This window comes from Modestobacter sp. SSW1-42, from assembly GCF_046635825.1.
Taxonomy (GTDB): Bacteria; Actinomycetota; Actinomycetes; order Mycobacteriales; family Geodermatophilaceae; genus Modestobacter.
The window spans coordinates 173,015-282,492 of record NZ_JBISCA010000006.1 but is presented as its reverse complement, the minus strand read 5'-3'; the positions used below and the strand labels follow the sequence as shown (position 1 = coordinate 282,492).

Here is a 109,478-nt window from a genome sequence, read left to right as displayed (position 1 = left end):
CGGGGGGACGCCGTGCCGGAAGGCGTTGGCGGCGATCTCGCTGACCGCCAGGTGCAGGTCCTCGCACTGCTCGCGGTCGGGCACGTGGGCGGCGAGCGCGGCGCGCAGCTGGTGCCGCAGGTGGGGCAGGGACCGCATGCCGTCGGCGGCGAAGGCCGGCGGTCGCTGCTCCATCGGCTCGCGCGGGATCGGCAGCGCCCGGACATAGGCGTCCGGGCGGCGGTAGTCGCGGCTGCCGACGACGTTCCCGCCGGACAGCAGGTGCGGGTGGGTCGCCGACGCGCTGGCCACGGCGGCGGGCGGCAGGACCCGGCGGTCGTAGACGCACAGCCGGTCGACTCCGGAACCGGCGAAGAGCGGGGTGAGCGCGGCCTCGAAGCGCTGGGCCTCGTGCCAGTCGCGGGGCTCGGCGCCGAAGGAGGGCATCCCGAGGACACGGACCCGGCCCGGGGCCTGGTCCAGCAGCCGGCGGAGCGCACCGACGGCGTCCGGCGGGCGGGTGCCGTGCAACGCGATGCCGGGGTCGACGAGCAGCTGCGAGCCGTCGGGGCCCAGCTGCGTGCGCAGCTGCTCGGTGGTGTCGGGGTCGCAGGCCAGCACGGTGACGTCGCCCGCGGCCAGGCCGGCGGCCAGCCAGGGCAGGGCGACGTCGAGCAGCTCGGCCGACGAGCCGACGACGGCGGCGGTGTGGCCGTGCGGGTGCTCCGCGGTCAGCGCACCGGCGCTGTCGGCCCGGGCGCGCTGCAGCCACCGCGGTGGATGACCTCCGAGCACGCTCATGACACCTCGCCTCAGCCGACTCCCGGAACGGACGGGTGGCATCTTCGGTCACCCACCACTGATCTCGGCAGCCGGGGGCCCTCCCCTGACCCCCTCGTCCGGGTGATCCGGGTCATCGCCGGCCCCGGCGACGGCCCCGGGCCGGCCGTCAGCGCGGGCCACGGCGCCCGGCCAGCCCGTCGAGCACGGTGCGGTCCAGGCCGGTCGCGGCCTCCACCTCGGCGACGTCCAGGGCGCCGCAGTCGAGGCCGCGCAGGACGACGGTGGCCAGGGCGCGCGCGGTGGCCGGCTCGTCGAGCACCCCGCCCTCGACCCGGCCCACGTAGGCCGACAGCCGGGCCGCGGCGGCCGGCAGCGCCGCCCGGAAGAAGGCGTAGGTGGCCACGTAGCGGGTGACCAGCTGGGCGGGGTGCAGGTCCCACCCCTGGTAGAGCCCGCGTTCCAGCGCGCGGCGGACCAGCCCGGCGTGCAGCCGCCAGGCCGCGTGCACCTCGGGGGTGCCGCCGACGGGCAGCACGTTGGTCGAGCCGTCGACCGCCCGGGCGCCGGTGCCGGCGACGGCGACCTGCATCGCCAGCTTGGCGTGGTCGGCCGCCGGGTGGTCGGAGGACTGGTGGGCCGCGGCGATGCCGAGGGAGGCGCTGTAGTCGTAGGTGCCGAAGTGCAGCCCGGTCACCCGGCCGGCCCCGGCGTGCAGCATCCGGGCGAGCAGGGTCGTCCCGTCGGCGCCGAGCACCGCCTGCGGGGTCTCGACCTGCAGCTCGAGGTCCAGCGCCAGGCCGGTGGCGGCCTCCAGGGCGTCGAGGACGGGCAGGAAGGCGGCGACCTGCTCGACCGCGGTCACCTTGGGCAGGGTCACCACCGCCCGCTCGCGGCCGGTGGCGGCCAGGCCGGTGAGGAACAGGTCGAGGCTGCGCACGCCGCGGTGCCGGGTCGGTCCCTCCAGCGACTTCGCCCGCACGCCCAGCGACAGCGGCAGCGCGGGCTCGGCGGCCAGCACCGCCGCCGCCGCCGTCACGTCGCCGTCCTCGGCGTCCGGGCTGCCGCGGTAGCCGTCCTCGGCGTCGACCCGCAGGTCCTCGACCGGCTCGGTGGCCAGCTTGGCCCGTACCCGCGGCAGCACCTGCTCGACCAGTGCGGCGTCCAGGCCCAGGTCGGGCAGGCCGTGCTCGTCGAGCGCGGCCAGCGCCGCGGCGCCCCAGCGCCCGGTCAGCCCCGGGACGACGGCGTCCGCGGGCACGTAGCAGGTGTGCACGGGCTGCCGGGACGACGGCTCGCCCGGGAAGGCGGCCAGCCGGGCGGCGTCGACGGGGGCCAGCCGGCGGTCGAGCTCGGCCAGGACGTGCTCGGGGACCACCGGACCTCCGCGGGTGCTCGTGCTGGTGGACTCAGCTGGCATCCTGCCCCACGTGACCCGACCAGGTGGCGACGATGCGCTGGCCCGTTTCAACGACGCACCCCAGGCCGAGGCCGCCGAGCAGGCGTTCGGCTGGCTGGGCGTCCCGGCGTTCGCGATGGTGCTGACCGCCGGCCGGCCCTATCCCTCGGTCGGCGCCCTGGTCAGCCGGGCGGCGGAGCTGGCGCAGGCGCTCTCCTGGCAGCACGTCTCGGCGGCGCTGGACGCGCACCCGCGGATCGGCGACCGGGTCGAGGGCGCGTCGGCCGCGGCGGAGGCCTCGCGGCGGGAGCAGAGCGGCATGGCCGACGCCGACGACGCCGTCCGCACCGCGATCGCCGAGGGCAACCGGGCCTACGAGGAGCGCTTCGGGCACGTCTTCCTGGTCCGGGCGGCCGGGCGCTCGCCGGAGGAGATGCGCCGCGAGCTGGAGCGCCGGCTCGGCAACACCCCGGAGGCCGAGCAGGTCGAGGTGAAGACCCAGCTCGTGGAGATCACCGCGCTGCGGGTGCGCGAGGCCATGCGGTGAGCGTCTCGACGCACGTCCTGGACTCCGTCACCGGCCGGCCCGCGGCCGGGGTCGCGGTGGCGCTGCACGCCGGCGACACCCTGGTGGCCGAGGGGACGACGGACACCGACGGCCGCTGCCGGCTGGTCGAGGGCCCGACGGCCGCGGGCCCGCACCGGCTGGTGTTCGGCACCGGCGCGTGGGCCGCGGCCCGGGGCGAGGAGACCTTCTGGCCGGAGGTCGTGCTGACCTTCGCCGTCCGCGAGCCGGCCGAGCACCACCACGTCCCCCTCCTCCTCTCCCCCTTCGCCTACTCCACCTACCGCGGCAGCTGATGGCGTCCCAGGGCGCGGAGAACGCACCCCTGGGACTCCATGACCGGAAACGCGGCTGCAACGCGGACAGGGCAGGGTGCAGCCATGGCGATCGTGCTCGGACCCAACCAGTACGGGAAGGCGGAGGTCCGCGTCGTCGCGGTCGACCGCTCCACCCCACGGCACTCCCTCGTCGACCTCAACGTGAGCACCGCGCTGCGCGGTGACTTCGCCGCGGCGCACACGGCCGGCGACAACGCGCACGTGCTCACCACCGACGCGCAGAAGAACACCGTCTTCGCCTTCGCCCGCGACGGCATCGGCTCCCCGGAGGAGTTCGGCATCCGGCTGGCCCGCCACTTCACCGGCTCGCAGCCGTTCGTCACCGGCGCCCGGGTGGCGGTCGAGTCCTACGGCTGGGACCGGATCAGCGTCGGCGGGCAGCCGCACGACCACGCCTTCCGCCGCCCCGGTGGCGAGGTGCGCACGGCGGTGGTCACCGTCGACGGCGACGAGGTGCACGTGGTCGCCGGGCTGACCGACCTCGTCGTCCTCAAGAGCACCGGCTCGGAGTTCTGGGGCTTCCCCCGCGACCGCTACACGACCCTGCCGGAGACCACCGACCGGATCCTGGCCACCGCGGTCACCGCGCGCTGGCGGTACACCGGCACCGACGTCGACTGGGACGCCACCCACGACGCCGTCCGGACGACGCTGCTGGAGACCTTCGCCGCGACGCACTCCCTCGCCCTGCAGCAGACGCTGTTCACCATGGGGTCGGCCGTGCTGGAGCAGCACCCGGACGTCGCCGAGGTCCGGTTCTCGATGCCCAACAAGCACCACTTCCTGCAGGACCTCTCGGCGTTCGGCCTGGACAACACCCTCGACGGGCCGGGCGCGGTGGTCTACCACGCCGACGACCGGCCGTACGGGCTGATCGAGGGCACCGTGCTGCGCGACGACGTCCCGGCCGCGCCGGCCGCCTGGCAGGGCACCCCCGGGTTCGTCTGATCCGCAGGTGTCGAAGCGGTCCGGGCGGGGGTAGGGGACTCCAGCGCGGCGCCTCGCTGTGGCGGGGGGTCGAGCAGCGGCCGGTCCTGCCCGGGCGGCCGCTGGAGGAAGCATGGACCTCGCGCAGGAGTTCGCCGCCCAGGTCACCGCCGCTGAGCGGGAGCTGCCCGGCCCCGAGCTGCTCCCCGACCGGCTGGCCCGCGCCTGCGCCGCCGTCCTGCCGGTGGACGGGGTGGGGCTGAGCGCCTACTTCTCCGCCGACCGGCGGCTGCCGCTGGGCGCCAGCGACCCGGTCTCGGCCACCGCCGAGCGGCTGCAGTTCACCGTCGGCGAGGGGCCGTGCCTCAGCGCGCACGCCACCGGTCTGCCGGTGCTGGCCGACGAGGCGGAGCTGCAGGCGCGCTGGCCGGCCTACTACGACGTGCTGGTGGCGCACACCCCCGTCCGGGCGGTCATCTCCCTGCCCCTGCACGGCGGGCTGGAGGACGTCGGGGCGCTGGACCTGTACCTGAACGCGCCCGGCGACATCCGGGGGCTGGGGCTGGCCGACTCGCTGACCGTCACCGCGGCCCTGTCCGACGCGTTCGCCGCCGCGATGGCCGCCGAGCCGCACACCGAGGACGGCCCGGCCTGGCTGGACGCCCCCGGCGCCGGCCGCCGGGCGCAGGTGTGGCAGGCGGTCGGGTTGGTCAACGTGGGCCTGGAGCTGACCGGTCCGGACGCGCTGGCCCTGCTCCGCGCGTACGCCTACGGCCACGACCAGGACGTGGACGACGTCGCCGAGGCGGTGCTGGAGCGCCGGCTGTCCCTCCAGGAGCTGTCGGTGTCGACCGGCAGCTCCGCCTGAGGAGCTCGGTCTGGCCCTGACCGGCGGCGGCTGCGACGATCACCGGGTGAGCGCACCGGAGCCGGCCCGCGAGACCCTGACCTACGAGGACTTCGGCCGGGCCGCGCGTGAGCTCGCCCAGCAGGTCGCCGACGACGGCTTCGAGCCCGACATCATCCTGTCGATCGCCCGCGGCGGGCTGTTCCTGGGCGGGGCGCTGGGCTACGCGCTCGACGTCAAGAACCTGTTCGTGATGAACGTCGAGTTCTACACCGGCGTCGACCAGCGGCTTGACCTCCCGGTCGTGCTCCCGCCGACCCTGGACGTGGTGGACCTGACCGGGTCCACGGTGCTCATCGCCGACGACGTCGCCGACACCGGCAAGACCCTCGAGCTGGTCAAGGACTTCTGCGCCGGACACGTCACCGACGTGCGCACCGCCGTCGTCTACGAGAAGCCCCGGTCGCTGGTGCGCTGCGACTACGCCTGGAAGCGCACCGAGGCGTGGATCGACTTCCCGTGGTCGACCCTGCCCCCCGTCGTCTCCCGCGGCGGCTCCGGCCACTGAAGGGACCCCCTCCCCCCCTCACCCCTCGGGGCGGGGCCCTGCGAGGGGGCCGATCAGCGGCGGGTCGACGCCGTGATGGTGAAGGTCGGGTTGCGGGTCACCTGGCGGGTGGGGCCGACGAGCCGGGTGAGCGCCTGCCGGTGCGGCAGGTGCGAGTTGTAGACGCACCACAGCTCCCCGCCCGGGCGCAGCACCCGCGCCGCACCCTCGAACAGCCGGTGGGCGACCGTCTCGTCGACGGCGACGCCAGAGTGGAACGGCGGGTTGCAGACGACCAGGTCCACGCTGCCGTCGGGGAGGCTGCTGCCGGCGTCGTCCCGGCTGACCGTGACCCGGTCGGCGAGCCCGCTGGCCGCCGCGGTCGCCTGCGCCGACGCCACCGCGGCCGCCGACTGGTCGGTGGCGAGCACCCGCAGGCCCGGCCGGGCGGTGGCCAGCGCGGCGGCGAGGACGCCGGTGCCGCAGCCCAGGTCGAGCGCGGTCGCGGCGTCGGGCACCGCGTCCGCGAGCACGGCCAGCAGCGCCTGGGTGCCCCGGTCGACCTTGGCACCGGCGAACGCGGCGCCGTGCGCGCACACGGTGATCCCCAGGTCGGCGTGCTCGCGGCACACCGGGAAGCTCGACGTGCCGCCGGCCCGCGGCCCGCGGGCGATCAGCACCCGTGACTTCTGCCGGCCCAGCGACGCCCGCACCTCGGTGAAGGACGCGGCCAGGACGTCGTTCATCGCGTGCGTCATGTGCTTGACCCGCCCGCCCACGAACAGCGTCACGTCGGGGTCGGCGTCGGCGGCGACGACCTCGGCGAGCTCGCGCAGCGCGTCCAGGCCCTTGGGCGCCTTGGCCAGCACGGTCCTGGCCCCACGCACCAGCTCCGGGCCCAGCGGGAGCAGCCGGTAGCTGCCGGCGTGCCCGGTGCGCTCGGCGTTGGCGGCCAGCGCCCGCTCGCCCAGCAGCAGATCGGTGGACACCCGCGGCGCCACGGCGCCGTGCAGCACGACCGCGCCCAGGGTCAGCGCGCCGTGCGAGTCGTCGAGGACGACGACCCGGTCCGGGTCCGCGGCGAGCGCGCCCGCGGCCTCGTCCAGCAGCAGCCGGTCGGTGGCGTCGACCGCGACGAGCTCCGGCGCCTCGACGTCCGGCTCGCGGCGCAGCTGGGCGAAGAGGTCGAGGGCGGCGTCGCTGGAGGTCACCCCGCCCACTCTGCCGTGCCCGCCGCCGGCCCGGCCGGGCGGCCGGACCGCCGGCCGGCGCCCGACCCGGGGTGAGCCGGGCGCCGGGGCGCCCTCAGAGGCGCAGCTGCACCGACGCCGCCCCGGTGGCCGGCACCGCCGTCGTCCCGTCGCCGGCGACCTGCACGCTCCAGTCCCCCGGCGCGTGCGCCGCGGTGACGGTGACGACGTCGCCGGTGCGCTCGACCGTGAAGACGGCGTCCGCGCCCCCGCTGCCGTCACCGGGGACGACGACCTGGGAGCGGTGCCCGTCGCGCAGCCGGTACAGGCGCAGGACGACGCCGTCGGCCCAGTCGTAGTCGGGGCGGTCGGTGCGGGCGCCCATCGGCAGCACGGTGTCCGGGCGGACCAGCAGCGGCAGGCTCAGCGCGTCGTGCTGCTCGGTGACCCAGCGCGGGCCGGCGACCACCGCGCCGGACAGCAGCGACGTCCACTCCCCCTCCGGCACGTAGTAGCGCACCTGCCCGTCGGCGGAGAACACCGGCGCGACCAGCAGCGACTCGCCCAGGTGGTACTGCCGGTCGAGGAAGGCCGCGGTCGGGTCGTCGGGGTGCTCCAGCAGCATCGCCCGGGCCATCGGCAGCCCGTCCTCGCTGGCCTGCCGGGCAGTCCCGCCCAGGTAGGGCATGAGCGACATCTTCAGCTCGGTGAACGCGCGCAGGACGTCGACGGCCTCCTCGTCGAACGCCCACGGCACCCGGTAGGAGCTCGACCCGTGCAGCCGGCTGTGCGAGGACAGCAGCCCGAATGCGACCCAGCGCTTGAACACCTCGGGGTCGGGGGTGCCCTCGAAGCCGCCGATGTCGTGGCTCCAGTAGCCGAACCCGGACAGCCCCAGGCTCAGCCCGCCGCGCAGCGTCTCGGCCATCGCCTCGAAGGTGGAGAAGCAGTCGCCGCCCCAGTGCACGGGGAACTGCTGGCCGCCGGCGGTCGCCGAGCGGGCGAACACCACGGCCTCGCCCTCGCCGCGCTCCTCGCGCAGCAGGTCGAAGACGGCGGCGTTGTAGGCCTGGGCGTAGTAGTTGTGCATCCGCTGCGGGTCCGAGCCGTCGTGCCAGACGACGTCGGTGGGGACCCGCTCGCCGAAGTCGGTCTTGAAGGCGTCCACGCCCATGTCCAGCAGGCCGCGCAGCTTGCCCTGGTACCAGGCGACGGCGCCGGGGTTCGTGAAGTCGACCAGCCCCATGCCGGCCTGCCACATGTCCCACTGCCACACGCTGCCGTCGGCCCGCCGCACCAGGAAGCCCTGGGCCGCGGCCTCCGCGAACAGCGGGGACGCCTGCGCGATGTAGGGGTTGATCCACACGCAGATCCGCAGGCCGCGCGCCTTGAGCCGGGCCAGCATCGCCTCGGGCTCGGGGAACACCTCCGGGTCCCACTCGAAGTCGCACCAGCGGAACTCGCGCATCCAGAAGCAGTCGAAGTGGAAGACGCTCAGCGGGATGTCGCGCTCGGCCATCCCCTCGATGAACGAGGTGACCGTGGCCTCGTCGTAGTCGGTGGTGAACGAGGTCGACAGCCACAGGCCGAACGACCAGGCCGGCACCTGCGGCGGCCGTCCGGTGAGCGCGGTGTAGCGCCGCAGCACGTCCTTGGGCGTCGGCCCGTTGACCAGGTAGTACTCCAGCGTCTGCCCCGGCACGCTGAACTGGGTGCGGGAGACCACCTCGGAGGCGACCTCGAACGAGACGTGCTCGGGGTGGGCGACGAAGACGCCGTAGCCGCGGTCGGAGAGGTAGAACGGCACGTTCTTGTAGGCCTGCTCGCTGGAGGTGCCGCCGTCGGCGTTCCAGACGTCGACCACCTGGCCGTTGCGCACGAACGGGGTGAACCGCTCCCCCAGCCCGTACACGTGCTCGTCGACGGCCAGCGCGAGCTGCTCGTGCACGTGGTGCTCGCCGGAGTCGGTGGTGACGATGCCGATGGCCTTGGCGCCGCTGGAGGTCAGCACCCGGCCGTCGGCGACGAACTCGGCCAGCCAGCCCGGCCCGCGCGGCACCCGCACCGACAGACCGCCGGAGGTCAGCACGCCGGCCTCGGCGTCCACCTCGACCTCCACATGGGAGGACGGGTCCTCGGCCACGGCGAACTCCGGACGCCGCGGGACGCCGCCGGCCCAGTGCTCGATCCGCACCCGGATCACGTCGGGCGCCGGCGAGCTGTAGGTGACCGTGACGGCGGGCTGGTTCAGCGTGTTGCCACGCTCGCGGATGACCGCGGTCGGGGCGAGCACGGTCATCGCGGCGTCCGAGGCGGTGATCGCCCGGACGTCGCGGGGGCGGAGCACGGAGTACCCCGCACGGTCCTGCCAGTAGCCGTCGGTGAACTTCATGCGCGCACGCCCGCCTCGTCGTCGAGTGGTGCCGTCGATACGCTTCGACGGCTGCTGCGGAGGCACGCTAGGGCACCGCCCACCACTGCGGCAACCCGTCGTCCGTTGCGTCGCCGCTGGTCCACGAGATGGACTCGCCGGGGACCCTTGCGCCGGCGAGCGTGACGTTGCTAACGTCCGCCCCCAGCAGTCGATCCGTATCGATGACGATCGGAGGTGGTGGTGGTGGCCGCGTTCACCAGCCGGGACGTCGCCCGTCTCGCGGGCGTCTCGCAGAGCACCGTCTCCTACGTCATGAGCGGTCGCCGGCCGATCTCGGACGAGACGCGCAAGCGGGTGCAGGCCGCCATCGAGCAGCTGACCTACCAGCCGAACGCCGGCGCCCGGGCGCTGGCGAGCCAGCGCACCCAGGTGGTCGGCCTCGTCGTCCCGTTCGGCCCGGCCGCGGACACCACGGGGCTGCTGCCCTTCCTCGAGACCATCACCGGCTGCGCCCGCGAGCGGGACCATGACGTGCTGCTGGTCACCGCCGACGAGGGCACCTCGGCGCTGACCCGGCTGGCCGGGCAGTCGCTGTGCGACGCGATCGTGCTGATGGACATCGCGGCCCGCGACAGCCGGCTGCCGGTGGCCGCCGCCAGCCGGGTCCCGGTCATCCTGATCGGCATCCCCGAGGAGACGTGGGGGCTGCCCTGCGTCGACCTGGACTTCCCCGAGGCCGCCCGGCTCGCGGTCGCCGAGATCGCGGCCGCCGGTCACGACCGGCTCGTGGCCCTCGGCTACTCCGCCGGCGAGATCGCCCGGGACGTCAACTACGTCGGACGGTTCGAGCGCGCGGCGGTCGCGGCGGCCGCCGCGGCCGGCATCGAGCACCTGGCGGTGAGCCCGATGGAGCCCTCCCCCGCCGGCGCCCGCGCCGCGGTCGAGCAGGCGCTCGCCCTCGGCGGCCCCCGGCCGGCGCTGCTGGTGCCGTCCTCGTCGTCGGTCCCGTGGGTGCTGCAGGCGCTGACCGAGCGGGGCGTGGTGCCCGGCCGCGACGTCACCGTCGTGGGGCTGTGCACCGACGCGGCGGCCGAGACGACCACGCCCCCGGTCACCAACGTGTCCACCGAGCCGCGCACCGTCTCCGCCCTCGCGATGCAGACGCTGTTCCGCTCGCTGGAGCGCGACCGGCAGGAACCCACCGGCGGGGTCGAGCTTGTGACCCCGCGGCTGACCCGGCGAGGGACGACCCTCCCGCCCCCCTGATCCCCGGCGGCCTCCCCGCCGCCCCGACCGCAGGCTCTCCGGGGCCTGGCACGACCGGCGTCGATACGCATCGACGCCGTTCCGTACGACCTGTGGCGACGCCGTCGCCGCAGCCCGCGTGACCGGCGATGCTGCCGGCACTCCCGGAAGGACCGGCAATGGCTCAACGTGGAGCGAAGAACCGCACCGTCGGCGCGGCGGTACTGGCGCTGACGGCACCCCTGGCACTCGCCGCGTGCGGCGGGAGCGACTCCGACGCCGCCGGCGGCTCGGGCGGCGGCGAGGTCACCAGCCTGACCGTGCAGGACACCTTCGTCACCGACCCCGGCGCGACGTACTACGGCGAGCTGCTGGACGCCTGCGGTCAGGCCAACGGCGTGACCATCGAGCGCAACTCGATCCCCGGCGGCGACATCATCGCCCGGACCCTGCAGCAGGCGTCGTCCCAGACGCTGCCGGACATCCTGAGCATCGACAACCCCGACGTCGGGCAGCTCGCCGCGGCCGGGGCGCTGGCGCCGCTGGGCGAGCTGGGCGTCACCGCCGAGGGCATCAGCCAGGGCGTCGTCGACGCGAACACCTTCGAGGACGAGCTCTACGGCCTGCAGCCCACCACGCAGAGCCTGGCGCTGTTCTACAACGAGGACGTCCTGAACGCGGCCGGCATCCAGCCGCCGAAGACCTGGGACGAGCTGAAGACGGCGGCCGCGGCGCTGACCGAGGGCAACCGCTACGGCATCGCCTTCTCGGCCCCGCCGACCTACGAGGGCACCTGGCAGTTCCTGCCGTTCATGTGGTCCAACGGCGGCGACGAGACCGACATCGCCACCCCGGAGACGGCGCAGGCGCTGCAGCTGTGGGTCGACCTGCTCTCCAGCGGGTCGGCGTCGGAGTCGGTGCTCAACTGGGGCCAGGAGGACGTCAACGACCAGTTCATCGCCGGCAACGCGGCCATGATGATCAACGGCCCGTGGCAGTTCCCGGTGCTCGCCGAGAACCCCGACGTGAAGTACCAGGTCGTCCCGCTGCCCGCGCCCACCGCCGGCGGCACCGTCGTCGCCCCGCTGGGCGGCGCCACCTGGACCGTCCCGGAGACCGGCGACGACGCCCGCAAGGCCAAGGCCGCCGCGGTGATCCAGTGCGTGAACTCCGACGAGAACATGGTCGACAACGCCCTGACCAACAGCTCGGTGCCCACCAAGGCCGAGCTCGGCGAGCAGGTCGTGGCCCAGGACCCGCGCATGCAGGCCTTCGTGGACGTCGTCCCGGACCTGCGCTCGCGGACGGCCAAGCTGCAGGACGAGTGGCCGACGGCCGCCACCGCGATCTACACCGCCGTGCAGACGGCGCTCACCGGCGGCGCCTCGCCGGAGGAGGCGCTGGAGCAGGCTCAGAATGGCTGACACCCAGCAGCGGGCGGGCGGCGCGACCAGCGCCGCCCGCCCGGCGGGGCCGGAGGTCGAGGAGGAGCGTCCGCGCCGGACCTCGACCCGGTCGCGGGAGCGGCTGCTGCAGATCGGGTTCCTCGTCCCGGCCGTCGTCTACATGCTGCTGTTCTTCGGCTACCCCGTGGTGCAGAACGCCCTGATGGGCTTCCAGCGCTACACGACCCGCACCTTCGTCACCGGCGAGGCGCCCTGGGTCGGTCTGGACAACTACCGCGAGGTCATCGGCTCCTCGGTCTTCACCCAGGCCGCGCTGAACACCGTGCTGTTCACCGTCGGCTCGATCGCCGGGCAGTTCGTGCTCGGCCTGGCGATCGCCCTGTTCTTCCGCAAGCGCTTCCCGCTGTCGGGCCTGCTGCGCTCGCTGCTGCTCCTGCCGTGGCTGATCCCGCTCATCGCGGCGAGCGCGGTGTGGCGCTGGATCCTGGACAAGGACACCGGCGTGCTCAACCAGGTGCTCGGCGGCCTGGGCGTCACCGACACCAACCCCGGCTGGCTGACCAGCACCTCGCTGGCGCTGATCACCGTGGTCGCGATCAACATCTGGATCGGGATCCCGTTCAACACCACGATCCTCTACGGCGGCCTGCAGGACATCCCCGAGGAGCTCTACGAGGCCGCCGCCCTCGACGGCGCCACCCGCTGGCGGGCGTTCCGGCACGTCACCTGGCCGCTGCTGCGCCCGGTGGTCACCGTCGTCCTGGTCCTCGGCGTGGTCTACACGCTCAAGGCGCTGGACATCATCCTGGGCCTCACCCAGGGCGGGCCGGCCAACGCGACCCAGACGATCGCCACGCAGTCCTACAACCTGAGCTTCCAGGAGTTCGACTTCGGCCAGGGTGCTGCCGCCGGCAACATCCTCATCGTCGTCTCGCTGGTGTTCGCGGTCCTCTACCTGCGCGCCAACCGCCGCGCCCTGGACGAGTGAGGTCCCCGTGTCGCTGAGCGCCACCCTCCCCCTGCCCGACACCGCGCCGGCGCAGAAGCCGCGTCGGCGGACCACCGGCGCCCGCGGTCCGTGGGGCTACACCGTCGCCGGGATCGCCATCCTCGCGGTGCTGCTCTTCCCGCTCTACTGGATGCTCAACGTCTCGCTGCAGCCGTCGGGCTCGGCGGCGCAGACCTCGTGGTTCCCCTTCTCGTTGAGCTTGGAGGGGTACTCGACCGCGATCGACGACCAGGGCGCCAACCTCGTGACCAGCCTGGTGATCTCGGTGGGCAGCGTCGTGCTCAGCCTGCTGATCGCCGCCCCGGCCGCCTACGCGCTGGCCCAGTTCAAGGTGCGCGGCGCCGGGATCGTGCTGTTCGGGATCCTGATCAGCCAGATGATCCCCGGGATCGTCGTGGCCAACGCCCTGTACAGCGCCTACAACGACCTGGGGCTGCTCAACTCGATCCCCGGGCTGATCCTGGCCAACTCCAGCGCCGGCATCCCGTTCGGCATCCTCATCATGCGGTCGTTCATGGGCAGCATCCCGCCCTCGCTGACCGAGGCGGCCCGGATGGACGGCGCCGGCCCGATCCGCGCCTTCTTCCTGATCATCCTGCCGATCAGCCGCAACGCCCTGATCACCGCCGGCATGTTCACGTTCCTGTTCACCTGGGGCGACTTCCTCTTCGCCCTGACGCTGACCACGAACGCCGACGTCCGGCCGATCACCCTCGGCCTCTACCAGTACATCGGGACCTACGTCAGCGACTGGAGCACCGTCATGGCGACCGCCGTGCTGTCCTCCGTGCCGGCCGTCGTCCTGCTCGTCCTCGCCCAGCGGTACATCGCCGCCGGCGTCACCGGAGGTGCCGTCAAGTGACCGTCCCCGCCCAGCCCCTGCGCGTGACCGTGTGGGGCGAGAACGTGCACGAGCAGCGCGAGCCCGAGGTGGCCGCCCGCTACCCGAGCGGGATGCACGGCGCCATCGCCGAGGGCATCGAGGCCAACCTCGGGGACGGCGTCCGGGTGCGCACCGCGACGCTCGGCGACCCCGAACACGGGCTCACCGAGGAGGTGCTGGCCGACACCGACGTCCTCACCTGGTGGGGCCACGCCGCGCACGCCGACGTCTCCGACGAGGTGGTCGAGCGGGTGCACCGGCACGTGCTGTCGGGGATGGGCCTGGTGGTGCTGCACTCCGGCCACTGGTCGAAGATCTTCACCAAGCTCATGGGGACGACGTGCACGCTGCGCTGGCGCAGCGCGCACGACCGCGAGCTGGTCTGGACGGTCGACCCGACGCACCCCATCGCGCGCGGCATCCCGCACCCGATGGTCATCGACGAGGACGAGATGTACGGGGAGTTCTTCGACATCCCCGCCCCCGACGAGCTGGTGTTCCTGTCGACCTTCTCCGGCGGGGAGGTGTTCCGCTCCGGCTGCACCTTCCGGCGCGGACACGGGAAGATCTTCTACTTCCGCCCCGGCGACCAGGACTACCCCGTCTACCACCACGAGGGCGTGCGCCGGGTCATCTCCAACGCCGTCGAGTGGGCCAGGACCGACCGGCCGGAGCGGGCGTACCCGACCCTGCTGCGGTACGACACCGAGGACTTCTTCACCGGCCACGGGTACGGCGGCGCGTGACCCACCGCCGGGTCGACTGCGGGGAGCACGCGCCGCTGCCGGTGGTCGCCGTGGGCGCCGGGGCGATGGGCCGGGCCTGGCTGCGGACGCTCGAGGCCTCGACCGAGGTGGCACTGGTCGGCATCGTCGACCTGGACACCGACGCCGCCGGCCGGGCCGCCGCCGAGCTGGGCCGGCCCGACCTGCCGATCGGCATCGACGCGGTCGCGCTCGCGGCGCGGACCGGTGCCGCTGCGGTGGTGGACGTGACCGTGCCGGTCGCCCACCACCCGGTCACCACCGCGGCGCTGCTGGCCGGCCTGCCGGTGCTCGGCGAGAAGCCGGCCGCCGACACCCTGGCCCGGGCGCTGTCGCTGGCCGCGGCGGCCGAGGTCAGCGGCGAGCTGTTCATGGTCAGCCAGTCGCGGCGGTGGAACCCACAGGTCGCGGCGCTGCGCGGGCTGGTGCAGGACCTCGGCGCGGTCGGCACGCTGACCACTGAGTTCTTCAAGGCACCGCACTTCGGCGGGTTCCGGGACGCCATGGACCAGCCGCTGCTGGTGGACATGGCCATCCACGCCTTCGACACCGCGCGGTACCTGCTGGGCGCCGAGCCGGTGTCGGCGTCCTGTTCCACGTGGAACCCGCCGTGGAGCTGGTACGCCGGGGACGCCAACGCCACGGCGCTCTTCACCATGGCCGACGGCTCGCGGTACTCCTACACCGGGTCGTGGTGCGCCCCCGGCGCGGAGACGTCGTGGAACGGCGCCTGGCGGGTCAGCGCCGAGCACGGGACGGCGCTGTGGGACGGCGAGACCGAGCCGGTGCTGGACGCCGGCGGGCTGGACGCCACCGACCGCCCGCGCTCGCCGCACAGTGACATCGCCGGCGCGCTCACGGTGTTCTGCGCCGCGCTGCGCACCGGGGAGACGCCGATGGGCGAGGTGCACGAGAACGTGATGAGCCTGGCCATGGTCGAGGCGGCGGTCGAGTCCGCCGCGAGCGGTGCGCCCGTGCTGCTGGACGACGTGCTGGCCCGGGCGCACGCGCAGGCGCTGGCCGAGGAGGTGCACCCCGCCGTCCGCGAGGCGCTGGCCGGCTGGACGTCGGTGCGCGGGGCGCTGGGCGCGTGACGGGCCCGACCGCGCACTGACCCGGTCGGCGGGAGCTCACCCGACGGAGGGGCAGGCCCGCGTCGGGGGCTCGGGTGCGGGGCAGGAGCGGTCGATGGACCGGCGTGGCGAATCCTGACTCCCCGGCCCGACCTGCGCCCTCGCGCGCGTTGCCCGGCTGGTGGTGGCGCGGCGGAGAGGCCGTCGGCTACGGCCGGCTGCTCGGGCTCGGCTCGCTGCTGGCCACCGCGCTGGCGCTGGCCCTGCTGCACCCGCCGACGGTCCACTGGCCGGCGCTCGCCGGCGTCGTCGCCTTCCACCTGGTCGCGGTCTGGCTGAGCTTCGCGCTGCCGTGGCACCGCTGGTCGGGGTGGGCGCTGCTCGCCTTCCCGGTCGTGTCGATGGGCGCGCTGGTGGTCGTCACCCGGGCCGTGCCCGAGCTGGCCGGCGTGCTGGTCGGCTTCTTCGTGCTCTGCTTCGCCTACGCGGGCCTCTTCCTGCCCCGGCGCGGCGGGTGGGTGCTGCTGCCCGCGGCGCTGGCCGCCTACTTCGGCACGCTGGGCCAGCTCACCTCCGCCCTCGTGGTGCGCACCCTCTTCGTCGCGCTGGCCTGGCTGGTGCTCGCCGAGCTGCTGCGCCGGCTGCAGACCCGGCAGGTCGCGCTGATCGACCAGCTGCGCGCGGACAACCTGATCGACCCGCTCACCGGGCTGGCCAACCGGCGCGGCCAGGCCCGCTTCCTCACCGAGGCCGAGGCGGGCGACGTCCTCATCGTGCTCGACCTGGACCACTTCAAGCAGATCAACGACGAGCTGGGGCACGCCGTGGGCGACCACGTGCTGGCCACCTTCGGCGGGCTGCTGCAGCAGCAGCTGCGGACCCGCGACCGGGCGGCGAGGTCGGGCGGCGAGGAGATGCTGGTGCTGCTCCGCTGCGGCGAGACCCGGTGCGGGGAGGAGCTCGTCCGACGACTGCGGGACGCGGTGGCCCGCGAGCAGCTCGGCGTGACCTTCTCCGCCGGCCTGGCCCAGCTGCGCCCCGGCCAGACCACCGAGCAGGCGATCATCGACGCGGACCGGGCGACCTACTGCGCCAAGCACGCCGGCCGGGACCAGGCGTGGATCGCCGGCGACCCGCGCAACGGCATCCCGGACGTGCGCGTGCCGTGGGACGCGGCATCGTCGACCGGGCTGGCGGTCACGCGCTGACCTGGCCCCTCGTCGGGGTGTCCGGTCCCGGCGGGGGCGACTACGTTGCTGTCGTGCGAGAGACGGGAGCAGGACGGCCCTACGGCCGGCGGCAGCGGCTCTCGCTCGCCGCGGGGGTCTCCCTCTCCGTCAGCGGCCTCCTGTCGTTCCGCACCGACGTGACCGTCGTGGGCTGCACGCTGCTGCTGGTCGGTCTCGCGTCCCTCCTCTCCTTCGTCCGCTCCCGCCGTCACCGCTCGGCATGACCGACGACCTCGAGGTCCCGGTGCCGGACTCGCTGCCGGACGAGGTCGAGGTGCTCTCCGGAGCACACGGCGACCTGCGCTGGCGGGTGTGGGCCGGTGGCACGGCCGAGGACCTGATGACCATGCTCACGGTCTCCCGTGGCGGCCGGGTCCTGGACGAGTCGGGCTTCGGCGGCCCCGCCCTGTACCCGGGCACGCCGGTCAACGAGTGGCGGGGCCGCGCCGACGACCTGCCGTACTTCGTACTGGCCCGCACCGCCCCCGAGGTCGGCCGCCTGGTGGCCGTGACCGACCGCGGGACGCACGTCGAGCTGGCGCTGGGCGAGGTGAACCCCCGCTTCGGGCTGCGCTTCGCCGCCGCCGGCCTCCCCGACGGCGAGGGCCCGGGGGTCCTGCTCGTGGAGGTCGACGGGCGGCCGCACAGCTCCCTCCGGCAGACGATGGGCTGACCCGTCGACTGCGACCGGCGGGGCCCGGGCGCCCGGGATCGGGGGCCGGGGTCGTCGCCCCGGCCCCCGGACGGTCAGCCGGCGACGACCGCCAGCTCGTTGGGCGTGACCTCGAGCTCGCCGGTGGCGATGACCTCACCGGTGGCGAGGTCGAGGGCGTGGACGGCGTTGGCGGCCGGCTCGGTCACGTAGGCGATGCCGTCGTGGACCTTGATCGCCGGGTGCGGGTCCTGCCACTCGGCCGGCCCCTCCCACGGGTCGATGACCGGGTGGCTGGCCAGCAGCGTCCCGGTCGTCTCGTCCATGACGTGCACGGCGCCGTCGGTGCCCAGCAGCACGGCGTCGTCCTGCGGACCGCGGGCCAGGTCGCGGAACGTGTACTGGACGCCCTCGGGCAGCGGCACGACCTGCAGCCGGTCGGCGGCGGTGTCGATCAGGGTGACCGCCGACAGCAGCGAGCCCTCCGCGTCCGGGTCGCTGCGGTAGTCACCGAGGGCGATCGGCGAGGTCTCGGTGGTGAAGACGTTGCCGGTGCGGCCGAACTCGTCAGGGGCGTCGAGCTTGGTGAACTCGCCGCCGTAGACCAGCACGCCGTCCTCGCAGCCGAAGACGGCGACCTCACCGGCGACGGTGCCCTCGCCGTGCACGCCCGGGCAGTTCTCGGCCCGGGCGGTCTCGGTGCCCGAGGGGTCGAGCACCCGGACGCCGGTGCGCCCGTCCTCGGTGCCGAGGGTGGTGAGCAGCGTGCCGTCCTCGAGCTCGATGGCCACGCCGTGGTGGGCGGCCTCGGACTCCCACGTGCGGGTCTCCGGCAGGCCCTCGGCGTCCAGCAGGGCGGCGGTCTCGAAGGAGGCGATGTCGCCGGTGCCGTCGGCGAACAGGATCGTGCGGTCGCCGTGGACGACGACGTGCCCGGCCTTGGCGGCGGGGAAGACGTCCTCGGTCAGCTCCGGGCCGCCGGCGTAGGAGCTCCCGCCGTCGGTCCAGACCCCGGCGTCGAGGACCCGGAAGCCCTCCTCGGTGGTGACGAGGACGTGCCGGCCGTCACCGGCGGGGTTGACCCGGGTGAAGCCCTCGATCGGGAGGTCCCCGACCACGTCGAGGGTGGTGGCGTCGAGGACGAGCAGGCCGCCGTCGTAGGTGAGCGTGATCCGGGGCTGGGCGGCGGAGACCTCGGCGGCCTCGGAGACCGCCGCCGCCGAGGGAGCGGCGGACGGCGTGCCGGCGGCGGCCGAGGAGCCGGCGGAGTCGGAGGAACAGCCGGTCAGGAGCAGGGCGGCGACCCCGACCCCGGCCACCCCGATGGGGAAGGACGTGCGTGAGCTGGTCATGCCGGCCACCCTAACGACAGTGATTGTCATCTTCATCAGAGGGTCAGCGCAGCCCGGCGACGATGTCCTCGGTGTTGGACCGCATCATCGCCAGGTAGGTCTCCGCCCCCTCGCCGGGTCCGGACAGCGACTCGGTGAACAGCGGGGTGACGGCGACGTCGACCGCGGCCTGCTCGGCGAGGACCTGGGCCAGGCGGTCGGGCTGGGAGGAGTCGACGAAGATCGTCCGCACCCCGGCCGCGCGGACGCTGGTCGCCAGTTCGTCGAGGTCGCTGGCGCTGGGTGCCGCCAGCGTCGTCCCGCTGGGGACGACCGCCCCGACCACGGTGAAGCCGAAGCGGTCGGCCAGGTAGCCGAAGACGTGGTGGTTGGTCACCAGGTTGCGGCGGGCCGGGGGCACCTGGGCCAGCTGCTCGCCCATCCAGGCGTCCAGCTCGGCCAGCTGCCCCTGGTAGCCCGCGACGTCGGCGGCCAGCACGTCGGCGTCCAGGCCGTCGACGTGCTCGGCGAGGGCCTCGGCGAGCACGTCGGTGACCGTGGCCATCCGCGCCGGGTCGGTCCAGAAGTGCGGGTCGACCCCGGAGGCGTCCTCGCTCACCCACTGCAGGACCTCGACCGCGGCGCCGGCCTCCACGACCGGGACCCCGTCGGCGCGGGTGGCCTCGACCTGCGTGGCCAGCCCCTCCTCCAGCCCCAGCCCGTTGGCGACCACGAGGTCGGCGCTGCGCAGCCGGGCCGCGTCCTGCGCCGACACCTCGAAGGAGTGCGGGTCCGCCCCCCGCGGCATGAGGGTCATCACCTCCGCCTGCTCCCCCACCAGCTCCCCGACCACGTCGCCGAGGACGTCGGTGGTCACCACCACCAGCGGCCGGTCCGTGCTGCCGGCGGCGCAGCCGGTGAGCACGCCGGCGGCGACCAGCAGGGCGGCGGCCCCGCACAGCCCGCGCCTCATCGGCCGGTCTCGGCGAGGAAGGCGGCCGGGACGGCGGTCGGCAGGGTCCGGGCGACACGGGCCCCGTCGGCGTAGTCGATCTCGTGCACCACCTGCGCGGAGGGCACGTTGACGTAGGCCCGGTCGGCGTCGACCTCCACCGTCATCGCGGCCAGGTCCTCCGGCGTCCCGGCCAGCACGTCGGTGGCTGCGGTGACGCCGGTCTCCGGGTCGATGACCAGCACCCGCCCGGCGTCGTCGAGGGCCACGACCCGGTCCCGGTCGTCATCGACGGCGACCGCGTGCAACAGCGGCGACGGCGTCGGGACGAGCTGCCAGCTGCGGGCACGGCTGTCCAGCAGCCAGAGCCCGCGGTCCCCGGACACGGCGGCCACGGCGGGCCGCCCGGGGCGCTGGGCGAACGACGTGGCCCGGTCGGCCGGGTCCACCGGCTCGGGGTAGGGCAGGAACTCGAACACGACCTGCCCGTCGGCCTCGGTGGCCAGCACCGCGCCGTCGGCGCAGGAGACGACCACCCCGACCCGGGTGCCCACCCCGCCCTGCACGTCCGGGCACGGTGCGCTCGCACCGGCGACCGGTCGCCCGGAGGCATCGAGGACGAGCACCTCGTCGCCGGTGCTGCTGACGAACGAGCTCCCGAGCGGGACGAGCACGCCGTCGTGGGGCGCGCTGGTCGTGCTGGCCGTCTCGCGCAGCTCGCCCTGGCCCAGCGCCAGCCGGTCCAGCACGATCCCTGCGCCGGTGTCGGGGGAGAACAATGCGGTGACCTGCTCCGACGACGCCACCCGCACGTCCCCGGCCCAGTCCAGCGTGCCCACGACCCGGGGCTCCGCCCGGTAGTAGTGGGTGTGGTCGCCGTGGTCGACGGTCCAGGTGCCGGAGTCGACGACGGTCAGCCGGCCGGCGGGCTCGGAGGCGGCGAACAGGAACCGCCCGTCGCTGACCACCGAGGCAGTGGGGCCCACCGACCCCAGCGGGACCTCCTCCCCGGTCAGCAGGTCCAGGCTGGACGTCGTCCCGGCCCGGTCGAGGTAGCTGAGCCGCAGCTGGGCCTCGGTGAGCTCCTCGGCGCCGGCCACGAACCCGTGGACGGCCTCCGGCCCAGCAGGGTCGGCCGCCTCGGCGGCAGCCGGATCGCCCGCGGCGCAGCCGGCGCTGAGGAGGGCCAGGACGAACGCGGGCGCGAGACGGCTCGCGCGCCGGGGGGCGCGGTCGGTGCGGGGCACGGGGGATCTCCAGGATTCGGGGACGGAGGTGGTTCAGCGGGGGACGGCGGCCCGCACGGCGACCGACACCGCGACCAGCGCGACGGAGCAGCCGGCGATCGAGGCGCCGCCGGCGGTGCTGGCGTGCCAGGACAGCAGCAGGCCGGCGACCACGGCGGCGACGCCGAAGGCCGCACCCAGGGCCATCGTGGAAGGGACGCGGTGGGTCCACTGGCGCGCTGCCGCGGCCGGGGCCAGCAGCAGCGCCACCACCAGCAGGGACCCCAGCGCCTGGAACGAGGCGACGATCGCCGCGGTCACCAGCAGCCCGAGGACGACGTTCGCCACCCCCGGGCGCAGACCCAGCGTCGTGGCGGTCCGCCGGTCGAAGGCCAGGGCGACGAAGGCGCGGTGGAAGACCGCGCACACGGTGAGGATGAGCAGCAGGGCGACCGCGAGCGTGGTCAGCTCGCCGGCCTGGATCGCCAGGACGTCGCCGAAGAGGATGGCGGTGAGGTCGGTGGCGAAGGACCGGGACCGGGAGACGATCACGACCCCCAGCGACAGCATCCCCACGAACAGCAGGCCGGTGGCGGTGTCCGGGGACAGCCGCGTCCGGCGGGACACGACGCCCACGCCGACGCTCATCACGCCGGCGCTGGCCGCCGCCCCCACCAGCAGCGGCCAGCCGGCCAGGGCCGCCACCGCCACCCCGGGCAGCATCCCGTGGGCCACGGCCTCGCCCAGGAAGGCCATCCCGCGGACGACCACCCAGGTGCCGACCACCGCACAGATGACCGCGGCCAGGCTCCCTCCGAGCAGCGCACGCTGCAGGAACGAGATCGCGAAGGGGTCGGTCAGCCAGGCCACAGCGGGGACCCTACCTGCTATTGATTCTCACTCTCGATACAGTGAGGAGGTGGACTCCCCGACCGTGCGGCTCGAGCAGCTGACCGTCCGACGTGGCGCGGTCCTGGCCCTCGACGGGGTGCAGGCGGTGTTCCCGGCCGCGGCGGTGACCGTGCTGGTGGGCCCCAACGGGTCGGGGAAGTCGACGCTGCTCGACGTCCTGGCCGGCGCCCTGCCCGCGACGTCCGGCCGGGTCACGGGCCTGCAGCAGCTGGCGGTCGCCTACGTGCCGCAGCACAGCGCCGTCACCCCGGACCTGCCGATCACCGTCACGGAGACCGTCGCCATGGGCCGGTGGCGCGAGCGCGGGCTGCTGGGGCGGCTGCGGGCCGGCGACCGGGCCGTCGTCGACCGGTGCGTGGAGCTGATGAGCCTGCAGGACCTGCGGACGGCCCCGCTGAGCCGGCTGTCCGGGGGGCAGCGTCAGCGGGCGCTGGTCGCCCAGGGGCTCGCTGCCCGCGCCGACGTCCTGCTCGTGGACGAGCCCACCGCGGGCGTCGACGACGCCACCCACCGCGCCCTGCTGGACGCGCTGGCCGCCGAGGCCGCGCGCGGCGCGGTGGTCGTGCACGCCACCCACGACGAGCCGGCCATCGCCGGGGCCGACCACCTGCTGGCTCTGCGCGACGGGCGGGTGGACGACCACCGGGCAGCTCCTGCACCCCGTCGCTGACCCACCGCCGGTTGCGCGCGGCCCGATCCGGGCAGACTGCTGATCATGTGGCTCTTCCTCACCCGCCGGTTCCGCACCTGGGTCCTGCTCACCTTCGTCGTCCCGCTCGCCAGCGGCCTGCTCCGCAAGCTCGGCCAGACCCTCGAGCGGCGCAACGGCCCGAGCTCGGTGAGCAACGGGCTGCTCAAGGCCGGCGTGCTGGGCGACCGGGCCCGCGACCGGCTGCGCGGCGGCCGCCGGCGCCGCTGAGGTCATGGACCCCTCGACCACCCCGGACGCCGACCGCCCGCAGCCCCGGCAACCCGCCCTCGAACAGCGCCCCGCCACCGGCGAGACCCGGGGCATCGCGCTGTTCTGCCACGGCGGCACCGTCGCGAGCATCGAACCGCCCAAGGAGCGCGCCCTCTCGCTGGTGCGCATGCGGGCGATCGAGCACGACGTGCACGCCGCCACCGCCGACCGCGGCATCGCCACCGCGCTGGTCCGCTACCGCGTGGCCGGGTGGAACGGCGAGGCCGCCGACGCCCACGCCGACGTCCGGTGGGCGGTCGGGCAGCTGCGCGAGCAGCACGGCACCGACGTCCCGATCGTGCTGGTCGGGCACTCGATGGGCGGCCGGGCCGCGCTGCGTGCCGGCGGTGAGCCCTCGGTCACCGCGGTCTGCGCGCTGGCCCCCTGGACGCCGCCGGGCGAGCCGGTGATGCACCTGCGCGGGCAGACCGTGGTGGTCCTGCACGGGCGCGGCGACCGCTGGGTGCCCGCCCGGCTGTCGGCCGAGTTCGGGGTGCGGGCCCGCCGCGCCGGCGCCCGCGTCGCCCGGTTCACCATCGTCGGCGGACACGGCATGATCCGCCGGTCCGGCGCCTGGCACGCCTTCGTCCGGGACGTCGTCCTGGCCGGTACCGGGCTCGAGCCGATGCGGCCGGCGATCGCCGAGGCGCTGCAGCAGCCGAGCCCGGAGGGCCTCGCCGTCCCCCTCTGACGAGGACGCTGCCCGGCCGGGCAGCGTCCTCAGGAGAACAGCGCGCTGTAGCCGTTGAGGGCCGGCTGCCCACCGAGGTGGGCGTACAGCACGGTCGACGACGGGTCGATCTCGCCGCGGCGGACCAGGTCGATGGTCGCGGCCATCGACTTCCCCTCGTAGACCGGGTCGGTGACCATGCCCTCGGTGCGGGCCGCGAGCTCCATCGCCGCGATCGTCGTCTCGTCGGGGATGCCGTAGACCCCGGCGTGGTACCGCTCGTCGAGCTCGATGTCGTCGAGGGTGAGCTCGCGCCGCACCCCGATCGCGGCCGCCGTGCGCTGCGCGATCCGGAGCACCTGGTCGCGGGTCTCGCCGGGCTTGGCGCTCGCGTCGACACCGAGCACCCGACGCGGGCGGGCGCCGGCCTCCTCGAGCTGGGCGAAGCCGGCGACCATGCCGGCCTGGGTCGAGCCGGTCACCGAGCAGACGACGACGGTGTCGAAGAAGACGCCGAGCTCGGCCTCCTGCGCGGCCACCTCGTGCGCCCAGTTGGCGAAGCCGTGCCCGCCCAGCGGGTGGTCCGAGGCGCCGGCCGGGATCGGGTAGGGCCTCCCACCGCGCTCGGTGATCTCGCGGAGCGCGGTCTCCCAGCTCTCCTTGAACCCGATGCCGAACCCGGCCTTGACCAGGCGGACGTCGGCCCCGGCCAGCCGGGAGATGAGGATGTTGCCGACCTTGTCGTAGACGGCGTCGGGCCAGTCGACCCAGCTCTCCTGGACCAGCACGCACTCCAGGCCCACGTGCGCGGCGACGGCGGCGACCTGGCGGGTGTGGTTGCTCTGCACGCCGCCGATCGAGACCAGGGTGTCGCAGCCCTGGGCCAGCGCGTCGGCGACCAGGTACTCGAGCTTGCGGGTCTTGTTGCCGCCGTACGCGATCCCGGAGTTCACGTCCTCGCGCTTGGCCCACACCGCCGCGCCGCCCAGGTGCGCGGTCAGCCGGTCGAGGCGGTGCACCGGCGAGGGGCCGAACAGCAGCGGGTGGCGGGGGAAGTCGGCCAGGGAGGGTCGGGCGGGGTCAGGAACGCTCATCGGGAGTCTCCTCCAGCTCGGACAGCAGGGCGGTCCAGATCTCGGTCGTGGTGGACACGGCAGCGGCGACGTCGCCGTCCGCGCAGGCGGTGATCAGCCGGTCGTGCAGGACGACGGACCCGCGGCCGTGCGCCGCGGCGAAGCGCTGCCGCTCCAGCCGCCGGACGGCCGGGGTGAAACGGTCGATCGTGGCCCGCACGGCGCCGTTGCCGCAGCGGGCCAGCAGGACGTCGTGCAGCTCGTCGTCGGCGGCCAGCGCGGTGTCGAGGTCACCGGTGGCCACCGCGACGGCGAACCGCCGGTTGGCCGCCCGCATGGCCGCGACGTCCGCGGCCGTCACCGCGGGGGCGGCCTCCGCGACGGCGAGCTCGTGCATCGCCCGCACGACCACCGCGGCGTCACGCACCTGCCGCAGGACCAGCGGGGTGACCCGGGTGTGGCTCTGCGGCTTGCTCTCGACCAGCCCCTCGTCGGCCAGCCGGGCCAGCGCCGTGCGCACCGGGGCGACCGACAGGCCCAGCCGGCCGGCCAGCGCGCTGTCCTTCACCACCGAGCCGGGCGGCAGCTCACCGCTGAGGATCGCCGACCGGATCAGGGTCACCGCCTGGTCGCGCAGCAGTACGCGGGAGACGGGTTCGATCGGCACGACTGACATCTGACATGTCAGTGGCCCACCGCGTCAACCCCCCGACACGTCCGGATCCTTGCGGTGGGAGGCAGTACGACCCCTCGTACGGCACTCGCGCGGCTCGCAGGATGGGGGCCATGAGCCTGGACTGGACGGCCTCGCCCGCCGCCGCCGCTGCCCACTTCGCCCGCCGGCTGGCGGTGGAGACCGACGTGTCCGACGTCCACGCGGCGCTGGAGTCCGGCGCGCCGGGCTTCGTGCTGCTGGACAGCCGCAGCGCGGAGTCCTGGGCCCAGGGGCACGTCCCGGGCGCGGTGCACCTGCCCGGCCGGGAGATCGCGGCGCGGGCGGCGGGCGAGCTCGACCCCGCCGTCCCGGTGGTCACCTACTGTTGGGGGCCGGGCTGCAACGGCGCGACCCGGGCGGCGCTGGCGCTCGCGCACCTCGGGTACCGCGTGCGGGAGATGATCGGCGGCTTCGAGTACTGGGCGCGCGAGGGGCTGCCGGTGGCGACCGGCGACGGCGTGGTGCGCTCTCCCGTCGACCCGCTGACCGCGCCCGCCGCGGTGCGCTGCGGCTGCTGAGGACTCAGCAGCCGCCGGTGCACTCCCGCTCGGGGAGGCTGGTGCGGGCCCAGGTGGCGAGCTGCTCGAGGACCGGCGACAGCGACTGCCCGGCCTCGGTGAGCTGGTAGCCGACCGACACCGGCGGGCCGTCGTCGACGGTGCGCTGCACGAGCCCGGCCCGGGCGAGCTCGGTCAGCCGGTCGGACAGCACCGAGTCGCTGATGCCGCCCACGGCCCGCCGGAGCCCGGAGAAGGTCGCCGGCCCCCCGGCGAGCACGCCGATGATCAGCCCGTTCCAGCGCTTGCCCAGGAAGCCGAAGGCCCGCACGAGGGCGCCGTCGCACGCCGCCGGCGTGTGCAGCAGCTCCTCGGTCACGCCGCCATCGTACGGCGTGGCGACCCCGTGCACTTCGCTTCTCGTAGTGCTAGCTTTCCCGAAGTGCTAGCAAAGGGCTAGCGACTAGCAATCGGGGAGCATCTGTCATGTCTCTGTTCCGTCTGGACGCCAGCATCCGGGTCGAGGGGTCGGCCAGCCGCGCGATCGCGGACATCGTCGAGCGCGAGTGGCGGGCCGGGAACCCCGACGCCCCGGTCACCCGCCGGCACGTCGGCACCGAGCCGGTCCCGGCGACCGCCTGGGCCGACGCCGTGAGCGGGTCGTACCTGCCCGCCGACCAGCGCACCCCGGCCCAGGCCGAGGCCGCTGCCCTCGCCGCGACCCTGGCCGACGAGCTCGCCGACGCCGAGGCGCTGCTGTTCGCCGTCCCGCTGTACAACTTCGGTGTCTCGCAGCACCTCAAGAGCTACGTCGACATGGTCATCACCGACCCGCGCTTCGGCCCCGGTGCCGCGGCCCCGACGGTCGGCAAGCCCGCGGTCCTGGTCACCGTCCGCGGCGGCAACTACAGCGCCGGCACCCCGCGCGAGGGCTGGGACCACGCCACCAGCTGGATGCGCCGCATCCTCGAGGACGTCTGGGGCATGGACCTGCGCGTCGTCGAGCGCGACTTCACCCTGGTCGGGGTCAACCCGGCGCTGGACTCCTTCACCGACATGGCCGCCGAGCTCAAGGAGACCGCCGAGCGCGAGGCCGCCGAGCACGGCCGCCTGCTCAGCGCCACCCGCGCCACCGCCTGATGAAGGCCGCTCCTGGAGTCCCAGCGCTCGCTTCCTGACGCGCTGGGACTCCAGGAGCGGGGTCAGCCGTCGCCGAGCCCCACGGTCATCTGCACCTCGTACCGGTCGCCGCGGTAGGTCGTCTCGGCGTGCTCCACCGGACGGCTGCCGTTGTAGGAGACCCGGTCGAACACCAGCACCGGCCGGCCGGTGGTCATCCCCAGCAGCACCGCGCGCTCCCGGTCGGCGTCGGTGGCCCGCACCGTCTGCTCGGCCCGGTCGATGGGGCAGCCGTAGGTCTCGGCCAGCAGCGTGTACAGCGAGCCGGTGAGGTCCTGCCGGTCGAGGTCGGGCAGCAGGCCCGCGTCGTACCAGCCGTCGTCGATCGACATCGGCTGCTCGTCGGCCAGCCGCAGCCGGCGCACGTGCCAGGCCTGGGCGCCGGCCGGCAGCTGCAGCGCACGCCGGGTCGCCGGCGGCGGGGTGAGCCGGGCGACGTCGAGCACGACCGTGCTCGGGCGCAGCCCCAGCCGGCGCATGTCCTGGGTGAACGACGCCAGGTGCAGCCGTGACCGGGCGGCCCGCTCGGCGACGAAGGTGCCCTTGCCGCGCACCCGCACCAGCACGCCCTCGCTGACCAGCTGGCCGATCGCCTCGCGGACGGTGATCCGGCTGACCCCGTGCTCCACGCACAGCTGGCGCTCCCCCGGCAGCGGCGACCCGGCGGGCAGCCGGGCGGCCAGCTCGGTCAGCCGGCCCCGCAGCTGCTCGTGCTTGGGCACGACCCCGTCGACGATGGGGGGTTCGGACACGGCCGTCATGGTGCCAGGGCGACCGGTCCTCGCCGCCGCTGCGCTCACCACCCCTGGGAGGCCAGCTTGTGGGCGAGCGCGTAGCGGTGGTGGTCGGCACGCACCAGCCGGCTGCCGGCCGCCTCGTCGACCACCACCGTCACGTGCGGGTGCAGCTGCAGCACCGACCCCGGGCAGGACGCCGTCAGCGGTCCCTCGACGGCAGCGGCGACCGCGTCGGCCTTCCCCTCCCCCGTCGCCACCAGCACCAGGTGCTGCGCGCCGAGGATCGTGCCCAGGCCCTGGGTGATCACGTGCCGGGGGACGGCGTCGACGTCGCCGCCGAAGAACCGTGCGTTGTCGGCGCGGGTCTGCTCGGTCAGCGTCTTGACCCGGGTCCGGCTGGCCAGCGAGGAGCCGGGCTCGTTGAACCCGACGTGCCCGTTGGTGCCGATGCCGAGCACCTGGACGACGACCGGGCCGGCGGCCAGCAGCTGCTGCTCGTAGTCGCGGGCGGCCTGCAGCGGATCGGCCGCGGCGCCGTCCGGGCCGTGCACGACCGCCGGGTCGAGCTCCAGGGCGTCGGTGAGCTCGCGGCGGATGACCTCGCGGTAGGACTCCGGGTGCCCGGCGGGCAGCCCGACGTACTCGTCGAGCAGGAACGCCTGGACGCCGGAGAGGTCGAGCCCCTCGTCGCGGTGCCGGCGCAGCAGCTCGCGGTAGGCCAGCAGCGGCGAGGACCCGGTCGCGAGGCCCAGCACCACCGGGCCACCCCGGGCCAGCGCGGGCAGCACCGACCCCACGACGGCGTCGGCGACCACCCGTCCGCAGTCCTCGGGCGTGGGCAGCAGGACGACCTCCACGGTCAGCTCTCCTCTCGGGGCACCCACGCACCGGCCCGGAGGACGGCGGTGGGGTTGAGGTCCGGGTCGGTGACCAGCACGTCGGCACGGGCACCGGGGTCGAGCCGGCCGACGTCGTCCCGGCCCAGCAGCCCGGCGGGCGTGCCGGTCGCGGCCAGGACGGCGTCGGCCAGCGGCACGCCTGCGGCGACGGCGCAGCGGACGACGTCGACCAGCCGCGCCGTGCCGCCGGCGATGGCGCCGGGGCCGTCCCCGCCGGCCAGCCGGGCCACGCCGCCGGTGACCTCGACCGACAGCGCGCCCAGCCGGTAGTCCCCGTCCGGCATGCCGGCGGCCGCCATGGCGTCGCTGACCAGCGCGACCTGCGCGGGACCGACCAGGTCGAACACGGCGGCCACCGTCTCCGGGGCCAGGTGCACCCCGTCGGCGACCAGCTCGACGACGAGCTCGCCGCGGGCCGCGGCCGCCAGGCACGCCGCGACCGGGCCGGGGGCGCGGGACAGCATCGGCGGCATCCCGTTGAACAGGTGCGTGGCCGACACCCGGCCGGTCGCGGCCGCCGCCCGGACGGCGGCGGTGGTGACCCCGGCCGAGGCGTCGGTGTGCCCGACGCTGGGCAGCACCCCGTGCTCGCGCAGGACGGCGACCAGCTCGTCGGCCCGCGCGGTCTCCGGCGCCAGGGTCGTCGAGACCACCACCCCGGAGGCCAGCAGCGCGCGCAGCAGGTCCGGGTCGCCCGGCACGAGCGCGGCCGGGTCCTGCGCGCCGCAACGGGCGAGGGAGAGGAACGGCCCCTCCAGGTGCACGCCGGCCAGCTCCCCGGCGTGCACCAGCGGGGCCAGCAGCGCCAGCCGCTCGTGCAACACCGCGGCCGAGGCGGAGACCAGGCTGGCGACCAGCGTCGTCGTCCCGTGCGCGCGGTGGTGGGCGATGGCGGCGCGGACCCCCGCGACGTCGTCGTCGGGGAACCCGGCGCCGGCCGCGCCGTGGCAGTGCAGGTCGACCAGGCCGGGCAGCAGCAGCCGGTCCGGGGCGGGCGGGGGCCGTTCGCCGTCCCAGCCCGCCGCCGGCCCGGCGTAGGAGACCCGGTCACCGGCGACGGCGACGATGCCGTCGTCGATGACCGAGCCGCCGGTGACCAGCCGGCCCCGCAGGACGGGGCCGGGCCGGTCGGTCAGGACTGCGTCCTGGTGTCGGGGGTGCTGCTGGACGCGACCGTCCCCGGGGTGGCGGCCGGGGCGGCTCCGTCGTCGGTGCTGCTCACGACGGCCTCGGCGTCCTCCTCGCGACCCGGGGTCTTGAGGTTCCACTTGCGGATCACGAACCGGAACACCACGTAGTAGACCGCTGCATAACCCAGGCCGATCGGGATGAGCAGCAGCGGCTTGGTGGCGATGCCGAAGTTGAGCAGGTAGTCGATGGCCCCGGCGGAGAAGCTGAACCCGTCATGGATGCCGAGGGCGTTGGTCAGCGCCAGCGAGGTGCCGGTGAGCAGCGCGTGCACCAGGTACAGCGGCCAGGCCACGAAGAGGAAGGAGAACTCGAGCGGCTCGGTGATGCCGGTGAGGAACGCGGTGAGCGCGGTCGACAGCATGATGCCGCCGACGATCTTCTTCTGCTCCGGTCGGGCCTCGTGCCAGATGGCGATGGCGGCCGCGGGCAGCGCGAACATCATGATCGGGAAGAAGCCCGTGGTGAACGTGCCGGCGTCGGGGTCGCCGTTGAGGAACCGGGGGATGTCGCCGGAGAAGACCTCGCCGCCGGCGGTGGTGAAGTCACCGAGGGAGAACCACACGACGGTGTTGATGATGTGGTGCAGCCCCAGCGGGATGAGCAGCCGGTTGACCGTGCCGAAGATGCCGCCGCCGACGACGGTGTTGCCGTCCACGGCCTCGCCGAGGCTGGTCAGCGCGCTGTCGAAGGGCTTGTAGAGGAACGACATGAGCACCGCGAGCAGCATGATCACGATCGCGGTGATGATCGGGACGAACCGCCGGCCACCGAAGAAGCCCAGGTAGGTGGGCAGCTTGATCCGGTAGTAGCGCTGCCACAGCGTGGCGGTGATGATGCCGACCAGGATGCCGCCGAGCACCCCGAAGTCGATCAGCTGCTGCTCCTCGCCCTCGGCCGCCGCGCCCAGGACCACCGGGCTCATCGCCTCGAAGACGTTGGACAGCACCAGGTAGCCCACGACCGCGGCCAGCGCGGTCGAACCGTCGGCCTTCTTCGCCCAGCCGATGGCGATGCCCACGGCGAAGATCAGCGGCAGGTTGCCGAACAGGGCGTTGCCGGCGGCGGCCATCACCGCGGCGACGGTCTCCATCGACTCCCAGCGGCCGATCATGTCGTCCTGCCCGAGTCGCAGGAGCAGGCCGGCGGCGGGCAGGGCGGCGATGGGCAGCATGAGGCTGCGGCCCAGGCGCTGGAGGCCGGCGAGGCCTCGGCGTTCCTTCGTCGGTGCGGCGGTCTGGGTGGCCATGAGGGGCTCTCCTCGGGGGACGCAGGGGACGGGACGGCAGGAACTGCGGAGCTGTTCGCCGGCCATTCCCTCGGACGTCGACCAACCGGTACCGTCCGGTCATGACCAGTTGATCCGGGAGGATGGTGGGCGCGCCCACCGCCTGTCAACACCCTGGACGTCGCCGGTCGGATGCCGTTACCTGTACGACTCGCAGCAGTGATCGCGGCCGCCGGGCCGCCGGGAGGAGAGCCCCATGGACAAGGCCGAGCAGATCGTCGCCGGGCTGGGCGGCGCCGCCAACATCGACGACGTCGAGGGCTGCATCACCCGGCTGCGGACCGAGGTCAAGGACCCCTCGCTGGTCGACGAGGCCGCCCTGCGGCGGGCCGGCGCCCACGGCGTGCTCGTGGCCGGCCGGATCGTGCAGGTCGTCGTGGGGCCCGAGGCGGACTCGCTGGCCGACGACGTCAACGACCTGCTGTGACCCTGCTCGTCACCGCCCCGCTGCCCGGCACGGTCCTGCCGATCTCCGAGGTGCCCGACCCGGTGTTCGCCGCCTCGATGGTGGGCGCCGGCGTGGGCATCGCGCCGGCCGAGGACGCCGGGCTGGTCGACGTCCTGGCCCCGGTGGGCGGGCGGCTGCTCAAGGTGCACCCGCACGCGTTCATCGTGCTCACCCCCGAGGGCCGCGGCGTGCTGGTGCACGTCGGCATCGACACGGTGCGGCTGGCCGGCGCCCCGTTCACGCTGCACGTCACCGAGGGCGAGGACGTCTCCGCCGGCGACCGCGTGGTCACCGTCGACGTGGCCGCGGTGCGCGCCGCCGGCATGTCGCCGGTAAGCCCGGTCGTGGTGATGGACGCCGCCGCCGACACGATGCCCCCGGTGACCGCGGGCGCGTCGGTGGCCGCCGGCGACGAGCTCTTCCGCTGGCCCGCCGGCGCCTGAGCGCTACCGTCCGCCGGTGACGTCAGAGCGCGAACGGACCTACTCCTGGGGCGACCCGATGGCCTCCGTCGAGGCTGCCCGCACCTCGTCGGGCATCGAGGTGCTGCGGGCGATGGCGGCCGGTGAGCTGCCCGCCCCGCCGGTGATCGCCACCCTCGGCTTCGAGCTCGAGTCGGTGGAGGAGGGCCGGATCGTCTTCGCGCTCGAGCCCGCCGAGTTCCACTACAACCCGATCGGCTCGGTGCACGGCGGCGTCTACGCCACGCTGCTGGACTCCGCGACCGGCTGCGCGGTGCACTCGAAGCTGCCGGCCGGGGTCGGCTACACCAGCCTGGACCTGACGGTGAAGTTCCTCCGTCCGATCACCGTCGACACCGGCCGGGTGCGCTGCACCGGCACGGTCACCCATCTGGGCAGCCGGACGGCGCTGGCCGAGGCCGTCCTGCACGACGGGTCCGACCGGCTGCTCGCCACGGCGGTCAGCAGCATCCTGCTCCTGCGTCCGTGAGGTCTGCGTGCTCGTGGCGTCCCGGGTCGGGACGCCGCGAGCACGCGGACCTCGTCGGGACCCTCAGGCGGGGACGCTGACCCCGACGCCGCCGCGGGTGTCGGCGCCGTAGCGGGCGATCTCACCGGCCAGGTCCAGTGCGCGGGTGGTGGCGCCCAGCGCCTCGATCTCGGGGGTGATGAGGTCGGCCGGCAGCAGCCAGGACACCTCGAACTCGATGCCGTCGGGGTCCTGGGCGTAGAGCGCCTTGGTGGTGGCGTGGTCGGAGGCACCGGTCAGGGCGCCGGCCTCGGCCAGCGCACCGCGGATCCGGGCGAGCTCGCCGAGGGTGTCGACCTCCCAGGCCAGGTGGTAGAGCCCGACGGTGCTGCGCCCCGCGCCGGACGGCCCGGCCTGCGCGCCGACCGCGAACAGGCCCAGGTCGTGGTCGTTGGTCGACCCCTCGGCCTGCAGGAACACCGCGCGGCCGGGCATCTCGACCTTCACCCGGAAGCCGAGGACGTCGCGGTAGAAGGCGGCGCTGCGGTCGACGTCGCGGACGAAGAGGACGGCGTGGTTGAGGCGCTGGACGGGCATCGCGGGCTCCTGCTGGTCGGTGGAGGGCCCAGTCTCCGCCCTCTTGCTTGAGACTTCAAGTACATGTCGGCGGGGTGTCAGCGGCCCGACGTGGGTAGCGCGCCCGCATGGACCACTCACGCGTACCGGTGATCGAGGCGCTGCAGGCCTTCCGCGAGCGGGGCGACCTCGTGTTCGGCCCGCCCGGCCACAAGCAGGGCCGCGGCGCCGACCCGCGGGTGCTCGAGGTGGTCGGCCAGGGGGTGTTCGCCTCCGACGTCCTCACCCTCAACGGGCTCGACGACCGGCGCGAGTCCCAGGGGGTGGTGAGCCAGGCCGAGGACCTGATGGCCGACGCCGTGGACGCCGACACCACCTTCTTCTCCACCTGCGGCAGTTCGCTGTCGGTCAAGACCGCGATCATGTCGGTGGCCGGGCCGGGCGAGGAGCTGCTGATCAGCCGCAACGCGCACAAGTCGGTGATGGCCGGGGTGATCGTCAGCGGCATCGTGCCGGTGTGGGTGCACCCGCACTTCGACACCGACCTGGCGATCGCGCACCCGCCGGAGCCGGACGACGTCCGGGCCGCGCTGGAGGCCCACCCCGACGCCAAGGGGATGCTGCTGATCACCCCGACCGACTGGGGCACCTGCGCCGACATCGAGGGCGTCGCTGCGGTCTGCCACGAGTTCGGCGTCCCGCTGATCGTCGACGAGGCGTGGGGCGCCCACCTGCCCTTCCACCCCGACCTGCCCGCCTGGGGCATGGACGCCGGGGCCGACCTGGTGGTCACCAGCGTGCACAAGATGGGCGCGGCGGTCGAGCAGAGCTCGGTCTTCCACCTCAAGGGTGACCGGGTCGACCCCTCGGTGCTCAAGCAGCGGGAGGACCTGCTGGGCACCACCAGCTCGTCCTCGCTGGTCTACCTGACGCTGGACGGCTGGCGGCGGCAGATGGTCGAGCAGGGCGAGGAGCTGCTCGGCGCCGCCCTGCAGCGCGCGGCCCGGCTCCGGACGGCGGTCGATGCGATCGACGGGCTGTCGTTGATGGGCCGCGAGGTGGTGCGCCCCGGCGGCGCGTTCGACCTGGACCCGCTCGTGTTCACCATTGACGTCCGGCCGCTGGGCATCTCCGGCTACCAGGCCGGTGACTGGCTGCGGGCGCAGTGCCAGGTCGACGTCGGGTCCGCCGACGCCTGCCGGATCAGCGCCCGGCTCACCCACGCCGACGACGACGCCATGGTCGACCGGCTGGTCGAGTCGCTGCGGCAGCTGGTCGCGGCCGCGCCCTCGCTGGAGCAGCAGGCACCGGTCGCGCTGCCGCCCGCGCGTTCGCTGGAGCTGGAGAGCGTCATGCGGCCGCGCGACGCGTTCTTCGCCCCGGTCGAGCAGGTGCCGGTCGAGGCGGCCGTGGGCCGGGTGGCCGCCGAGATGATCAGCCCCTACCCGCCCGGCGTCCCGGTGCTGTGCCCCGGCGAGCGGATCAGCCAGGAGGTGGTCGGCTACCTGACCAGCGGGGTGGCCGCCGGGATGCTCGTCCCCGACGCCGCCGACCCGTCGCTGGCGACGCTGCGGGTGGTCAGGGACTGACGCGCCGGGGGCGGACGGCGCGGGCCACCCCGCCGGCGAGGAACCGCCGGCCGGACGGCGGGAGCGCCCGGGCGACCCGCAGCATCGTGGCCGCGACGGCCGACGGCGGGGAACCGGTGTCGAGGTAGGCGTTCCAGGCCGACGGCGGCAGGGTGAAGAAGGTCGAGAAGAACGTGTCGGTCTGCTCCTCGTCCAGACCGAGCAGCACCTCCCGGCCGAGCGCGAACAGGCCGAGGGTCGCCCGCCGCCGGGCACCGCGCACCAGCGACCGCACGGCGGCGGCGTCGGCCCCGGCCAGGACGGCGTCGGCGACGGTGCCGCCGGTCTGCAGCGAGGTCGCCACGCTGTAGCCGGTCGCCGGGTGCACGAGGCCGGCCGCGGCCCCGACCGGGACGCCGGCCCCGCGCCGGACCGCGGCGTCGAGGGGGATGGCCACCTTCTCCGGCTCCTCGGCGGTGCGCAGGCCCGTCTCGGCCATCAGCCGGTGCAGCCGCTCGCGCAGGTGCGGCAGCGGGACCGGCGGGCGGGCCGCCAGCGACGTGGCCTCCAGCAGCGTGGTGCCGTCGTCGAGGGCCATCCCGTAGAGGAAGACCGGCGGCTGCGCCGCCGGGTCGCGCAGCGTGACCCAGTCCATGAACAGGGCGCTGCCGGGCGGGACCAGGTCGCCGACGTCGCCGGCGACCCGCTCGCCCCAGGCGCGCTGCTGGGCGCTGCCCGGTCCACCGCCCCGGGCGTCGACGACCAGCCGGGCGGTCAGCGTCGTCCCGTCGGCGAGCGTCACCTGCCGGCCGTCGTCCCGGGTGCCGGCGACCGTGCCCGGCACGGTCACGCCGCCGCCGGTGGCCAGCTGGTCGAGCAGCAGGCCGTGGACGACGTCGTTGTGCAGGCGGGCGTAACCGCGGCCCAGGTCGCGCTGCCCGGCGCTGGTGCGCACGACGGTGGCCGGGTAGCGGGCGCCGAGGACGGTGCCGGGCGCGAGCGCGGTGGTGACCGCGTCCAGCTCGTCGGCCCACAGGCTGTACGTCTGGTGCCAGGGCCGCAGGTGCGGGGCGACCAGCGCCACCCGCAGCCCGCGGGTAGCGCACGCGGCGGCGACGGCGAGCCCGGCCGGCCCGGCCCCGGCGACGACGACGTCCCAGCGCTGGCGGGAGCTCACGGTCGGCGTCATGTCCCGCACAGCAGAGCACACGCCGACGGCGGGCGTCAGCCGATCGCCCGCAGGCTGCCGGGCCCCGCCTCGGCCGGGCGGGAGCGGTCCTCGGGGTGGCAGCGCACCGCCAGCAGGGCGATGTCGTCCTCGCGGCCGTCGCCGTTGCGGCTGACGACGGTGTCCAGCAGCTGCTCGAGGGGCAGGTGGGCGTGCTCGGTGAGGGTGCGGCGGAGCCGGGCGGTGCCGCGGTCGATGTCGGCGCCCCAGTCGCGGTGCTCGATCAGGCCGTCGGTGTAGAGCACGACCGTGTCGCCGGGCGCCAGCTCGACGGTCCAGTCGTGCCGGCGCCGGCCGGCGTCCACCCCCACCAGCACGTCGGGACGCCGGTCGAGCAGCGTCGTGCGGCCGTCGGCGTGCAGCAGGATCGGCGGCGGGTGGCCGGCGTTGGACCAGCGCAGCAGCCGGGTGCCCGCGGCGCGGGCGTCGGCGTCCTGCTCGATGCGGGCCAGGACGACGGTGGCCAGCCCGGCGACGTCCAGGCCGGTCATCGCCCGGTCCAGCCGGCGCAGCGTCTGGGAGGGCTCCTCGCCGCGGTCGTAGGCGAAGGCGCGCAGCAGGGTGCGCAACTGGCCCATCGTGGCCGCGGCCCGCATGTCGTGGCCGACCACGTCGCCGATGGCGAGCACCGTGGCGCCCTGGGCGGTGAGGAAGCCGTCGTACCAGTCGCCGCCCACCTGGTCGCCGGCGTGCGAGGGCAGGTAGCGGGCGCGGAGCTCCAGGTGGTCGGGCTCGGGCAGGTGGGTGAGCATCGCCTGCTGCAGCGTCTCGGCGACCGTGCGCCGGTCGGCCAGCGACACCTCGGCGCGCGCCTGGGCCCGGGCCGCCTGCAGCGCGGCCTCGGTGGCCCGGGCCCGCAGGGTGCGCAGCTGCAGCTCCGAGCTGCAGGCGTCGGCGAGGTCCTGCAGGACGGCCACCTCGGTGGCGGTCCAGTCGCGCGGATGGTCGTCGATGGCGCAGAGCGACCCGACGACCTCGCCCTCGGCGCCGACCAGCGGGACGCCCACGTAGGCGATGACGCCCAGGTCGCGGATGGCCAGGTTCTCCCAGACCAGCGGGTCGATCCGGGCGTCGGCGATGACCAGCGGGGAACGGCTGCGCACCACGTGCTGGCAGAAGCTGTGCGACAGCGGCGTCCGGCGGCTGGCCTGCCACGGTTCGGGCAGCCCCAGCGCGCCGGGGAAGACCTGCTCGTCGGCGGAGACGAAGGAGACCAGGGCCACCGGCACGCCCAGCACCTGCCGGGCCAGCCGGGCGAACCGCTCGAACGCCGGGTCGGAGGCCGCCCCGACCGTCGCCGGCAGCGCCGCGGGGAGCGAGCCCACCACCACGTCGTCCACGGTCGTGCTCCTCGCTCCCTGTCGGCCAACCGGAGCGCACGCTACCCGCGCCCGCTGACACCGCCGGTCCTCCGCCGCCCGGCTCGACGGGCGGGCGCGTGGTCTCATCGGGCGGTGAGCACTCCCCCCGTCGTCCGGCCCGCCACGCGCGCCGACGTCCCCCGCATGGCCGCCACGCTGTCGCAGGCCTACCCCGACTACCGGTGGACCTCCTGGGCGCTGCCGGAGGACGGTCGCACCCAGCGGCTCTCGCGCTGGGCGGAGCTGTGGGGCGGGCTGGTGCCGGTGCTCGCCGGGACGGCGTGGGTGACCGACGACGTCAGCGCGGTGGCCGCCTGGGTCGCGCCCGGGGACGAGCAGCCGGCCGCCGACCTGCAGGCGGTCATCGACCGCGACCTGCCGCGGGTGTTCGGGGCCCGGCAGCCGGTGGTGTTCGCCAGCCAGCGGCTCGGCGCCCAGGGCCGGCCGCCGGAGCCGCACTGGTGGCTGCACGCGGTGGGCACCCGGCCGGCGGCTCGGCACGCGGGCCTGGGCGCGGCGGTGCTCCGGCCGGTGCTGGACCGCTGCGACGCCGAGGGCGTGCCGGCCGCCGCCACGGTCTACACCTCGACCGTCGTCCGCTGGCTGCAGCGGTCGGGCTTCGCCGTGACCCATGCGACCCGGACGGCGGTCGACCACGAGCTGCCGATCTGGACCCTGGTGCGCCAGCCGGCGCGCTCAGGTCAGTAGGTGCGGCCGAACATCGACGACCACAGCGCGCGGCCGTTGGCGGCGTAGAGCACCAGGTTGCCGTCGTCCTGCATCAACAGGCGGACGTTCGCGTTGCCCCACGTGCCTGCATGCCAGTTCATCAGCCAGTTGAACTGGTAGACGACCGCATTGCCGTCAGCCTGGATGCGCAGCCGGTTGCCGCCCCTGTTCCAGACACCGATGTGCCACAGCGCCCGTCGGCCCGGTCCGTAGACGACCAGGTTGCCGTCCGCCTGCATCAACGCCTGGTACTGGCCGTTGCGCGAGACGAGGGACTGCCCCGCGGTCAGGTCCTGCTTCGCCAGCAGCGTGTCCTGGACCGTGCCGCGGTCCCAGCCGGTGAACCACAGCGGGCGACCGTCGGCGCCGTAAAGCACGAGGTTGCCGTCGTCCTGAATGACCAGGCGTGAGTACCGGTTGCCGAAGGTCCCCGAATTCCAGACGTCGAACCCGTCCGTTCCGTAGGCGACGAGGTTCCCGTCGTACTGCAGGTCCAACTCGGTGCCGGGCCGCCACTTGTGCGTGTGCCACAGCGGACGGATGTCGTCGGCGTAGACGACGAGGTTGCCGTCCTGTTGCATCTCGAGCGAGTAGCGCCCATTGGCCGAGCGCAGTTCCTCGCCCGGGAAGAGCGTCTCGCCGACGACCATCTCGTCCAGGCTCTCGAGCTCGAAGGTCTCCGACGCGGCGGGTCCGGTGCCCATCGCGTTGGTCGCCGTGACCGACACGCTGTGCTCCACCCCGGTGCGCAGTCCTCGCAGATCGACGAAGTAGTGACGGGAGCCGTCCGGGTCCGGTGGCGCCGCATCCCACGCCCGGGTGTCCACGAACGCCCGCGCGCCGTCCGGGTTCTCGGTCAGGGTGAAGCCGCTGATCGGGGCCCCGTAGGGCTCGGCGAACTGCCAGGACACCCGGACGGCGCCGTCCCACCGGTAGGCGAGCTGCAACTGTTGCGGGACCCCAGGGGCCTCAGCCGGCAGGGTCACCGTCGGGCTGAGCTGGCAGCCCTCGCTCCCCCCGTTGGCGTTCAGCGCATAGACGCACGCCCGGTACGGGATGCCCCCATGGAGTCCGTGCACCGTGTGCGAGCGCGCGTCAGCAGGCAACACTGTCGACCCCAGGGCTCCGCTGGAGGACGCGACGAGGTAACCGGTGATGGGGGATCCGCCGTCCGGCGCGGCGCTCCAGGTGATCGTGATCGAACCCGTTCCCGGGACGGCCTGCACGTCCGCCGGGTACCCCGGGAGCGTCCCCGCGGCCAACGCGGGCGGGCTGACGGCCAGCCCGGCACCGAGGGCGAGCACGAGCAGTGCAGCGAGCAGCACGCCGGCTCGTGCGATCCGTGCCATGTCCCGCGACCTCCACCTCGGCCCGGCCGACACGCTCCTGTGAACGGGCCCTGGCGGAGCGGCGCCATGGTGCCCGACCCGGACCCGCGGGACAAGGATCCCAGCGGCCTCCTGCACGGATCGTGACCCCGGGGGGCCACCGGACGGCACCGGGAGGACGACGCCACAGGGGATGACCGAGGTGTCCGGTTCCGACCCGAGGAGATCTCGTGCCCGAGTACACCCTGCCCGACCTGCCCTACGACTACAGCGCGCTCGAGCCGCACATCAGCGGCCGGATCATGGAACTGCACCACGACAAGCACCACGCCACCTACGTCGCCGGCGCCAACACCGCGCTCGAGAAGCTGGCCGACGCCCGCTCGACCGGCGACTTCGGCACGGTCAACCTGCACGAGAAGAACCTGGCCTTCAACCTGGCCGGGCACGTCAACCACTCGGTCTTCTGGCCGAACATGACCCCGGACGGCGCCGGCCGGCCCGACGGCGAGATCGCCGCGGCGATCGACGACCAGTTCGGCGGCTTCGAGGGCTTCCAGGGCCACTTCACGGCCACCGCGCTCGGCGTGCAGGGCTCCGGCTGGGCTGCGCTGACCTGGGACTCCGTGGGCCAGAAGCTGCTGATCAACCAGCTGTACGACCACCAGGGCAACCTCGCCGTGGGCCTGGTGCCGCTGCTGATGCTCGACATGTGGGAGCACTCGTTCTACCTGGACTACCAGAACGTGAAGGCCGACTACGTGAAGGCGTGGTGGAACGTCGTGAACTGGAGCGACGTCCAGCAGCGCCTCACCACCGCCCGGACGGCGACCAGCGGTCTGGTCGTCCCGGCCTGACCGCCACGGGGCACGGGCGGGCGCCGCCCCGTCCGGGCCCCGGCCACCCGCTCCCCGCGCCCCCGCCGGCCGGCCACCGGAATGGCCATTCCGGTGGCCGGCGGGGCAGGAGAGGCTGGCCTGACCCCCGGGGGCCACAGGTCGGCCCCGATGGCCCCTCCGTGCCGGGCAGGACAGGAGGGCAAGCCCCGACACCCCAGCCCCGGGAGGGCCACGTGTACCTGTCGAAGACCGAGGCCGCCGTCCTCCCCAGCACGCTGTCGCGCGCCCCCCGCCCCGCTCCGCAGGCGAAGCGGCGGCTGTGGCCGCTGCTCGGCCCGGCGTTCGTCGCCGCCGTCGCCTACGTCGACCCCGGCAACTTCGCCACCAACTTCTCCGGCGGCGCCTCGTTCGGCTACACGCTGCTGTGGGTGATCGTCGCGGCGAACCTGATGGCGATGCTCATCCAGACGCTCACCGCCAAGCTGGGGCTGGCGACCGGGCGGGACCTGGCCACCTGCTGCCGCGAGCGCTTCCCCCGGCCGGTCACCTGGGGGCTGTGGGCACAGGCCGAGGCGGTCGCCATCGCCACCGACCTGGCCGAGATCGTCGGCGGGGCGGTCGCGCTGAACCTGCTGTTCGGGGTGCCGCTGTGGATCGGCGGGATCATCACCGCCGTCGTCGCGTTCGTCCTGCTCGCCGCCCAGTCCCGCGGCTTCCGGCCCTTCGAGCGGGTCATCACCGGGCTGCTGCTGGTCGTCGGCGGTGGGCTCGGCTACACGCTGCTGGGCGCGGGGGTCGACGCGGGCGGCGCCGCCTCCGGCCTGGTGCCCGGCTTCGCCGGCACCGACAGCCTGCTGCTGGCCACCGGCATCCTGGGCGCGACGGTCATGCCGCACGTCATCTACGTGCACTCCGCGCTGACGCCCGGCCGCTACGGCGACACGGTCACCGCCGGGAAGACGCGCTCCGGACGGCGCGGGCTGCTGCGGGCCCAGCGCCTCGACGTCGTCCTGGCCATGGGCCTGGCCGGGCTGGTCAACGCCGCGATGCTGGTGATCGCCGCACAGCTGTTCACCGCCGGCGACGGCATCGAGTCGCTGGAGAGCGTGCACGCCGGCCTGGGCGACCGGCTCGGCAACGGTGCGGCACTGGCCTTCGCCGTCGCGCTGCTGGCCGCCGGGTTCGCCAGCTCCTCGGTCGGCACGCACGCCGGGCAGGTGGTGATGGCCGGCTTCCTGCGCAAGCACATCCCGGTGCTGGTCCGCCGGCTGATCACCCTCGCCCCCGCGCTGCTGGTGCTGGGCCTGGGCGTCGACCCGACCAAGGCGCTGGTCTGGTCGCAGGTCGTGCTCTGCTTCGGCATCCCCTTCGCCCTGGTGCCGCTGCTGTGGCTCACCTCGCGCAAGGACCTGATGGGCGGCTGGGTCAACCGTCGGATCACCACTCTCACCGGCGCGGTCGTCGCCGCGCTGATCATCGGCCTCAACGGCTACCTGCTGGTCAGCACCTTCCTGGGCTGACCGGTCACGGCTCTCCGGGCTCGAAGAGGACGCTGAGCCGGCCCTGCCCGTCGGTGTGCACCTGCGCCCGCACGCCGTAGACCCGGGCGATCAGCTCGGCGGTCAGCACCTCGCGCGGCGGCCCCCCGGCCACCGCCCGCCCGCGCTCCAGCACGACCACCTCGTCGCAGAACATCGCCGCGAGGTTCAGGTCGTGCAGGGCGATGACGCTGGTGACCGGCAGCCGCGCGACCAGGGTGAGCAGCTCGAGCTGGTGGCGGATGTCCAGGTGGTTGGTCGGCTCGTCCAGCAGCAGCTCCCGCGGCTCCTGGGCCAGCGCCCGGGCGATCTGCACGCGCTGGCGCTCACCCCCGGACAGCGTGTGCCACAGCCGGTCGGCCTTGTCGGTGAGGCCGGTGTGCGCGAGCGCTGCCGCCACCGCCCCCTCGTCACCGGCACCGGCCGCACCGAGGAAGCCGCGGTGCGGGATCCGGCCGAGCCGGACGACGTCCCGCACACGGATGTCGGTGTCGGTGTCGGCGTGCTGGCTCACCACCGCGACCGCGCGGGCGACGTCCCGGCGGGGCAGCGAGCCGAGCGCGGCGCCGTCCAGGGTGACCACGCCGGAGTCCGGCCGGGCGGTGCCGGTCAGCAGCCGCAGCAGCGAGGACTTGCCGGAGCCGTTGGGCCCCAACAGCCCGACCGTGCTGCCCGGGGCCGGGGTCAGGGTCACCCCGTCGACGACCAGGGCCCCGCCGCGGTGCCAGCGGACCTCCCACGCCTGCAGCGTCACCGGGCCCGCCTGCGCCGCAGCAGGATCAGCACGAACGCCGGCACGCCGACCAACGCCGTCCCGACCCCGACCGGCAATGGGGTGGGCTGGAACGCCACCCGCGACACCGCGTCGACCCACACCATGAAGACGGCGCCGATCAGCGCCGTGGCCGGGACCAGCCGCGCGTGCCGGGGGCCGACGAGGAAACGGGCGGCGTGCGGCAGGACCAGCCCCACGAAGCCGACGGCGCCGGCGACGCTCACCAGCGCCGCGGTGAGCAGGGCGGTGAGCACCAGCAGCAGCATCCGGGCCCGCGTCACGTGGACGCCGAGGGAGGCGGCGACGTCGTCGCCGAAGGAGAAGGCGTCCAGCGTGTGCGCCGAGCCCAGGCACAGCAGGAGACCGAGGACGACGGCGGCGCCGCACAGGGCGACGTCGTCCCAGCGGACCCCCTCCAGCGAGCCCAGCAGCCAGAACATGACGCCGCGGGTCTCGTCGGAGTCGGCGAAGGCGAACACCACGAACGACGTCAGGGCGGAGAACAGCTGGGTGCCCGCCACGCCGGCGAGGATGACCCGGTCGGTGCCGCCGCCGGAGAGCTGGGCGAGCAGGACGACGAGGCCGAAGGCCAGCACGGCGCCGATGAACGCTCCGCCGGACAGGCCGATCGCGGTGCCGCCGAGCCCGAGCACCCCGACCAGCACGGCGCCCGTGGAGGCGCCGGAGGAGATCCCGAGCAGGAACGGGTCGGCCAGCGGGTTGTGCAGCAGCGACTGCAGGACGGCCCCGCAGATGCCCAGCCCGGCGCCGACCGCGGCCGCCGTGAGGGCCCGGGGCAGCCGCTCCTCCCAGACGATCGCGTCCTTGGCGGCCCGCACCGGGACCTCAGCCAGACCGAGGTGGTTGAGCAGCACGTCGCGCACGTTGACCAGCGAGACGTCGGCGGGGCCGAGGGTGATCGCGGCGGCCACGGAGAGCACCACCGCGGCGACGCCCGCGGCCACGAGCAGCAGCCCGGTCGTCCGGCGTCGGACCGGCGCCGACGTGGTGGCACCGGCCGCGCCGACCAGCGCCGGCCCGACGCTCAGGACGTCGTCCCGAGCTGCTTCAGCCCGTTGGCGATCTTCTCCAGCCCGTCCACGAAGCGGATGGAGGGGTTCATCTCCGCCCCGTGCAGGGCGATGTAGCGCTCGTCCTGCACCGCCTGCAGGGTGCTGGTCAGCGGGTCGGCCGCCAGGAACGCCTCCTTGTCGGCCAGCCGGTCGCCGGGGAACCGGTCGCGGAGCAGGTCGCCGAGCACGAGCACCTGCGGGTCGCGCTCCACCACGGTCTCCCAGCCGACGGCGGGCCAGTCCTCGTCCAGGTCGGCGAACGCATTGGTCGCGCCCACCGTGGTCGCCAGCAGGTTGGCCGAACCGAAGCCGCCGGCCACGTAGGGGCTCTTGGTGTCGGCGAACCAGAACGCCATCGACACGTCGGACTGCTCGATCCGCGCGGTCGCGGCGGCCGCGCGCTCCTGCAGCCGGGTGACCAGCGCCTCGCCGCGGGCGGGGACGTCGAAGACGGCGGCCAGCTCGCGGATCTCCTGGTACAGCGCGTCCACGGTGAGCGGGCGGGTCCGGGTGCCACCGCCGTTGATGCTCTGCCCGTCCTCGCAGTCGGTGGGCGAGAGGTAGGAGTCGATGCCGGTCTCGGCGAAGCGGGCCCGCTCGGCGACCCCGCCGGTCAGGTAGTGCCGTCCGAAGGAGGCGGTCACGAGGTCCGGGTCGGCGCCGAGGACGACCTCGTAGCTGGGCGCGTTGTCCGCCAGCCGGGGCACCGACGCGTTGGCGTCGGCGAGCTCGGGCAGCACCGGGTCGGTCCAGGACGCGGTGCCCACGACCCGGTCGCCCAGGTCCAGGGACAGCAGGATCTCCGTGACGCCCTGGTCGAGGGAGACCACGCGCTGCGGTGGCGCCTCCACGGTCAGCTGCTGGCCGCAGTTGTCGATCACCAGCGGGTAGGTGGTGCCGCCCTCGCCGGCCTCGGCGGCGCTGGGCTCGAGCACCGGCTCGGAGGCTCCACAGGCGGTCAGCGCGCAGACCGAGACCACGGCGGTGGCCACGAGCCCGATCCGGCCGATGGGCGTCCTCATGCTGCCGTGCTCCTGTCCTCGGTGCGCGCGCGGGCCACCCGGCGGATCTCCGGCGGGTCGGGTTCGGCGCACGCCGCTGTTGGGTAAGTGTTGCCTAACCTAACGCACGTCGCCCGCGGCCCCGAGCGCCCGCCGGACCGCCCGATCGCACGGCGACAGATGAGAAACTGCGCCGTCCGCCGTCTGGACGGGTGACGAGACCGGCGCCGGCCGGTCCTGACGCTGAGGAGCCACGCACATGGGTGCCATCAAGGTCCACGAGTTCACCACCGTCGACGGCGTGGTCGACGTCCCGATGTGGACGGTCGACTACGGCTTCCCCGACGACCTGTCGTCCTCGATCGGCGAGCTGACCGGGTCGTCGGCCGGCATCCTGCTGGGCCGCACCACCTTCGAGATGTTCGCGCCGGCCTGGTCGACCCGCACCGTCGAGGACGACGAGGGCGCGCCCTTCTTCAACGACACCACCAAGTACGTGGTCAGCTCCACCCTCACCGACGCCGAGTCGGTGTGGCGCAACTCGACCGTGCTGGGCGGCTACGCCGCCGACCGGGTCCGGGCGCTCAAGGACGAGGTCGACGGCGACCTCTACGTCAGCGGCAGCGCCACCCTGGTGCGGGCGCTGCTGGCCGACGGCCTGGTCGACGAGCTGCACCTCTACGTCTACCCGGTCGCGGTGGGCACCGGCATCAAGCTCTTCCCCGAGGGGACGGCGCAGACGCTGTCGCTGCGCGGCGCCGAGGCCCTGAGCAACGGCGTCGCCCACCTGACCTACGGCCCCGCTGCCTGACCCCTCGGTCCCCTCCCGGGGCCGAAGTCGCGACTTCGGCCCCGGGAGGGGACGACCGCAGGCGTCAGTCCGGGAGGGCCTCGCCGGGCTCGGCGAACAGCGGGAACACCGCCCGGACGCCGGCCTGCTCGAGCGCGGCGTCTGCGCTGCCGGCGGCCTCGGCGGCGGGCGGCGCGACCAGCACCTCGAGGCCGTCGCCCTCGGGGCGGTCGCGGGCGCTGGTGACCAGCCCGGGGTGCTCGGCCAGCAGCCGCTCGGCCTCGGCGCGCAGGTCGGCGGGGCGGAACTCGGTCGGCGCGAGGGTCAGCTCGAAGCCCTGCGCCCCGTCGAGCACGCGGCGCACCGCGGCCGGCGGCTCGCCGAACCAGCGCACGGTCAGCCGCTTCCGGTCCAGGCTGATGCCGGGGGTGCCGTACTCGGGGGCGTCGCCGGCGGCCGCGGACAGCCGCTCGAGCAGGTCGTAGATCGCCGTCGGGCCGCCGGGGTAGACGACGAACTCGCCGCGGCCCACCTGACCGGTCGGTGCCGCCCTCTTCCCCGACCCCTTGCGCGCTGCCACGGCCCCATCCTCCACGCTGGGGCCATGGAGCTCGACGGAGCACGCATCTGGGTCACCGGCGCCTCGACCGGCATCGGCGCCGCCCTGGCCCGCGAGCTGGCCGATCGCGGTGCCCGGGTGGCGATCAGCGCCCGCAGCGTCGACCAGCTCACCGAGGTGGCGGCGGGCCGGATGGCCGTCGTCCCGGTCGACGTCACCGACCGGGCCGCCACCGTCGCCGCCGGGCAGGCGGTGCGCGAGGCGCTGGGCGGACTGGACGTCGCCGTCCTCAACGCCGGCACGTGGTCGTCGTTCCACGTGGAACCGTGGGACTCCCAGCTCTTCAGCGACCACCTGCAGGTCAACGTGATGGGCGCGGTGCACACGATGGAGGCCGTCGTCCCGCAGATGCTCGGCGCCGGCGCCGGGCGCATCGTCGGCGTCGCCTCGGTCGCCGGGTACCGCGGGATGCCCGGCTCGGAGGCCTACAGCGCGGGCAAGGCAGCGCTGATCAACCTGCTGGAGAGCCTGCGCGGCTCGCTGGCGCCGCGCGGGGTCGTCGTCCAGACGGTCAACCCCGGGTTCGTGACCACCCGGATGACCGACCGCAACCGCTTCCCGATGCCGTTCAAGGTCCCCGCCGAGGTCGCCGCGCGCACCATCGCCGACGGCATCGCCCGCGACCGGGCCGAGATCGTCTTCCCGCTGCCGATGGCCGTGCTGATGAAGTTGGTCCGGGTGCTGCCGGTCCGGGCCTGGACGGCGCTGACCGCGTCGATGGCCCGCCGCGGGCTGCACGGCGGGCCGGAGCGCCGGCAGGGCTGAGCCACCCTGCCGACCGGTGGGCCGGGTCCCGCGGCGGCGCACCGGTCGGCGCGGTGGCTCGACCCGCGCGGTCGGGCGGCGGCGGTCTAGGCTCCTGCCACACACACGACAGGGGAGCGCCTCGGCGCTGAGAGTGCGGGCAACCGCAGACCCTCGAACCTGATCCGGGTCATGCCGGCGCAGGGAGTCTGGAGGAGCACCATGGCCGAGAAGGCCGTCCGACCGATCGACGCTGCCCCCGGGACGACGTCCTGGCGCACCGTCGACATCATCGTCACCGCCGTGCTGGGCGTCGCCTTCGGCCTCGTCTTCTGGCTGTGGGCCCTGGTCTTCTCGGCCACGGGACCCGCCTTCGCCGGCTTCCCGCCCGCCCAGGCGGTGCTCTACGGCGTCTTCCTGCTGCCCGCGGTGGTCGCGCCGCTCGTCGTCCGCAAGCCGGGCGCCGCGGTGTTCGCCGAGCTGATCGGCGCCGTCGTCGAGGCGCTGTTGGGCTCGCACTTCGGCAGCACCGTCGTCCTCTACGGCCTGCTGCAGGGCCTGGCCGCCGAGCTGGGCTTCGCCGCGTTCCGCTACCGCCGCTTCGGCTGGCTGCAGGCGCTGCTGGCCGCGGCGCTGGCCGGGCTGGCCGCCACCTTCCTGGACTTCGGCTACTACTACCCGGACTGGACGGCGGCCTGGAAGACCGTCTACCTGCTCCTGGTCGTCAGCAGCACCGTGGTGATCGCCGGCGTCGGCGGCATGGCGCTGACCCGCGCACTGCGCGCCAGCGGCGCGCTGTCCTCGTTCACCGCCGGCCGCACCCGCGTGTGAAGGAGGACCTCGCCCCCCAGGCGAGGCCGGCCCGGTGACCCCGGTCGCAGTGCGGCTGGCCGGCTGGGGCTTCCGGCACGCCACCCGCCGGGCCTGGGCGGTGCAGGACGTCGACCTGACGGTGGCCCCCGGTGAGCGCGTGCTGCTCACCGGGGCCTCCGGCTCCGGGAAGTCGACCTTGCTGCGGGCCCTCGGTGGCCTGCTGGACCCGGAAGCCGGCGACCCCGCGGGTGAGCTGACCGTCGACGGCGCCGTGCCGGACCGGCGGCGGCAGCGGGTCGGCATGGTCTTCCAGGACCCGGACTCCCAGCTGGTGATGACCCGGGCCGGGGACGACGTGGCCTTCGGGCTGGAGAACACCGGCACCGCGCCGGCGCTGATCTGGCCGGCGGTCGACGCGGCCCTGGACGCCGTGGGCTTCGACCTCGGCCGCGACCGGGCGACCGCCGCGCTGTCCGGCGGGCAGAAGCAGCGACTGGTGCTGGCCGGTGCGCTGGCCACCCGCCCGGGGCTGCTGCTGCTCGACGAGCCGACCGCCCAGCTCGACCCCGACGGCGCCGCCCAGGTGCGCGCCGCGGTGCTCCGCGCGGTCGGCGCCCGGGACGCCACCCTGGTGGTGGTCGACCACGACGTGGAATCGTGGCTGCCGCTGGTCGACCGGGTGGTCGAGCTGCTGCCCGGCGGCGGCACCGTCGAGCACGGGGCCGGCTGGCGGCCCGCGCCCCCGCGACTGCCGGCGCGGCGGCAGCACTCCCCCGGCGAGCAGCTGCTGGCCACCGAGGCCGCCGGGTACACCCACCGCGGCAGCGACGTCCCCGGGCTGCGGCCCATCGACGTCGTCCTGCGCGCGGGCCGGACGCTGGCCGTCACCGGCCCGAACGGCACCGGCAAGTCGACGCTGGCGCTGCTGCTGGCCGGGCTGCGGGCGCCCACCACCGGCCGGGTCACCGCGGGACCGGCGCTCACCGCGGGGCTGCGCCGTCTGGAGCGCCCGCCGCACCGGTGGCGGGCCGGTGAGCTGGTGCAGCGGATCGGCACGGTGTTCCAGCAGCCCGAGCACCAGTTCCTCACCGGCCGGGTGCGCGACGAGCTGTCCCTGGGCGCCGGCGACACCGCGCGGGCCGAGGAGCTGATGGAGCGGCTCGGGCTGGCCGCGCTCGCCGAGGCCAACCCGTTCACCCTCTCCGGCGGCCAGCAGCGGCGACTGTCGGTGGCGACCGCACTGGCCACCGCCCCGCGGGTGCTGGTGCTCGACGAACCCACCTTCGGCCAGGACCGCGAGACCTGGGCCGAGCTGGTCGCGCTGCTGGCCGAGCAGCAGGACGGCGACCGGGCGCTGTGCCTGGTCACCCACGACGCCGACGTGGTCACCGCGCTCGCCGACGACGTGCTGGCGCTGGGCCAGGCGGTGGCCGCGTGAGCCTGCCCCTGGCGCTCGGCCCGGCCCGCCCGGTCCCGCTGTCGGCGGTCAACCCGGTCGCCCAGCTGTCGGCGATCGTCGTCGTCACCGTCGTCCTGCTGGTCAGCGGCGACCTGGTCACCCCGGCGGTGCTGCTGGCCGCGGAGCTCGCGCTGCTGCCGGCCGCCGGGCTGACCCGCCCGGGCGACGTGCTGCGGCGCACCTGGCCGCTGCTGCTCAGCGCGCTGGGGGTGGCCTGGGTCAACGTGGCGTTCGGGTCGCTGTCCGGTGCGGACGCCTGGGTCAGCGGCGCGACCTGGGGGCTACGGGTGGTCGCGCTGTCGCTGCCGGGCATCCTGCTCGTCGCCTCGACCGACCCGGTGCGGCTGGCCGACGCGCTCACCCTGCACTGGCGGGTGCCGACCCGGTTCACCTACGGCGCACTGGCCGCGCTGCGGCTGGTGCCGCTGCTGGCCACGGAGTTCGAGACGATCCGGCTGGCCCGCCGCGCCCGCGGGGTGGACGCCGGCATGAACCCGCTCGCCCACGCGCGGCTGCTGGCGAGCACGTCGTTCGCGCTGCTGGTGGGAGCCATCCGGCGGGGCACCCGGCTGGCCACGGCGATGGACGCCCGCGGCTTCGACTCCGGCACCGCCCGCACCAACGCCCGCGGCTCGCAGTGGCGCCCGCTGGACACCGCGTTCGTCGTCGGTGTGGTGCTGGTCTGCGCCGCGGCGGTCACGGGGAGCGTGCTCACCGGCCACTGGGACGCCGTCCTCGGCTGACCGCGGTGGGTCAGTCGCGCTGCTGGGCGGTCCCGACCGCGAGGGCGACGAGCGCCAGCGACCAGGCGAGCGAGGCGCCGACGAGCCATGCCGGCACCGCGCCGAGCAGCAGGGCCAGCCCGACCGGGACGGTGCCCAGCACCCCGACGTCCGGTCCGCGCACCAGCGTCGAGCCCACCCCCACCGGCAGCGCGCCCATCGGCGAGGAGACCACCGGCCCCGACCAGTCCAGGTCGGGCCGGTAGCCGGCGCGCACCGCCGCCCCCGCCCACGCCGGAGCCGCCGCCACGCCCAGCAGCAGCCAGGTCAGGGGTGACCCGGTGCCCTGCCCGACCAGCAGCGCGGAGACCCCCAGGACGACGACCAGGACGGCGACCGGCACCAGCGCCCGGCACCGGACCACCATAGCGGCGGCCAGGGGCAGCGACCGGTCGGCACCCGGTGCGGACGACGCCCGGCGGCTGGGCTCCCCCACCGCCGTGGCCGCGGTCCACCAGCCCAGGACGACGGCGACCGCCACCAGCGCGGGCAGCTCGCCCACCCCCTGCGTGCGGGCGGCGAGCACCGGCAGCGCCGCACCGACCGCCAGCTGACCCCAGCGCCACGGGGAGCGCGCCAGCACCGCCAGGTCACCGGCGACGACGGCGTGCTCGGCCCGGTGCACCCACCGCCAGCGCAGCGCCCGGCGCGGACGGCGGACCGGGCTGCGCAGGGCCCGGCCGATCTCCCGGGTGTCGAGGGAGAACACCGAGGCGGTGGCGTACTGCACGGTCTCCCCCGACGCGCGCAGCGCCGCCGCCGACAGCTCCTCCAGCCGGCGGTCGGCGAGCGCGACCGCTGCCACGGCAGCGGCGAGCAGCACCAGCAGCAGCGCCCCGGCCGCCGCCCAGGGCAGGGCCGGTGTAGTCGGCCAGGGCACCCGGGCACCGGACGCCGCGGCGACGCAGCCCAGCACCGGCGGGCCGACCAGCGCGGCCGCCACCGCGCCCCCGGCGGCGGCGGGCACCCAGCGGGTGCCGCCCCCGGCCTGCCGGACGACGAGCGCACCGACCGCGACCGCTGCGAGCAGGCCGCCGGCGGCGACCCCGGTGAGCACCCCGCCGGGCGTGCGGGTCCCCGTCAGCACCACCGGCAGCGCGACTCCCACCGCCGCGGCGACGGCCAGCCCGAGCCCCCGGCGCAGCTCCCCGCGCAGCAGCCCCCGGCGGCCGGCCGGCAGCGGCAGCCACCAGGCGGCCACCCCCGGGGTCGCGCTGACCGGCCCGAGCCGGGCGAACAGGGCGACGAGCCCGGCCGCCACGGCGACCGCGACCGCGGTCGCGGCCAGCCCGCCCGGCAGCACCGCCGAGGAGACCGGCGGCCGCGCGGCGATCTGCTCACGGAGCCCGGAGACGAGCCCACCGCACACCGCCACCGCGATCGCGGCCGAGGTCAGCCCGGAGGTCAGGTCGCCGAGCCGGGTCCACCAGCGGGTGTCGGCCCGGGCGGCGGTGGCCCGCCGGGTGAACCGGCGGACGGCGGCGCCGTCCCACTCCTCCGCCGTCCGGGCCAGGACCGGCACGGTCATCCCTCGCGCAGCCCGGCGACGGCGTCCGCGGGCTCGACCAGCCGGCACTCGTCGTCGGCGACCACCAGCACCGCGTCGGCGAGCGTGCCCAGGAAGGCCGGGTCGTGGGAGGCGAACAGGACCGTCGCGCCGTCGGCCACCAGCCCGGCCAGCCGGTCGGCCAGGGCGCGGCGCATGGCGGTGTCCAGCCGCCGCTCCGGCTCGTCGAGCACCAGCATCCGGGCGGGCCGCACCAGCGCACCGGCCAGCGCGAGCCGCCGCCGCTGCCCCGAGGACAGCGCCGAGGGCAGCGCACCGGCCCGCTCGGTGAGCCCGAAGGTGGCCAGCTCGTCGGCCACGACCTGCTCCGCGTCGGCGACGCCGTGCGCCCGGGCGGTGAGCAGCAGGTGCTCGGCACCGGTCAGCGAGGGGAAGAAGGCGTCGTCGTCGAGCACGCCGGCGACCGCGCGACGGAAGTCCGCGGAGCGCTCGTCGACCGGCTGCCCGGCGAAGGTCACCGTGCCGGCCAGCGCGGGCAGCAGGCCGACCATCGTCTGCAAGACCGTGGACTTGCCCGCACCGTTGGGCCCGACGAGCCCCACCGCGGTGCCCGGCAGCATGGCCAGGGACACCGGCGCGCAGACCGGCTCCCCGCCGTAGCCGACCGACAGCCCGTCGGTGGCCAGCAGCGGCTCGTCGGTCACCGGACGGTCCCGTCCTGGAAAGGCACGGAGAGCACCCTACGGACCCGGGCTATGGTGGCCGGGCACGGCTCGAGGCCGTGTGCGGGAGCTCGGCGGGACCGGGCTGAGAGGGCGGCTGACGGGCCGCCGACCGCCTGGACCTGCCGGGTAATGCCGGCGTTGGGAGCAGCCGTGGGTTCCACCGACGTCGTGGTCGCCGGGGGTGGGCTGATCGGCCTGTCGGTCGCCTGGCGGGCGGCGCAGCGCGGCCTGTCGGTGACCGTCGTCGACGAGTCCCCCGGCGCGGGCGCCTCCCAGGCCGCGGCCGGCATGCTCGCCCCGGTCACCGAGGCCGCCTACGGCGAGACCGACCTGCTCCGGCTCTGCCTGACCTCGCTCCGGCGCTACCCCGACTTCGCCGCGGAGGTCGAGGCCGCCGGCGGCCGGCCGGTGGGGCTGCGGACCGTGGGCACCCTCGTCGTGGGCTTCGACGAGGACGACGTGCGCGAGCTCGACGCGCTGCACGGCTACCAGCGCGAGCTGGGCCTGGCCGCCGAGCGGCTCACCCCGCGCGAGACCCGCCGCCGCGAGCCCTCGCTCACCCCGCGGGTGCGCGGCGGCCTGGCCGTCGACGGCGACCACTCCGTCGACGGCCGCGCCCTGCACGCCGGGCTGCTCTGCGCCGCCGAGGGCACCGGCGTCGAGGTGCTCCACGCCCGGGTGCGCGAGCTGCGGGTCGACGCCGGCCGGGCCACCGGGGTGGTCCTGGACGGCGGCCGCGAGCTGACCGCCGGCTCGGTGGTGCTGGCCCTGGGTGCGCACAGCGGCGGGCTGCCCGGCGTCCCGCCGCTGCCGGTGCGCCCGGTGAAGGGCCAGATCCTCCGGCTGGCCGGCGCCGAGGGGCTGCTCGAGGGCACCGTGCGGGCGCTGGTGCGGGGCCGGCACGTCTACCTGGTGCCCTACGCCGGCGACGGGCTGATCATCGGCGCGACCACCGAGGACCGCGGCTTCGACGCCACCGTCACCGCCGGCGGGGTGCACGACCTGCTGCACGACGCCATCGAGGTCGTGCCCGGGGTGACCGAGCTGGAGCTGGTGGAGACGCTGGCCCGCTGGCGGCCCGGCACCGCGGACAACGCCCCGCTGCTGGGGCCCTCGGGGATGCCGGGCCTGGTGCTCGCGACCGGGCACCACCGCAACGGCGTCCTGCTGACCCCGGTGACCGGCGACGTCGTCGCCGAGTACCTGACGACCGGCGAGGTCCCCGACCTCGCCGCTCCCTTCACCGCCGACCGCTTCGAGAGGACGACGTGAACCTCACCGTCAACGGCTCGCCCGTCGACCTGCCCGAGCACGCCACCGTCGCCGACCTGGTCGCCCAGCGCAGCGGCGGCCACGACCGCGTCGCCGTGGCCCGCAACGGCGACGTCGTCCCGCGCAGCACCTGGGCCGCCACCCGGCTCTCCCCCGGCGACGCCGTCGAGGTGCTCGCCCCCACCGCAGGAGGCTGACCCTTGACGACACCCGAACTGACCGACGAGCTCGCGCCGGCACTGGCGCGCGAGGAGGCCGGCGACCCGTTCACCATCGCCGGGGCCACCTTCACGTCCCGGCTGGTGCTGGGCACCGGCGGGCTGCCCAGCATGGACAGCCTGGAGCGGGTGGTGCGCGCCTCGGGCACCCAGCTGGTGACCGTCGCGCTGCGCCGCGTCGAGGCCGTCGCCGGCAACGCGATGATGCAGGTGCTGGACCGGGTCGGCGTCCGGCTGCTGCCCAACACCGCCGGCTGCATGACCGCCCGCGAGGCGGTGCGCACCGCCGAGCTGGCCCGGGAGGCGTTCGGGACCGACTGGGTGAAGCTGGAGGTCATCGGCGACGAGCAGACCCTGCTCCCCGACGCCGTCGAGCTCCTGGACGCGGCCGAGCAGCTGGTGGCCCGGGGCTTCCAGGTGTTCGCCTACACCACCGACGACCCGGTCCTGGGCCGGCGGCTGGCCGACACCGGCTGCGTCGCGGTGATGCCGCTGGGCTCGCCGATCGGCAGCGGGCTGGGCATCCGCAACCCGCACAACATCGCGCTGCTCCGCGAGGCGGTGACCGTGCCGGTGGTGCTCGACGCCGGCATCGGCACCGCCTCGGACGCCGCCCTGGCCATGGAGCTGGGCTGCGACGCGGTGCTGCTCGCCTCCGCCGTCACCCGCGCCCGCGACCCCGAGCGGATGGCGCTGGCCATGCGGCAGGCCGTCGAGGGGGGCCGGCTCGCCCGCGGTGCCGGCCGGATCCCCCGGCGCTGGCACGCCCAGGAGTCGACGGCGATGGCCGGGCGCCCCGAGCTGTGAGGCTGCCGCGGCTGCTGGTGCTCACCGACCGCACCCGGTGCGCGAGGAGCCTCCCCGACACGGTGGCCGCGGCCGTGGACGCCGGCGCCCGGGCGGTCGTGCTGCGCGAGAAGGACCTGCCGCTGCCCGAGCGCGCCGTCCTCGCCGAGCGGATCGCCGCGCTGCTGGCACCGGTGGACGGCGTGCTGGTCTGGGCCGGGGCGGCCGGCAGCGCGGGGCACGCCGCCGTCCACCTGTCCGCGGCCGACCCGCTGCCCGAGCCGCGGCCGGCGCTGCTCGGCCGCTCCTGCCACTCGGCGGCGGAGCTGACCCGCGCCCGGGCCGAGGGCTGTGACTGGGCGTTCCTGTCCCCGCTGGCGGTGACGGCGTCCAAGCCGGGGTACGGGCCGACGCTCGGCGTGGCCGGGCTGGCGGGGCTGACGCCGCTCGGCCCGCCCGTGTTCGCCCTCGGCGGCGTCACCCCCGCCGACGTGGCCGGCTGCCGGGCCGCCGGCGCGTACGGCGTGGCCGTGATGGGCCCGGTCATGCGGGACCCGGCGTCCGTCGCCGGCTACCTGGCCGGGGGATGAGGCCCCGCGGAGGTCACCGGTGCTCTACGGTGCCCCGGGACGAACTCACCGGCCTCGACCCCGCCGTCGCCCCGGCAGTTGCATCGTGCGTCGTGCATCACAGGCGCGTCATGTTTCGGGCTGCCGCTGCCGAGACAAGACAGGGGTTCGCCGTTGAGTGCACAGCGGCCAGAGCGCAAGGAGACCGAGTGACGGGCGAGTCGGCCGGCCTCGCGTGGCCGTCGTCCCCTCCGCCACCGGCCGAGGACGGCTGGACGTGGGAGCTCGCACACGTCTCCGAGCTGCCCAAGGTGCGGTCCCAGCTGCGCCGCGGGCTCGCCGCCGAGTCCGCGGGTGACCAGGAGGCGGCCGACCTCGACGAGGCCGTCGTCCTCGCCTTCGACGAGATGGCCTCCAACGCGCTGCGGCACGGCGGTGGTGGCGTGCAGGCCCGGGTCCGGCGCACCCCCGACGCCTGGCTGATCGAGGTGCGCGACGCGAACGCGCAGCAGCCGCCGCAGCCCGCCGTGGGGCGCGACCCCAGCCAGGGCGGCCTCGGCCTCTACCTGATCGCCGAGATGGCCCACGCCCACGGCTGGCACAGCGCCGACGGGCACAAGAGCGTCTGGGCGCTGCTCCCCCGCCGCTGAGCGGCCCGCCTCACGGCGTGTACGGCACGACCTCCGGCCCGGCGCTCGCCGGGCGGGGGCGGTCCTCCGGGTGCAGGCGCACCGCGACCAGGGCGACGTCGTCCTCGGAGCCGCCCGGGCGCATCCGGCGCAGCAGCTGGTCGCACAGCTCCCCCAGCGGCAGGCCGCCGAGCTCGCCGAGCAGCGCGCGCAGCCGGGCCACCCCGTCGTCCAGCGGCAGGTCCGGCCCCTCGACCAGCCCGTCGGTGTAGAGCAGGACGGTCGCGCCCCGCTGCAGCACGGCCACCTGTTCCCGGCGCGGGCGCTCGGGCGCGACGCCGAGCAGCAGATCGGCGCGCTCCGTCGCCAGCTCCTCGACCCGGCCGTCGGGGTGGTGCACCAGCAGGGGCGGGTGGCCGGCGCTGGACCAGCGCAGCCGGGTCAGGCCCGCCGCGTGCTCCGCGGCCGTCTGCTCCAGCCGGGCGACCGCCGCGGTGGCCAGCGTGTGCACCTGCAGGCCCTCCATCGCCCGGTCCAGGTCGGACAGGACGGCGGCCGGGCCGCCCCCGCTGCTGTAGGCGATGCCGCGCAGCAGGCTGCGCAGCTGGCCCATCGCGGCCGCCGCCACCGTGTCGTGGCCGACCACGTCGCCGATCGCCAGCACGGTGGCGCCGCCGGGCTGGAGGAACGCGTCGTACCAGTCACCGCCCACCTGGGCGGCCTGGACGGCGGGGACGTAGCGCACCGCGATCTCGGAGTGGTCGGGCTCGGGCGGGGCGGTGAGCAGGCTGCGCTGCAGCTCCTCGGCCATCCGGCGCTCCTGCTCGTGCAGCGCCGCGCTGTCCAGGGCCAGCGCCACCCGGTCGGCGACCTCTCGGAGGGTGAGCGCGTCCGCGGCGTCCATCGGCGGCCGGTCGTGACCCCGGTAGATGCTCATCGCCCCCAGGACCCTGCCCCGGGCGACCAGGGCCAGGGTCTCGGCCGTGCCGGGGTCCAGGGCCCAGTAGGCGTCCCGGACCTCACCCGCGGGCAGCCGGTGCCCCACCGCGGCCGCCACGTCGGGCACCGACACCACCTTGCCGGTGGCCAGGGCGTCCACGATCGGTGCGGTGTTGGTCAGCGCGCCCAGCCGCAGCCGGGCGTACCGGGCGGCGGTCTCCCGCAGCGCCGGGTCGCGGTGCCAGCTGGCCACGTCCTGCAGCCGCCCGTTCTCCTCGACCAGGCTCGAGATCGCCCAGTCACCGAGCGCGGGGACGACGGCGCGGGTCAGCTCCTCGATCGCGCCGACCGCGCCGCGGCGGTCGATGAGCGCGGTGGACAGGGTGTCCGACACCTGCGCGAGGAGCGCCAGCCGGTCGGACTCTCGGCGGGCGGCGTCCTCGGCCCGGCGCTGCTCGGTCACGTCGCGGAAGTAGACCGACAGCCCGTCGGCGTTCGGCCAGACCCGCAGCTCGTACCACCCGTCCAGCGGTGCGGGGTACCAGGCCTGGAAGGCGGTGGGCTCCCCGGACGTCGCGGCGCCGCGGTACCGCTCTTCGAAGGCGCTGCCGACGGTCGCCGGGAACAGCTCCCACAGGGACCCGCCCAGCAGCTCTTCCCGCGACCGGCCCAGCAGCCGCTCGGCCTCGGCGTTGACGTAGCTGAACGTCCAGTCGCGGGCCAGCGAGTAGAAGGCCGCGGGCATCGACTCCAGCACCCGCGCGACGCGGGCGTCCACGGACCGCTGGTCGGTGGTGTCCCGTGCGGCGCCCAGCAGCCGCACCACCGTCCCGCCGGCGTCGGCGAGGGCCCGGCCGCGGCTCTCGACCCACCGCAGCTCCCCGGACGGCAGCACGGCCCGGTAGGTCAGCTGGAAGTCCCCGCCCGTGGCCGTGACCGCGGCGACCGTCGAGGACACCTGCTCGAGGTCCTCGGGGTGCAGCCGGTCCACCAGCGCGTCGATCGTGCCGGGGAACGAGGTGCGGTCGTACCCGAGCATCCGGAGCATCTGCTCGTCCCACTCCAGCCGCCCCGTCGCGACGTCGAGGTCGAAGACCCCGATGCCGGCGGCCTCGGTGGCCAGGTCGCTGCGCAGCCGGCTCCCGGCCAGCTCGGCCCTGACCGCGGCCAGCTCCAGCTCGGACACCACCGGCCCGGCGAGCCGGGTCAGCAGCGCGACGTCCTCGTCGGTCCAGTCCCGCGGCTCGGGTGTGGAGACGGCCAGCACCCCGATCACGTGCACCCCGGAGGGCTCGACCAGCGGCACGCCCAGGTAACCGGCCACCTGGCCGGCCCGGACGACGGGCAGCCCGGCGACCCGGGGGTCGGCGCGCACGTCGCGGTGGGCCTGCGGTGCCCGCGCCGCCACGACCGTGCCGCCGAGGGTGGCCTCCAGTGGGTGCCGGGTGCCGACCCGCCAGACCGGCCGGCCCGACATCCCGGCGATCGTCTGCACCTCGCCGGCCAGCGCGACCCCGGCCGACGGGGTGCCCAGCAGCGCCGCAGCCAGGTCGACCAGCCGCTGGATGCCCGGGCCTGCGCCCACGCCCGCGAACCGTGCGCCGGCAGCGACCCGGTCAGGGTCCTGCAGCGACATCATGACCCCGTCCTGCCCGGCCGACGGGCCGGTGTGCTCCACCCCGCCACCACCGATCATGCCCGAGGCGCCCGGCGGGCCGGGCCGCGGCCCGCCGCACATGCCCTGCTCAGCGGCCGACCGCGTAGCCCTGCATGCCCCGCGGGTTGGCGGCAGCACGCAGCACGCCCGTCTCGTGGTCGATCGACACCGCCGACATCCGGCCCAGCGACCAGGCGTCGGAGACGCTCACCGTGTGGCCCCGCCGGCGCAGCTCGGCGATCGTGTCCTCACCCAGCCGGGACTCCACGACCAGCTCGCCGGGCGTCATCTCCCGCGGGTAGAACGAGGACGGGAAGCTGGTGGTGTGCCAGGCCGGCGCGTCGATCGCGGCCTGCAGGTCCAGCCCACCGAGGGTGTGGGCCAGCCAGAAGCACAGCTGCCACTGCTCCTGCTGGTCGCCGCCCGGCGTGCCGAAGGCCATCGTCGGGACGCCGCCGCGCAGGGCCAGCGAGGGGGTGAGCGTGGTGCGGGGCCGCTTGCCCGGGGCCAGGGAGTTGGGCAGGCCGGGCTCCAGCCAGAACATCTGCGCCCGGGTGCCCAGCGGGAAGCCCAGCGAGGGGATGGTCGGCGAGCTCTGCAGCCAGCCGCCCGAGGGGGTGGCCGAGACGATGTTGCCCCAGCGGTCGACGACGTCGACGTGCACGGTGTCGCCGCGGGTCGTGCCGCGGGTGTCGACGGTGGGCTCGCCGACCCCGGCGATCGTCTGCGCCGACGGCCGCTCCCGGCCCGAGGTCTCGGTGACGAACCGGGGCAGCCGCGGCGGGCGCCCCCCGGGCGAGCCGGGCCGCAGCTCGGTGCTGGCCCGGTCGCTGATGAGCGCCCGCCGCTGTGCGGTGTAGTCGGTGGAGAGCAGGTCGTCCACCGGTGCCTCTGCCGTGTCGCCGTACCAGGCCTCGCGGTCGGCCATCGCCAGCTTGACCGCCTCCGCGCTGGCGTGGACCAGGTCGGCGTCGGCGGCGCCCGACGCGTACCCGGCCCCGGCCCCTGCCGCCGGGACGCCGTCCAGCATCGCGAGCGCCTGGAGCAGCGCCGGGCCCTGGGACCACGGCCCGGCCTTCGCGAGCGTCCACCCACGCCAGTCCAGGGTGACCGGCGGCTCGTACGTCGGTCGCCAGCCGGCGAGGTCTGCTCCGGTGAGGAAGCCGCTGTGGGCACGACCGGAGTCGTCCATCACCGCGGACCGGGAGAACTCGTCGATCGCCTCGGCGACGAACCCCTGGTACCAGGCCGCCAGGGCCGCGTCGATCTGCGCCTCTCGGGAGGGTCCGCGCGCTGCGTCGAGCAGTCGGCGGTAGGTCGAGGCGAGGACCGGGTTGCGGAACAGGCGGCCGGCGGTGGGGAGTGCTCCGTCGGGGGCGAGCCAGGTGGCGGCCGAGGTCGGCCAGTGGGAACGGAAGTGCTCGGAGACCGAGGCGACGGTCGCGGCGACCCGCGGCAGGAGCGGGTGGCCGTGCTCGGCGTACTCGATGGCGAAGCGGAGGACGGCGTCCAGCGGCAGGGTGCCGTGGTCGCGCAGGAGGGTCAGCCAGGCGCCGAGGGCGCCGGGCACGGTGGCGGCGAGGAGACCGGTGCCGGGGACCAGGTCGAGACCCAGCTGGCTGTAGGCCTCGATCGTGGCGCCGGCGGGGGCGGTGCCCTGCCCGGAGAGGACGACGGGCTCCCCCGCGCCGGAGGCTGCCCGCGGGCTCCGGGCGAAGAGGATCGGGACCTCGCCCCCCGGCCCGTTGAGGTGCGGCTCGACGACCTGCAGGGTGAGTCCCGCAGCGACCGCGGCATCGAACGCGTTGCCACCGGCCTCGAGGGTCGCCATGCCCGCGGCGCTGGCGAGCCAGTGCGTCGAGGCGACCATGCCGAACGTGCCGGCGAGCTCCGGCCGAGTCGTGAACATGCCGCCACCCTAGAGAGCACGGGGCGGACACCGCCGGTCCGCGCGGAGCTGCGCGGCGGGGCCGACCGGGTCGGGGTGCTGGGCAGCTCGCGCAGGGGCACGGGCTCGTCGCCGTCGGGTGCGCGGTGGCGCAGGTCGGCGGGGAACGGCCGGGGCGCGCCGGCCGGGGCCGGCGGGGACTGCTCCGCGGCGACGGTCAGCGGGTGGACCCGCGGCGGCGTGGGCCGGTCCCACGCCAGGTGGGCGCCGTGCGGGCCGGACCCCCAGGCGGCGGCAGCCCGGGTGAGGCCGCGCAGCCGGGCGAGCACCCCGCGCACGGGGGCGGTCAGCCGGGAGGGCCGCGGGGCGAGCCGGGCCGGCGTGGTCAGCAGGTCGACGCCCAGGTCGGTGGCGAAGGCGATCGCCTCCTCCAGGGCCGGGTCGACGACGACGACGGCGTCGGTCCGGGCCGGGGCGGTCCGGACGGTGACCGGGGACGGCGCGACGGCGGCCACCGGCCGCACGGGGGCGGCCGCGGTGGGCAGGAGCCGGTCGGCGCCCTCGGTGAGCCGGTGCACCCTAGGGGCGGGGCCCCACGCCAGGTGGGCGCCTCCGGGACCGGCGCCCCAGCGGGAGGCGCGGGCGATGAACGTCCTGCGGCGGGCCGGTGGGGCGCCGGCGGGCAGGGGGAACCCGGCGTGTCCGGCCGGAACGGTCGGCGGCACGGCGGCCGCCTCGGGAGGGGTCCCGGTCGCCCGCAGGCCCAGGACCCCGACGGCCAGTCCGACGGCGAAGCCGGCGGCCAGGTCGCCCAGGGAGTGCTCGGGGTCCCCGTGGGCCGCGGCGGCGTAGCGGGCGGCGGCGTCGCGCTCGGCGGCGCGGTAGGCCGCGGCCAGGTGCCCGGCGGCGAGGAGGTCCTGCGGCCGGTCGGCGGCGCCGTCCGCCGGGGTGCGGACGGCGACGGTCGCGTCGGTGAGCACCGTTCGGTCGTCCATCGCCTGCCTCCGTCTCGTGTGCGCCGCAGTCGGGGAAGGGACCGCGGCTGAGGGAGAAGTTACGGACGACGGCGGCCGCGGGAGCCCGTCCGGGACACCCCGCGGGAGGTGCGTGACCGAACCGTTGCCCGACCCCCGTCCCGCGGTCGACGACCCACCCCAACCCCGGCCACAAGTCGACAGCGCGAGCGCGAAAGGCCAGGTCGAGCGCGGTTTCGGCGGTCGGTGACCTCGGCGGCCCGGGCGACGCACCGGCGTGTCGGCCGTGTCTGGTGGGATGACCGGGTGGCTGACACCCCCGCTCCCGTGCCCCTGGTCGTCGACACCGACCCCGGCATCGACGACGCCCTGGCCCTGCTGCTCGCCCTCGCCAGCCCGGAGGTCGACCTGCAGCTGGTGACCACCGTGCACGGCAACGTCGACCTGGCGCAGACCACGGAGAACGCACTCCGGGTGCTGCACCTGGCCGGGCGCTCCGACGTCCCGGTGGCCGCCGGTGCGCGCAGCCCCCTGGTGGTGCCGCTGGTGCGGCGGGCCGGGCACGTGCACGGCGAGGCCGGGCTGGGCGGGGTGGTGCTGCCGCCGTCGGTCGCCGCGGTCGACCCGCGGCCGGCCGTGGTGGCGCTGGCCGAGCTGCTGATGGCCAGCGAGCGCCCGGTGACGGTGGCCGCGATCGGCCCGCTGACCAACATCGCGCTGCTCGTCTCGGTCTACCCCGACGCCGCCGCCCGGATCGGCCGGCTGGTGGTCATGGGCGGGTCCGCGACCCGCGGCGGCAACGTCACCGCGGCCGCGGAGTTCAACGTCTGGGCCGACCCCGAGGCCGCCGCGGTGGTCTTCGCCGCGGGCCTGCCCACGGTGCTGGTCGGGCTGGACGTCACCCTGCCCACGGTGCTCACCGAGGCCGGCATCGCCCGGTTCGCCGCGGCCGGGCCGATCGGCGCCCAGGCCGCCGCCGTCCTGCGGCAGTACCTGGACCACGCCCGCACCAGCTACGGCATCGACGGGGTGGTCGTGCACGACGCGCTGGCGCTGACCGAGGCGATCGTGCCCGGCACGCTGCGCACCGTCCGCCGGGACCTCGTCGTCGACACCGGGCCGGGCGCCGGGCGCGGGCAGACCCTGGTCGACCGCCGGTCGCCGTCCACGGCGGAGACGGCGGTCGCGGTGGCCGAGGAGGTCGACAGCGAGGCGGCGGTGGAGTTCCTGGTCAGCCGCCTCTGCTCGCTGGACTGAGGCCCCCCTCCCGCGGCGTCGTCCGGGATCAGGTGACCTGATCGTGCGTGCTCCTGGCTCAGGGCAGGAGGTGAGCCAGGAGCACGCACGGTGAGCCAGGACGGCGACGAGCGAACTCCGCCTACGAGACGAGGCCGACGCTGCGCATCCAGTCGTAGGCGACGTCGGCCGGGTCCTCCCCGCCGACGTCGACCCGGCCGTTGAGCCCGATCATCACCTCGTCGTCGAGCAGCGGGGTGATCTCGGCGAAGACGTCGGCGATCTCGGGGTGCTCCTGGAGCGTCTCGGTGAGCACCACCGGCGCCATGTTGTACGCCGGGAAGTAGCCCTGGTCGTCCTCCAGCACGGTCAGGTCGAGGGACTCGAGCCGGCCGTCGGTGGTGAAGACCTCGCCGAAGTTGCAGTCACCGCGGTCGGTGGCGGTGTAGACCGCACCGGTGTCGAGGACGCGCACGTTCTCCCGCGGCACGCCCTGCGGGTCACCGAGCGGGATGCCGTAGGTCTCCAGCATCGGCTCGAAGCCGTCGCTGCGGGTGGCGAACTCCGACTCCACGCAGAACGTGCGCTGCTCCACCGGCAGGGCGGCCACGTCCGACAGCGACGCGACGCCGCCCAGGTCGCCGATCGCCTCGCTGCGGATGCCGAACGCGTAGGTGTTGTTGGCCTCCGCCGGCGGCAGCCAGCTGATGCCGTTGGCGGCGTCGGCGTCCCGCACCGCCTCGTACTGCTCCTGCTGGTCCGGGATCCCCTCGGGCTGGGCCAGGTAGTTCAGCCAGCCGGTGCCGGTGTACTCCCACTGCATGTCGATCTTGCCGCTCAGCTGACCGGCCCGGGACGGCGCGGCGCCCGGGATGCTGGTGCTGTCGGCGACCTCGAACCCGGCGACCTGCAGCGCGATGACGGCGATCTTGCCCAGGACTAGCTGCTCGGTGAAGTTCTTCGACCCCACGGTGATCGGTGCGCCGTCGACCCCGGCGATCGGCTGGATGGTGCCGGGCGAGGCCTGCGGGGTGAAGGTGCTGGCGCTCTGCAGACCGCAGCCGGTGAGCAGGGCGCCGACCAGCGGCAGGACGACGGCGTACGTGCGACGGGTGCGCATCACAGCCCCTTCGGTCGGGCGACGTGCTCGACCACGCGGCCGAGCCAGTCGACGGCCAGCGCCAGCAGCGCGACCAGCACCGCCCCGGAGACCAGCAGCGAGTTCAGGTTCAGCGTGATGCCGGTGTTGATCAGCACGCCCAGGCCGCCACCGTCGATGAAGGTGGCCAGCGTCGCGGTGCCCACGAGCAGCACCAGCGCGGTGCGCGCCCCGGCGAGCATGACCGGGACGGCGAGCGGCAGCTCCACCCGGAACAGCACGGCCGCGGCGCTCATCCCCATGCCCCGGCCGGCCTCGACCAGCCGGGGGTCGACCTGCTGGATGCCGACCATGGTGTTGCGCAGCACCGGCAGCGCGGCGTAGAGCACCAGGCCGATGACCGTCGTGCGGAAGCCGAACCCCAGCCACATCGCCAGCAGCACGAACAGCCCGATCGCCGGTGCGGCCTGGCCGGTGTTGGCCACGGCGAGCACCAGCGGGCTGAGCCGCCGGAACGGGCCGCGGGTCAGCGCGACCCCCAGCGGGATGGCGATGAGCAGCACGAGCACCGCCGCGACCACGGTGAGCCACAGGTGCTCGCGGATGCTGGTCCACAGCGCGGTGGTGTTGAGCTGACGGGCCTCGGTCTCGCTCAGCGTCGCGGTGGCCCGCCAGACGACGAAGGCGACGACTCCGAGCAGGACCAGCACGGGCTGGACCAGCAGCGCCCGCCAGCCGCCGCGGGCCTTCTGCGGGGCGGCGGCGTCACGGGCGTCGGCAGCGGCGCCGGCCCCCGCGGTGTCCACGCCGGGCCGGCCGGTGGTCGCCGCGGTCATCCGGCGACAGCCGCGCGGGCCTGCCGGATGGCGGCCATGACGCTCTCGATGGTGAGGACACCGGCCAGGCTGTCGCGGTTGCCCATCACGACCACACCGGCCTGGCTGGCGGCCAGCATGGTGTCCAGCGCGTCGTTGAGGGTCGAGCGCAGCCCGACGACCGGCAGCCGCGCGTCGACGGTGGCCGGCACGGACGTCGTCCGGCCGAGCTCGGCGAGCGTGGGCCAGCTGACCGGCCGGCCGCGCTGGTCCAGGACGACGACGAAGTCTTGCCCGGCCGCGCGGGCTGCGGCGACCGCAGCCGCCGAGTCGTCCCCCACGGTCGCGGTGGTGACCTGGGCCAGCTCGACGTCCTCGACGCGGGCCAGGGTGAGCTGCTTGAGCGTGGCCCCGGCGCCCACGAAGTCGGCCACGTACTGCTCGGCCGGGTCGGCGAGGATCCCCTCGGGGGTGCCGGCCTGGACCACCCGGGCACCGACGTCGAAGACCACGATCTGGTCGCCGAGCTTCACGGCCTCGTCGAAGTCGTGGGTGACGCAGACGATCGTCTTGCCCAGCTCGTCCTGGATGCGCAGCATCTCGTCCTGCAGGCGCTGGCGGGTGATCGGGTCGACGGCGCCGAACGGCTCGTCCATCAGCAGCACCGGCGGGTCGGCGGCCAGCCCGCGGGCCACCCCGACGCGCTGCTGCTGCCCACCGGAGAGCTCCCGCGGGTAGCGGTCCCGGTAGGTCGCCGGGTCCAGCCCCACGAGGTCGAGCAGCTCCTCGACGCGGCCGGCGACCCGCTTCTTGTCCCAGCCGAGCATCTTCGGCACCAGCGCGACGTTGGCGCCGACGGTCATGTGCGGGAAGAGGCCGCCGGCCTGGATGACGTAGCCGATCCGGCGGCGCAGCTTGTCCGGGTCCTGCCCGGTGACGTCCTCGTCGCCGAGGTAGATCTTGCCGCTGGTGGGCTCGATGAGCCGGTTGATCATCTTCAGCAGCGTGGTCTTCCCGCAGCCGGAGGGGCCGACGAACATCGTCGTCTTCCCGGCGGGGAGCTCCAGCGTCACGCTGTCGACCGCCGGCTTGCCCTGGCCGGGGTACCGCTTGGTGACCCCCTCGAGCCGGATCGGCAGGCCGCTGGCCTTGCGTCCGGTGGCGACGGCGGTGGCGCCGGCCGGCGCCGTGGTCTCAGACACGGATCCCCCTGGGGGTGGTGAGGCGACCGGCCAGCACGAGCAGCAGGTCGAGGACGAGCGCCAGGAGGACGACGGCGATCGTCCCGGTGAGCGCGGAGTTGACGGCGTTGGCGCCGCCGAGCCGGGAGAGCCCGGTGAAGATGAAGCCACCCAGCCCGGGACCGAGCACGTAGGCCGCGATCGCGGCGATGCCCATGACCATCTGGGTGGAGGTGCGGACGCCGGCGAGCACGACCGGCCAGGCGAGCGGCAGCTCGACGCGCAGCAGGGTCGCCAGCCGGCTCATGCCCATGCCGCGGGCGGACTCGACGAGCGAGGGGTCGACGCCGGCCAGGCCGACGACGGCGTTGCGGAGCACCGGCAGCGCCGCGTAGAAGGTCACCGCGATCACCGCCGGGGTGATGCCGAAGCCGAAGGGCGCCAGCAGGATGCCGAGCAGGGCGAAGGCCGGGATGGTCAGCCCGACCGCGGACACCCCGTTGGCCAGCGCGGTCGCCCGCGGGCTGCGGTAGACCGCCGCAGCGACCAGCAGCGCGATGACGGTGCCGAGCAGCACGCACTGCACCACCAGGCTCAGGTGCTGCAGTGCCTGCAGGGCGATCTGGCCCCGCCGGTCGAGCACGTAGTCCCACATCCGGGGTGGCTCCTCCTCCGCCCGGCCGGGGCCGGGACGCTCGTGTCGCCACGGTGGGCGTCCGGCGGCCGTCCGGCTGCGCGGGGTCGACGCGACGCGGCGCGCCGCACGCGGGAGGCCGGCTCCTGCGCCAGGACGACGGCCCTGGGCTCGGTGCTCGTCATCCGGGTGTGTCACGGTGTCACAGCTGACCGCTGACCGCGAACCTGGGGACGGAACGCAACCAGGGCGGAACTCGACGTGATCGCCCCCGGCAGGCGTGGCGCCACCCCATCGGGGTAGCGGAGCAGGACGGGCCTCCCGCTCCCCCGGCCCCGGAGCAGAGGATCAGCCGGGACGCGACGTCCCGGACGGACGAGGAGGAACCATCAAGACCGTGCGGCCGCCAGCAGACCCGGCGCCCTTCGACGTGGCGCTGGCCGAAGGCCCCGAGGCGGGTCAGGTCGTCGCGCACGTGCGCGGGGAGCTGGACGCGGCCGGCAACCCGCTGCTGCAGGCGACCCTTCTCAAGGCCCTCCGCACGGCCGACCGGGTGCTCACCATCGACCTGTCCGGGGTCACCTTCTTCGGCTCGGCCGGCGTCACCGCCCTGGTCTGGGTCAGCCAGCACTCCGAGGCGGCCGGCAAGCACGTGCGGGTGGTGGCCACCAGCCGCATCGTCACCGGGCCGCTGGAGCTGACCGGCCTGCTCGAGCGGCTGGACGTGCAGGGCATGCCCGAGACCCCCGACGGGCCCGCTGCCACCTCTCCGGAGGACGCCGACGGGAGCCCGGCCGCACCGCCCCGCTGAGCGACACGCCTCCCCCGGCGACCCCCTGTGCTGCAGGAGCGGTCGGCGTCGGCCACGATGGGTGCTCGCAGACACCGATCCGCGGGAGGACCGAAGAGTGAGTGCACTGGTCTGGCCCTCCGCACCCGTCCCCTCCGAGGAGGGTGACATCTGGCGGTGGGAGCTCCCCACGGTGCACGACGCCTCCCGCGTGCGGATGGACCTGCGGGCACGCCTGGCCCACCCCTCGCTGGCCGCGCGCTCGACCGAGGACGCCCGCGAGGGCCTGCTGCTGACGTTCGAGGAGCTGAGCTCCAATGCGCTGCGCCACGGCGGCGGGTCGGTGGAGGCGGTCATCCACGCGCTGCCCACCGGCTGGCTGATCGTGCTGACCGACGGCAACCCCGACGCCCCGCCGCAGCCCGCCGTCGACCGCGACCCCGCCTACGGTGGCATGGGCCTGCCGATGGTCGCCCAGCTGTCGGTCGACTACGGCTGGACCCGCGAGCCCGGCCGCAAGCACGTCTGGGCGATGCTCCCCTCGGGGATGGCGACGGCCGCGGTCCCGCGTCCCCGCTCGTCCTCCGGCCCGGCGGTCTAGGAGCCCGGCCCGTCCCGGACGACGGTCACCGCGACGAAGCCCTCGGCCGTCGTCGGGGGGACCAGTCGGCCCGCGGCGCTGTGCAGGCCGACCAGCGGCACGCGGGCGGAGCCGGTGCGGACGTCGTTGCGCGCGCGGCAGGTCGCCAGCGGGACGTCGAGGAACACCGCCCGCGCGGGCACCCCGGCCGCGGCGGCCAGCGCGACCAGCGGGGCGCGCTCGGCGACCGACGGGGAGGTGTTGTCCACGACCACGCTGCGCCCCTCGGCGAGCAGCTCTGCGACCACCCGCTGCTGCCGCGCCTCCCGGTGCCGGGCGCGGGGCCAGTGGTCCTTGCTGACCACGACGTGGGTGCCGGCCAGGTGCCCGGCCACCCACGTCGACTTCCCCGACCCCTGCAGCCCGACCATCACCACGAGCTCCTGCGCTCGCCCCGCGTGCAGGGACCCGCCGCGAGCCGAGCGAGTGGCGGGGGGCACGAGGGGCGTCGCTCAGGCCGTCGCGCGGAGCCGGGTCACGGGCGCGTCGTCCTCGGCGGCCGGACGTGGCGCGGGGTGCTCGACCAGCGCCAGCACCCGGCCGGACATGAACCGCGCGGTGCGCACCGGCGTGCCCCGGCGGGTCACCTCGGCGACCTCCACGATCCCGCGGCCGTGCGTGGTCTCCACCCGGCGGCCCGCCCGGGTCGCCTCGATGTCGTACGTGCGGACGCTGCCGCCCGCGTCGACGACGACCTCCACCCGATCACCCTTCACGGCGTCCTCCTCGTCGCTCGATCACACCAGGTGGAACACCCCCCGGGGGTACCGGATTCCCAGGTCAGGGGCGCGTGAGGGTTGATCACCTCGCCGAGCGGGCACACGGGAGCAGTTGCCCGCCGATCGAAGGAGAACCTGTGTTCCCGGCCGAGAACATCCGTGACTGGCGCACCCTCAACGTCGTCGACCCCGACGGCAGCAAGATCGGGACCCTGGAGTCGGTCTACGTCGACACGACCACCGACCAGCCGTTCTTCGCCGCCGTCGTCACCGGCTTCATCGGCCGGCACAAGCTCACCTTCGTGCCGCTGACCGACGCCACGGTCGCCCCCGGCCACATCCGGGTCACGGTCAGCAAGGACCTCGCGAAGAACGCCCCGTCGATCGACACCGACGGCGAGCTGCCCGCGGAGTCCGAGCCCGAGGTCTTCAGCTACTACGGCTTCGCCTACACGCCCGGAGTCCGGCGGCTCGCCCGCCGCTGACGCCGGGGGACGTCCTCCGGCCCCCAGCGGGGCCGGGGGACCGCACGGCCGTTCAGCCCCTGCGGGCCGTGAAGGCGCTGGCGGCGTCGCGCAGGCTCTTGGTCGGCTTGAGCCAGGCACCGTCGACGGGCAGGGCGTCGAGCCGGACGCGGTCCAGCGGCGCGGCGAACGCGCCGGGGACGTCCTCGATGTCGATGAACCGGAGCAGCTCCGAGCTGATCGCATAGCCGGCGACCTCGCTGAAGGCGACGACGACGACCTCGGTGCCCGAGCGGGCGAGGTCCTCCAGCGGCTCGGCGAAGTTGCGGCCGTCGCCGGAGAAGACGACGAGCCGGCGCAGCTGGTGGCTGTGCGCCCGGACGCTGATGTGGTCGAGCATCGACTGGTCGATGTCGTCGTCGGGCTGGAGCTTGGGCCGGGCGAAGACGCCGTACCCGAAGCTGCGCAGCGCCTCGACCCAGCGCTGCAGCGAGGCGGCGTGCTGCGGCGGCACGTTGGCGAAGACCGCCGCCTCCACCTCCGTCTGCGGCTCGGAGGCGCCCTCGACGAACCAGGCGGCGATCGCGTCGAAGCGCGGCCGGGACGCCGCGGTGGGGCGCGCACCGATGACGTTGGCCAGCGTCATGTCGATGTTGGGCGCGTCCCAGACCAGCAGGTCCAGCGGACGACGGCCGCCGTCGGCGGGCAGCTCGTACCCGTCGGCCGGTCCGGTCTCTTCGACGAGGCTCTCGGTCACCCGCCCAGTGTGCCGGTCCTCGACCTCCGCACGGACCGGTGGGCGGGTCGGCGCCACCGGCGTGCCCGCGGGAGCCGTGGCCCGGCGGCGGGTGCGGGGGGTCACCGCTGCTCCGCGGACCGGGACTGTGCGCTCACAGGGCGCACGGTACGAGGCCGCCCTCCCGCTGCTGCGGCCGACACCGCGATCAGGCGCGGACCAGCCCGTGCAGGGCCAGCAGCGCCGCCGGTGAGTAGCCGAGCACCAGCGGCAGCGGACCACGCAGCCGCAGACCCGTCGTCGTCCCGCCGTCCGGGCCGGGGGTGACCCAGTGCAGCAGGGTGAGCCGGGCCGGGCCCACCTGCACCGTCCACCGCCAGCGGCGGGTGGCCGCGTCGACCTCGTCGACGAGGAAGGGCACCGAGATGCCCCCGGGTCCGCGCACCCGGCCGGTGACGCCCTGCGCGATCTGCACGGCCTCGGTGTCCGCGCCGGTGATGTACGGCGACCAGCTCGACCAGCGGGCCGGGTGCAGATAGCGGCTCCACGCCTCCGCGGGGTCGACGGGGCCGGTGGCGTGCAGGGTCAGCGTGGTCACCCCCGGCCCATGCCCCGGCCGTTCCACGTGGAACCGTGCGGGCTCAGGCCGGCGGGCCGCCCAGCAGCAGCTCGCGCAGCAGGTGCACCGCCAGGGTCGTCGTCCGTTCCCGGACGGCGTCCCGCCCACCGCGGAGGACGACGGACCGGGTGCGGACGTCGTCGGGCGTCACCACCGCCAGGTGCACGGTGCCCACCGGCTTGTCCGGCGTCCCACCGCCCGGGCCGGCGATGCCGGTGACGCCGATGCCGACGTCGGCGCCGAACCGGTGGCGCGCGCCCTCGGCCATCGCCCGGGCGACCTCGGGGCCCACCGCGCCGTGAGCGGCGATCAGCTCGGCCGGCACGTCGAGCAGCTGCTCCTTGGCGCTGTTCGCGTAGGCCGACACCCCACCGAGCAGCCACGCCGAGGCGCCGGCCGGGGCGGTGAGCCGGGCGGTGAGCAGGCCGGCGGTGCACGAGTCGCCCACCGCCACCCGCAGACCGGCGTCGACCAGGGCGGTGGTCACCACCTCGTCGAGCGTCGGCCCGTCGCTGAACAGCGTCGCCCCGAAGTCGGTCTCGACCGCCTGCCGGAGCCGCGCGTAGGCCGGGGCGGCATCGGGGGCGTAGCGGGTGACGATCTCGAGCTCGCCGTCGCGCAGGCAGGTGGTGACCTCCAGGCCGGCGAGCTGGTCGTCGACCCGGCGCAGGGTGGCGGCCAGCTCGGACTCCAGCGTGCCCCACAGCCGCAGTGTCGACTGGCGCAGCTCGGTGGCGCCGGCCAGCGCGCGGCGCACCAGGTCGGTGGCGACGGCGGCCGGCCACATGGCCTGCAGCTCCGAGGGCGGGCCGGGCAGCACCAGCACCGGCGGGCCGCTGCGCCCCTCGGCGACCGGGACGACGAGCCCGGGCGCGGTCCCGACGGGTTCGACGACGGTCGCACCGGCCGGCACCCGCGCCTGCTTCGCCGTCCCGGCCGCGGTGGCGACGGGGTCGACCCGCCAGCCGCGGCGGGCGATGAGCCGGGCGACGACGTCGGCGATCCGCTGCTCGAGCGCGGGGTCGACCGCCGAGGGGCGGCCCTGGGAGTCGCCCACCACCTCGGCGGTCAGGTCGTCGGCGGTGGGCCCCAGGCCGCCGCTGGTGATCACCAGGTCGACACCGCTGCCGGCCAGGAAGCCCAGCGCCGCGGTCAGGTCGCCGGGCCGGTCGCCGACCACCACGACCGCGGTCACGTCGACGCCGAGCACCCGCAGCGCCTCGGCCAGCCACGGGCCGTTGCGGTCGGCCACCCGGCCGGTGAGCACCTCGGTACCGGTCACCACGATGCCTGCGCGCGCTGTCACGTCCCGACCCTAGGCGCGCGGGCCCCGACCGGCGCGGGACGACGGTCGCCCCCAGGGGCCGCGGTTACGGTGGCTCCCGCCCTGTCCAGCTCTCCGCACCGGTGGGGACCGGGGCCGCCGGTGCGTCCGGCGCCCACCGAGGAGGACCGATGAGCCAGCCGCACCCGCCGATCCCCGAGCCGCAGCCGCACACCGACGGCACCGGCAGCACGGCCGCGTCCGCCACCGACCTGTCCGCGGCCCCGCCGCCGGCCGAGGGCCCGCGCACCCAGTCGATCCTGGTGCCGCCGAGCCAGCGCTCCGAGCAGACCGTCGAGCCGGAGCCCGTGGTCGTGCCGCCGCCGGCCGAGCCCTTCCGCACCGCCCAGTTCCCCCCGGTCCGCGACGAGCCGGCCGGGTACGACGCCCACCCGGTCGTCGACCCCGTGGTGGCCGGCGTCCCGGCGCCGGTGCCCGGGCCCTCGACGGCGCCCGTGTCCACGCCCGACCCCCACCCGCACACCTCCCCGGTGTCCGCGCCGGCCCAGCCGTCCGGCGACCACCGCGGTGCCGACCCGGCCCAGCCCGCAGCCGCCCAGCCGGGCGCCGCGCACCGGGCCGGCGCGCAACTGGCCGGTGTCCGGCGCGCGGTCGGCGGCCGGGCCGTGCTGGCCGGCCTGGGCCTGGGCGCCCTGGCGGTCGTCCTGCTGCAGGTCGGGCTGGTGCTCGAGGACGGGACCCGGTCGCTGTGGGAGGTCGTGCCGACCTGGTCGGCCTTCGCGACGGTCGCGGTCCTGGTGGCGCTGGCCCCGCTGGTGGTCAAGCTGCTGGGCCGCGGCCTGCCCGCGCGCACCGCCTGGCGGGTGGGCGCCGGTGGCGTCGCGGCGCTGGGCGTGTTCTGGGTGCTCGTCGGGCTCCCGCTGGTGGCCAGCGACCGCGGGTTCTGGCTGACCGCGGCGCTCGGTGCCGCCGCGGGCGCGCTGTGGCTGGCACCGGGGCGCAGCGAGTGACCCCGGGGCGGGGCTGGCTCGCGGCCGGGGCCGTCCTGGTCGCCGCGTCGCTGGGCCTGCCGTGGTCCGGTCCGCTGTCCGGCGCCGAGGTCCCGGCGCGGGTCGCGGTCGTGGCCGCCGTCCTGCTGGCCGTGGCCGGGCTGCGCACCGGACGGGACCGGTTGCTGACCGCCGCGCTGGGCGCGGTGGCCGTCGGCCTGCTGCTGGGCGGGCCGGAGGCCGCGCCGGGGCGGGTGCTGCTCGCCGCGGCCGGCGTCTGCCTGGTGCTGGGGAGCCGGGCGGCCGGGCGGCGCGTGCTGCCGGCCGCCCGGACGGACCGCCGGGGCTGATCGGGGTCAGCCCTGGGCGCTGACCTCGCCCTTGTCCTTCTCCTTGCCCTGCTCCTTGCCCTGCTCCTTGCCCTTGTCCTTCTCGCCACCCCCGTCGCCGCCCCCGCCGCCGGTGGTCGGCGCGGGGGAGGTCGGGCTGGTCGTCGGCTCGGTCTCGTCCCCGCCGCCCGGGCTCGACGGCGGCGTGCTGCCCCCGGTGGGCTGGGTCTGCTCGGCCGGTGTGGTCGGCGCCGTCGTCGTCGGGTCGGCGGGCGGGGTGATCTGCTCGGCCGGAGCGCTGGTGGTCGGGGTGGGTGCGGGCGCGGAGGTGCTGGGGGCCGTCGTCGACGGCGCGGGCGCGGGCGCCGAGGTGGTGGGGGCGGCGTCCGTGGTGTCGGCCGGACGCTGCACCACCTGCTCGGTGGCCCGGCGCGGCGCAGCGGACGTCGGCGCCGGGGCCTCCGGCGCGACGGCGTGGCTGACGACGACGGTCGTGCCGTCGGCCAGCAGGGCGACGTCGACCACCGTGCCGGGTACGGCGGTGTCGGTGGTCACCTCCTCGAGCTGGACGAGCAGACCGAGGCTCTCCAGCTGGGCCTGCACCGCGGCGACGGGGCGGCCGACGTAGTCGGCGGCCCGGACCTCGACCGGCTCGGGGGCGTCGGTGGCCGGTCCGGCCGCGCCGAGGTCGACCGCGGCGGCCGTGGCGGTGGTGTCGGCGCCGGGCGCGACGGTCTGCAGCACGGCGGTGGCGACCCCGGCGCCGACCAGCAGCGCCAGGACGGGGACCAGCATCCGGGCCACCCGGCTCCCGCCGGCGGGCGCGGCTGCGGCGGCGCGGGCGGCGGAGGCGCCGGAGTAGGCCGCTGCGTCGGGCAGCAGCCAGAAGCTCTGGGTGTCGGTGCGCTGCACCGGCGGGAGCTGCCGGCCGGCGAGGACCTCGTCGACCGCGGCGACCACGGCGGCGCCGTCGGGGTAGCGCTGCGCCGGGTCCTTGACGATGGCCCGCTCGACGAGGGTGCGGATACCGGCCGGGACGTCCTCGGGCAGCGGCTCGGGCTGGTCGCGCAGGTGCCGCAGGGCGATGGTGACGGAGTTGTCGCCGTCGAAGGCCCGCCGCCCGGTGAGGCACTCGTAGCCGACCATGCCCAGGGAGTAGACGTCGCTGGCGGCGGTGGCGTGCGCGCCGGCGGCCTGCTCCGGGGAGAGGTAGGAGGCGGTGCCGACGACCTGACCGGTCTTGGTGAGCGGGACGCTGCCCGCCGACCAGGCGATGCCGAAGTCGGTGATCTTGACGACGCCGTCCTGGCGGACCAGCACGTTGCCCGGCTTGACGTCGCGGTGCACCACGCCGGCCGCGTGGGCGGCGGCGAGCGCGGCGGCGGTCTGCCGCAGGACGTCGACCGTGCGGTCGGCGCTGAGCTTCCCGACCCGGGCCAGCTGCACCGACAGCGACTCGCCCTCGACCAGCTCCATCACCAGGTAGGCGAGGTGCTCGTCGGAGGTGTCGCCGACCGGCTCCTCGCCGTAGTCGTAGACGGCGGCGATGTTGGGGTGGCTGAGCGCGGCGGCGTGCTGGGCCTCGGCGCGGAACCGGGCGAGGAAGACCTCGTCGCCGGTGAACTCGCTGCGCAGGACCTTGACCGCGACGGGACGGCCGAGCAGCTGGTCCTCAGCGCTCCAGACCTGCCCCATGCCCCCGGCGGCGAGCAGCGTGCGCAGCTCGTAGCGGTTCCCGAGGACCTTCCTCATGGGCTCCGTCACGTGCGCCGTCCCCTCGTCCCCGCCTCGTCGTCCGGTGCGAACTCCAGCCGGCCGGCGCTGGCGGGCCGGACGCACCGGGTGGAGGGATGCCCCCGCGCGGGCGGTCGTACACATGCCGACGGACCCATGATCGCAGGTCGGCCAACGTCAGCGGGTGACGGACTGTTCCCGCGCCAACTGTCCACCTGCGGCGGCGAGCCAGCGGGCCGGGTCGGCCATCGCCGCGGCGACGGACCCGGCCAGGTCGGTGAGCGACAGCGCCCGCACCCCCGGCGGCGCGTCGGCCCCGATCCGGCCCGCGACGACGGCCACCGGCACCCCGGCCGCACCGGCCCGGGCGACGAGGTGGCCGACGACCTTGCCGCGCAACGACTGGGCGTCGAACTGCCCCTCGCCGGTCACCACCAGGTCCGCCGTCCGCAGGGCGGCGTCCAGGCCGGCGGCCTCGGCCACCGCCCGCGCGCCGCTCACCGAGCCCGCGCCCCAGCAGGTCGCGAACCCGTAGGCGGTCCCGCCGGCCGCACCGGCGCCCGCCGCCTCCCGGTCCCCGCCGAGGACGTCGGCCAGCCGGGCGAGCGCGGCGTCGAGCTCGGTCACCTGCTCCGGCGAGGCGCCCTTCTGCGGGCCGAACTGGCCGGCGGCGCCGAGCGGCCCGAGCAGCGGGGCGGTCACGTCGACCAGGCACTGCACCCCACCGGACGGCGGCGGCACCAGGCCGGCGAGGTCGACCCGGGCCAGCCGGGCCAGCGCGGCACCCCCGGGCGGCAGCTCGGCGCCGTCCGCGTCGAGGAACCGTGCGCCCAGCGCCGCGAGGGCGCCCGTGCCGCCGTCGGTGGTGCACGAGCCGCCCAGGGTGAGCAGCACCCGGTGCACGGCCGGGTCGGCGACGACGGCGGCCAGCAGCTCCCCCAGCCCGCGGGTGGTGGCGCCGAGCGGGTCCGGCTCGGTCAGCAGCGGGAGGCCCGCAGCCCGGGCCATCTCGACGACCGCCGTCCCGTCGGGGAGCAGCAGCCACGCGGCGTCCACCGGGCGGCCGTCGGGGCCGGTCACCGGCTCGGTGCGCCAGGCGCTGGGCGGGACGTCGTGGCCGAGCGCCTCCAGGGTGCCCTCGCCGCCGTCGGCCAGCGGGAGGGTGCGCAGCTCGTCGTCCGGGTGCACGCGGCGCCAGCCCACGGCCAGGGCGTCGGCCGCCTCGGCGGCGCCCAGCGTGCCCTTGAGGGAGTCCGGCGCGAACACCACGCGGGTCATGCGGGCAGCCTCGCCGGTCGGGCACCGGTGGGGCAAGCCGGTGGCGGGTTCCCGGTCGCGGCGACGGGGTAGTCGGGCGCGTGCTCCTCGCCGACTCCCCTCCACCCGAGCTGCAGACCCTCACCCGGGGCCAGTACGACCTGGTCGAGTACGCCCTCGCCGGCGCGGGGTTCGCGCTGCTGGCGTACGCCCTGTACAGCTGGACGAGCCGCAGCGAGGTCGGCGTCCGGTACCGCCCGGCGGTGATGCTGGGCCTGTGCGTCGGGGCGGTGGCGGCGCTGTCGTACCTCCTGCTCTTCCTGCGGTGGGGCGCCGGCTACGACCTGACCGACGCCGGCTACGTGCCCACCGACCAGGCCCGGCTGGCGCTCTCGCCGCGGTACGTCGACTGGTCGGTCACCGTGCCGTTGCTGACCGCCGAGCTGCTGGCCGTGTGCTCGCTGGCCGGCGCCCGGGCCCGGAAGCTGCGCGCCAGCACCATGACGGCCGCCTTCCTGATGATCCTCACCGGCCACCTGGGGGCGCAGGTGGTCGGCGAGGGGCGCGACACCACGGCGCTGGTGCTGTGGGGACTGGTCTCGACCGCCTTCTACGGCTACCTGTACGTCGCGCTGATCGGCGCGGTGCGCTCCTCGATCCCGACGATCGGCCGCGAGGCGGCGGTGAGCCTGCGCAACGCCGCGATCGTGCTGCTGGCCACCTTCGGTGTCTACCCGCTGGTCTACGCGGTGCCGGTGTTCGTCGACGTCACCGCTGCCTGGCTGACCGCGATCCAGCTGGCCTACTCCGCCGCCGACGTCCTGGCCAAGGTCGGGTTCGGGGTCCTGGTGCACAAGGTCGCCAAGCTGCGCACCGCCGAGGACGTCGCCGCGGGCGTCGACACCCACCCGGAGGCCGTCTGGGTCAGCAACGTCGAGCACAGCCGGGCCGTGCTGCCGCCGGCTCAACCGCCGGCGATGGCCACCAGCCCGACGACCCCCACGGCGTAGAGCACCAGCACCACCATCGAGTCGACGCCCATCCGCGCGATCCGCCGTCCCGGCCGGAACACCAGCCCGGTCATGTAGACCAGGGTCAGCAGGACGGCGAGCGCGGTCAGGTACACGTCGGTGGCCTGGGCCTGCGGCAGCACCGCCTCCCCGGAGATCAGCGAGGCCAGCAGGAAGAGCACGGGCAGGAACGCGTTGCCGCCGAAGATGTCGCTGACGGCGAGCTGGTGGTCACCCGCCTTGACCGACGTCAGGCCGGTGGACAGCTCGGGCAGCGAGGTGGCGGCGGCCAGCACGGTCGCGCCGAACAGGACGCCGGTCAGCCCGACCTGGTCGGCGATCGCGTCGCCGCTGCGCTCCAGCACCACACCGGCGACCAGGGTCAGCAGCGCGGCGACGCCGAAGATGCTCGCGGCCTTCGCGGTGCTGGTGCCGTCGGTGGTGGCCTTCGCCTCGGTCTTGGCCTGGCTGTGGCCCCGCGGCTCGTCCTGGCCGTCGGGGGCGTTGCCCTGCTCGTGCCAGGGCAGGCCCTTCTGGGCGCGCTGGAGCAGCAGCAGGCCGGCGACCCACAGCACGGCGATCAGCACCGACGCCGGCCCGACCCCGCCGACCACCAGCGAGTCGGGCAGCTGGCTGCCCGCGATGACGATCGCCAGCACGCCGACGACCAGCGCGCCCTCCAGCACCAGGACCAGCGACGCCGCGCGGTACATCAGGGGGCGCCGGCCCTTCACCCCGAAGGCGTCCAGCGCCACCAGGACGACGGTCTGGATGGCGATGCCGCCGAGCAGGTTGCCCACCGCGACGTCGAGGTTGCCCGACAGGGCGGCGCTGACGGTGATCGCGATCTCGGGCAGGTTGGTCGCGATCGCCAGCAGGACCAGCCCGCCCAGCGCCGTCCCGAGGTGCAGTCGCGTGGCCAGGACATCGGTCTGGTTCGACAGCTGGACGCCGGCCACCCAGATGACGCCGGCCGCCGCGGCGAAGACCAGGAGCAACAGGGGCAGGGACAGGCCGGACACGCGGACTCCTGGGTGGTCCCCGACCCGGGCCGGGAGGTTCCTGTGGCCTGGGCTCGGCCGATCCGCGCTGCTCTGCCCGGGTCACCGGGCGGCCAACCGCAGCGGGCGGGTGACCCGCGCCGCATGCGCGCCCGTGCACCCGGGTACCGGCCGGGGATGGCCGACCAGACCCGTGTGTTCCACCCCGGTCAGATCGTCGAGGTCAGCGGCATCTACCGCTGCGACGTGTCCGACCACGACCACGCCTACGAGTCCACCGACGTCAAGGGCCACCGCTTCCCACCGCTGCCGCACGGCTGCGCGGGGTCGGGCTGGGTGCTGGAGCGCGCGGCCGCGCACCACTGACGGTCAGGAGAAGAGCGCGCGGCCCCACCAGTCGTCGGGGCCGGTGACCCCGGGTGGGCAGGCGAACACCGCGGACGACGTGTGCTGGACGTACTCGTTCATCGCATCGGTGCGCAGGTTCCTCTGCACCTGCACGAACCCGGTCCCGGGGTCGCGCTGGTAGGCGATGAAGAACAACCCGGCGTCCAGCCGGCCCAGCCCGTCGGTGCCGTCGACGAAGCTGTAGCCGCGCCGCAGGATCGCCGTCCCGCTGTTGGTGGGGTGGGCGAGGGCGACGTGCGACCTCGCCGGCATCGCCGACGAGGCCAGGTCGACCGGGTCGAACTCCGCGGCCTGGCCCAGCGGGGCACCGGCCTTCTTGGTGCGGCCGATCGTCTGCTCCTGGTCGGCGAGGGTGGCGCTGTCCCACTGCTCGATCCGCATCCGGATCCGCCGGGTGACCACGTAGGAGCCCCCGGCCAGCCAGTCGGAGCCGGGGTCGCCGTCGGCCACCCAGACGAACTGGTCGAGGGCCTTGGGCGCCTCGGCCTTGAGGTTGTCGGTGCCGTCCTTGAAGCCGAACAGGTTGCGCGGCGTGGCCTGCGCGCTCGAGGTCGACGACGTGCGGCCGAAGCCGAGCTGCGACCAGCGGACGCTGACCACCCCGGCGCCCAGCCGCACCAGGTTGCGGACGGCGTGCACGGCCACCTGCGGGTCGTTGGCGCACGCCTGCAGGCACAGGTCGCCGCCGCTGATCTCCGGGCGGAGGGCATCGCCGGGGAAGGACGGCAGGTCGGCGAGCGGCGCCGGGCGGCGACCGGCCAGCCCGAACCGGTCGACGCCCTCGGCCGTGGTGAACAGCGTCGGCCCGAACCCGATGGTCAGGGTCAGCCCGGACGGCGGGAGGTCGAGGGCCTCGCCGGTGTCGTCGGGGACGGCGTACTGGCCGCCCTCGACCGCGCCGACCTCACCGGCGTCCTGCCCGGCGGTCATCCGGCGCGCGGCCGCCGTCCATGCCTGCAGCAGCTCGACGAGCTCGTCGCGGTCGTCGGTGATGACGTCGAGGGCGACGAAGTGCAGCCGGTCCTGCGCCGGGGTGACGATCCCGGCCTGGTGCTCGCCGGTGAAGGGGACGGCGTCGGTGGCCGTCGAGGCCGCCGGCGCGACCGGCTCGTCAGCGGTGGCCCGCCCGATCGCGCCACCGGCGGCACCGGCGGCGAGGACGCCGGCCGTGCCGGCACCGGCCAGCCCGAAGAAGCGGCGGCGCGACAGACCCTCAGAGCTCATGGCAGGCGTGGACTCACTTCTCCGCGACGACGGCGGCGACCTGGCTGACCGACTCGGTCAGCGCCGTGATGGAGTCGCTGAGCCCGCGCAGCTGGTCCTGCGTGAGCTGCTCGTACGACGTCCACCCGTCACCGGAACGGTACTGGCCCAGCTCCTCTTCCGTGGCGGCGAAGCGTTCGTCGATCTCGGCGACCAGCTCGGCGTCGTGGGTCTCCAGGTGGGGCCGCAGCGCCTGGACCGCGGCCTCGGAGCCCTCGAGGTTGGCCGCGAAGTCCCACAGGTCGGTGTGGCTGTAGCGGTCCTCCTCGCCGGTGATCTTCCCGGTGGCGATCTCGTCGAGCAGGGCCTTGGCGCCGTTGGCCAGCTGCAGCGGGTCGAGGGTGACCTCGTCGGCCCGGGCGACGATCTCCTCGACGTTGCCCTTCAGCTGGTCGGCGTAGGGGCCCATGTCGGACACGTCGCCGGTCTCCCACAGCGCCTTCTCGATGCGGTGGAACCCGGTGAAGTCCTCGCCCTCGGCCTGGTCGCCCTCGCGGCCGTCGATGATCGGGTCGAGGTCGCCGAAGCTCTCGGCCACCGGCTCGATCCGCTCCCAGTACGTGCGGGCGACCGGGAACAGCGCCTTGGCGCCCTCGATGTCGCCGGCCTTCACGGCGTCGGTGAACGCGGTGGTCTGCTCCAGCAGCGCGCCGGTCTGGGACTGCACGTAGCGCTGGTAGTCGACGCCGGCCTGGGCCAGCGACTCGTCCTGGGACAGCGCGGTGGCCTCGCCGGAGACGACCAGCGCCGAGCGGATGCCGTCGCCGATCATGCCGGGCTTGCAGGCGGTCTCGTACTCACCGGCCGGCAGCTCGACGCGCAGCTCGCGGGCGACGCCGGGGGCGATGTTCTCGACCTCGGCCATCACGCGGTCGCCGGCGGCGTAGACGTAGAACTCGGTGACCTTGCTGCCGGAGTTGGTGACGGTGAACTGGTGCACCCCGGCCGGCAGCTCGGACGACGCCACGTCGCACGCGTCGTCGCTGGCGGCGACCGCGATGTCGTCGGCGGCGGCCGCGGACCCCGCGACCGCCGGGTCCTCGCTGCCGCAGGCGGCGAGGGAGAGGGCGGCCGTCCCGGCCAGGACGGCCAGGGTGGTGCGCCTACGCGCGGGCTTCGACATGCTCAGTGGTCTCCGAGACGACGGGGGCCGGCGTGCTGCCGGCCGAGTTCTTGCGGGCGGGGAAACGGGTGGCGCGGGCGGGCAGCAGGAACAGCACCAGCACCGGGACCAGGTAGGCGAGCCAGGCGATGGTCTCCAGCACGGTGGGCTGGGGGGTGATGTTGAACAGGCCGGCGGCCAGTGCGCCGTACCAGCTGCCCGGGTCGAGCCAGCCGGAGGCGTCGAAGGCGTGCGTCGACAGGCCCGGCAGGACGCCGGCCTCCTGGTAGTCGTGCACCGCGTACTTGAGGATCCCGGCGGCGACCAGCACCAGCAGCGCGCCGCTGACCATGAAGAAGCGCGACAGGTTGATCCGGATTGCGCCGGCGTACAGGCCGATGCCCACGACGACGGCGGTGAGCAGCCCCGCGCCCAGGCCGAGCAGCGGGGCCGAGGTGGTGGCGCCCTGCGCGGAGGCGAAGAACAGCAGCGTCGTCTCCAGGCCCTCACGGGCCACGGAGAGGAAGGCGATGCCGACGACGGCGCCCACGCCCAGGCCGATCGCGCCGTCGAGCTTCCCGCGCAGCTCACCGGACAGCCGGCGCGCGGTGCGCCGCATCCAGAACACCATCCAGGTGACCAGGACGACGGCGAGCGTGGACGTGACCGCGTCGAAGAGCTCCTGGCCGGGGCCGCCGAGCACGGTGGTGGACACGTAGCTCAGCGCCCAGCCGAAGCCGATCGACAGCGCGGCCGCGGCGCCCACCCCGGCCCAGACGGGCAGCAGGTGTTGCCTGCGGCCGGTCTTGACCAGGTAGGCGACCAGCACGCTGACGATGAGGACCATCTCCAGGCCCTCACGCAGACCGATGAGGTAGCTGGCGGCGAACACCTGCCCCATGACGGACCTCCGGATCAGATCCCTCGTCGTCCGACGTAGGGCAGGCTCACCTTAGGTGGCCGTCGTCCTCCGGTACAGCCCCGGTCCCCGGAGGGACGGGCCTGCCGCCCACCACGCCGGTCGGCGGGGCGGGCGGCAGGGTCGGCCGGCTGGGACGGTCAGCGCTGGCGGGGCACGATCGCCAGGTCGCCGACCTGTCGGTCCCGGGGGAAGTCGCCCTCCGCCGTGACCCGGCCGGTCAGCAGCGACACCTCGTAGAGGCCGTACCGGTCACCGACCCGCAGGGTGACGTAGGGGAACAGGTCCACCGTGCTGCCCTCGCGCACCGAGCTGTAGATGTCGAAGCCGGCGTCCCCGGTGGCGTCGACCCCGAGCTCGCCGGTGGCGGCGAGCAGCCCCGCGTTGGCCGGGGACTGGACGACGACCTGGTCCAGCGCGGTGTCCACGTCGAACAGCGTCGTGGCCGTGGCGGCGTCTGCGTCGTTGTTGGTGTAGGCGGCCGCGGTGACGCCGGTCGCCGTCGTGGGCGTGGTGGCCGGCGCGACCGCCGGGTAGCTCAGCGTGCCGTCGACGAGGGTGCCGCCCTGCGCGTCCACGTTGTGCCGCAGGTTCTGACCGGTGTTGCTGACGATCCGCAGCCGGTCGACCGCCGGGTTGAAGTCGACGCCGAAGGACGTGCCGGCCAGGGCGGTGCTCAGCTGGGAGACCTTCGTGGCCCTCGCGTCGACCAGCGTGTAGATCCCGCCCGCGTCCCCCACGCCGTAGAGCTGCCCGTTCGCCGGGCGGTGGTCGATGCCCACCAGCCGGGTGTCCCCGGTCAGGCCGCGGACTCCCCCGAGGTCGCGGGCCCGCTCCGGCCGGTCGGTGTCGAAGGAGACCAGCCGCAGGCCGTCGGGGGTCAGGCCGACCGCCTTCAACCGCTCTCCCTGGGACCCGCCGGCGGCGGGGTGGCCACCGGGCTGACCGTTCCCCGTCGCGAGGGCGGCGGGCGCGGTGACCAGCACGAGACCGAGCACGGCCGCTCCGGTGGCGACCCGTGTGCGCATCCTGGACATGGTGATCTCCTGTCGTCGGTACTGCCTGGACGGACCGGGGCCGGGCCGTCCGTGCGGCCCCGTGGAGGACCGTCGCCAGGAGGTACGCAGCCCGACGCCCCGGCGTTGGACCGCGACCGCACAATCTCGGGGACGCTCCACCGCGCCGCGCGACCGAGAGGACGACGATGTCCCAGCCCACCGTGACCCGCAGCGATGCCGACGGCGTCGCGACACTGACCCTGCAGCAGCCGGCGCTGACGTCCCGGCTGCGCACCGAGCTGCTGGCCGCCGTCCGGGAGGTGTCGGCCGACGCGGCGGTGCGCGCGGTCGTGCTCACCGGCACCGGCCGGGCGTTCTGCCTCGGGCAGGACCTCACCGAGCACGCGGAGGTCCTGCGCCGCGGCGCCGCGGACTCCCTCGGGGTCGTGGAGGCCGAGTACAACCCGCTGCTGCTGGCCCTCGCCGCCGTCCCGGTGCCGGTGGTCGTGGGGGTCAACGGCGCGTGCGCCGGCGCCGGGCTGGGCCTGGCGCTGGCCGGTGACCTGCGGGTCGCCGCGGCCGGGGCGAAGCTGAGCACGGCGTTCGCCGGGATCGGGCTGTCCAGCGACTCGGCGGTGGCCGCCCGGCTGGTGCACTGCGTCGGCGGCTCCCGCGCGACCGAGCTGCTGCTGCTGGCCGAGCCGTTCACCGCTGAGACCGCCGGCGGGTGGGGCCTGGTGCACCGCGTCGTCCCGGCCGAGCAGGTGCACGCCGCGGCGCAGGCGCTGGCCGCCCGGCTCGCCGCCGGACCGACCGCGGCGTACCGCGCGGTGAAGACGGTGCTCGCCACCGCCGGCACCGACCCGCTGGCGGAGACGCTCGCGCTGGAGGCGCGGCTGCAGGCGGAGCTGGGCGCGTCCGCCGACCACCGCGAGGCCGTCGAGGCGTTCCTGGCCAAGCGGCCCGCCCGGTTCACCGGCCACTGAGCCCGCGTCCTGAGGTCGTCCGGCCGCGGCAGCTCCGCCGTGTGGACCGGCCGGCCGCCTGAGGCCGGTCAGGCCCGTCCGCCCCGCCGCCGCGCGAGGAACGTGCGCACGCCGACACCGGCGAGCGCGGCCAGCGCGGTGCCGGCGGCCAGCCCGAAGGCCAGGAAGAACGCCCCGACCACGAACAGGCCGCTGTCGTCCCGGGACGCGGCGTCCACGGTCCAGACCAGCCAGAAGCCCAGCCCCACGCCGGACGCCGCCAGCACGGGCCGGCCCCGCGCCGCGAGGACCGCCGTCAGCACCAGCACGGTGAGCGCGCACCCGAGCACCTGGAGGGTCACGTAGGGGTACTGCACGGAGTCCGTCACCACGTCGAACGACGCCGTCCGGTCCCAGCCCAGCCACGCCGCCCAGGTGAGGGCGCCGAGGACGAGGGCGAGGAGGAAGCCCGCGGCGGGACGGCTGTTCGACGGGCTCATGCGGTGATCGTGGCCGGTCCCGGGCAGCGGGACCAGGGACCGGGCCGCGGCGACGGTCTCCCGGCTCGCAGACGGGCGGCCAGTCGTCGTCCAGGAGGTCTGCTGACCGGGCCTAGCGCCCTCGCCGCAGCGCCAGCACGGTCATGCCCCCGTCGAACAGCACGAAGTAGAGCGGGAAGACCAGCGACTGCGTCGGCTCTCCCAGGGACGCGAGGAGGCTGAAGACGCTGGCGACCAGGAACAGCGACCAGAAGCCGGCGCTCTCGCTGCCAGGGCGCTGCCAGGCGCGGCGGTAGGTCGGGGCTCCACCGACGAGGTGCGCCAACAGGCTGATGACCAGGCTGACCACCGGCGCGTCGAACACCAGCCACACCACGGCGCTGACCACCAGGATCGCCAGGCACACGTACTCGAGCCGGCCGATCCCCCGGGTGCCCTTCCAGACGCTCAGCAGGCAGATGAGCGCGTTGCCGACCAGGAACACGACGGCGAGCAGCACCGCTCCGGACCCGCTCCCGCTGGCGACGACACCGGCGCAGCTGATGACGGCCAGCAGCAGCCAGACGACCCGGCTGAAGACGCTCGGCGCATAGCCCCGGACCAGGATGTCGCGGGCACCGACGGCGTACGAGGCGGTGCCGAACGCGAGGACGAGCAGCTCGAGCGCCAGGTGCACCGGGCGACGATAGCCACGCGCTCCGGCGGCCCGGCCGCCCCCAGCACGACGTCGGTCAGCGGGCGGTGCTGTAGGAGCTCACCTGTTCGGTCAGCGTCTCGAGCTGGTCCTTCAGGGCGGTGAACTGGGCCATGTCCAGCGCCAGGGCGCCGATCATCATCTCCGAGACGCCACAGGCGGGCTGCTCCAGCGCCCGGCCGGCCTCGGTGAGCCGGACGCGCACCAGACGCTCGTCCTCGGGGTCGCGCTCCCGGGTGACCAAGTCCAGGGCGGCCAGCCGCTTGAGCATCGGCGTCATGGTCCCGGAGTCCAGGTCGAGCCGGCTGCTGACCTCGCGCACGGTCAGGCCGTCCTCCTCCCACAGCACCATGAGGACCAGCAGCTGGGGGTAGGTGATGCCCATCCGCTCCAGCATCGGGCGGTACCGGGCGGTGACCGCCCGGGAGGCGCGGTAGAGGGCGAAGCAGATCTGGTCCTTGAGCACGACGCTGGGCTGGGGGCGGTCCACGACGCGACGGTAGGTGCCCCAACGGGTCGTACACAAAAAGTCTGCAACTGGTGTCACTTCCCTCCCGGCGGGAGCCCCAGTCCCCGCCGCTCCGGCACCTCACCCCGAGGGGTGAGCGTGCACCAACGACTCTCAAGCCAGCCGTTGGTGCAGCCGTTCCTCGGGCCATCGGGACGCACTCGTCCCGGTACACCGCCACCACGGCGCAACGGGGGGAACGAGACCATGACCAGCACCGCGACGCAGACGACCTTCGACGACTCGGCGATCACCGTCGTCGTCAACCAGCTGGCCCCGCAGGCCCCGGTCCGCCGGCGCCGGCGGGTCGCCGCGATCGCCCTGGCCGTCGGAGGTGCCACCATGCTGAGCACCGGCGCGTTCGCCGCCTGGGAGACCACCGCCAGCGCCCAGTCCGGTGCCCTGTCGGCCGCGAGCGGGAGCGCCGCGCTGCTGGACGCCAACGGCGGCACCTTCACCTTCAGCGGTGTCTCCAACCTGGTGCCCAAGGACTTCTTCTACCGCTACGTCGACGTGCGCAACGACGGCACGGGCCCCAACACCTTCACCGGCACCGTCGCCGCCGGCGGCGACCTGGTCGGCCACATCGCCGTCGAGGCCACCACCTGCACCGGGGCGTGGGTCCCCGCCACCGGCGTCTGCGCCGGCACGGTCAGCGCCCCCATCGGCAGCGGCACCCCGACGGCGGCCGCCCCGGTGACGGTCAACCACGGGGTCATCGCCACCGGCGCGACCGCCGTGCAGCACGTGCGCTACAAGTTCACCTTCGCCGAGGGCGCCCCGGCCACGCTGCAGGGCAAGAACGGCTCGCTCACCATCTCGGTCAACAACACCCTCGTCGGTGGCAACGACCGCACGCTGAGCTGAGCCAGGGGCCCTGGCCGTGCTCCGCTCCCCGCGCACCGGCGCCCACCCCTCCCCACAGAGGTGGACGCCCCGCCCGGCACACCACCTGCGCGGTGGGGCGCCGCGGCGCCTGCTCGCCGGTCTGGTCGTCGCCGCGGCGGGCGTGGCCGGCACGGCCGGCGGCGCCTCCCCCGCCGCGCTGGCGGGGTGGACGGGCACCGCACAGGTGTCGGCGAACGTGTCGATGGCCAAGACCACCCAGTCGTGGTCCAACCTCAACACCGCCGGCACGATCGGCTCGGACGGCGTCTACATCATCCGCGGCCTGGTGGTGGAGAACATCGGGTACGTCGACCTGGTCAACACCTCGACCACCGCTGCCACGCTCGCGGCGACGATCACCACCGCCACTGTCGTCGGCGCCTCCCCGGCCCAGATCTGCTCCGGGTCCTGGAACACGACCACCGGCTTCTGCAACGGCACGGTCACCACGCCCGGCTTCGCCGCCGTCCTCGGCGGCACCACCGGCACCTACACGACCCCCGCGCCCGTCGCCCCGGGTGGGCGCATCAGCTTCAAGGTGCGGGTGCTCGGGGTCGCCAGCGCCGCCAGCTTCACTCCTCTCGCCCCCGCCTTCCGGCCAGGAGCAGATCGGACCACGTCATGACCACGGCCACCCGCAGCGCCACCGGCCGCCTCGCCCGTGCCCTCGGCTACGGCCTGGTGCTCGCGCTCGCCGCCGGCCTCACCGTCGGCGGCCTGCTGGGCGCCCGGCTGCTGCCGGTCCTGACCGGGTCGATGGCTCCCTACGCCCCCACCGGCGCCCTCGTGCTCACCGTGCCCGTCGACGGTCGTGACGTCGTCGCCGGGGACGTCGTCGCCTTCAAGCCGCCCGCGCCCTACGAGACCGTCGGCGACCGGCCGGTGATGCACCGGGTCACGGAGGTCGGCGAGATGACCAACGGTCGCACCTGGATGACCACCCAGGGCGATGCGAACCCAGCCGTCGACCCGTGGCAGGTGTCCACCCGCGACGTCACCTTCGCCCGCGCCGTCTTCGTCCTCCCGGGGGCCGGGTGGTTGTTCACCGGCGGGCCGACGGCGACCGGCGCACTGGTCCTCGGCCTGGCCGCGCTGCTGCTGGGCGTGGCCGCCCTGCGCGGCCGGCAGGACCCGGCCCCCGCCCGGACGGCGGCCCCGCGGCGCGGCGGTGTGCGCACCGTGCACCGCGAGGCGGCGCGGCAGACCGTCACCGTCACCGTCGCGCTCCCCGCGGCCGAGTGGGACGCCGGCACCGGGGCGCGCCAGGTCATCCGGGCGCGCAGGGCCCTGGAGCGCAGCACCGCCCAGCTCGGCCTCACCCTCACCGACATGCCCACCCGCGACATCGCCACCAGCCCCGCGGGCGACGTGCGCATCACCCTCACCGCCCTCGCCCAGGCCGCCTGACCCCGACGGCCTCAGGACCGAGGTCAGGACGTCGGACGGCCCGGACCGCCGGAGGGCGGGGTGCCGCCACCGCCGGGGGCACCGGACGGCGCCCCGTCACCGGCGCCCTGCCCGCCGGTCGGGGTGGTGCCGGTGTCGACCGCGGCGGTGAGGGCGACGGTGTAGCCGCTGCTCACGCTGCCGGTGACGGTCGCGAGCTGGCTGGCGCCGTCGTCGTCGCCGAACACGTTGTCCTCGGCCAGGCTCACCTGAGCGAGGTTGGACACCGAGGCCTCGTACCCGCTGGTGGCGAACACGGCGGTGGAGACGTCGGCCGGCAGGGCCACCTGGGAGGTGGCGATCGCGTTGGCCGCGTCGGTGATGCTCGCCTCGTCGGGGTAGACCTCGAAGTGGACGTGCGGCCACCGCCCGGAGTAGCAGGCCGGGTAGATGCTGGTGAACCGCACCTTCCCCTCGGCGTCGGCGACCTGCACCCCGCGCAGGTAGTTCTCCCCGGTGATCCCGTCGGAGTACAGCGAGTAGCCGCCCTCCCGGGTGCAGTGCCAGACGTAGACGGCGACGCCCTCGAACGGCACGCCGCCACCGGCGAGGTCGGTGATCGTCAGCTCGAGGGTCATCGGGACGCCCTCCGCCGTCCCGCCGGCGTCCCCGAAGCTGGACCGGATGTCGCTGCGGACGATGCCGCTCCGGGTCAGCACGTCCACCCCGTTGGACCCGTCACCGGGGTAGGGGCCGGCGGTCTCGTCCGGGATCTCCCCGGTCGCGGTGCCGGCGGCCGGGGACGACGCAGAGGTGCCCGTCGGGTCCGCGCCACAGGCGGCCAGCCCGACGGTGACCGCGCCCAGGCCGAGGAACCCGAGCATCCTCCGCCGGCTCAGCAGCGTGTCCAGGTCGAAGCGCAGCCCCTGGTCGACGACCTCGTCCTGCGGCCGCGGCAGTCGGCGGCCCTCGTACGTGCCGGTCGGGCCCTCGTGCGGTGCGCGGTCCATCGTGTCCCCTCAGCTGGTCGAGCGATCTGCCGACCACGGTCGGCGTCCGACCCCGGCGGAGGCCGTGGCGACGCTGTGCGCACGCTGAGCACCCTGTCGGTGGCGGACGACCGGCTGGCTCGTGACCCGATCGCAGGTCACCTACCCTTCGAGCCGTGCACGCTGCCGGCCCCGAGGACCCCGCCGGCGGGACGGCGGGACCGGCCGGTCCACGCCCCGACCCGCTGACCAGCGGGCAGCACGACGCCCGGGCCGGCGTCCTCGCCGCCGCGTCGGCGGCCGCTGCCGGGCCCGCCGACGCCGGACGGGCGCTGCCCGCCGTCCTCGGGGACTCACTGGTCGCCGTCCTGCTGGTCAACCGGGTCGACGGGCTGGTCACCTTCGCCAACCGGGCGGCGATCGCGCTGGCCGGCGACATCGGGCTCCCGGTGGCCGTCGACGCCTGGGGCGAGGCGGCCGGGCTGACCGACCTGTCCGGGCAACCGCTGACCGGCCCCGACGGTCCGTTGGGCCGGGTGGCCCGCGGTCTGCCGGTGGACGGCGTCGCGGTGCGCCTGCACGGCGGCGAGAGCCGCGACGACCTGCTGTGGACGACCGCCTTCCCGCTCGTCACCGGCGACGGCCGCGGCGGGCTCGACGGCCCCGACCAGGAGCTGTCCCTGGTGGTCCTCCTGCCGGTCGCCGACGGGCGGGCGGGCGACCCGGCGCCCGCCGGGGACCCGGACGACGACCAGCTGCGGCGGCTGCGCGAGCAGGCGATCGCGGCCACCGAGGTCTGCTTCACGATCTCCGACGCCCGCCGGCCGGACAACCCGCTGGTCTGGGTGAACCCCGCCTTCACCACGGTGACCGGCTACCCCGCCGAGGCGGCGATCGGCTACAACTGCCGCTTCCTGCAGGGCCCGGGCACCGACCCGGCCGCGGTGACCACCATCCGCGAGGCGGTGGCCGACGCCCGCCAGGAGACCGTCACCCTGCTGAACTACCGCGCCGACGGCTCACCGTTCTGGAACCAGCTCACCCTCACCCCGATCTTCGACGGCGCCGGGGAGCTGACCAGCTACGTCGGCGTGCAGCACGACGTGAGCACGCAGGTGCGGCTGGAGCACCAGCGCGAGGCCACGCTGCAGGCCGAACGCCTGGCCCGGGAGACGGCCGAGTCCGCGCGGCTGCGGCTGCAGCTGATGAACGAGGCGTCGGCGACGATGACCGGCACGCTGGACGTCGACGACCTGATGGACCGCATCACCGAGCTGTGCGTGCCCGCGCTGGCCGACTCGGCGTTCATCGCCCGGCTCGGCGCCGACGACGTCGTCACCGCGACCGCGGTGCGGCACCGCGCCGGCCTGGCCGACGAGCTCGCCCGGCTGACCACCCGGGTCACCGGCCGGCCGCTGTCGGCGGACACGCCCGCCGCGGAGTCGCTGCGCAGCGGCGTCGCCACCCTCGTCGACGACGTGGCCTCGGCCGAGACCCGGACCCGCTACCCGGGCTCCGACGTGCACCAGCACGTCGACGCCCTGGCCATCGGGTCGCTCGTCGCCCTGCCGCTGCGGGCCCGCGGCGCCACCCTGGGCGTGTTGGTGCTCACCAGCGCCCGGGTCGGCGGCTTCGACCGCGACGCGGTGGAGCTGCTCACCGACCTGGCCGGCCGCGCGGGCCTGGCGCTGGACAACGCCCGGCTCTACCAGGGTCAGCGCTCGGTCGCCGAGACCCTGCAGCGCGCGCTGCTGCCCACCCTCCCCGACCTGCCCGGCGTCCGGTCGGCCGCGCGGTACGAGTCGGCGTCGGCGGCCGCCGCGGTCGGCGGGGACTTCTACGACCTGATGACGCTGCCCGACGGCAGCATCGGGATCAGCATCGGCGACGTCGCCGGCCACGACATCGACGCCGCCGCCACCATGGGCCAACTGCGGGGGCTGCTGCGGGCCAGCGCCTACGACGCCACCCGCCCCGACCCCGCCGACGTCCTGGCCCGCGTGGACGAGCTGATGGACGTGCTCGCCGTCCCGGGGCTGGCCACGCTCGCCCACGTGCACGCCCACCGGCCTCGCGACGGTGCGGGCAGCTGGCGGCTGGAGATCGCCAACGCCGGCCACCCGCCGCTGGCCCTGCGCCACCCCGACGGGGCGGTGCAGCTGCTCGAGGACGTGCACGGGCTGATCCTGGGCGTCGAGCCTGCCACGGTGCGCACCGCGACCACCGTCGAGGCGCCGCGGGGCAGCACGCTGATCGCGTACACCGACGGGCTCATCGAACGGCACGACCAGGACCTCGACCAGGGCCTGGCCCGGCTCACCGCGACCCTCGCCGCGCAGCCGGCCGGCGCCGCACCCGACGAGCTGTGCGACGTGCTGATGCGGCTGGCCGAGACGCCTTCCGACGACGTCGCCGTCATCGCCGTCCAGCTCGGCTGACCCACCGGCGACGGCCAGGTCGAATGCGGACCGGGCTGCGTGCTGCAGCCCGGTCCTCCTCTCCGGCGTCCCTGCGCCGGGTCAGGCTGTCGGGCTGATGCCGGGCAGGAAGGTGAGTCGGCGGCGCATCGCGGTCGCGGCGATCTCGCGGGCGGGGGCGTACTCCGGGGACTCGTACCAGGCCTGCAGGGTCTGCATGTCGGGCCACTCGACGACCGCGACCGCGACGCCGGCCTCGCCCTCGGCGGGGGTGGGCTGGGCGCCCAGGACGAGGAAGCGGCCGCCGTACTGCTCGACCACGGCCGGGGTCAGCTCGGCGTAGCGCTGGGCGCCGGCGGGGTCGAGGACGTCGAGGACCTCGGTGATGCTGTAGGCCGGTGTGCGGGTGGTGGTGGTCTCGGACATGACTGTTCTCCTGGTCGTGAGTCGTTCGGTGATGTCTGGGTGGTGCACGGAGCCGCCGGGCACGGGACCGGTGACCTGCGGCCGGTCGGTGGGCGTCCGAGCGGTAGGGCCCGGGCGCGGCGATGCGGTTGCTGGGCCGCCACGGCCGTCAGGACGACCGGACTGGCGCTCGGGCTAGAAGACGGGGAGCTCGCCGCCGTCGATGACCAAGCTCGCGCCGGTGACCCACTGAGCGCGGTCGGAGGCGAGGTAGGCGACGGCCTCGGCGACGTCCCGCGGGTCGCCGGCCCGCCCCAGGGGGACGCCGGCCGCGATGTCGGCGAGGGAGATGCCCACGGCATCGGCGATGGTCTGGCGGAGCGCGTCGGCGCCGGGGGTGAGGACGTTGCCCGGGGAGAGGGTGGCGACGCGGATGCCGGCGGGTGCGAGCTCGGCGGCGAGGGCCTTGCCGTAGGCGTTGAGCGCGGCCTTGGCGGCGGAGTAGTGGGCCACCGGCGGCGACGGGACGAGGGCGGCTGCGGAGGAGATGTTGACGATCACACCGCCCGCACCCGCCTCGCGCAGTGCCGGCAGGAGGGCGTTGGTGAGCCGGACGGCGGAGAGGTAGTTGACGTCGAGCGCGTCCAGCCACTCCTCGTCGGGGATGGACGAGACGCCCCCGGGGTGGGCACGTGCGGCGCCGGCGTTGTTGACCAGGACGTCGAGGCCGCCCAGCTCGGCGAGCGCCGCGGCGGCGAAGGACTGCACCCCCGCGAGGGTGCCCACGTCGCCCGTGAGGAAGGTGGCGGCCGCCGGGGTCTCGTCGGTCGCGGTACGGGCGGTGGCGACGACGGTGGCGCCGCCGTCGAGCAGGCGCTGCACGATGGCCGCGCCGAGTCCGCGGGAGCCGCCGGTGACGATCACCCGCTTGCCGGTGAAGTCCGCGGCGGGTGGGGGTGGAGTTCTGAACATGCGGTCCACATTGACATGTTCTGGACCGTCTGTCCAGAAGTTCTGTACCGGGAGTTCAGAACGTCGTAGAGTGACGTCATGGCACGACCACGGAAGTTCGACGAGCACGACGTCGTCGTCGCGGCTCGGCGGCAGTTCAACGAGACCGGCTACCACGGCACCTCCGTCGAGGACCTCTCCCAGGCCACCGGCCTGAGCAAGGGCAGCCTCTACGGCGCGTTCGGCGACAAGGAGGCCCTGTTCCACCGGGTGTTCGACGAGTACTGCACGGCCTCCGACGAGGCCGCCGCGGCGCGGGTCGAGGGCCCGGAGGACCAGGCGCTGGACCGCCTGCGCGACTGGCTCCACTCCCCCGACGGCGGTACCGACCGGGTCGGCTGCCTGCTGGCCAAGGGCACGGCCGAACTGGCGCTGGAGGACGAGGTCGTCGCAGCCCGGTCGCTCGCCGCCTTCCGGACGCTGTTCGACAGCTGCCGGCAGCTCATCGAGCAGGCGCAGCTCGCCGGGCAGGTCGACCCGGACGCCGATCCGGAGGTGCTCGGCCAGCTGGTGGTCACGACCCACCGCGGACTCGAGGCACTCACCAAGGCCGGCGTCGACGCGGCCACGCTGAACCGCATCGCCGACGCCGCCATCGACGGCATCACGCTCAGCCGGTCACACGCCTAGCCGGGGACGTGCCCTCCATCCGGCGGCGGGCGCGAGCCGGACGGAGACGCCGTGCTGCAGCTCCTCACCGTCCGCGACGACACAGGCCGACTGACCGCAATCACCCGTCAACGGACCGCCCAAAACCCGACCGTTCTCGGGACGACAAGCGCTGGCGCCCCTGCCGGTGCGGTTCCGACTGCCTCCCCCGATGTGCCAGGAGAGCCGGGTCTTCGAGAGCCCGCGGGGGATGGAAAGGCGCTTCGCGCGTGTCGCCCTGACTGGTGGCACGCGTCGTGCGCGACTCAGCGACGGCAGGCGATCAGATCGACACCAGTCCGACAACTGGCAGCGGAACGCTGTCGCCTCGACGCGGCACGTCGTCGGACTGGTTCACGTGCTTCAGCCGAAGACCCAGGAGACGATCCCCATCGCAAGGTAGTAGGCGGGGATCATCAGGGTCGGCACCAAGGCGATCCAGCCTGATCGCCGGGCTGCCCTGTTCGCTCGCGGCTCAGGAGCGAGGGGGGAGGTGACAAGATCGTCGGCGGAGTCACGAGTCAGCTCGCGGTACTCGAGCCAGGACAGGGCGAGCACCACCATGAAGAGGCCGATCGCGATCACTGCCGGTGGTACCGGGACAACGGTCACTGACGAAGTCCCACTGGCTGCTGCGGCTCCGACACCAGCCGCGGCGACCACGGCGAAGAGGGCGGCGCCCACCACCCAAGGGCGCGCCATCAGCGGGCGCAGCACTCGAGGTAGCCACAGCAGCGCGGCCGCGACCACGGCGAGACAGCCGAGCTGCACCAGGTCGTAGGTCAGTGGCTCACCACTGACCCAGTTCCGGATCGCAGCGGTACCGACGAGCATGGCCAGCACCTGACCGGCGCCGAGGGCGGCGATGGCCCTCACCCCGGACACGCGCTCGGGAGAGCTCTCCGCATCGATCTCGCGGGCGTAGTCGGTGGGATCACCGAACGCTGCTGAGGGAGGTTCACCGATGTCCGTGCAGTGGCCCTCCACCTCGCCCAGGCGCTCCCCGATCACCGGACCGGGGACGTCTCGCAACCGCAACTCGAGCACGAACGCACTGCACCACTCTTGGTGGGCCCGGACGAACGGACGCTCCCAGACCTCCTGCGGTGCGGCCTGCACGCCGGGGGACTCGCTCATGCTGAACTCCTCGAGGAGTGGGTGGAGTGGACGAAGGCGTCGCCGCCCGCGGCAAGGTGGACGCCGACCCGAGCCGAGAACGCCTCCCACCGGGCGAGGCCGCGCTCCAGCTCGGCGCGGCCGGCGTCGGTGAGGGTGAAGTACTTGCGCCCCGGACCGGTGTCACCGGTCCGCCAGTCGACGATGACCAGCTCGTTCTTTTCGAGCCGGGCCAGCAGCGGGTAGAGCGTGCCGCCCTTGATGTCGCCGAAGCCCGCGTCGGCCAGCCGACCGGCGATGGCATAGCCGTAGGTGGGCCCATCAGCCATAGCCCGCAATACGCAGAGCTCGAGGACCCCGCGGAGCCACTCGCTGGGCTGCGGTCCGGTCGGCACACCTTGATAGTGCCTCTACTCAGAGCGCCTGTCTAGTAGCTCCTGACCGAACTGCCCGGCGTGTCCCAGGCCGGTGACCGTCCACCCGCCCCAACGACGTCCGAGCTCGCCACGCCGCCCAAGAGCTCGAACGCCCGTCAGCTGACGGACCGGTACATCAGCGTTCTCGGCACGCAGAGCCGCCCGTAGCCCGAGGTGAGCGCTGCGTCCTGCTGCGGCCGACCGCCCGGCTAGCGGGGGTTCTGCCGAGAGCGACCAGCAGAGAACGGCCATTCTGCTCTACGTGACCAGACACGGGTCCGAAATTGCAGCTCACAACCACCCATCAACGGACGGCCCGATACCCGACCGTTATGCGTTCACTGCGGACCTCCCGGACTCCGCCAGGTGGCAGCTCTGGACAGACGTGCTCGACTTCCCCCATGCAGGATCTGGCCGCTGACCCAGCCGTGGACGAGCTTCGCGACCGAGGCCGCGAATGCTGTTGAAACAACTATGGCCGAGTCTTGAGACGGCGAAAATAGATCTAGCCTCACAACTGGCCACGAGTTACCTCAGTCGGCCCAGCTGTATGGGAGACCTCACAGGCCAGCTCTCGGGACAGACTCATGCAAGATTGGCCCACTGATGCTTCCGGCTATATCTCGGGTTGCGGAACGTCGCCGCAGGTCGCCGTTCACGAGACTCCTGACGGCATAGTCTTGAGCACCCTACTTAGCCGAAGGCGCCGTTCATCGCCATCTCCGTGAGCGTCGAGGCAGCACTCTCGGTCGCGGCCATCATTGATGCCCCGCCGATCTTCGCTCCTAGCGAGCGCAGTCTTCCAGCTTTCTTGACAACCTCACCGGTTTCGGGGCTCTCCTGGGACAGTGCCAAGCGGAGGTCAGCCACTGCCTCTAGAACTTCGGTCTGGTCCGCCTCGTCAACGTCGCTCGCAGCCGCTTCTTGGACCGCGTCGAGTAACTTGAGAACGTCCTCAACGCTGAGACCCTCGGCCTTTGCCTGCGCGCTGGCCCCGATCGCTACTGGACCGTTGGCAGCGTTGATCGTTGTGTTGTACACGGTACTGACGCCGAGGTGCTCGCTAACGGCGGCATCCACCTGCCCCTTGGAGGGCAACTCCGACATGGGGGTGTCGGCGGTGAGATCCGCAATAATGTCGACCAACTGCGTTCGGATTTGGCCCAGTATCCCTGCGACGACCGATCCGGTCATCGTGTAGGACAGACTGCTAATGCTCTGAAATGGGCCGAGTTGGCGGTTCCAGATCGCCTGAGCCATGGATAGCCCTGGCGAACTAAAGGACAGGGATTTTTGCTGAGCCATCTGCTCAAGTGCCTCAACCGGCTGCTTGAATGGCATTATGTCTGGGACGTACCCCCATGCCTCTTGGGGCAGTTGGAAGCGACTGAGAGTCTGACCAGTCGCCCACCTGTTGCCGCTGATCGAGTCCATAGAGATTGGCACACCGGAGAGGCATCGGTACTCCGGCACGTCATCCTCGTCGTCGTAGCCGTTGAGTTCCTTGCGCGCCCAACCTCGCAGCGTTACGGAGCCCGTCTCGGCACCGAGCAACAGACACTTCCGAAGCAGTCCGGCCAGCGACTCGGACTCGTCGAGCATTCGGTCGCGGAGCGAGCGCAGCAGACTGTCGGTCACGCGTGACAGGCTAGAACCGGGTACCGACATTCGCGGCCCGTCGCGGACTCTGGTGCACGATCCGCTGCTGGTGACGGCGGGCTGGCTCGTCGGAACCGTCGCAGAGGCACGGATCGTCTCCACCTCGTTGCTTTCGAGCGCTATCTCCGACGTGCGATTGAACATGCGTACCGATACAACGTGAAAGGGGGTCTGCTGCCCCCGCGCATTGCTGCGGTGGGTCCAAGACTTAGCTGGCTCCCCGACTGAAGGCCCACCAAGCAGGCCAGCACCACAGAGGACGGTGTGCCTGCGGACCGAGCTGACTTCGCCAGCGACGCCTTGGCTGCCGCGCCCGGCCCTCCGCTGATAGAGGACGTTATGTTGTATCCCCTTCCACGGTGTATTTCTCACGCGGTCTTCCCGCAGCATGGCGCGTGGTCGGGTTGGCGGTCGGGCCCACATCTCGGGCCGCTGGACCCGATCGACTCCCGCGACCGACGACCTAGGACGCGGCGCAGGTGGGGCACACGTCGGTCGCGGACGGCGGCCACTGCTGATCGGTGTCGACCCGGGCCAGCGCGCCGCACAGGGCCAGCTCGCAGGCGGCGTCGACCTCGGCCGCGGGCCGGTGCACCTCCACCGCGTGCCACAGGGCCGCAGCCGGTCCGTGCGCCCGACTGCGCGCTGCCACCAGGGTCAGGGTCGAGGTGCTCACACCACTCCTGTCGGCACACCGACCGCGCCGGTTGAGCGTGCAATCCAGATGTCACACGACCGGATGCCCGCCCGTCACAGGCAACCCCGGGCATGGCACGGTGCAGGTCCACCCCCATCCCTGGAGGCACCGGTGCAGCTCACCAAGCACGGACACGCCTGCGTCGTCCTGTCCGACGACGACCGCCGGCTGGTCGTCGACCCCGGCGCGTTCACCGCGGACGACGCCTGGGCCGGCGCCTCGGCGCTGCTGGTCACCCACGAGCACGCCGACCACTTCGTGCCCGACCGGGTGCGGGCCGCGCTGGCGGCCGACCCGGCGCTGGAGGTCTGGACCAACTCCTCGGTCGCCGAGCAGCTGAGCGACGCCGGCTCCCGGGTGCACGTCGTGGGCCCCGGTGACACGTTCACCGCCGCCGGCTTCGACGTCTCGGTGCACGGCGAGTGGCACGAGGTCATCCACCCCGACATCCCGCGGGTGCGCAACGTCGGCTTCCTCGTCGAGAGCCGGGTGTTCCACCCCGGCGACGCGTTCACCGTGCCCGAGGTCGCCGTCCCGACGCTGCTGCTGCCGGCGCACGCGCCGTGGTCGAAGACCGGCGAGCTGATCGACTACCTGCGCGAGGTGCGGGCCGAGCGGGCCCTCGCCGTGCACGACGGGCTGCTCAACGACACCGGCCTGGGCCTGCTGGCGGGCCTGCTCGGCGAGCGCGGACCCGGCCAGCCCACGCCCTACGAGCGGCTGGCCCCCGGCGACTCGGTCGCCGTCTGACCCGCCGGGCTCAGCGGACCCGCAGCTCGGCGCCGAGCCGGGCCAGCTGCGCCTCGTAGCGGCGGGTGCGCTCCTGCTCGGCGACCAGCGCTCGCTCGGCCTCCACCCGGGCGGTGACGTCGGCCTGGATGCCGATGTACTGCACGACCTGCCCGTCGTCGTCGGTCACCGGGGTCAGGTGGCACTCGTTCCACCAGGTGCTGCCGTCGGCCCGGCGGTTGAGCAGGACCTCCCGCACCTCCTCCCCCGCGTCGATCGCGGCGCGCAGCCGGCCGACGGCGGTGGGGTCGGTGTCGGGGAGCTGCAGGAAGCGGCAGTTGCGGCCCAGCACCCCGGCTGCCGGGTACCCGGTCAGCTGCTCGAAGGCCGGGTTGACGTACACCAGGGGCTGGTCGGGCAGCCGGAGGTCGACGATGGTGATGCCGGTCCCGACCGCGGCCAGCGCCCGGCGCAGCAGGCCCTCCCCCGGGTCACCGGCGCCCGCGGGAGCCGGCGAGCGCTCCGGAGCCGCGGCCGGGGCCGCCGGCTCGTCCGCCCGCGGGGCCACCCGCGACAGCAGGGCACGTGCGGCCCGCACGACGGTGTCCCGCTCGTAGGTCAGCGCGAAGGCGAACCGCCGCTCGCTCTCGGGGCCGTCGTCGCCCAGGTCGCGGGCCAGCAGGGCGGCGCTGAAGTGCGGGCTGAGCACCACGACGTCCCACTCGTCGCGCACCGGGTCGTCGGGCAGCAGGTCGGCGTTGCGCAGCCCGGGCACCGGCGCCTCGGTCAGCTCCTCGGCGAGCGCGGCGACGAACCCGACCCGCTCGACGACGTCCCGGTAGCGGAGCCGGGTGGCCGGGGTGACGTGCCGTGCCTCCTGGAAGGCGGTGACCAGCACGGCCGTGACCCCCAGCCGCATCGCCTGGCGCTCCAGCTGCTTGCTCACCTCGACCAGCAGCGCCTTGGGCGCCTCGCGCACGGGCACCCCGGCCGGCAGGCACGCGAACGGGGAGACCCGGTCGCAGGGCGGGTCGAGCAGCCGGGGCTCGGGCAGCCGCAGCGCCCCCGTCCGCCGGCCGGTGGTGATCCCGGGACCGGGCCGGCCGAACCACCAGCCCTGCCCGAGCGTGGCGCCCAGCGCCCGGGCCGTGGCCAGGTGCTGCTCGTTCTCGATGCCCTCGGCCAGCAGCACCGCGCCGCTGGACTCGGCGTAGGCGTTGACCGCGTGCATGATCTCCGCGACGGCCGGGCCGGGACGCTCCTGCACCAGCCGCAGGTCCAGCTTCACCACGTCCGGGCGCAGCAGCGGCATGAACGCCAGCGACAGCGACTCCGACCCCACGTCGTCCAGGGCGACGGCCCAGCCGTGCTCGCGGACCCGGGCCACGGTGCGCAGCAGCTCCGCGGGGCGGGCGGCCAGCGCCCGCTCGGTGATCTCCAGGACCACCCGCAGGCTGCCGGCGAAGCGGTCGGCCCGGTCGAACAGCGCCGCCAGCGGCTCCTCGTCCAGCGCGTCGGGCTCGACGTTGACGAAGACGGTCAGCGGCGCCAGCAGGCCGGCCCGCACCGCACCGCGCAGCGCCGAGGCCCGGCACACCTGGTCCAGCTCGGTCAGGCAGCCCTCGGACCGGGCGGCGGCGAACAGGTCGTCGGGGGCGTGCAGCGGCCCCTCCGGGCCCCGCGCGAGCGCCTCGTAGGCGACCACCAGCCCGCCGTCCAGCTCGACGATCGGCTGGTACACGCTGGTCACGGCCCGGTCGTCGAGCACCGCACGGACCCCCGACACCGGACGTCCCTCGAACTGCTGCACGTCGTCCCTCCCCGGTGCCCGGCACGGGCCCCTGGAGTCTGACAGCATCAGAGCGCTCCCAACGGGTGAGCGTCCCGGCGTGACCGGTGGCGGGAACACGAGTCAGGGGGAGGAGCGGATGAGCACCGGCTACGACCTGCCAACCTGGGCGCCGCTCCCGGCGCTGGCCGACGAGGGCTTCGACCGGCTCGCCGCGACCGTCGCCCGCGAGCTGGGCGTCGACCGGTCGATCGTCGTCCTGGTCTCCAAGGCCGGCCAGGTCATCCCCGGGGCGTACGGCCTGCCCGAGCCGTGGGTGACCCGCCGGTCGATGCCGCTGAGCCACTCGCTGAGCCAGCGGGTGACCTCCACCGGGCAACCGCTGGTGCTCCGGGACGCCCGGGCCGACCCGGCCACCGCCGACAGCCCCTCGGTGCGCGAGCTGGGCGTGGTCGCCTACGCCGGCATGCCGCTGTGGGACGCCACGGGCCGCCCGATCGGGGTGCTCGTCGCCAGCGACCTCGGGCCCCGCGACTGGACGGCGGCGGAGCTGGAGACGCTGCGCCGGCTGGCCGCCGAGGGCTCCCGCCAGCTGCAGGTGCAGGCGGTGGAGCTGGCCGAGCGGGAGGCCCTCGCCGCCGCCGTCCGGGACGACGGCACCGCCCGGGCCGCGGCCGAGCGGGCCCGCGGCCAGCTGCTGGAGGCCGAGGCGGAGGCCGACCGCACCCGGCTGGTCGCCCGGCTCAGCGGCGCGCTCCTGACGGCCGGGTCGCTGGACGAGGTGCTGCGCTCGGTCGACCGGTTCGTCCGCTCGCCGCTGGGCAGCCGCTCGGTGCTGCTGGGCGTGGCCGAGGCCGGCTGCCCGGACGTACGGGTGTGGGCCACCGTCGCCGGCACGCCCCCCACGGCCGAGCCGGTCGCCGTGCTCGCGCTCACCGACCTGCACCCGCTCACCGCCGCGATGACCGAGCGCCGCCTGGTCACCGTCGGCGCGGGCGGCGAGGAGTTCCCGCAGCTCGCGCCGCTGCCCCCGGGCACCGCCACGGTCCTGGCGGCGCCACTGGTGCTCGGCCAGCACAGCGGGATCGGGGCGCTGGCCCTGGGCTGGACGCAGCGGCGCGCGCTCGACGCCTCGGTGCGCACGGTCGCCGCCGACCTGGCCCAGCACGTGGGACACGCGCTGGACCGCGAGCTGCTGCGCGAGCAGCGGCGGTGGCTGGCCGGCGACCCGGCCGACCTGGCGCCCCGGCGGCCCTGAGCCGCGGGGCGGCTCAGCGGGGGTCCGTCGCCCCCGCGCCGTGCGGGTGGGCGGCGAACATGGCCACCGAGTCCGCGCCGCCCGGCACGTCGTCCCAGGCCGAGCTCCACGCGGCCGAGTCGAGCGCGGCGTCCAGGGCCTCCTGGGAGTCGAAGACGAACTCGGCGACCAGGTGGTAGGCGGGCTTGCCGACGACCTGGCGGGTCACCGCGTGCACCCGGTTCTCCACCAGGCCCGCGGTGTGCTCGACGAGCCCGGCGTGCACGGCGGCGTACCGCTCCTCGAAGGCGGCCGGGTCGTCCGGTGTCTGGTACAGGGCGAAGTAGCTGACGGTCATGTCAGCCCCCTACCCCGGTCACCGGCTCACTGACCGCCGACGGAGACCTCGAACTCGACCTGGCTCACGTCCGGCCGCAGCCGGGAGAAGGAGTGCACCAGCGGGTGGCCGCTGCGGTCGCGCACGGTGGTGCGCACGACCAGCAGCGGGGACCCGGTGGTCACCTCCAGGACGCCGGCCTCGTCGGCCGCCGCCGTCCCGACGTCGACCATGATCCGGGCGTGCGCCAGGTCCGCTGCGTACTCACGGCGCAGGAACTCGTAGAGCGAGCCGTGCCCGAAGTCCTCGGTCGCGGCCTTGGGGTAGCGACCGGCGGGCAGGAAGCTGCGGACGACGTGGTTGGGCAGCCCGTCGACGCTGCGCAGCCGGACCAGCTCGACGACGTCCTCGGCCGGGCCCATCGACAGCTCGGCGGCGATGGCGGGCGCCGCCGGCACCACCCGCTGGGTCAGCACCGTGGTGCCCACCTGGGCGCCCTGCTCGGTCATCACCGAGTGGAAGCCGGCGATCCGGTGCACGAAGCTCTCGCGGTACTCGTGCCGGATGCCCGGCCGGCTGACGAAGGTGCCGCGGCCCTGTTCACGCACCAGGTGCCCGTCGGCCACCAGCCCGTCGACCGCGCGGCGCAAGGTGATCCGGCTGACGCCGTACTCCGCGCACAGCACCGGCTCGGGCGGGAGGAGGGTGTGCTCGGGCAACGCCGAGGCGCGACGCCGCAGCGCCTCGCGCACGGCGAGGTACTTGGGTCCCCCCTCGGAGCTCGACACGGAGCGCAACGGTACGGCACACGTCCGGTCGTCAAGACGTCATGACGTACGGTGTGGTCTGGACCACTGCTCGGCCCGAGGGAGAGAGCTCATGCGCATCGGAGTGCTGACCGGCGGAGGCGACTGCCCCGGCCTCAACGCCGTCCTGCGGGCGGTGGTCCGGACGTCGGTGATCGAGTACGGCAGCGAGGTCGTCGGCTTCCGCAACGGCTGGCGTGGCCTGCTCGACGACGAGGCCACCCCGCTCGACATCGGCCGGGTCGACAAGCTGCTCACCCGCGGCGGGACGACGCTGGGCACCATGCGCGCCGCGCCCCAGGCCCTGCACGACGGCCTGGGCCGCACCCGCCAGGTGCTCGAGGACCACGGCATCGACGTGCTGATCCCGATCGGCGGCGAGGGCACGCTGACCGCCGCGGCCTGGCTGTCCGACGAGGGCGTCCCGGTGGTCGGCGTCCCGAAGACGATCGACAACGACATCGACTGCACCGACCTGACGTTCGGGTTCGACACCGCCGTCAGCATCGCCACCGACATGATCGACCGGCTGCACACCACCGCGGAGTCGCACCAGCGCGTGCTCCTGGTCGAGGTCATGGGCCGGCACGCCGGCTGGATCGCCATGCACGCCGGGATGGCCGCCGGGGCGCACCTGATCCTCATGCCCGAGCAGCCCTTCGACGTCGAGGAGATCTGCCAGCTGATCAGCGCCCGCTTCGACCGCGGCGACACCCACGTCATCGCGGTGATCAGCGAGGGCGCCACCCCGAAGCCGGGCACCATGGAGCTCCGCGACGGCGGCATCGACGAGTTCGGGCACCGGCGGTTCACCGGCGTGGCCCAGCAGCTGGGCTGGGAGCTCGAGCGGCGCAGCGGCAAGGAGGTGCGCACGACCGTGCTCGGCCACGTGCAGCGCGGCGGCACCCCCACCTCGTTCGACCGGGTGCTGGCCACCCGCTTCGGCATGCACGCCGCGCACGCCGCGCACCGCGGCGACTTCGGCAACATGGTCGCCCTGCACGGCACCGAGATCGCCCTGGTGCCGCTCAAGGAGGCCGTGGCCCGGCTCAAGACCGTCCCGCCGGACCGCCTCGCCGAGCTCGCCGCCTTCACCGGATGAAGGACCCCCTCGCCCCCCACCACTCGCTCCGCTCGCGGCGGGCCCCTGCGAGGGGGCCGAACCGCTAGCGGGCGGGGCGGCGGGGGTCGCCGGGCTGCAGCTCGATGACGGTGACCTCCGGGCGGGCGCCGACCCGCATCGGCGGGCCCCAGTAGCCGGCGCCGGTGGTCACGTACAGCTGGGTGTCGCCCTGCTGCGACCACCCCTCGGTGACGGGCTGGTCGAGCCTGACCAGGTAGTCGAAGGGCCACAGCTGCCCGCCGTGGGTGTGCCCGGACAGCTGCAGGTCGACCCCGGCCAGCCGGGCCTGCTCGACCTGCACCGGCTGGTGGGCCATGAGCACCACCGGCACGGCGTCGTCCCGGCCGTCGAGGGCCGCGTCGAGGTCGGCGCCGTGCCCGGGCAGGCCGGAGGCCGCCGCCGTGCGGTCGTCGATGCCGGCCAGGTCGAAGGACGCACCGCCCCGGGTGATCGCCACCCGCTCGTTGCGCAGCACCTGGACGCCCAGCGTGGGCAGGTGCCGCAGCCAGGAGCCGGTGTCGACGAAGTACTCGTGGTTGCCGGTCACGAAGAACACGCCCTGCTCGCTGACCAGGTCGGCCAGCGGGGCGACGTCCTCGCGCAGCTCCTCGACGGAGTTGTCGACCAGGTCGCCGACGATGGCCACCACGTCGGGGCGCTGCGCGTTGACCGCCTCGACCACCCGCTCGAACCGCCGTCCGCCGTAGGTGGCCGAGAGGTGCCCGTCGGAGATCGTGACGATCCGCAGGCCGGCCAGCGCCGGGTCCAGCCGCGGGATGTGGATGGGGATCCGCCGGACGACGGGCGCCGAGTTGGCGAACACCGCGCCGGTGCCGGCCGTCCCGACCGCGACCGCCCCGGCCCCGACCGCGAGCGTGCGCGCCAGGAACAGCCGCCGCCCGGGGTCCGGGACGGCCGAGCTGCCCGCCGGCGCCGGGGCAGCCGGCGCGGCCTCGACCGGCGCCGGCTCGACCGGCGCCGTCTCGACCGGGGCCGCCCCGACGGGGGCCGGCTCGACCCGGGCCGGCCGCCGCGGGCGGCGCACCAGCCGCGCGGCCAGCCGGACCGGCTCGGTGAGCAGCACGGCCAGGAACAGGTAGAACGCCAGGCCCAGCCAGCTGTAGGCGACCCAGTCCAGCGGGGTGGCCACCGTGAGCGGCAGCGAGCCGCGCAGCACCACGGCCAGCGTGATCGACAGCAGCAGCACGCCGGTGAGCACGGTCAGCCGCCGCCGCACCCGCCCGGGCACGGTGGTGCCGCGGACCAGCCGCCACCACAGGTAGCTGTGCAGCAGCAGCATGGCCAGCAGCACGACCGTGCCGAACCCGAGCAGGCGGATCAGGGACAGGGCAGCCTCCTCGGGCAGGTCCCCGACGCTACTTGGCCGCCTTCAGCGCGGGCCGCAATGCGGGCCAGCGCTCCCAGAACTCCCGCTCGGCGCGCTCGGACCGGGCCTGCTCCAGCGCGTGCAGCCGGCCCCACGTCCAGGCGTTCTCGCCGGCGGCGAAGGCCTGCAGCCCCAGCTGGGCGCACAGCGGCCGGGTGACGAAGGTGTCCTGCCGCTCGCCGAGCACCTCCTGGACGCCCTTGAGCGCGGTCACCAGGTCGGCCACCGGCCGGCCCAGCACCGGCACGGCTGCCTCGGCGGTGTACCGCAGCCGCTTGGCGGCCTTGCGCACGTCGTGCAGCGCCTCGTCGGAGGCGCTGTCCCGGGCCAGGTCGACCGCCTGCACCAGCCGGCGGCCGGTGCGCGCGACGACCTCGCGCAGCACCTCGTCGGCCGGGCGCCCGGCGGCCTCGGTCAGCGGCGGCTCGGCGACCAGCGCGTCGAGGTCGTCGCGCAGCCGGAGGTAGGCCGCGCCGCCCAGCACCTTGCGGGCCTGCACGTCACCGGCCTGCTCGTCCTTGATCGCCGCCTGCTGCAGCCGGGCCGCGACCGGGCCGAGCACCAGCTCGACGGGCTGCTCGGCGACCAGCTCGCGCAGGTGGGCCAGGGCCACCTCGGCGTCCCGGGTCGGCGAGAGCGCCGCGCCGACGACGGCCAGCTCCTCGCGCACCGGGTCGGTCTGCGTGCGGTCGAGGACGGGCCGGAAGGCGGCCAGCGTGCTGCGCAACCGGCGGCAGGCCACCCGCACCTGGTGCACGCCGTCGGCCTGGCCGGTGCGGACCATCAGGTCGGCGTCCGACAGCGCCTGGACCTGGCTGCGCAGCGTCGCCCGGACGACGTCGCCGGCCGCGGCGGCCGGGGCGCGCTTCTTCCCCTTGCCCTTCTTCCTCCGCGGGGCCGCCTCGACGGACGGCTCGGGCGCCAGCGCGGACAGCCGGTCGGCCAGCACCCGGGAGAGCTTGGAGGGGGAGTCGGCCGGGCGCGCGCCGGCGTCCAGCAGGGCCTCGGCCACCGCGACGAGCACCGCGTCGTCGCCGTCGACCAGCTCCACCTCGACCTCGCGCCAGGTGGTGACGACGGCGGCCTCCCCGGGGGTGGCGGGGGCGGCGGTACCGGTGACGTGGTCGTCGGCGACCTCGGCCAGGACCCGGCCGTCGGCGTCGACGAGCTCGGTGACCACCCGGCGGGTGCGCAGCAGGGCGACCTGGGCCGCCGGCGTCTGTCGCACGATGCCCAGCACCGGCTCGAGCACCGCCTTCGGCGGGGTCCGGGCGGCCCGGCCGGCCGGGGAGTGCAGCTCACGGCGGGCGCCGGCCACGGCGGGCAGCTTCACGTGCCAGCCGGCGTCCGTGCCGCCGGTGCGCCGGCGCAGGGTCACCCGGGCGCGGGCCAGCCGCAGGTCGGCGGTGTCGTAGTAGGCGGCGTCGAGGTGGTGCTCCACGGGCTCGCGCACCTCGGTCACGCCGGGGACCCCGGACAGGTCGGGCAGCACGAACGCCTCGTCGACGTCGAACTTCTGCTCGATCTCCAGATGGGCGACTGCCATCGCGTTCACTCCTCGTCCACCGGTACGTCATCGTCGGTTCTTCTCCGTCCGCCGTCCGTCCTACAGGACGAAGGTGAACGCGGGCCGCTGCGCGACGGCCCCGGCCCGGCCCGGCACGATGGCTGCGTGAGCCCATCCCCGCGTGTCCCTGCCCGCGTCGCGTTCGCGCTCACCGCCCCGTGGGCCGCGTGCGCCGCCCTCCGCGCGCTCGGCGCCGAGCGGGGCTTCCCGCTGGTGCCGGCGATGTCCTTCACCCCCCAGGCGGCCCTGAGCTCGGTCGTGCCCCTGACCGCGGCCGTGCTCAGCCGGTCCCGGGCCGCCACCGCGCTGGCCGCCGGGTCGGCGCTGGTGCTGGGCGCCGCGGTCCTGCCACGGGCCCGCGCGTCGGCACCGGTCTCCGCGGCCGACGGCCCGCGGCTGCGGGTCGTCTCACTGAACACCCTGCACAGCCGCGCCGACGCCGCGACCGTGGTCGCGCTCGTCGCCGAGCACGACGCCGACGTCCTCGCGCTGATGGAGGTCACGCCCGAGGGGGTCACCGCCCTCCTGAACGCCGGGGTCGTCGACCTGCTGCCGCACGGCCACGTCATGCCCGCCGGCCCCACCGCGCCCCCGGGCTCCGGGGGTGCGGTGTGGACCCGGCTGGAGGTGCTGGGACGCAGCATGGTCCCCGGGCGCTTCGGTCAGCCGGCGGTGCGGCTGGCGGCGCCGGGCGCCCTCGACGTCGAGCTGACCGCGGTGCACACCCACCCGCCGCTGCAGGGCCCGGCGCGCGTGGCCGACTGGGAGCAGGACCTGCGCGACCTGCCCGACCCCGAGGACGGCGTCCTGCGGGTGCTCACCGGCGACTTCAACGCCACACCCGACCACGCCTCGTTCCGCCGGCTGCTCCGCCACGGCTGGGTCGACGTCGCCCGCGCGACGGGGCAGGGCCTGCGGTCGACCTGGGCGCCGACCCGCGGCGGCCGGCCGCGGCTGACGCTGGACCACGTGCTGGTCGACGAGCGGATCACCCCGCAGTGGCTGCAGGTGGTGCACGTGCCTGGGAGCGACCACCGGGCCCTGGTCACCGAGCTCCGCCTCCCGGCCGGGAGCTGAGGAGGGGGGTGCCCCGGGCGGCGGGTTCCGCAGCACCGCCGCCCGGGCACCTCCCAGCTTCCCCGTTCACCGGCGGTCCGCACCCCAGTTGTGTGACATCTGTGTGAACTCAGCCGCGGACCGCCGCGTCGGTCACCCACCGCGTGCGGTTGCTGACCGGTCAGCTGACCTGCACGTCCTCCTGGCCGGCGACCGAGACGACGTCGCCGCGGTGCACCTGCCGGCCGCGGCGCTCCTCGACCTCGCCGTTGACCTGCACCTCCCCCGCGGTCAGCACGTCCTTGACCTGGGCGCCGGAGGGCACGGCGTCGACCAGCTTCAGCAGCTGACCGAGCCGGATGGTCTCCTCGCCGGAGCGGAGCTCGATGGTGCGCACGCCCCCATCCTCCCCGGCTCAGCCGGCGGTGAGCGCGTCGCCCACCGCGACCGGGCCCGGCGCGGTCACCACGGCGCCCACCGCGAGCGCCCCGCCGCGCTCCCGGTGGATCGTCTTGAGCACCCCGGTGTCGCGGGCCACGCCCCCGGCCTGCGGCCGCGTGGTCATCACGCAGCGGGGCACCCGCCGGACGACGTCGAGCTGCGCGCCGCCCAGCCGCACGCGCCGGCCCACCAGCTCGTCCTCCCCCGCCCCGGCCAGGGCCACGTTGGCCCGGAAGCGCCGCCGGTCCCAGCTGCCCAGGGTGCCGGTGGACAGCAGCGTCACCCGGGCGTCGGCGTTGTCGTGGAAGGCGCCGTCGGCCCCGGAGAACGGGTTCCACCGGCCACCCTCGTCGTCGACGTCGGCCGGGTTCTCGTAGCGCCGGTCGCCGACCACCTCGCCGGCCGGCCGCAGGGTCACCCGGCGTCCGGCCCAGTCCGAGAGGACGTCGTCGTCGGTGGTGACCGTGCCGTCGGGCAGGACCACCTCGGCGGTGCCGTCGGCGCGCAGCCGGCCGGCGGCGAACAGCAGCTCGGGCACCCGGCGCGCGGTGAGCCCGAAGCCGGTCCCGGCGTCGAACAGCGCCCAGCCGCGGTCGCCGACCACGCCCTCGGCGCCGAGCTCGGCGTGCTCCAGCCGCTCGCCGAGCAGCGACTTCACCGGGAAGCGCCAGACCTCCAGCACCCGCAGCGGCCCGGTCACGCCGGTGTCCACTCCAGCGTCCAGGTGCCCGACCAGGTCTCCCCCGGCGCCACGACCAGCACGTCGACGCCGTCGGCGAACGCGTTCGGCGGGCAGGTCATCGGCTCGACGGCCACGCTGCGCCGCCGCTGGTCGGCCGGCAGCGTGTCGCCGGTGTAGACCTGCAGCCACCGCCAGGCGTCGTCGACCGCGACGGTGAGCGCACCGGCCGGGCCGCTCAGCCGGGTGCGCGCCCAGCCGTCGTCGTCCCGCACGAGGTCGGTGACCGCGGTGTCGATCGCCTGCTCACCGATCCGGCCGACCGCGCCGTCGTAGGGCCGGCTGTCGCCGGTGGGCAGCCCGCCCTCGAGCACGAGCGCGGTGCGGGCCGGCACGGAGAGCTCGGCGGCGGCCACGTCGCCGGGGGCGTCGGCGCCGACCGAGAAGTAGGGGTGCATGCCGGCGCCGAACGGGGCGTCCTCGGTGCAGGCGTTGCGCACCCGGACCGTCACGGTCAGCCGCTCCGGCGCCAGCACGTAGTCGACCGCCGCGGCCAGCCGGAAGGGCCAGCCGGTGCGCTGCTCGATCGTCGTCCCGACCGTGACGGCGTCCGCGCGCTGGTCCAGCACCTCCCACCGCTGCGCGGTGACCAGCCCGTGGACGGCGTTGGGCGAGGCCTCGCTGACCACGTCCAGCTGCAGGTCACGCCCACGCCAGGACCAGCGGCCGCCGCGCAGCCGGTTCGGCCAGGGCAGCAGCACACCGCCGCGGCGTCCGGCGGGCACCGTGCCGGCCGGGTAGCCGTCGACGACGGGCCAGGCGCCCACCACCAGCTCACGCAGCCCACCGCCGCGCAGGTCGACGACCAGCCGGGCGTCGCCGGCGGTCACCTCGGCCTCCAGCGGCTCGGTGCGGGGCCAGAGCTGCTCGGGCGACGACGGGGCCAGCGACATGGGGTCCTCCACGGGAGACGGCCGGAGACCACAGCTCACCACAGGACGCCGCTCTCCGTTCCACGTGGAACGTGCCCCGCAGGTGGTGACAGACGTCAGTGGTCCGGCCGGGGTGTCCGGCGCCACACTGGGGACGCCGACCCGAGGAGACCACGATGCCCGAGCCCCACCTGCGCGCCGCCGACGTCGACCGGGCCGCGGTCGCCGACCGCCTGGGCGCCGCGATGTCCACCGGCCGCCTGTCCGTCGCGGAGTACGACGAGCGGCTGTCCCGCGCCTACGCCGCCCGCACGTACGGCGAGCTGGCCGAGCTGACCACCGACCTGCCGGTCGCACCCGCCCCGGTGAGCCTGTCGAAGCCGGAGCCCGGGCCGGTCGCGCAGTCGGGCGCCTGCGCCGGGCTCCCGCACACCGGCGGGGCCGACCTGGCCACCGCGTGGCGGAACTGGGCGGTCACCGCGGTGATCGTGCTCGCCGTCTGGACGGTGACCTCGATCAACGCAGGGCAGGTGCTCTACCCGTGGCCGGTGTGGGTCATCGGGCCCTGGGGTGCCGTGCTGCTCAGCCAGACCCTGAACGCCCACCGGGGTGCCGAGCGGGGCCGGGGCCGGCTGCCCGGCTGACCCCGGGACACAGAAGAGCGCCGGTGCCTGACGGCATCCGGCGCTCTGTGCCCACTCCCGGAGGAGGGGTCTGGGTGGGCAAGGGGGGACTTGAACCCCCACGTCCTCTCGGACACACGGACCTGAACCGTGCGCGTCTGCCATTCCGCCACTTGCCCTGGCGAGGGAGAACTCTAGCAGCCGCCCGACGGGCCCCTCGCCACCACCCTCGACACGGGTCTCCCGGCGCGGCCCGGGGCGCCCGGGCCGCCGTCCTGGTAGAACGGTCCAGCGAGCCCGGGCGGACGTACCCGTGCGCCGGACTCGCGCCTCGGCGAACGGTCCGGCGACCCTCCCCCGGTTACGATCGGCGCTCAGGTGCAGGGGAGGTCAGCCGAACGCGAGGGAGCGACTGTGGGTGTGCTGCAGCGCTTCGAGCGACGACTCGAGGGCATGGTCGGGCTGGCGTTCGCCCGCGTCTTCAAGGGCAAGGTCCACCCGGCCGAGATCGCCCACGCCCTCCAGCGCGAGGCCGACGAGCAGCGCTCCGTCATGGGCGGCGGCCGCGTCCTGGCGCCGAACGTCTTCGTCGTCACCCTGGGCCCCACCGACCACGACCACCTCGGCGAGTGGTCCGAGCAGCTG

Annotated in this window: 117 protein-coding genes, 1 tRNA gene and 1 riboswitch (2 of these 119 running past the window's edge); of the genes, 56 read left to right on the top strand and 62 right to left on the bottom strand. The window is 75.1% G+C overall.

From position 1 onward, the window contains the following. Window positions 1–780: the 5' portion of an anti-sigma factor RsbA family regulatory protein gene (locus ACGBYP_RS20625; RefSeq protein WP_411587194.1), read on the bottom strand. Its footprint begins 222 nt before the window's first position; the window shows 780 of its 1,002 coding nt (coding positions 1–780); the start codon lies at window positions 778–780; its stop codon lies beyond the left edge, outside the window. A gap of 148 nt (window positions 781–928) precedes the next feature. Next, window positions 929–2,179 (bottom strand): DUF6986 family protein, encoded by a 1,251-nt coding sequence (locus ACGBYP_RS20620; protein WP_411587191.1) that lies wholly within the window; start codon window positions 2,177–2,179, stop codon window positions 929–931. A gap of 10 nt (window positions 2,180–2,189) precedes the next feature. On the opposite strand from ACGBYP_RS20620, the gene uraD reads away from it, so the two are divergent. The 5 genes from uraD to ACGBYP_RS20595 all read left to right on the top strand — a co-directional run bounded on the left by uraD (window position 2,190) and on the right by ACGBYP_RS20595 (window position 5,403). Then, window positions 2,190–2,705, top strand: a complete 516-nt coding sequence (gene uraD / locus ACGBYP_RS20615; protein ID WP_411587189.1) for a 2-oxo-4-hydroxy-4-carboxy-5-ureidoimidazoline decarboxylase — start codon at window positions 2,190–2,192, stop codon at window positions 2,703–2,705. Next, window positions 2,702–3,019, top strand: a complete 318-nt coding sequence (gene uraH / locus ACGBYP_RS20610) for a hydroxyisourate hydrolase (RefSeq protein ID WP_411587187.1) — start codon at window positions 2,702–2,704, stop codon at window positions 3,017–3,019. Before uraD ends, uraH begins: the two co-directional genes overlap by 4 nt. Before the next feature lie 84 nt (window positions 3,020–3,103). Continuing rightward, entirely contained in the window at window positions 3,104–4,009 is a 906-nt protein-coding gene (gene pucL / locus ACGBYP_RS20605; RefSeq protein ID WP_411587185.1) for a factor-independent urate hydroxylase, read from the top strand. 112 nt (window positions 4,010–4,121) lie between these two features. Further along, window positions 4,122–4,856 carry a GAF and ANTAR domain-containing protein gene (locus ACGBYP_RS20600; protein WP_411587184.1) on the top strand — a complete coding sequence of 245 codons (735 nt, stop codon included), beginning with the start codon at window positions 4,122–4,124 and terminating at the stop codon, window positions 4,854–4,856. 46 nt (window positions 4,857–4,902) lie between these two features. Beyond that, a complete protein-coding gene (locus ACGBYP_RS20595) occupies window positions 4,903–5,403 on the top strand; it encodes a phosphoribosyltransferase (RefSeq protein WP_411587183.1) in 501 nt (166 codons plus the stop codon). A 53-nt stretch (window positions 5,404–5,456) separates the two neighbouring features. Here ACGBYP_RS20595 and ACGBYP_RS20590 read toward each other — a convergent pair whose 3' ends face one another. Together ACGBYP_RS20590 and yicI are read right to left on the bottom strand one after the other, a co-directional pair. Then, on the bottom strand, window positions 5,457–6,593 hold the full coding sequence (locus ACGBYP_RS20590) for a class I SAM-dependent methyltransferase (protein WP_411587182.1): 1,137 nt from the start codon (window positions 6,591–6,593) through the stop codon (window positions 5,457–5,459). A 94-nt stretch (window positions 6,594–6,687) separates the two neighbouring features. Beyond that, a complete protein-coding gene (gene yicI, locus ACGBYP_RS20585; RefSeq protein WP_411587179.1) occupies window positions 6,688–8,964 on the bottom strand; it encodes an alpha-xylosidase in 2,277 nt (758 codons plus the stop codon). A 225-nt stretch (window positions 8,965–9,189) separates the two neighbouring features. On the opposite strand from yicI, the gene ACGBYP_RS20580 reads away from it, so the two are divergent. From ACGBYP_RS20580 to ACGBYP_RS20540, 9 genes are all read left to right on the top strand, one after another. Beyond that, a complete protein-coding gene (locus ACGBYP_RS20580) occupies window positions 9,190–10,212 on the top strand; it encodes a LacI family DNA-binding transcriptional regulator (protein WP_411587178.1) in 1,023 nt (340 codons plus the stop codon). A 158-nt stretch (window positions 10,213–10,370) separates the two neighbouring features. Then, on the top strand, window positions 10,371–11,615 hold the full coding sequence (locus tag ACGBYP_RS20575; RefSeq protein WP_411587176.1) for an extracellular solute-binding protein: 1,245 nt from the start codon (window positions 10,371–10,373) through the stop codon (window positions 11,613–11,615). Further along, window positions 11,608–12,585: a carbohydrate ABC transporter permease gene (locus ACGBYP_RS20570; protein ID WP_411587174.1), complete on the top strand. Its 978-nt coding sequence runs from the start codon at window positions 11,608–11,610 to the stop codon at window positions 12,583–12,585. The genes ACGBYP_RS20575 and ACGBYP_RS20570 overlap by 8 nt, the downstream gene beginning before the upstream one ends. Before the next feature lie 7 nt (window positions 12,586–12,592). After that, window positions 12,593–13,468, top strand: a complete 876-nt coding sequence (locus ACGBYP_RS20565; RefSeq protein ID WP_411587172.1) for a carbohydrate ABC transporter permease — start codon at window positions 12,593–12,595, stop codon at window positions 13,466–13,468. After that, window positions 13,465–14,235 carry a ThuA domain-containing protein gene (locus tag ACGBYP_RS20560; RefSeq protein WP_411587169.1) on the top strand — a complete coding sequence of 257 codons (771 nt, stop codon included), beginning with the start codon at window positions 13,465–13,467 and terminating at the stop codon, window positions 14,233–14,235. Before ACGBYP_RS20565 ends, ACGBYP_RS20560 begins: the two co-directional genes overlap by 4 nt. Next, window positions 14,232–15,347, top strand: coding sequence for a Gfo/Idh/MocA family protein (locus ACGBYP_RS20555; protein WP_411587167.1), 1,116 nt, complete (start codon window positions 14,232–14,234; stop codon window positions 15,345–15,347). Before ACGBYP_RS20560 ends, ACGBYP_RS20555 begins: the two co-directional genes overlap by 4 nt. Before the next feature lie 104 nt (window positions 15,348–15,451). Beyond that, window positions 15,452–16,534 carry a GGDEF domain-containing protein gene (locus ACGBYP_RS20550; RefSeq protein WP_411587165.1) on the top strand — a complete coding sequence of 361 codons (1,083 nt, stop codon included), beginning with the start codon at window positions 15,452–15,454 and terminating at the stop codon, window positions 16,532–16,534. Between the two features lie 53 nt (window positions 16,535–16,587). Further along, entirely contained in the window at window positions 16,588–16,779 is a 192-nt protein-coding gene (locus tag ACGBYP_RS20545; protein WP_411587163.1) for a hypothetical protein, read from the top strand. Beyond that, window positions 16,776–17,228, top strand: coding sequence for a hypothetical protein (locus tag ACGBYP_RS20540; protein ID WP_411587162.1), 453 nt, complete (start codon window positions 16,776–16,778; stop codon window positions 17,226–17,228). The genes ACGBYP_RS20545 and ACGBYP_RS20540 overlap by 4 nt, the downstream gene beginning before the upstream one ends. A gap of 74 nt (window positions 17,229–17,302) precedes the next feature. On the opposite strand, the gene aztD is transcribed toward ACGBYP_RS20540, so the two are convergent. Genes aztD through aztB form a run of 4 tightly spaced genes read right to left on the bottom strand, consistent with a single transcriptional unit; the run spans window position 17,303 to window position 21,586 of the window. Continuing rightward, the gene (gene aztD / locus ACGBYP_RS20535) at window positions 17,303–18,559 is read right to left on the bottom strand and encodes a zinc metallochaperone AztD (protein ID WP_411587160.1); all 1,257 of its coding nucleotides are present in this window, start codon (window positions 18,557–18,559) and stop codon (window positions 17,303–17,305) included. 43 nt (window positions 18,560–18,602) lie between these two features. Continuing rightward, complete coding sequence (gene aztC, locus ACGBYP_RS20530) at window positions 18,603–19,511, bottom strand: zinc ABC transporter substrate-binding protein AztC (RefSeq protein ID WP_411587157.1); 909 nt, start codon at window positions 19,509–19,511, stop codon at window positions 18,603–18,605. Beyond that, window positions 19,508–20,737 (bottom strand): YncE family protein, encoded by a 1,230-nt coding sequence (locus tag ACGBYP_RS20525; RefSeq protein ID WP_411587155.1) that lies wholly within the window; start codon window positions 20,735–20,737, stop codon window positions 19,508–19,510. The genes aztC and ACGBYP_RS20525 overlap by 4 nt, the downstream gene beginning before the upstream one ends. A 33-nt stretch (window positions 20,738–20,770) precedes the next feature. Then, window positions 20,771–21,586 carry a zinc ABC transporter permease AztB gene (gene aztB / locus ACGBYP_RS20520; RefSeq protein ID WP_411587153.1) on the bottom strand — a complete coding sequence of 272 codons (816 nt, stop codon included), beginning with the start codon at window positions 21,584–21,586 and terminating at the stop codon, window positions 20,771–20,773. Window positions 21,587–21,635: 49 nt separating this feature from the next. Between aztB and aztA the strand changes: the two genes are divergently transcribed. From aztA to ACGBYP_RS20505, 3 genes are read left to right on the top strand one after another with little or no spacing between them, the layout of a single operon-like run. After that, window positions 21,636–22,298: a zinc ABC transporter ATP-binding protein AztA gene (gene aztA / locus ACGBYP_RS20515; RefSeq protein WP_411587152.1), complete on the top strand. Its 663-nt coding sequence runs from the start codon at window positions 21,636–21,638 to the stop codon at window positions 22,296–22,298. 45 nt (window positions 22,299–22,343) lie between these two features. Further along, window positions 22,344–22,547 carry a hypothetical protein gene (locus ACGBYP_RS20510; RefSeq protein WP_411587150.1) on the top strand — a complete coding sequence of 68 codons (204 nt, stop codon included), beginning with the start codon at window positions 22,344–22,346 and terminating at the stop codon, window positions 22,545–22,547. A gap of 4 nt (window positions 22,548–22,551) precedes the next feature. Next, window positions 22,552–23,280: an alpha/beta hydrolase gene (locus ACGBYP_RS20505; protein ID WP_411587148.1), complete on the top strand. Its 729-nt coding sequence runs from the start codon at window positions 22,552–22,554 to the stop codon at window positions 23,278–23,280. A gap of 29 nt (window positions 23,281–23,309) precedes the next feature. On the opposite strand, the gene ACGBYP_RS20500 is transcribed toward ACGBYP_RS20505, so the two are convergent. Further along, complete coding sequence (locus tag ACGBYP_RS20500; protein ID WP_411587146.1) at window positions 23,310–24,353, bottom strand: 1-aminocyclopropane-1-carboxylate deaminase; 1,044 nt, start codon at window positions 24,351–24,353, stop codon at window positions 23,310–23,312. Further along, window positions 24,340–24,999, bottom strand: a complete 660-nt coding sequence (locus ACGBYP_RS20495; protein WP_411587144.1) for a GntR family transcriptional regulator — start codon at window positions 24,997–24,999, stop codon at window positions 24,340–24,342. The genes ACGBYP_RS20500 and ACGBYP_RS20495 overlap by 14 nt, the downstream gene beginning before the upstream one ends. A 119-nt stretch (window positions 25,000–25,118) precedes the next feature. On the opposite strand from ACGBYP_RS20495, the gene ACGBYP_RS20490 reads away from it, so the two are divergent. Next, window positions 25,119–25,565: a rhodanese-like domain-containing protein gene (locus ACGBYP_RS20490; protein ID WP_411587143.1), complete on the top strand. Its 447-nt coding sequence runs from the start codon at window positions 25,119–25,121 to the stop codon at window positions 25,563–25,565. A 4-nt stretch (window positions 25,566–25,569) separates the two neighbouring features. Here ACGBYP_RS20490 and ACGBYP_RS20485 read toward each other — a convergent pair whose 3' ends face one another. Beyond that, window positions 25,570–25,923, bottom strand: coding sequence for a winged helix-turn-helix transcriptional regulator (locus ACGBYP_RS20485; protein ID WP_411587141.1), 354 nt, complete (start codon window positions 25,921–25,923; stop codon window positions 25,570–25,572). A 107-nt stretch (window positions 25,924–26,030) separates the two neighbouring features. Between ACGBYP_RS20485 and ACGBYP_RS20480 the strand changes: the two genes are divergently transcribed. Next, complete coding sequence (locus ACGBYP_RS20480; protein WP_411587139.1) at window positions 26,031–26,684, top strand: FMN-dependent NADH-azoreductase; 654 nt, start codon at window positions 26,031–26,033, stop codon at window positions 26,682–26,684. 62 nt (window positions 26,685–26,746) lie between these two features. Here the strand turns inward: ACGBYP_RS20480 and ACGBYP_RS20475 are convergent, their stop codons facing one another. The 4 genes from ACGBYP_RS20475 to ACGBYP_RS20460 all read right to left on the bottom strand — a co-directional run bounded on the left by ACGBYP_RS20475 (window position 26,747) and on the right by ACGBYP_RS20460 (window position 30,796). Next, window positions 26,747–27,475 (bottom strand): GntR family transcriptional regulator, encoded by a 729-nt coding sequence (locus ACGBYP_RS20475; protein ID WP_411587137.1) that lies wholly within the window; start codon window positions 27,473–27,475, stop codon window positions 26,747–26,749. A gap of 44 nt (window positions 27,476–27,519) precedes the next feature. Continuing rightward, window positions 27,520–28,317, bottom strand: a complete 798-nt coding sequence (gene nagB, locus ACGBYP_RS20470; protein ID WP_411587134.1) for a glucosamine-6-phosphate deaminase — start codon at window positions 28,315–28,317, stop codon at window positions 27,520–27,522. A gap of 2 nt (window positions 28,318–28,319) precedes the next feature. Continuing rightward, window positions 28,320–29,324, bottom strand: coding sequence for an N-acetylglucosamine-6-phosphate deacetylase (locus tag ACGBYP_RS20465; protein WP_411587262.1), 1,005 nt, complete (start codon window positions 29,322–29,324; stop codon window positions 28,320–28,322). Window positions 29,325–29,491: 167 nt separating this feature from the next. Next, a complete protein-coding gene (locus tag ACGBYP_RS20460; RefSeq protein WP_411587133.1) occupies window positions 29,492–30,796 on the bottom strand; it encodes a PTS transporter subunit EIIC in 1,305 nt (434 codons plus the stop codon). Window positions 30,797–31,031: 235 nt separating this feature from the next. Here ACGBYP_RS20460 and ACGBYP_RS20455 point away from each other — a divergent pair, with 235 nt between their 5' ends. Genes ACGBYP_RS20455 through ACGBYP_RS20445 form a run of 3 tightly spaced genes read left to right on the top strand, consistent with a single transcriptional unit; the run spans window position 31,032 to window position 32,234 of the window. Beyond that, window positions 31,032–31,262, top strand: a complete 231-nt coding sequence (locus tag ACGBYP_RS20455; RefSeq protein ID WP_411587131.1) for a glucose PTS transporter subunit EIIB — start codon at window positions 31,032–31,034, stop codon at window positions 31,260–31,262. After that, entirely contained in the window at window positions 31,259–31,726 is a 468-nt protein-coding gene (locus ACGBYP_RS20450) for a PTS glucose transporter subunit IIA (protein WP_411587129.1), read from the top strand. The genes ACGBYP_RS20455 and ACGBYP_RS20450 overlap by 4 nt, the downstream gene beginning before the upstream one ends. 16 nt (window positions 31,727–31,742) lie before the next feature. Then, window positions 31,743–32,234 (top strand): PaaI family thioesterase, encoded by a 492-nt coding sequence (locus ACGBYP_RS20445; RefSeq protein ID WP_411587126.1) that lies wholly within the window; start codon window positions 31,743–31,745, stop codon window positions 32,232–32,234. A 63-nt stretch (window positions 32,235–32,297) separates the two neighbouring features. Here ACGBYP_RS20445 and ACGBYP_RS20440 read toward each other — a convergent pair whose 3' ends face one another. After that, the gene (locus ACGBYP_RS20440) at window positions 32,298–32,810 is read right to left on the bottom strand and encodes a VOC family protein (RefSeq protein WP_411587123.1); all 513 of its coding nucleotides are present in this window, start codon (window positions 32,808–32,810) and stop codon (window positions 32,298–32,300) included. A 107-nt stretch (window positions 32,811–32,917) separates the two neighbouring features. Between ACGBYP_RS20440 and ACGBYP_RS20435 the strand changes: the two genes are divergently transcribed. After that, window positions 32,918–34,378, top strand: coding sequence for an aminotransferase class I/II-fold pyridoxal phosphate-dependent enzyme (locus tag ACGBYP_RS20435; RefSeq protein WP_411587121.1), 1,461 nt, complete (start codon window positions 32,918–32,920; stop codon window positions 34,376–34,378). Here ACGBYP_RS20435 and ACGBYP_RS20430 read toward each other — a convergent pair. Then, on the bottom strand, window positions 34,368–35,546 hold the full coding sequence (locus tag ACGBYP_RS20430) for a lycopene cyclase family protein (RefSeq protein ID WP_411587120.1): 1,179 nt from the start codon (window positions 35,544–35,546) through the stop codon (window positions 34,368–34,370). The two genes, ACGBYP_RS20435 and ACGBYP_RS20430, sit on opposite strands and share 11 nt — an antisense overlap. A gap of 35 nt (window positions 35,547–35,581) precedes the next feature. Further along, the gene (locus ACGBYP_RS20425; RefSeq protein ID WP_411587119.1) at window positions 35,582–36,925 is read right to left on the bottom strand and encodes a PP2C family protein-serine/threonine phosphatase; all 1,344 of its coding nucleotides are present in this window, start codon (window positions 36,923–36,925) and stop codon (window positions 35,582–35,584) included. 114 nt (window positions 36,926–37,039) lie between these two features. Between ACGBYP_RS20425 and ACGBYP_RS20420 the strand changes: the two genes are divergently transcribed. Continuing rightward, window positions 37,040–37,654 (top strand): GNAT family N-acetyltransferase, encoded by a 615-nt coding sequence (locus ACGBYP_RS20420; RefSeq protein WP_411587117.1) that lies wholly within the window; start codon window positions 37,040–37,042, stop codon window positions 37,652–37,654. Here ACGBYP_RS20420 and ACGBYP_RS20415 read toward each other — a convergent pair. Continuing rightward, window positions 37,648–39,024: a fibronectin type III domain-containing protein gene (locus tag ACGBYP_RS20415; protein WP_411587115.1), complete on the bottom strand. Its 1,377-nt coding sequence runs from the start codon at window positions 39,022–39,024 to the stop codon at window positions 37,648–37,650. The genes ACGBYP_RS20420 and ACGBYP_RS20415 overlap by 7 nt on opposite strands. A 209-nt stretch (window positions 39,025–39,233) precedes the next feature. Here ACGBYP_RS20415 and ACGBYP_RS20410 point away from each other — a divergent pair, with 209 nt between their 5' ends. Then, window positions 39,234–39,860: a superoxide dismutase gene (locus ACGBYP_RS20410; RefSeq protein WP_411587113.1), complete on the top strand. Its 627-nt coding sequence runs from the start codon at window positions 39,234–39,236 to the stop codon at window positions 39,858–39,860. Window positions 39,861–40,075: 215 nt separating this feature from the next. Continuing rightward, window positions 40,076–41,362: an Nramp family divalent metal transporter gene (locus ACGBYP_RS20405; protein ID WP_411587111.1), complete on the top strand. Its 1,287-nt coding sequence runs from the start codon at window positions 40,076–40,078 to the stop codon at window positions 41,360–41,362. Window positions 41,363–41,366: 4 nt separating this feature from the next. On the opposite strand, the gene ACGBYP_RS20400 is transcribed toward ACGBYP_RS20405, so the two are convergent. From ACGBYP_RS20400 to ACGBYP_RS20390, 3 genes are all read right to left on the bottom strand, one after another. Continuing rightward, complete coding sequence (locus ACGBYP_RS20400) at window positions 41,367–42,134, bottom strand: ABC transporter ATP-binding protein (RefSeq protein WP_411587109.1); 768 nt, start codon at window positions 42,132–42,134, stop codon at window positions 41,367–41,369. Beyond that, window positions 42,131–43,120, bottom strand: coding sequence for a FecCD family ABC transporter permease (locus ACGBYP_RS20395; RefSeq protein WP_411587108.1), 990 nt, complete (start codon window positions 43,118–43,120; stop codon window positions 42,131–42,133). Before ACGBYP_RS20395 ends, ACGBYP_RS20400 begins: the two co-directional genes overlap by 4 nt. Before the next feature lie 80 nt (window positions 43,121–43,200). Continuing rightward, window positions 43,201–44,250: an ABC transporter substrate-binding protein gene (locus ACGBYP_RS20390; protein ID WP_411587106.1), complete on the bottom strand. Its 1,050-nt coding sequence runs from the start codon at window positions 44,248–44,250 to the stop codon at window positions 43,201–43,203. 238 nt (window positions 44,251–44,488) lie between these two features. Between ACGBYP_RS20390 and ACGBYP_RS20385 the strand changes: the two genes are divergently transcribed. Continuing rightward, window positions 44,489–45,040, top strand: coding sequence for a dihydrofolate reductase family protein (locus ACGBYP_RS20385; RefSeq protein ID WP_411587104.1), 552 nt, complete (start codon window positions 44,489–44,491; stop codon window positions 45,038–45,040). A gap of 64 nt (window positions 45,041–45,104) precedes the next feature. On the opposite strand, the gene ACGBYP_RS20380 is transcribed toward ACGBYP_RS20385, so the two are convergent. Then, complete coding sequence (locus ACGBYP_RS20380; protein ID WP_411587103.1) at window positions 45,105–45,599, bottom strand: hypothetical protein; 495 nt, start codon at window positions 45,597–45,599, stop codon at window positions 45,105–45,107. 24 nt (window positions 45,600–45,623) lie between these two features. Between ACGBYP_RS20380 and ACGBYP_RS20375 the strand changes: the two genes are divergently transcribed. The 4 genes from ACGBYP_RS20375 (at window position 45,624) to ACGBYP_RS20360 (ending at window position 49,397) form a co-directional block, all read left to right on the top strand. Continuing rightward, window positions 45,624–46,403 (top strand): SDR family NAD(P)-dependent oxidoreductase, encoded by a 780-nt coding sequence (locus ACGBYP_RS20375; RefSeq protein WP_411587102.1) that lies wholly within the window; start codon window positions 45,624–45,626, stop codon window positions 46,401–46,403. A 100-nt stretch (window positions 46,404–46,503) separates the two neighbouring features. Beyond that, window positions 46,504–46,606, top strand: a riboswitch (TPP riboswitch). Continuing rightward, the gene (locus ACGBYP_RS20370; RefSeq protein WP_411587100.1) at window positions 46,605–47,213 is read left to right on the top strand and encodes an ECF transporter S component; all 609 of its coding nucleotides are present in this window, start codon (window positions 46,605–46,607) and stop codon (window positions 47,211–47,213) included. Its footprint overlaps the riboswitch before it by 2 nt. Before the next feature lie 34 nt (window positions 47,214–47,247). Then, window positions 47,248–48,633 carry an ABC transporter ATP-binding protein gene (locus ACGBYP_RS20365; RefSeq protein WP_411587099.1) on the top strand — a complete coding sequence of 462 codons (1,386 nt, stop codon included), beginning with the start codon at window positions 47,248–47,250 and terminating at the stop codon, window positions 48,631–48,633. Beyond that, on the top strand, window positions 48,630–49,397 hold the full coding sequence (locus ACGBYP_RS20360) for an energy-coupling factor transporter transmembrane component T family protein (RefSeq protein ID WP_411587097.1): 768 nt from the start codon (window positions 48,630–48,632) through the stop codon (window positions 49,395–49,397). Before ACGBYP_RS20365 ends, ACGBYP_RS20360 begins: the two co-directional genes overlap by 4 nt. Before the next feature lie 10 nt (window positions 49,398–49,407). Here the strand turns inward: ACGBYP_RS20360 and ACGBYP_RS20355 are convergent, their stop codons facing one another. Together ACGBYP_RS20355 and ACGBYP_RS20350 are read right to left on the bottom strand one after the other, a co-directional pair. Next, window positions 49,408–50,964 (bottom strand): DUF6297 family protein, encoded by a 1,557-nt coding sequence (locus tag ACGBYP_RS20355; RefSeq protein WP_411587096.1) that lies wholly within the window; start codon window positions 50,962–50,964, stop codon window positions 49,408–49,410. Further along, window positions 50,961–51,647 carry an ATP-binding cassette domain-containing protein gene (locus tag ACGBYP_RS20350; RefSeq protein ID WP_411587094.1) on the bottom strand — a complete coding sequence of 229 codons (687 nt, stop codon included), beginning with the start codon at window positions 51,645–51,647 and terminating at the stop codon, window positions 50,961–50,963. Before ACGBYP_RS20350 ends, ACGBYP_RS20355 begins: the two co-directional genes overlap by 4 nt. Window positions 51,648–51,818: 171 nt before the next feature. On the opposite strand from ACGBYP_RS20350, the gene thiO reads away from it, so the two are divergent. From thiO to ACGBYP_RS20325, 5 genes are all read left to right on the top strand, one after another. Next, window positions 51,819–52,940: a glycine oxidase ThiO gene (gene thiO / locus ACGBYP_RS20345; protein WP_411587092.1), complete on the top strand. Its 1,122-nt coding sequence runs from the start codon at window positions 51,819–51,821 to the stop codon at window positions 52,938–52,940. After that, a complete protein-coding gene (gene thiS / locus ACGBYP_RS20340; protein ID WP_411587090.1) occupies window positions 52,937–53,137 on the top strand; it encodes a sulfur carrier protein ThiS in 201 nt (66 codons plus the stop codon). Before thiO ends, thiS begins: the two co-directional genes overlap by 4 nt. Before the next feature lie 42 nt (window positions 53,138–53,179). Further along, window positions 53,180–53,965: a thiazole synthase gene (locus ACGBYP_RS20335; protein ID WP_411587259.1), complete on the top strand. Its 786-nt coding sequence runs from the start codon at window positions 53,180–53,182 to the stop codon at window positions 53,963–53,965. Then, window positions 53,962–54,534: a thiamine phosphate synthase gene (locus tag ACGBYP_RS20330; RefSeq protein WP_411587088.1), complete on the top strand. Its 573-nt coding sequence runs from the start codon at window positions 53,962–53,964 to the stop codon at window positions 54,532–54,534. The genes ACGBYP_RS20335 and ACGBYP_RS20330 overlap by 4 nt, the downstream gene beginning before the upstream one ends. A gap of 188 nt (window positions 54,535–54,722) precedes the next feature. Further along, entirely contained in the window at window positions 54,723–55,163 is a 441-nt protein-coding gene (locus ACGBYP_RS20325) for an ATP-binding protein (RefSeq protein WP_411587086.1), read from the top strand. 10 nt (window positions 55,164–55,173) lie between these two features. Here the strand turns inward: ACGBYP_RS20325 and ACGBYP_RS20320 are convergent, their stop codons facing one another. After that, window positions 55,174–57,666, bottom strand: a complete 2,493-nt coding sequence (locus ACGBYP_RS20320; RefSeq protein ID WP_411587085.1) for a SpoIIE family protein phosphatase — start codon at window positions 57,664–57,666, stop codon at window positions 55,174–55,176. A 160-nt stretch (window positions 57,667–57,826) separates the two neighbouring features. Beyond that, complete coding sequence (locus tag ACGBYP_RS20315; RefSeq protein ID WP_411587083.1) at window positions 57,827–59,647, bottom strand: gamma-glutamyltransferase family protein; 1,821 nt, start codon at window positions 59,645–59,647, stop codon at window positions 57,827–57,829. 1,259 nt (window positions 59,648–60,906) lie between these two features. On the opposite strand from ACGBYP_RS20315, the gene ACGBYP_RS20310 reads away from it, so the two are divergent. Further along, window positions 60,907–61,857 (top strand): nucleoside hydrolase, encoded by a 951-nt coding sequence (locus tag ACGBYP_RS20310; RefSeq protein WP_411587082.1) that lies wholly within the window; start codon window positions 60,907–60,909, stop codon window positions 61,855–61,857. Between the two features lie 121 nt (window positions 61,858–61,978). Here ACGBYP_RS20310 and ACGBYP_RS20305 read toward each other — a convergent pair whose 3' ends face one another. The 4 genes from ACGBYP_RS20305 to ACGBYP_RS20290 are packed head-to-tail and all read right to left on the bottom strand — an operon-like array spanning window position 61,979 to window position 65,586. After that, on the bottom strand, window positions 61,979–62,956 hold the full coding sequence (locus ACGBYP_RS20305; RefSeq protein WP_411587080.1) for a glycine betaine ABC transporter substrate-binding protein: 978 nt from the start codon (window positions 62,954–62,956) through the stop codon (window positions 61,979–61,981). After that, complete coding sequence (locus ACGBYP_RS20300; RefSeq protein WP_411587078.1) at window positions 62,956–63,771, bottom strand: ABC transporter permease; 816 nt, start codon at window positions 63,769–63,771, stop codon at window positions 62,956–62,958. The genes ACGBYP_RS20305 and ACGBYP_RS20300 overlap by 1 nt, the downstream gene beginning before the upstream one ends. Further along, window positions 63,768–64,952 (bottom strand): ABC transporter ATP-binding protein, encoded by a 1,185-nt coding sequence (locus ACGBYP_RS20295; protein WP_411587077.1) that lies wholly within the window; start codon window positions 64,950–64,952, stop codon window positions 63,768–63,770. Before ACGBYP_RS20295 ends, ACGBYP_RS20300 begins: the two co-directional genes overlap by 4 nt. Beyond that, window positions 64,945–65,586 (bottom strand): ABC transporter permease, encoded by a 642-nt coding sequence (locus tag ACGBYP_RS20290; RefSeq protein ID WP_411587076.1) that lies wholly within the window; start codon window positions 65,584–65,586, stop codon window positions 64,945–64,947. The genes ACGBYP_RS20295 and ACGBYP_RS20290 overlap by 8 nt, the downstream gene beginning before the upstream one ends. Before the next feature lie 376 nt (window positions 65,587–65,962). Between ACGBYP_RS20290 and ACGBYP_RS20285 the strand changes: the two genes are divergently transcribed. Together ACGBYP_RS20285 and ACGBYP_RS20280 are read left to right on the top strand one after the other, a co-directional pair. Further along, complete coding sequence (locus ACGBYP_RS20285) at window positions 65,963–66,376, top strand: STAS domain-containing protein (protein WP_411587074.1); 414 nt, start codon at window positions 65,963–65,965, stop codon at window positions 66,374–66,376. Window positions 66,377–66,473: 97 nt separating this feature from the next. After that, window positions 66,474–66,956 carry an ATP-binding protein gene (locus ACGBYP_RS20280; protein ID WP_411587071.1) on the top strand — a complete coding sequence of 161 codons (483 nt, stop codon included), beginning with the start codon at window positions 66,474–66,476 and terminating at the stop codon, window positions 66,954–66,956. On the opposite strand, the gene ACGBYP_RS20275 is transcribed toward ACGBYP_RS20280, so the two are convergent. After that, window positions 66,953–67,366 (bottom strand): AAA family ATPase, encoded by a 414-nt coding sequence (locus ACGBYP_RS20275; protein ID WP_411587070.1) that lies wholly within the window; start codon window positions 67,364–67,366, stop codon window positions 66,953–66,955. The genes ACGBYP_RS20280 and ACGBYP_RS20275 overlap by 4 nt on opposite strands. A gap of 81 nt (window positions 67,367–67,447) precedes the next feature. Beyond that, the gene (locus tag ACGBYP_RS20270) at window positions 67,448–67,711 is read right to left on the bottom strand and encodes a hypothetical protein (RefSeq protein WP_411587067.1); all 264 of its coding nucleotides are present in this window, start codon (window positions 67,709–67,711) and stop codon (window positions 67,448–67,450) included. A gap of 140 nt (window positions 67,712–67,851) precedes the next feature. Between ACGBYP_RS20270 and ACGBYP_RS20265 the strand changes: the two genes are divergently transcribed. Continuing rightward, a complete protein-coding gene (locus ACGBYP_RS20265; protein ID WP_411587066.1) occupies window positions 67,852–68,199 on the top strand; it encodes a PRC-barrel domain-containing protein in 348 nt (115 codons plus the stop codon). A 52-nt stretch (window positions 68,200–68,251) separates the two neighbouring features. Here ACGBYP_RS20265 and ACGBYP_RS20260 read toward each other — a convergent pair whose 3' ends face one another. The 3 genes from ACGBYP_RS20260 to ACGBYP_RS20250 all read right to left on the bottom strand — a co-directional run bounded on the left by ACGBYP_RS20260 (window position 68,252) and on the right by ACGBYP_RS20250 (window position 70,839). Then, window positions 68,252–68,935 carry an NYN domain-containing protein gene (locus ACGBYP_RS20260; protein ID WP_411587065.1) on the bottom strand — a complete coding sequence of 228 codons (684 nt, stop codon included), beginning with the start codon at window positions 68,933–68,935 and terminating at the stop codon, window positions 68,252–68,254. Window positions 68,936–69,122: 187 nt separating this feature from the next. Further along, window positions 69,123–69,512 carry an SRPBCC family protein gene (locus ACGBYP_RS20255; RefSeq protein WP_411587064.1) on the bottom strand — a complete coding sequence of 130 codons (390 nt, stop codon included), beginning with the start codon at window positions 69,510–69,512 and terminating at the stop codon, window positions 69,123–69,125. 43 nt (window positions 69,513–69,555) lie between these two features. Beyond that, the gene (locus ACGBYP_RS20250; protein WP_411587062.1) at window positions 69,556–70,839 is read right to left on the bottom strand and encodes a competence/damage-inducible protein A; all 1,284 of its coding nucleotides are present in this window, start codon (window positions 70,837–70,839) and stop codon (window positions 69,556–69,558) included. Window positions 70,840–70,988: 149 nt separating this feature from the next. Here ACGBYP_RS20250 and ACGBYP_RS20245 point away from each other — a divergent pair, with 149 nt between their 5' ends. Together ACGBYP_RS20245 and ACGBYP_RS20240 are read left to right on the top strand one after the other, a co-directional pair. Further along, window positions 70,989–71,828, top strand: a complete 840-nt coding sequence (locus tag ACGBYP_RS20245) for a hypothetical protein (protein WP_411587061.1) — start codon at window positions 70,989–70,991, stop codon at window positions 71,826–71,828. Next, window positions 71,825–72,157 (top strand): hypothetical protein, encoded by a 333-nt coding sequence (locus ACGBYP_RS20240; protein WP_411587058.1) that lies wholly within the window; start codon window positions 71,825–71,827, stop codon window positions 72,155–72,157. Before ACGBYP_RS20245 ends, ACGBYP_RS20240 begins: the two co-directional genes overlap by 4 nt. A 6-nt stretch (window positions 72,158–72,163) precedes the next feature. Here the strand turns inward: ACGBYP_RS20240 and ACGBYP_RS20235 are convergent, their stop codons facing one another. Both ACGBYP_RS20235 and ACGBYP_RS20230 read right to left on the bottom strand, forming a co-directional pair. Beyond that, window positions 72,164–73,888 (bottom strand): protein kinase domain-containing protein, encoded by a 1,725-nt coding sequence (locus ACGBYP_RS20235; protein ID WP_411587056.1) that lies wholly within the window; start codon window positions 73,886–73,888, stop codon window positions 72,164–72,166. A gap of 159 nt (window positions 73,889–74,047) precedes the next feature. Further along, window positions 74,048–75,148 (bottom strand): glycerate kinase, encoded by a 1,101-nt coding sequence (locus ACGBYP_RS20230; protein ID WP_411587054.1) that lies wholly within the window; start codon window positions 75,146–75,148, stop codon window positions 74,048–74,050. An 80-nt stretch (window positions 75,149–75,228) separates the two neighbouring features. Between ACGBYP_RS20230 and ACGBYP_RS20225 the strand changes: the two genes are divergently transcribed. Further along, on the top strand, window positions 75,229–76,137 hold the full coding sequence (locus ACGBYP_RS20225) for a bacteriorhodopsin (protein ID WP_411587052.1): 909 nt from the start codon (window positions 75,229–75,231) through the stop codon (window positions 76,135–76,137). Here the strand turns inward: ACGBYP_RS20225 and ACGBYP_RS20220 are convergent. After that, window positions 76,092–77,159: a sodium:calcium antiporter gene (locus ACGBYP_RS20220; protein WP_411587050.1), complete on the bottom strand. Its 1,068-nt coding sequence runs from the start codon at window positions 77,157–77,159 to the stop codon at window positions 76,092–76,094. The genes ACGBYP_RS20225 and ACGBYP_RS20220 overlap by 46 nt on opposite strands. 156 nt (window positions 77,160–77,315) lie before the next feature. Between ACGBYP_RS20220 and ACGBYP_RS20215 the strand changes: the two genes are divergently transcribed. Continuing rightward, window positions 77,316–77,504, top strand: a complete 189-nt coding sequence (locus tag ACGBYP_RS20215) for a hypothetical protein (RefSeq protein ID WP_411587048.1) — start codon at window positions 77,316–77,318, stop codon at window positions 77,502–77,504. 3 nt (window positions 77,505–77,507) lie between these two features. On the opposite strand, the gene efeB is transcribed toward ACGBYP_RS20215, so the two are convergent. From efeB to ACGBYP_RS20195, 4 genes are all read right to left on the bottom strand, one after another. Then, window positions 77,508–78,770, bottom strand: a complete 1,263-nt coding sequence (gene efeB / locus ACGBYP_RS20210; RefSeq protein WP_411587045.1) for an iron uptake transporter deferrochelatase/peroxidase subunit — start codon at window positions 78,768–78,770, stop codon at window positions 77,508–77,510. A gap of 13 nt (window positions 78,771–78,783) precedes the next feature. Next, complete coding sequence (efeO, locus tag ACGBYP_RS20205; protein WP_411587042.1) at window positions 78,784–79,932, bottom strand: iron uptake system protein EfeO; 1,149 nt, start codon at window positions 79,930–79,932, stop codon at window positions 78,784–78,786. Further along, window positions 79,913–80,812 (bottom strand): iron uptake transporter permease EfeU, encoded by a 900-nt coding sequence (gene efeU / locus ACGBYP_RS20200; protein ID WP_411587040.1) that lies wholly within the window; start codon window positions 80,810–80,812, stop codon window positions 79,913–79,915. Before efeU ends, efeO begins: the two co-directional genes overlap by 20 nt. 158 nt (window positions 80,813–80,970) lie before the next feature. Next, window positions 80,971–81,858, bottom strand: a complete 888-nt coding sequence (locus tag ACGBYP_RS20195; protein ID WP_411587039.1) for a DUF4394 domain-containing protein — start codon at window positions 81,856–81,858, stop codon at window positions 80,971–80,973. Window positions 81,859–82,034: 176 nt separating this feature from the next. On the opposite strand from ACGBYP_RS20195, the gene ACGBYP_RS20190 reads away from it, so the two are divergent. Beyond that, entirely contained in the window at window positions 82,035–82,814 is a 780-nt protein-coding gene (locus tag ACGBYP_RS20190) for an enoyl-CoA hydratase-related protein (RefSeq protein WP_411587037.1), read from the top strand. 68 nt (window positions 82,815–82,882) lie between these two features. Here ACGBYP_RS20190 and ACGBYP_RS20185 read toward each other — a convergent pair whose 3' ends face one another. The 3 genes from ACGBYP_RS20185 to ACGBYP_RS20175 all read right to left on the bottom strand — a co-directional run bounded on the left by ACGBYP_RS20185 (window position 82,883) and on the right by ACGBYP_RS20175 (window position 84,477). Further along, window positions 82,883–83,293, bottom strand: coding sequence for a hypothetical protein (locus ACGBYP_RS20185; RefSeq protein WP_411587036.1), 411 nt, complete (start codon window positions 83,291–83,293; stop codon window positions 82,883–82,885). A 112-nt stretch (window positions 83,294–83,405) separates the two neighbouring features. Next, entirely contained in the window at window positions 83,406–83,969 is a 564-nt protein-coding gene (locus ACGBYP_RS20180) for a hypothetical protein (RefSeq protein WP_411587035.1), read from the bottom strand. 55 nt (window positions 83,970–84,024) lie between these two features. After that, the gene (locus ACGBYP_RS20175) at window positions 84,025–84,477 is read right to left on the bottom strand and encodes a MarR family winged helix-turn-helix transcriptional regulator (protein ID WP_411587033.1); all 453 of its coding nucleotides are present in this window, start codon (window positions 84,475–84,477) and stop codon (window positions 84,025–84,027) included. Window positions 84,478–84,702: 225 nt separating this feature from the next. Between ACGBYP_RS20175 and ACGBYP_RS20170 the strand changes: the two genes are divergently transcribed. From ACGBYP_RS20170 to ACGBYP_RS20160, 3 genes are read left to right on the top strand one after another with little or no spacing between them, the layout of a single operon-like run. Further along, window positions 84,703–85,362 (top strand): hypothetical protein, encoded by a 660-nt coding sequence (locus ACGBYP_RS20170; RefSeq protein ID WP_411587032.1) that lies wholly within the window; start codon window positions 84,703–84,705, stop codon window positions 85,360–85,362. 16 nt (window positions 85,363–85,378) lie between these two features. After that, window positions 85,379–86,008: a hypothetical protein gene (locus ACGBYP_RS20165; RefSeq protein ID WP_411587030.1), complete on the top strand. Its 630-nt coding sequence runs from the start codon at window positions 85,379–85,381 to the stop codon at window positions 86,006–86,008. Further along, window positions 86,005–86,790: a signal peptidase I gene (locus ACGBYP_RS20160; RefSeq protein WP_411587029.1), complete on the top strand. Its 786-nt coding sequence runs from the start codon at window positions 86,005–86,007 to the stop codon at window positions 86,788–86,790. Before ACGBYP_RS20165 ends, ACGBYP_RS20160 begins: the two co-directional genes overlap by 4 nt. Before the next feature lie 23 nt (window positions 86,791–86,813). Here ACGBYP_RS20160 and ACGBYP_RS20155 read toward each other — a convergent pair whose 3' ends face one another. Beyond that, window positions 86,814–87,779: an intradiol ring-cleavage dioxygenase gene (locus ACGBYP_RS20155; protein WP_411587028.1), complete on the bottom strand. Its 966-nt coding sequence runs from the start codon at window positions 87,777–87,779 to the stop codon at window positions 86,814–86,816. A gap of 155 nt (window positions 87,780–87,934) precedes the next feature. On the opposite strand from ACGBYP_RS20155, the gene ACGBYP_RS20150 reads away from it, so the two are divergent. Continuing rightward, the gene (locus tag ACGBYP_RS20150) at window positions 87,935–90,196 is read left to right on the top strand and encodes a SpoIIE family protein phosphatase (RefSeq protein ID WP_411587026.1); all 2,262 of its coding nucleotides are present in this window, start codon (window positions 87,935–87,937) and stop codon (window positions 90,194–90,196) included. A gap of 81 nt (window positions 90,197–90,277) precedes the next feature. Here the strand turns inward: ACGBYP_RS20150 and ACGBYP_RS20145 are convergent, their stop codons facing one another. Both ACGBYP_RS20145 and ACGBYP_RS20140 read right to left on the bottom strand, forming a co-directional pair. Further along, window positions 90,278–90,601, bottom strand: a complete 324-nt coding sequence (locus ACGBYP_RS20145; RefSeq protein WP_411587024.1) for a DUF1330 domain-containing protein — start codon at window positions 90,599–90,601, stop codon at window positions 90,278–90,280. Window positions 90,602–90,775: 174 nt separating this feature from the next. Continuing rightward, entirely contained in the window at window positions 90,776–91,552 is a 777-nt protein-coding gene (locus tag ACGBYP_RS20140; protein ID WP_411587256.1) for an oxidoreductase, read from the bottom strand. Between the two features lie 78 nt (window positions 91,553–91,630). Here ACGBYP_RS20140 and ACGBYP_RS20135 point away from each other — a divergent pair, with 78 nt between their 5' ends. Next, complete coding sequence (locus ACGBYP_RS20135; protein WP_411587023.1) at window positions 91,631–92,221, top strand: TetR/AcrR family transcriptional regulator; 591 nt, start codon at window positions 91,631–91,633, stop codon at window positions 92,219–92,221. A gap of 381 nt (window positions 92,222–92,602) precedes the next feature. Here the strand turns inward: ACGBYP_RS20135 and ACGBYP_RS20130 are convergent, their stop codons facing one another. From ACGBYP_RS20130 to ACGBYP_RS20115, 4 genes are all read right to left on the bottom strand, one after another. Further along, the gene (locus ACGBYP_RS20130; RefSeq protein WP_411587022.1) at window positions 92,603–93,376 is read right to left on the bottom strand and encodes a hypothetical protein; all 774 of its coding nucleotides are present in this window, start codon (window positions 93,374–93,376) and stop codon (window positions 92,603–92,605) included. Further along, window positions 93,373–93,684 (bottom strand): PadR family transcriptional regulator, encoded by a 312-nt coding sequence (locus tag ACGBYP_RS20125; protein WP_411587020.1) that lies wholly within the window; start codon window positions 93,682–93,684, stop codon window positions 93,373–93,375. Before ACGBYP_RS20125 ends, ACGBYP_RS20130 begins: the two co-directional genes overlap by 4 nt. 780 nt (window positions 93,685–94,464) lie before the next feature. Further along, a complete protein-coding gene (locus ACGBYP_RS20120) occupies window positions 94,465–95,409 on the bottom strand; it encodes a hypothetical protein (protein WP_411587019.1) in 945 nt (314 codons plus the stop codon). A 484-nt stretch (window positions 95,410–95,893) separates the two neighbouring features. Next, window positions 95,894–96,106: a hypothetical protein gene (locus ACGBYP_RS20115; protein WP_411587017.1), complete on the bottom strand. Its 213-nt coding sequence runs from the start codon at window positions 96,104–96,106 to the stop codon at window positions 95,894–95,896. Window positions 96,107–96,238: 132 nt separating this feature from the next. Here ACGBYP_RS20115 and ACGBYP_RS20110 point away from each other — a divergent pair, with 132 nt between their 5' ends. Next, window positions 96,239–96,877, top strand: a complete 639-nt coding sequence (locus tag ACGBYP_RS20110) for an MBL fold metallo-hydrolase (RefSeq protein ID WP_411587015.1) — start codon at window positions 96,239–96,241, stop codon at window positions 96,875–96,877. 10 nt (window positions 96,878–96,887) lie between these two features. Here ACGBYP_RS20110 and ACGBYP_RS20105 read toward each other — a convergent pair whose 3' ends face one another. Beyond that, window positions 96,888–98,666, bottom strand: a complete 1,779-nt coding sequence (locus ACGBYP_RS20105) for an EAL domain-containing protein (RefSeq protein WP_411587014.1) — start codon at window positions 98,664–98,666, stop codon at window positions 96,888–96,890. A 118-nt stretch (window positions 98,667–98,784) separates the two neighbouring features. Here ACGBYP_RS20105 and ACGBYP_RS20100 point away from each other — a divergent pair, with 118 nt between their 5' ends. Next, window positions 98,785–99,903, top strand: coding sequence for a GAF domain-containing protein (locus ACGBYP_RS20100; RefSeq protein WP_411587013.1), 1,119 nt, complete (start codon window positions 98,785–98,787; stop codon window positions 99,901–99,903). A gap of 13 nt (window positions 99,904–99,916) precedes the next feature. On the opposite strand, the gene ACGBYP_RS20095 is transcribed toward ACGBYP_RS20100, so the two are convergent. Then, window positions 99,917–100,240 carry an EthD family reductase gene (locus ACGBYP_RS20095; RefSeq protein ID WP_411587011.1) on the bottom strand — a complete coding sequence of 108 codons (324 nt, stop codon included), beginning with the start codon at window positions 100,238–100,240 and terminating at the stop codon, window positions 99,917–99,919. 26 nt (window positions 100,241–100,266) lie between these two features. After that, on the bottom strand, window positions 100,267–101,007 hold the full coding sequence (locus ACGBYP_RS20090; RefSeq protein ID WP_411587009.1) for a GntR family transcriptional regulator: 741 nt from the start codon (window positions 101,005–101,007) through the stop codon (window positions 100,267–100,269). A 91-nt stretch (window positions 101,008–101,098) separates the two neighbouring features. Between ACGBYP_RS20090 and ACGBYP_RS20085 the strand changes: the two genes are divergently transcribed. Then, entirely contained in the window at window positions 101,099–102,127 is a 1,029-nt protein-coding gene (locus ACGBYP_RS20085; RefSeq protein WP_411587007.1) for an ATP-dependent 6-phosphofructokinase, read from the top strand. Window positions 102,128–102,191: 64 nt separating this feature from the next. On the opposite strand, the gene ACGBYP_RS20080 is transcribed toward ACGBYP_RS20085, so the two are convergent. Beyond that, the gene (locus ACGBYP_RS20080; protein WP_411587005.1) at window positions 102,192–103,448 is read right to left on the bottom strand and encodes a metallophosphoesterase; all 1,257 of its coding nucleotides are present in this window, start codon (window positions 103,446–103,448) and stop codon (window positions 102,192–102,194) included. Window positions 103,449–103,524: 76 nt separating this feature from the next. Further along, window positions 103,525–105,081, bottom strand: coding sequence for a CHAD domain-containing protein (locus tag ACGBYP_RS20075; RefSeq protein ID WP_411587003.1), 1,557 nt, complete (start codon window positions 105,079–105,081; stop codon window positions 103,525–103,527). A 126-nt stretch (window positions 105,082–105,207) separates the two neighbouring features. Here ACGBYP_RS20075 and ACGBYP_RS20070 point away from each other — a divergent pair, with 126 nt between their 5' ends. After that, window positions 105,208–106,179 (top strand): endonuclease/exonuclease/phosphatase family protein, encoded by a 972-nt coding sequence (locus ACGBYP_RS20070; protein ID WP_411587001.1) that lies wholly within the window; start codon window positions 105,208–105,210, stop codon window positions 106,177–106,179. Window positions 106,180–106,339: 160 nt separating this feature from the next. Here the strand turns inward: ACGBYP_RS20070 and ACGBYP_RS20065 are convergent, their stop codons facing one another. The 3 genes from ACGBYP_RS20065 to ACGBYP_RS20055 are packed head-to-tail and all read right to left on the bottom strand — an operon-like array spanning window position 106,340 to window position 108,231. Further along, window positions 106,340–106,555, bottom strand: a complete 216-nt coding sequence (locus ACGBYP_RS20065; RefSeq protein WP_411587000.1) for an RNA-binding S4 domain-containing protein — start codon at window positions 106,553–106,555, stop codon at window positions 106,340–106,342. 18 nt (window positions 106,556–106,573) lie between these two features. Next, window positions 106,574–107,299, bottom strand: a complete 726-nt coding sequence (locus ACGBYP_RS20060) for an MOSC domain-containing protein (protein ID WP_411586998.1) — start codon at window positions 107,297–107,299, stop codon at window positions 106,574–106,576. Then, window positions 107,296–108,231 carry an aldose epimerase gene (locus tag ACGBYP_RS20055; RefSeq protein WP_411586997.1) on the bottom strand — a complete coding sequence of 312 codons (936 nt, stop codon included), beginning with the start codon at window positions 108,229–108,231 and terminating at the stop codon, window positions 107,296–107,298. Before ACGBYP_RS20055 ends, ACGBYP_RS20060 begins: the two co-directional genes overlap by 4 nt. 155 nt (window positions 108,232–108,386) lie before the next feature. On the opposite strand from ACGBYP_RS20055, the gene ACGBYP_RS20050 reads away from it, so the two are divergent. Continuing rightward, on the top strand, window positions 108,387–108,854 hold the full coding sequence (locus tag ACGBYP_RS20050) for a DUF1707 domain-containing protein (protein WP_411586995.1): 468 nt from the start codon (window positions 108,387–108,389) through the stop codon (window positions 108,852–108,854). A 75-nt stretch (window positions 108,855–108,929) separates the two neighbouring features. On the opposite strand, the gene ACGBYP_RS20045 is transcribed toward ACGBYP_RS20050, so the two are convergent. Continuing rightward, window positions 108,930–109,012 (bottom strand) — tRNA-Leu (locus tag ACGBYP_RS20045). A 235-nt stretch (window positions 109,013–109,247) separates the two neighbouring features. Here ACGBYP_RS20045 and ACGBYP_RS20040 point away from each other — a divergent pair. After that, window positions 109,248–109,478 carry the 5' portion of an FhaA domain-containing protein gene (locus tag ACGBYP_RS20040; RefSeq protein ID WP_411586994.1) on the top strand. The gene runs 549 nt beyond the window's last position, so only the first 231 of its 780 coding nucleotides appear in the window; it begins with the start codon at window positions 109,248–109,250; the stop codon falls past the right edge of the window.

Bases quoted from the DNA above. Each gene is read 5' to 3' on its own strand.
- pucL (WP_411587185.1), top strand. From the start codon at position 3,104: ATGGCGATCGTGCTCGGACCCAACCAGTACGGGAAGGCGGAGGTCCGC.
- ACGBYP_RS20510 (WP_411587150.1), top strand. From the start codon at position 22,344: ATGTGGCTCTTCCTCACCCGCCGGTTCCGCACCTGGGTCCTGCTCACC.
- ACGBYP_RS20305 (WP_411587080.1), bottom strand. From the start codon at position 62,956: ATGCGCACCCGTCGCACGTACGCCGTCGTCCTGCCGCTGGTCGGCGCC.
- ACGBYP_RS20290 (WP_411587076.1), bottom strand. From the start codon at position 65,586: ATGTGGGACTACGTGCTCGACCGGCGGGGCCAGATCGCCCTGCAGGCA.
- ACGBYP_RS20085 (WP_411587007.1), top strand. From the start codon at position 101,099: ATGCGCATCGGAGTGCTGACCGGCGGAGGCGACTGCCCCGGCCTCAAC.
- ACGBYP_RS20480 (WP_411587139.1), top strand. From the start codon at position 26,031: ATGTCTCTGTTCCGTCTGGACGCCAGCATCCGGGTCGAGGGGTCGGCC.
- efeU (WP_411587040.1), bottom strand. From the start codon at position 80,812: ATGGGGCAGGTGTTCGCCGCCAGCTACCTCATCGGTCTGCGTGAGGGC.
- ACGBYP_RS20385 (WP_411587104.1), top strand. From the start codon at position 44,489: ATGGGTGCCATCAAGGTCCACGAGTTCACCACCGTCGACGGCGTGGTC.
- ACGBYP_RS20245 (WP_411587061.1), top strand. From the start codon at position 70,989: ATGAGCCAGCCGCACCCGCCGATCCCCGAGCCGCAGCCGCACACCGAC.
- ACGBYP_RS20155 (WP_411587028.1), bottom strand. From the start codon at position 87,779: ATGGACCGCGCACCGCACGAGGGCCCGACCGGCACGTACGAGGGCCGC.
- ACGBYP_RS20390 (WP_411587106.1), bottom strand. From the start codon at position 44,250: ATGAGGACGCCCATCGGCCGGATCGGGCTCGTGGCCACCGCCGTGGTC.
- aztC (WP_411587157.1), bottom strand. From the start codon at position 19,511: ATGAGGCGCGGGCTGTGCGGGGCCGCCGCCCTGCTGGTCGCCGCCGGC.
- ACGBYP_RS20080 (WP_411587005.1), bottom strand. From the start codon at position 103,448: ATGCTGCTGCTGCACAGCTACCTGTGGTGGCGGCTGGTCCGCGGCACC.
- ACGBYP_RS20145 (WP_411587024.1), bottom strand. From the start codon at position 90,601: ATGTCCGAGACCACCACCACCCGCACACCGGCCTACAGCATCACCGAG.
- ACGBYP_RS20050 (WP_411586995.1), top strand. From the start codon at position 108,387: ATGCCCGAGCCCCACCTGCGCGCCGCCGACGTCGACCGGGCCGCGGTC.
- ACGBYP_RS20195 (WP_411587039.1), bottom strand. From the start codon at position 81,858: ATGCGCACACGGGTCGCCACCGGAGCGGCCGTGCTCGGTCTCGTGCTG.
- ACGBYP_RS20370 (WP_411587100.1), top strand. From the start codon at position 46,605: ATGGCCGAGAAGGCCGTCCGACCGATCGACGCTGCCCCCGGGACGACG.
- ACGBYP_RS20100 (WP_411587013.1), top strand. From the start codon at position 98,785: ATGAGCACCGGCTACGACCTGCCAACCTGGGCGCCGCTCCCGGCGCTG.
- ACGBYP_RS20130 (WP_411587022.1), bottom strand. From the start codon at position 93,376: ATGAGCGAGTCCCCCGGCGTGCAGGCCGCACCGCAGGAGGTCTGGGAG.
- ACGBYP_RS20215 (WP_411587048.1), top strand. From the start codon at position 77,316: ATGGCCGACCAGACCCGTGTGTTCCACCCCGGTCAGATCGTCGAGGTC.
- yicI (WP_411587179.1), bottom strand. From the start codon at position 8,964: ATGAAGTTCACCGACGGCTACTGGCAGGACCGTGCGGGGTACTCCGTG.
- ACGBYP_RS20505 (WP_411587148.1), top strand. From the start codon at position 22,552: ATGGACCCCTCGACCACCCCGGACGCCGACCGCCCGCAGCCCCGGCAA.
- ACGBYP_RS20430 (WP_411587120.1), bottom strand. From the start codon at position 35,546: ATGACGCCGACCGTGAGCTCCCGCCAGCGCTGGGACGTCGTCGTCGCC.
- ACGBYP_RS20455 (WP_411587131.1), top strand. From the start codon at position 31,032: ATGGACAAGGCCGAGCAGATCGTCGCCGGGCTGGGCGGCGCCGCCAAC.
- ACGBYP_RS20375 (WP_411587102.1), top strand. From the start codon at position 45,624: ATGGAGCTCGACGGAGCACGCATCTGGGTCACCGGCGCCTCGACCGGC.
- ACGBYP_RS20355 (WP_411587096.1), bottom strand. From the start codon at position 50,964: ATGACCGTGCCGGTCCTGGCCCGGACGGCGGAGGAGTGGGACGGCGCC.
- ACGBYP_RS20600 (WP_411587184.1), top strand. From the start codon at position 4,122: ATGGACCTCGCGCAGGAGTTCGCCGCCCAGGTCACCGCCGCTGAGCGG.
- ACGBYP_RS20275 (WP_411587070.1), bottom strand. From the start codon at position 67,366: ATGGTCGGGCTGCAGGGGTCGGGGAAGTCGACGTGGGTGGCCGGGCAC.
- ACGBYP_RS20160 (WP_411587029.1), top strand. From the start codon at position 86,005: ATGACCACGGCCACCCGCAGCGCCACCGGCCGCCTCGCCCGTGCCCTC.
- ACGBYP_RS20415 (WP_411587115.1), bottom strand. From the start codon at position 39,024: ATGGCACGGATCGCACGAGCCGGCGTGCTGCTCGCTGCACTGCTCGTG.
- ACGBYP_RS20190 (WP_411587037.1), top strand. From the start codon at position 82,035: ATGTCCCAGCCCACCGTGACCCGCAGCGATGCCGACGGCGTCGCGACA.
- ACGBYP_RS20300 (WP_411587078.1), bottom strand. From the start codon at position 63,771: ATGACCGCGGCGACCACCGGCCGGCCCGGCGTGGACACCGCGGGGGCC.
- ACGBYP_RS20540 (WP_411587162.1), top strand. From the start codon at position 16,776: ATGACCGACGACCTCGAGGTCCCGGTGCCGGACTCGCTGCCGGACGAG.
- ACGBYP_RS20135 (WP_411587023.1), top strand. From the start codon at position 91,631: ATGGCACGACCACGGAAGTTCGACGAGCACGACGTCGTCGTCGCGGCT.
- ACGBYP_RS20125 (WP_411587020.1), bottom strand. From the start codon at position 93,684: ATGGCTGATGGGCCCACCTACGGCTATGCCATCGCCGGTCGGCTGGCC.
- ACGBYP_RS20315 (WP_411587083.1), bottom strand. From the start codon at position 59,647: ATGTTCACGACTCGGCCGGAGCTCGCCGGCACGTTCGGCATGGTCGCC.
- aztD (WP_411587160.1), bottom strand. From the start codon at position 18,559: ATGACCAGCTCACGCACGTCCTTCCCCATCGGGGTGGCCGGGGTCGGG.
- efeO (WP_411587042.1), bottom strand. From the start codon at position 79,932: ATGTCGAAGCCCGCGCGTAGGCGCACCACCCTGGCCGTCCTGGCCGGG.
- ACGBYP_RS20075 (WP_411587003.1), bottom strand. From the start codon at position 105,081: ATGGCAGTCGCCCATCTGGAGATCGAGCAGAAGTTCGACGTCGACGAG.
- ACGBYP_RS20570 (WP_411587174.1), top strand. From the start codon at position 11,608: ATGGCTGACACCCAGCAGCGGGCGGGCGGCGCGACCAGCGCCGCCCGC.
- ACGBYP_RS20185 (WP_411587036.1), bottom strand. From the start codon at position 83,293: ATGAGCCCGTCGAACAGCCGTCCCGCCGCGGGCTTCCTCCTCGCCCTC.
- ACGBYP_RS20140 (WP_411587256.1), bottom strand. From the start codon at position 91,552: ATGTTCAGAACTCCACCCCCACCCGCCGCGGACTTCACCGGCAAGCGG.
- ACGBYP_RS20095 (WP_411587011.1), bottom strand. From the start codon at position 100,240: ATGACCGTCAGCTACTTCGCCCTGTACCAGACACCGGACGACCCGGCC.
- ACGBYP_RS20230 (WP_411587054.1), bottom strand. From the start codon at position 75,148: ATGACCCGCGTGGTGTTCGCGCCGGACTCCCTCAAGGGCACGCTGGGC.
- ACGBYP_RS20235 (WP_411587056.1), bottom strand. From the start codon at position 73,888: ATGAGGAAGGTCCTCGGGAACCGCTACGAGCTGCGCACGCTGCTCGCC.
- ACGBYP_RS20170 (WP_411587032.1), top strand. From the start codon at position 84,703: ATGACCAGCACCGCGACGCAGACGACCTTCGACGACTCGGCGATCACC.
- ACGBYP_RS20435 (WP_411587121.1), top strand. From the start codon at position 32,918: ATGGACCACTCACGCGTACCGGTGATCGAGGCGCTGCAGGCCTTCCGC.
- ACGBYP_RS20460 (WP_411587133.1), bottom strand. From the start codon at position 30,796: ATGGCCACCCAGACCGCCGCACCGACGAAGGAACGCCGAGGCCTCGCC.
- ACGBYP_RS20055 (WP_411586997.1), bottom strand. From the start codon at position 108,231: ATGTCGCTGGCCCCGTCGTCGCCCGAGCAGCTCTGGCCCCGCACCGAG.
- ACGBYP_RS20620 (WP_411587191.1), bottom strand. From the start codon at position 2,179: ATGCCAGCTGAGTCCACCAGCACGAGCACCCGCGGAGGTCCGGTGGTC.
- ACGBYP_RS20440 (WP_411587123.1), bottom strand. From the start codon at position 32,810: ATGCCCGTCCAGCGCCTCAACCACGCCGTCCTCTTCGTCCGCGACGTC.
- ACGBYP_RS20575 (WP_411587176.1), top strand. From the start codon at position 10,371: ATGGCTCAACGTGGAGCGAAGAACCGCACCGTCGGCGCGGCGGTACTG.
- ACGBYP_RS20490 (WP_411587143.1), top strand. From the start codon at position 25,119: ATGAGCCTGGACTGGACGGCCTCGCCCGCCGCCGCCGCTGCCCACTTC.
- efeB (WP_411587045.1), bottom strand. From the start codon at position 78,770: ATGAGCTCTGAGGGTCTGTCGCGCCGCCGCTTCTTCGGGCTGGCCGGT.
- ACGBYP_RS20500 (WP_411587146.1), bottom strand. From the start codon at position 24,353: ATGAGCGTTCCTGACCCCGCCCGACCCTCCCTGGCCGACTTCCCCCGC.